The organism is Corallincola platygyrae (assembly GCF_039544265.1).
Classification (GTDB): Bacteria; Pseudomonadota; Gammaproteobacteria; order Enterobacterales; family Neiellaceae; genus Corallincola; species Corallincola platygyrae.
The window spans coordinates 1-115343 of sequence record NZ_BAABLI010000007.1; the positions used below are offsets into that span (position 1 = coordinate 1).

Annotated in this window: 105 protein-coding genes and 1 tRNA gene (1 of these 106 running past the window's edge); 36 read left to right on the forward strand and 70 right to left on the reverse strand. The window is 49.6% G+C overall.

Annotation, left to right across the window (positions count from 1 at the left end):
- Positions 1 to 135 precede the first annotated feature (135 nt).
- On the forward strand, positions 136 to 522 hold the full coding sequence (gene gloA2, locus ABEA14_RS04410) for an SMU1112c/YaeR family gloxylase I-like metalloprotein (RefSeq protein WP_345338655.1): 387 nt from the start codon (positions 136 to 138) through the stop codon (positions 520 to 522).
- On the opposite strand, the gene ABEA14_RS04415 is transcribed toward gloA2, so the two are convergent.
- The 17 genes from ABEA14_RS04415 to yceD form a co-directional block, all read right to left on the reverse strand.
- Positions 479 to 1612, reverse strand: a complete 1134-nt coding sequence (locus ABEA14_RS04415) for a hypothetical protein (protein WP_345338656.1) — start codon at positions 1610 to 1612, stop codon at positions 479 to 481. The genes gloA2 and ABEA14_RS04415 overlap by 44 nt on opposite strands.
- 19 nt (positions 1613 to 1631) lie before the next feature.
- Positions 1632 to 2924, reverse strand: a complete 1293-nt coding sequence (locus tag ABEA14_RS04420) for an NAD(P)/FAD-dependent oxidoreductase (protein WP_345338657.1) — start codon at positions 2922 to 2924, stop codon at positions 1632 to 1634.
- Positions 2925 to 2996: 72 nt separating this feature from the next.
- On the reverse strand, positions 2997 to 3542 hold the full coding sequence (gene ycfP, locus ABEA14_RS04425; RefSeq protein ID WP_345338658.1) for an alpha/beta hydrolase YcfP: 546 nt from the start codon (positions 3540 to 3542) through the stop codon (positions 2997 to 2999).
- Between the two features lie 79 nt (positions 3543 to 3621).
- The gene (gene nagZ, locus ABEA14_RS04430; RefSeq protein ID WP_345338879.1) at positions 3622 to 4635 is read right to left on the reverse strand and encodes a beta-N-acetylhexosaminidase; all 1014 of its coding nucleotides are present in this window, start codon (positions 4633 to 4635) and stop codon (positions 3622 to 3624) included.
- 21 nt (positions 4636 to 4656) lie between these two features.
- Positions 4657 to 5538, reverse strand: coding sequence for a DUF6279 family lipoprotein (locus tag ABEA14_RS04435; protein WP_345338659.1), 882 nt, complete (start codon positions 5536 to 5538; stop codon positions 4657 to 4659).
- Positions 5516 to 6463 carry a DNA polymerase III subunit delta' gene (gene holB / locus ABEA14_RS04440; protein WP_345338660.1) on the reverse strand — a complete coding sequence of 316 codons (948 nt, stop codon included), beginning with the start codon at positions 6461 to 6463 and terminating at the stop codon, positions 5516 to 5518. Before holB ends, ABEA14_RS04435 begins: the two co-directional genes overlap by 23 nt.
- On the reverse strand, positions 6451 to 7101 hold the full coding sequence (gene tmk, locus ABEA14_RS04445) for a dTMP kinase (protein ID WP_345338661.1): 651 nt from the start codon (positions 7099 to 7101) through the stop codon (positions 6451 to 6453). The genes holB and tmk overlap by 13 nt, the downstream gene beginning before the upstream one ends.
- 2 nt (positions 7102 to 7103) lie before the next feature.
- Positions 7104 to 8114: an endolytic transglycosylase MltG gene (gene mltG / locus ABEA14_RS04450; protein ID WP_345338662.1), complete on the reverse strand. Its 1011-nt coding sequence runs from the start codon at positions 8112 to 8114 to the stop codon at positions 7104 to 7106.
- Positions 8111 to 8926 carry an aminodeoxychorismate lyase gene (gene pabC, locus ABEA14_RS04455; RefSeq protein ID WP_345338663.1) on the reverse strand — a complete coding sequence of 272 codons (816 nt, stop codon included), beginning with the start codon at positions 8924 to 8926 and terminating at the stop codon, positions 8111 to 8113. Before pabC ends, mltG begins: the two co-directional genes overlap by 4 nt.
- Before the next feature lie 81 nt (positions 8927 to 9007).
- Positions 9008 to 10246, reverse strand: coding sequence for a beta-ketoacyl-ACP synthase II (fabF, locus tag ABEA14_RS04460; protein ID WP_345338664.1), 1239 nt, complete (start codon positions 10244 to 10246; stop codon positions 9008 to 9010).
- A 73-nt stretch (positions 10247 to 10319) separates the two neighbouring features.
- The gene (acpP, locus tag ABEA14_RS04465) at positions 10320 to 10556 is read right to left on the reverse strand and encodes an acyl carrier protein (protein WP_345338665.1); all 237 of its coding nucleotides are present in this window, start codon (positions 10554 to 10556) and stop codon (positions 10320 to 10322) included.
- Between the two features lie 164 nt (positions 10557 to 10720).
- Positions 10721 to 11467: a 3-oxoacyl-ACP reductase FabG gene (gene fabG, locus ABEA14_RS04470; protein WP_345338666.1), complete on the reverse strand. Its 747-nt coding sequence runs from the start codon at positions 11465 to 11467 to the stop codon at positions 10721 to 10723.
- An 18-nt stretch (positions 11468 to 11485) separates the two neighbouring features.
- A complete protein-coding gene (gene fabD, locus ABEA14_RS04475) occupies positions 11486 to 12412 on the reverse strand; it encodes an ACP S-malonyltransferase (RefSeq protein ID WP_345338667.1) in 927 nt (308 codons plus the stop codon).
- A gap of 17 nt (positions 12413 to 12429) precedes the next feature.
- Positions 12430 to 13383, reverse strand: coding sequence for a beta-ketoacyl-ACP synthase III (locus ABEA14_RS04480; RefSeq protein ID WP_345338668.1), 954 nt, complete (start codon positions 13381 to 13383; stop codon positions 12430 to 12432).
- Position 13384: 1 nt separating this feature from the next.
- Positions 13385 to 14416, reverse strand: coding sequence for a phosphate acyltransferase PlsX (plsX, locus tag ABEA14_RS04485; RefSeq protein WP_345338669.1), 1032 nt, complete (start codon positions 14414 to 14416; stop codon positions 13385 to 13387).
- 15 nt (positions 14417 to 14431) lie between these two features.
- On the reverse strand, positions 14432 to 14599 hold the full coding sequence (gene rpmF, locus ABEA14_RS04490) for a 50S ribosomal protein L32 (RefSeq protein WP_345338670.1): 168 nt from the start codon (positions 14597 to 14599) through the stop codon (positions 14432 to 14434).
- A 17-nt stretch (positions 14600 to 14616) separates the two neighbouring features.
- Positions 14617 to 15135, reverse strand: coding sequence for a 23S rRNA accumulation protein YceD (gene yceD, locus ABEA14_RS04495; protein ID WP_345338671.1), 519 nt, complete (start codon positions 15133 to 15135; stop codon positions 14617 to 14619).
- A gap of 380 nt (positions 15136 to 15515) precedes the next feature.
- Between yceD and ABEA14_RS04500 the strand changes: the two genes are divergently transcribed.
- The gene (locus tag ABEA14_RS04500; RefSeq protein ID WP_345338673.1) at positions 15516 to 16112 is read left to right on the forward strand and encodes a Maf family protein; all 597 of its coding nucleotides are present in this window, start codon (positions 15516 to 15518) and stop codon (positions 16110 to 16112) included.
- Positions 16113 to 16233: 121 nt separating this feature from the next.
- On the opposite strand, the gene ABEA14_RS04505 is transcribed toward ABEA14_RS04500, so the two are convergent.
- From ABEA14_RS04505 to nifL, 9 genes are all read right to left on the reverse strand, one after another.
- Positions 16234 to 16704, reverse strand: coding sequence for an Mpo1 family 2-hydroxy fatty acid dioxygenase (locus ABEA14_RS04505; protein WP_345338675.1), 471 nt, complete (start codon positions 16702 to 16704; stop codon positions 16234 to 16236).
- Between the two features lie 252 nt (positions 16705 to 16956).
- Positions 16957 to 18069: a molybdenum ABC transporter ATP-binding protein gene (gene modC, locus ABEA14_RS04510; protein ID WP_345338676.1), complete on the reverse strand. Its 1113-nt coding sequence runs from the start codon at positions 18067 to 18069 to the stop codon at positions 16957 to 16959.
- Complete coding sequence (gene modB, locus ABEA14_RS04515; protein ID WP_345338677.1) at positions 18060 to 18746, reverse strand: molybdate ABC transporter permease subunit; 687 nt, start codon at positions 18744 to 18746, stop codon at positions 18060 to 18062. The genes modC and modB overlap by 10 nt, the downstream gene beginning before the upstream one ends.
- The gene (gene modA, locus ABEA14_RS04520; RefSeq protein WP_345338678.1) at positions 18739 to 19605 is read right to left on the reverse strand and encodes a molybdate ABC transporter substrate-binding protein; all 867 of its coding nucleotides are present in this window, start codon (positions 19603 to 19605) and stop codon (positions 18739 to 18741) included. Before modA ends, modB begins: the two co-directional genes overlap by 8 nt.
- 114 nt (positions 19606 to 19719) lie before the next feature.
- Complete coding sequence (locus ABEA14_RS04525) at positions 19720 to 20376, reverse strand: nitrogen fixation protein NifQ (protein ID WP_345338679.1); 657 nt, start codon at positions 20374 to 20376, stop codon at positions 19720 to 19722.
- Positions 20373 to 20669: a 4Fe-4S binding protein gene (locus ABEA14_RS04530; protein WP_345338680.1), complete on the reverse strand. Its 297-nt coding sequence runs from the start codon at positions 20667 to 20669 to the stop codon at positions 20373 to 20375. Before ABEA14_RS04530 ends, ABEA14_RS04525 begins: the two co-directional genes overlap by 4 nt.
- Complete coding sequence (nifB, locus tag ABEA14_RS04535; RefSeq protein WP_345338681.1) at positions 20669 to 22018, reverse strand: nitrogenase cofactor biosynthesis protein NifB; 1350 nt, start codon at positions 22016 to 22018, stop codon at positions 20669 to 20671. The genes ABEA14_RS04530 and nifB overlap by 1 nt, the downstream gene beginning before the upstream one ends.
- A 226-nt stretch (positions 22019 to 22244) precedes the next feature.
- The gene (gene nifA / locus ABEA14_RS04540) at positions 22245 to 23798 is read right to left on the reverse strand and encodes a nif-specific transcriptional activator NifA (RefSeq protein ID WP_345338682.1); all 1554 of its coding nucleotides are present in this window, start codon (positions 23796 to 23798) and stop codon (positions 22245 to 22247) included.
- A 2-nt stretch (positions 23799 to 23800) separates the two neighbouring features.
- Entirely contained in the window at positions 23801 to 25372 is a 1572-nt protein-coding gene (gene nifL, locus ABEA14_RS04545) for a nitrogen fixation negative regulator NifL (RefSeq protein WP_345338683.1), read from the reverse strand.
- Between the two features lie 364 nt (positions 25373 to 25736).
- On the opposite strand from nifL, the gene rsxA reads away from it, so the two are divergent.
- From rsxA to ABEA14_RS04595, 10 genes are all read left to right on the forward strand, one after another.
- Positions 25737 to 26321 (forward strand): electron transport complex subunit RsxA, encoded by a 585-nt coding sequence (rsxA, locus tag ABEA14_RS04550; protein ID WP_345338684.1) that lies wholly within the window; start codon positions 25737 to 25739, stop codon positions 26319 to 26321.
- A gap of 105 nt (positions 26322 to 26426) precedes the next feature.
- Positions 26427 to 26963, forward strand: coding sequence for an RnfABCDGE type electron transport complex subunit B (locus ABEA14_RS04555; RefSeq protein ID WP_345338685.1), 537 nt, complete (start codon positions 26427 to 26429; stop codon positions 26961 to 26963).
- Positions 26964 to 26973: 10 nt separating this feature from the next.
- Complete coding sequence (gene rsxC / locus ABEA14_RS04560) at positions 26974 to 28497, forward strand: electron transport complex subunit RsxC (protein WP_345338686.1); 1524 nt, start codon at positions 26974 to 26976, stop codon at positions 28495 to 28497.
- Positions 28497 to 29510, forward strand: coding sequence for an RnfABCDGE type electron transport complex subunit D (locus tag ABEA14_RS04565; RefSeq protein ID WP_345338687.1), 1014 nt, complete (start codon positions 28497 to 28499; stop codon positions 29508 to 29510). The genes rsxC and ABEA14_RS04565 overlap by 1 nt, the downstream gene beginning before the upstream one ends.
- 9 nt (positions 29511 to 29519) lie before the next feature.
- The gene (gene rsxG, locus ABEA14_RS04570) at positions 29520 to 30260 is read left to right on the forward strand and encodes an electron transport complex subunit RsxG (protein ID WP_345338688.1); all 741 of its coding nucleotides are present in this window, start codon (positions 29520 to 29522) and stop codon (positions 30258 to 30260) included.
- Positions 30257 to 30940, forward strand: coding sequence for an electron transport complex subunit E (locus ABEA14_RS04575; RefSeq protein ID WP_345338689.1), 684 nt, complete (start codon positions 30257 to 30259; stop codon positions 30938 to 30940). The genes rsxG and ABEA14_RS04575 overlap by 4 nt, the downstream gene beginning before the upstream one ends.
- A gap of 12 nt (positions 30941 to 30952) precedes the next feature.
- A complete protein-coding gene (locus tag ABEA14_RS04580; RefSeq protein WP_345338690.1) occupies positions 30953 to 31216 on the forward strand; it encodes an RnfH family protein in 264 nt (87 codons plus the stop codon).
- A 232-nt stretch (positions 31217 to 31448) separates the two neighbouring features.
- Positions 31449 to 31985, forward strand: a complete 537-nt coding sequence (locus ABEA14_RS04585) for a flavodoxin (protein WP_345338691.1) — start codon at positions 31449 to 31451, stop codon at positions 31983 to 31985.
- An 81-nt stretch (positions 31986 to 32066) separates the two neighbouring features.
- On the forward strand, positions 32067 to 32354 hold the full coding sequence (gene cowN / locus ABEA14_RS04590; RefSeq protein ID WP_345338692.1) for a N(2)-fixation sustaining protein CowN: 288 nt from the start codon (positions 32067 to 32069) through the stop codon (positions 32352 to 32354).
- Positions 32355 to 32445: 91 nt separating this feature from the next.
- Positions 32446 to 33426: an endonuclease/exonuclease/phosphatase family protein gene (locus ABEA14_RS04595; protein WP_345338693.1), complete on the forward strand. Its 981-nt coding sequence runs from the start codon at positions 32446 to 32448 to the stop codon at positions 33424 to 33426.
- Between the two features lie 8 nt (positions 33427 to 33434).
- Here the strand turns inward: ABEA14_RS04595 and ABEA14_RS04600 are convergent, their stop codons facing one another.
- The 11 genes from ABEA14_RS04600 to nifU all read right to left on the reverse strand — a co-directional run bounded on the left by ABEA14_RS04600 (position 33435) and on the right by nifU (position 42451).
- On the reverse strand, positions 33435 to 33689 hold the full coding sequence (locus ABEA14_RS04600) for a hypothetical protein (protein ID WP_345338694.1): 255 nt from the start codon (positions 33687 to 33689) through the stop codon (positions 33435 to 33437).
- A 91-nt stretch (positions 33690 to 33780) separates the two neighbouring features.
- Complete coding sequence (locus tag ABEA14_RS04605) at positions 33781 to 34467, reverse strand: hypothetical protein (RefSeq protein WP_345338695.1); 687 nt, start codon at positions 34465 to 34467, stop codon at positions 33781 to 33783.
- 179 nt (positions 34468 to 34646) lie between these two features.
- On the reverse strand, positions 34647 to 35849 hold the full coding sequence (locus ABEA14_RS04610; protein WP_345338696.1) for a serine hydrolase domain-containing protein: 1203 nt from the start codon (positions 35847 to 35849) through the stop codon (positions 34647 to 34649).
- Positions 35850 to 35937: 88 nt separating this feature from the next.
- Positions 35938 to 36159: a hypothetical protein gene (locus ABEA14_RS04615; protein WP_345338697.1), complete on the reverse strand. Its 222-nt coding sequence runs from the start codon at positions 36157 to 36159 to the stop codon at positions 35938 to 35940.
- Between the two features lie 224 nt (positions 36160 to 36383).
- A complete protein-coding gene (locus tag ABEA14_RS04620; RefSeq protein WP_345338698.1) occupies positions 36384 to 37001 on the reverse strand; it encodes a methyltransferase family protein in 618 nt (205 codons plus the stop codon).
- Positions 37002 to 37184: 183 nt separating this feature from the next.
- The gene (gene nifM / locus ABEA14_RS04625) at positions 37185 to 38093 is read right to left on the reverse strand and encodes a nitrogen fixation protein NifM (RefSeq protein WP_345338699.1); all 909 of its coding nucleotides are present in this window, start codon (positions 38091 to 38093) and stop codon (positions 37185 to 37187) included.
- Positions 38090 to 38608: a nitrogen fixation protein NifZ gene (locus tag ABEA14_RS04630; RefSeq protein ID WP_345338700.1), complete on the reverse strand. Its 519-nt coding sequence runs from the start codon at positions 38606 to 38608 to the stop codon at positions 38090 to 38092. The genes nifM and ABEA14_RS04630 overlap by 4 nt, the downstream gene beginning before the upstream one ends.
- Complete coding sequence (locus ABEA14_RS04635) at positions 38589 to 39026, reverse strand: nitrogenase-stabilizing/protective protein NifW (RefSeq protein ID WP_345338701.1); 438 nt, start codon at positions 39024 to 39026, stop codon at positions 38589 to 38591. Before ABEA14_RS04635 ends, ABEA14_RS04630 begins: the two co-directional genes overlap by 20 nt.
- A gap of 2 nt (positions 39027 to 39028) precedes the next feature.
- The gene (nifV, locus tag ABEA14_RS04640) at positions 39029 to 40267 is read right to left on the reverse strand and encodes a homocitrate synthase (protein ID WP_345338702.1); all 1239 of its coding nucleotides are present in this window, start codon (positions 40265 to 40267) and stop codon (positions 39029 to 39031) included.
- Between the two features lie 40 nt (positions 40268 to 40307).
- On the reverse strand, positions 40308 to 41576 hold the full coding sequence (gene nifS / locus ABEA14_RS04645; RefSeq protein WP_345338703.1) for a cysteine desulfurase NifS: 1269 nt from the start codon (positions 41574 to 41576) through the stop codon (positions 40308 to 40310).
- Positions 41573 to 42451 carry a Fe-S cluster assembly protein NifU gene (gene nifU, locus ABEA14_RS04650; protein WP_345338704.1) on the reverse strand — a complete coding sequence of 293 codons (879 nt, stop codon included), beginning with the start codon at positions 42449 to 42451 and terminating at the stop codon, positions 41573 to 41575. The genes nifS and nifU overlap by 4 nt, the downstream gene beginning before the upstream one ends.
- Before the next feature lie 1243 nt (positions 42452 to 43694).
- Between nifU and ABEA14_RS04655 the strand changes: the two genes are divergently transcribed.
- Entirely contained in the window at positions 43695 to 52808 is a 9114-nt protein-coding gene (locus ABEA14_RS04655) for a VCBS domain-containing protein (RefSeq protein ID WP_345338705.1), read from the forward strand.
- A 68-nt stretch (positions 52809 to 52876) separates the two neighbouring features.
- On the opposite strand, the gene ABEA14_RS04660 is transcribed toward ABEA14_RS04655, so the two are convergent.
- The 3 genes from ABEA14_RS04660 to ABEA14_RS04670 are packed head-to-tail and all read right to left on the reverse strand — an operon-like array spanning position 52877 to position 57817.
- A complete protein-coding gene (locus ABEA14_RS04660) occupies positions 52877 to 54172 on the reverse strand; it encodes an HlyD family type I secretion periplasmic adaptor subunit (protein WP_345338706.1) in 1296 nt (431 codons plus the stop codon).
- Positions 54165 to 56213 (reverse strand): ATP-binding cassette domain-containing protein, encoded by a 2049-nt coding sequence (locus ABEA14_RS04665; protein WP_345338707.1) that lies wholly within the window; start codon positions 56211 to 56213, stop codon positions 54165 to 54167. Before ABEA14_RS04665 ends, ABEA14_RS04660 begins: the two co-directional genes overlap by 8 nt.
- A complete protein-coding gene (locus tag ABEA14_RS04670) occupies positions 56210 to 57817 on the reverse strand; it encodes an ABC transporter transmembrane domain-containing protein (RefSeq protein ID WP_345338708.1) in 1608 nt (535 codons plus the stop codon). Before ABEA14_RS04670 ends, ABEA14_RS04665 begins: the two co-directional genes overlap by 4 nt.
- A gap of 606 nt (positions 57818 to 58423) precedes the next feature.
- Here ABEA14_RS04670 and ABEA14_RS04675 point away from each other — a divergent pair.
- Genes ABEA14_RS04675 through ABEA14_RS04685 form a run of 3 tightly spaced genes read left to right on the forward strand, consistent with a single transcriptional unit; the run spans position 58424 to position 61353 of the window.
- Positions 58424 to 59008 carry a peroxiredoxin family protein gene (locus ABEA14_RS04675; protein ID WP_345338709.1) on the forward strand — a complete coding sequence of 195 codons (585 nt, stop codon included), beginning with the start codon at positions 58424 to 58426 and terminating at the stop codon, positions 59006 to 59008.
- Positions 59002 to 59658: a gluconate 2-dehydrogenase subunit 3 family protein gene (locus tag ABEA14_RS04680; protein WP_345338710.1), complete on the forward strand. Its 657-nt coding sequence runs from the start codon at positions 59002 to 59004 to the stop codon at positions 59656 to 59658. The genes ABEA14_RS04675 and ABEA14_RS04680 overlap by 7 nt, the downstream gene beginning before the upstream one ends.
- Before the next feature lie 9 nt (positions 59659 to 59667).
- Entirely contained in the window at positions 59668 to 61353 is a 1686-nt protein-coding gene (locus ABEA14_RS04685) for a GMC family oxidoreductase (protein WP_345338711.1), read from the forward strand.
- A gap of 124 nt (positions 61354 to 61477) precedes the next feature.
- Here ABEA14_RS04685 and ABEA14_RS04690 read toward each other — a convergent pair whose 3' ends face one another.
- The 7 genes from ABEA14_RS04690 to nifE all read right to left on the reverse strand — a co-directional run bounded on the left by ABEA14_RS04690 (position 61478) and on the right by nifE (position 69307).
- On the reverse strand, positions 61478 to 61918 hold the full coding sequence (locus ABEA14_RS04690; protein ID WP_345338712.1) for a hypothetical protein: 441 nt from the start codon (positions 61916 to 61918) through the stop codon (positions 61478 to 61480).
- Between the two features lie 149 nt (positions 61919 to 62067).
- The gene (locus tag ABEA14_RS04695) at positions 62068 to 64800 is read right to left on the reverse strand and encodes a cation-transporting P-type ATPase (protein WP_345338713.1); all 2733 of its coding nucleotides are present in this window, start codon (positions 64798 to 64800) and stop codon (positions 62068 to 62070) included.
- A gap of 198 nt (positions 64801 to 64998) precedes the next feature.
- Positions 64999 to 65532 carry a SoxR reducing system RseC family protein gene (locus tag ABEA14_RS04700; protein WP_345338714.1) on the reverse strand — a complete coding sequence of 178 codons (534 nt, stop codon included), beginning with the start codon at positions 65530 to 65532 and terminating at the stop codon, positions 64999 to 65001.
- Positions 65533 to 65573: 41 nt separating this feature from the next.
- Complete coding sequence (gene fdxB / locus ABEA14_RS04705; protein ID WP_345338716.1) at positions 65574 to 65879, reverse strand: ferredoxin III, nif-specific; 306 nt, start codon at positions 65877 to 65879, stop codon at positions 65574 to 65576.
- 109 nt (positions 65880 to 65988) lie between these two features.
- Positions 65989 to 66471 carry a NifB/NifX family molybdenum-iron cluster-binding protein gene (locus ABEA14_RS04710; protein WP_345338718.1) on the reverse strand — a complete coding sequence of 161 codons (483 nt, stop codon included), beginning with the start codon at positions 66469 to 66471 and terminating at the stop codon, positions 65989 to 65991.
- A gap of 12 nt (positions 66472 to 66483) precedes the next feature.
- Positions 66484 to 67869, reverse strand: a complete 1386-nt coding sequence (gene nifN / locus ABEA14_RS04715; protein WP_345338719.1) for a nitrogenase iron-molybdenum cofactor biosynthesis protein NifN — start codon at positions 67867 to 67869, stop codon at positions 66484 to 66486.
- Positions 67862 to 69307: a nitrogenase iron-molybdenum cofactor biosynthesis protein NifE gene (nifE, locus tag ABEA14_RS04720; RefSeq protein WP_345338720.1), complete on the reverse strand. Its 1446-nt coding sequence runs from the start codon at positions 69305 to 69307 to the stop codon at positions 67862 to 67864. The genes nifN and nifE overlap by 8 nt, the downstream gene beginning before the upstream one ends.
- 348 nt (positions 69308 to 69655) lie before the next feature.
- Here nifE and ABEA14_RS04725 point away from each other — a divergent pair, with 348 nt between their 5' ends.
- The 4 genes from ABEA14_RS04725 to ABEA14_RS04740 are packed head-to-tail and all read left to right on the forward strand — an operon-like array spanning position 69656 to position 72281.
- Complete coding sequence (locus ABEA14_RS04725) at positions 69656 to 70258, forward strand: DUF6795 domain-containing protein (RefSeq protein ID WP_345338721.1); 603 nt, start codon at positions 69656 to 69658, stop codon at positions 70256 to 70258.
- 54 nt (positions 70259 to 70312) lie between these two features.
- Positions 70313 to 71470: a lipase family protein gene (locus tag ABEA14_RS04730; protein ID WP_345338722.1), complete on the forward strand. Its 1158-nt coding sequence runs from the start codon at positions 70313 to 70315 to the stop codon at positions 71468 to 71470.
- 24 nt (positions 71471 to 71494) lie between these two features.
- Entirely contained in the window at positions 71495 to 71830 is a 336-nt protein-coding gene (locus ABEA14_RS04735; RefSeq protein WP_345338723.1) for a hypothetical protein, read from the forward strand.
- Positions 71817 to 72281 (forward strand): hypothetical protein, encoded by a 465-nt coding sequence (locus ABEA14_RS04740; protein WP_345338725.1) that lies wholly within the window; start codon positions 71817 to 71819, stop codon positions 72279 to 72281. Before ABEA14_RS04735 ends, ABEA14_RS04740 begins: the two co-directional genes overlap by 14 nt.
- Positions 72282 to 72366: 85 nt before the next feature.
- Here ABEA14_RS04740 and ABEA14_RS04745 read toward each other — a convergent pair whose 3' ends face one another.
- The 6 genes from ABEA14_RS04745 to nifH form a co-directional block, all read right to left on the reverse strand.
- Complete coding sequence (locus tag ABEA14_RS04745; RefSeq protein ID WP_345338726.1) at positions 72367 to 72702, reverse strand: DUF6129 family protein; 336 nt, start codon at positions 72700 to 72702, stop codon at positions 72367 to 72369.
- Positions 72696 to 73382: a dinitrogenase iron-molybdenum cofactor N-terminal domain-containing protein gene (locus tag ABEA14_RS04750; protein ID WP_345338728.1), complete on the reverse strand. Its 687-nt coding sequence runs from the start codon at positions 73380 to 73382 to the stop codon at positions 72696 to 72698. Before ABEA14_RS04750 ends, ABEA14_RS04745 begins: the two co-directional genes overlap by 7 nt.
- A 132-nt stretch (positions 73383 to 73514) precedes the next feature.
- A complete protein-coding gene (gene nifT / locus ABEA14_RS04755) occupies positions 73515 to 73727 on the reverse strand; it encodes a putative nitrogen fixation protein NifT (protein WP_345338729.1) in 213 nt (70 codons plus the stop codon).
- Positions 73728 to 73800: 73 nt separating this feature from the next.
- A complete protein-coding gene (gene nifK / locus ABEA14_RS04760; RefSeq protein WP_345338730.1) occupies positions 73801 to 75372 on the reverse strand; it encodes a nitrogenase molybdenum-iron protein subunit beta in 1572 nt (523 codons plus the stop codon).
- Positions 75373 to 75450: 78 nt separating this feature from the next.
- Positions 75451 to 76917: a nitrogenase molybdenum-iron protein alpha chain gene (nifD, locus tag ABEA14_RS04765; RefSeq protein ID WP_345338731.1), complete on the reverse strand. Its 1467-nt coding sequence runs from the start codon at positions 76915 to 76917 to the stop codon at positions 75451 to 75453.
- Positions 76918 to 76994: 77 nt separating this feature from the next.
- Entirely contained in the window at positions 76995 to 77876 is an 882-nt protein-coding gene (gene nifH / locus ABEA14_RS04770) for a nitrogenase iron protein (protein WP_345338732.1), read from the reverse strand.
- Positions 77877 to 78350: 474 nt separating this feature from the next.
- Between nifH and ABEA14_RS04775 the strand changes: the two genes are divergently transcribed.
- Positions 78351 to 79541: a type III PLP-dependent enzyme gene (locus ABEA14_RS04775; protein WP_345338733.1), complete on the forward strand. Its 1191-nt coding sequence runs from the start codon at positions 78351 to 78353 to the stop codon at positions 79539 to 79541.
- Between the two features lie 69 nt (positions 79542 to 79610).
- On the opposite strand, the gene hinT is transcribed toward ABEA14_RS04775, so the two are convergent.
- Complete coding sequence (hinT, locus tag ABEA14_RS04780; RefSeq protein WP_345338734.1) at positions 79611 to 79961, reverse strand: purine nucleoside phosphoramidase; 351 nt, start codon at positions 79959 to 79961, stop codon at positions 79611 to 79613.
- A gap of 192 nt (positions 79962 to 80153) precedes the next feature.
- Between hinT and ABEA14_RS04785 the strand changes: the two genes are divergently transcribed.
- Both ABEA14_RS04785 and ABEA14_RS04790 read left to right on the forward strand, forming a co-directional pair.
- A complete protein-coding gene (locus ABEA14_RS04785; RefSeq protein ID WP_345338735.1) occupies positions 80154 to 81965 on the forward strand; it encodes a M61 family metallopeptidase in 1812 nt (603 codons plus the stop codon).
- A 29-nt stretch (positions 81966 to 81994) separates the two neighbouring features.
- Positions 81995 to 84031, forward strand: a complete 2037-nt coding sequence (locus tag ABEA14_RS04790; protein WP_345338736.1) for a HAMP domain-containing methyl-accepting chemotaxis protein — start codon at positions 81995 to 81997, stop codon at positions 84029 to 84031.
- 46 nt (positions 84032 to 84077) lie between these two features.
- Here ABEA14_RS04790 and ABEA14_RS04795 read toward each other — a convergent pair whose 3' ends face one another.
- From ABEA14_RS04795 to ABEA14_RS04825, 7 genes are all read right to left on the reverse strand, one after another.
- Positions 84078 to 84890, reverse strand: coding sequence for a M23 family metallopeptidase (locus tag ABEA14_RS04795; protein ID WP_377776160.1), 813 nt, complete (start codon positions 84888 to 84890; stop codon positions 84078 to 84080).
- Positions 84853 to 85728, reverse strand: a complete 876-nt coding sequence (locus tag ABEA14_RS04800; protein ID WP_345338738.1) for a 6-carboxytetrahydropterin synthase — start codon at positions 85726 to 85728, stop codon at positions 84853 to 84855. Before ABEA14_RS04800 ends, ABEA14_RS04795 begins: the two co-directional genes overlap by 38 nt.
- Positions 85729 to 85851: 123 nt before the next feature.
- Positions 85852 to 87012 carry an ABC transporter ATP-binding protein gene (locus ABEA14_RS04805; RefSeq protein ID WP_345338739.1) on the reverse strand — a complete coding sequence of 387 codons (1161 nt, stop codon included), beginning with the start codon at positions 87010 to 87012 and terminating at the stop codon, positions 85852 to 85854.
- 52 nt (positions 87013 to 87064) lie between these two features.
- On the reverse strand, positions 87065 to 87955 hold the full coding sequence (gene malG, locus ABEA14_RS04810; protein ID WP_345338740.1) for a maltose ABC transporter permease MalG: 891 nt from the start codon (positions 87953 to 87955) through the stop codon (positions 87065 to 87067).
- Between the two features lie 16 nt (positions 87956 to 87971).
- Positions 87972 to 89624, reverse strand: coding sequence for a maltose ABC transporter permease MalF (gene malF / locus ABEA14_RS04815; protein WP_345338741.1), 1653 nt, complete (start codon positions 89622 to 89624; stop codon positions 87972 to 87974).
- 68 nt (positions 89625 to 89692) lie between these two features.
- Entirely contained in the window at positions 89693 to 90883 is a 1191-nt protein-coding gene (gene malE / locus ABEA14_RS04820; protein WP_345338742.1) for a maltose/maltodextrin ABC transporter substrate-binding protein MalE, read from the reverse strand.
- A gap of 389 nt (positions 90884 to 91272) precedes the next feature.
- The gene (locus ABEA14_RS04825; protein WP_345338743.1) at positions 91273 to 92304 is read right to left on the reverse strand and encodes a nucleoid-associated protein; all 1032 of its coding nucleotides are present in this window, start codon (positions 92302 to 92304) and stop codon (positions 91273 to 91275) included.
- 76 nt (positions 92305 to 92380) lie between these two features.
- On the opposite strand from ABEA14_RS04825, the gene ABEA14_RS04830 reads away from it, so the two are divergent.
- The 3 genes from ABEA14_RS04830 (at position 92381) to ABEA14_RS04840 (ending at position 94680) form a co-directional block, all read left to right on the forward strand.
- A complete protein-coding gene (locus tag ABEA14_RS04830) occupies positions 92381 to 92593 on the forward strand; it encodes a YejL family protein (RefSeq protein WP_345338744.1) in 213 nt (70 codons plus the stop codon).
- 30 nt (positions 92594 to 92623) lie between these two features.
- A complete protein-coding gene (locus tag ABEA14_RS04835) occupies positions 92624 to 94480 on the forward strand; it encodes a DUF3413 domain-containing protein (RefSeq protein ID WP_345338745.1) in 1857 nt (618 codons plus the stop codon).
- Positions 94481 to 94603: 123 nt separating this feature from the next.
- A tRNA-Pro gene (locus tag ABEA14_RS04840) sits at positions 94604 to 94680 on the forward strand.
- Positions 94681 to 94788: 108 nt separating this feature from the next.
- Here ABEA14_RS04840 and ABEA14_RS04845 read toward each other — a convergent pair.
- The 5 genes from ABEA14_RS04845 to ABEA14_RS04865 all read right to left on the reverse strand — a co-directional run bounded on the left by ABEA14_RS04845 (position 94789) and on the right by ABEA14_RS04865 (position 99036).
- On the reverse strand, positions 94789 to 95325 hold the full coding sequence (locus ABEA14_RS04845; protein WP_345338746.1) for a hypothetical protein: 537 nt from the start codon (positions 95323 to 95325) through the stop codon (positions 94789 to 94791).
- 152 nt (positions 95326 to 95477) lie between these two features.
- A complete protein-coding gene (locus tag ABEA14_RS04850; RefSeq protein ID WP_345338747.1) occupies positions 95478 to 96851 on the reverse strand; it encodes a YfcC family protein in 1374 nt (457 codons plus the stop codon).
- Between the two features lie 168 nt (positions 96852 to 97019).
- Positions 97020 to 97208 (reverse strand): hypothetical protein, encoded by a 189-nt coding sequence (locus tag ABEA14_RS04855; protein ID WP_345338748.1) that lies wholly within the window; start codon positions 97206 to 97208, stop codon positions 97020 to 97022.
- Between the two features lie 90 nt (positions 97209 to 97298).
- Positions 97299 to 98681, reverse strand: coding sequence for an SLC13 family permease (locus ABEA14_RS04860; protein ID WP_345338749.1), 1383 nt, complete (start codon positions 98679 to 98681; stop codon positions 97299 to 97301).
- Between the two features lie 148 nt (positions 98682 to 98829).
- On the reverse strand, positions 98830 to 99036 hold the full coding sequence (locus ABEA14_RS04865) for a hypothetical protein (protein WP_345338750.1): 207 nt from the start codon (positions 99034 to 99036) through the stop codon (positions 98830 to 98832).
- 320 nt (positions 99037 to 99356) lie between these two features.
- Between ABEA14_RS04865 and ABEA14_RS04870 the strand changes: the two genes are divergently transcribed.
- From ABEA14_RS04870 to ABEA14_RS04890, 5 genes are all read left to right on the forward strand, one after another.
- The gene (locus ABEA14_RS04870; RefSeq protein ID WP_345338751.1) at positions 99357 to 99725 is read left to right on the forward strand and encodes an NUDIX domain-containing protein; all 369 of its coding nucleotides are present in this window, start codon (positions 99357 to 99359) and stop codon (positions 99723 to 99725) included.
- A gap of 98 nt (positions 99726 to 99823) precedes the next feature.
- The gene (locus ABEA14_RS04875; RefSeq protein ID WP_345338752.1) at positions 99824 to 101260 is read left to right on the forward strand and encodes a DASH family cryptochrome; all 1437 of its coding nucleotides are present in this window, start codon (positions 99824 to 99826) and stop codon (positions 101258 to 101260) included.
- Positions 101257 to 102768, forward strand: coding sequence for an FAD-binding domain-containing protein (locus ABEA14_RS04880; protein ID WP_345338753.1), 1512 nt, complete (start codon positions 101257 to 101259; stop codon positions 102766 to 102768). The genes ABEA14_RS04875 and ABEA14_RS04880 overlap by 4 nt, the downstream gene beginning before the upstream one ends.
- A gap of 26 nt (positions 102769 to 102794) precedes the next feature.
- On the forward strand, positions 102795 to 102965 hold the full coding sequence (locus ABEA14_RS04885) for a DUF2256 domain-containing protein (protein WP_345338754.1): 171 nt from the start codon (positions 102795 to 102797) through the stop codon (positions 102963 to 102965).
- Positions 102962 to 104554: a cryptochrome/photolyase family protein gene (locus ABEA14_RS04890; RefSeq protein ID WP_345338755.1), complete on the forward strand. Its 1593-nt coding sequence runs from the start codon at positions 102962 to 102964 to the stop codon at positions 104552 to 104554. The genes ABEA14_RS04885 and ABEA14_RS04890 overlap by 4 nt, the downstream gene beginning before the upstream one ends.
- Before the next feature lie 21 nt (positions 104555 to 104575).
- On the opposite strand, the gene ABEA14_RS04895 is transcribed toward ABEA14_RS04890, so the two are convergent.
- From ABEA14_RS04895 to ABEA14_RS04910, 4 genes are read right to left on the reverse strand one after another with little or no spacing between them, the layout of a single operon-like run.
- A complete protein-coding gene (locus tag ABEA14_RS04895) occupies positions 104576 to 105700 on the reverse strand; it encodes a PQQ-dependent sugar dehydrogenase (protein ID WP_345338756.1) in 1125 nt (374 codons plus the stop codon).
- Positions 105701 to 105758: 58 nt separating this feature from the next.
- Positions 105759 to 107048, reverse strand: coding sequence for a lipocalin-like domain-containing protein (locus ABEA14_RS04900; RefSeq protein ID WP_345338757.1), 1290 nt, complete (start codon positions 107046 to 107048; stop codon positions 105759 to 105761).
- Positions 107045 to 109918, reverse strand: coding sequence for an ABC transporter permease (locus ABEA14_RS04905; protein WP_345338758.1), 2874 nt, complete (start codon positions 109916 to 109918; stop codon positions 107045 to 107047). Before ABEA14_RS04905 ends, ABEA14_RS04900 begins: the two co-directional genes overlap by 4 nt.
- Positions 109915 to 110625 carry an ABC transporter ATP-binding protein gene (locus ABEA14_RS04910; RefSeq protein ID WP_345338759.1) on the reverse strand — a complete coding sequence of 237 codons (711 nt, stop codon included), beginning with the start codon at positions 110623 to 110625 and terminating at the stop codon, positions 109915 to 109917. Before ABEA14_RS04910 ends, ABEA14_RS04905 begins: the two co-directional genes overlap by 4 nt.
- Positions 110626 to 110879: 254 nt before the next feature.
- Here ABEA14_RS04910 and ABEA14_RS04915 point away from each other — a divergent pair, with 254 nt between their 5' ends.
- From ABEA14_RS04915 to ABEA14_RS04935, 5 genes are all read left to right on the forward strand, one after another.
- Positions 110880 to 113090, forward strand: a complete 2211-nt coding sequence (locus ABEA14_RS04915) for a protein-disulfide reductase DsbD family protein (RefSeq protein WP_345338760.1) — start codon at positions 110880 to 110882, stop codon at positions 113088 to 113090.
- A gap of 4 nt (positions 113091 to 113094) precedes the next feature.
- The gene (locus tag ABEA14_RS04920) at positions 113095 to 113727 is read left to right on the forward strand and encodes a thioredoxin family protein (protein ID WP_345338761.1); all 633 of its coding nucleotides are present in this window, start codon (positions 113095 to 113097) and stop codon (positions 113725 to 113727) included.
- A gap of 335 nt (positions 113728 to 114062) precedes the next feature.
- Positions 114063 to 114485 (forward strand): hypothetical protein, encoded by a 423-nt coding sequence (locus ABEA14_RS04925; protein WP_345338762.1) that lies wholly within the window; start codon positions 114063 to 114065, stop codon positions 114483 to 114485.
- A 105-nt stretch (positions 114486 to 114590) separates the two neighbouring features.
- Positions 114591 to 115160: a riboflavin biosynthesis intermediates N-glycosidase gene (gene ybiA, locus ABEA14_RS04930; RefSeq protein WP_345338763.1), complete on the forward strand. Its 570-nt coding sequence runs from the start codon at positions 114591 to 114593 to the stop codon at positions 115158 to 115160.
- A 90-nt stretch (positions 115161 to 115250) separates the two neighbouring features.
- On the forward strand, positions 115251 to 115343 hold the 5' end (the start) of the coding sequence (locus ABEA14_RS04935) for a hypothetical protein (RefSeq protein ID WP_345338764.1). Its footprint extends 339 nt past the window's final position; only the first 93 of its 432 coding nucleotides appear in the window; its start codon is at positions 115251 to 115253; its stop codon lies beyond the right edge, outside the window.

The following is a 115343-nucleotide window of genomic DNA, read 5'->3' on the forward strand; positions in this document are numbered from 1 at the left end:
GTGTTTGTAGCATGGGCTCTCTACGGGCAGAGCCCCGAATTGCCGATCACCACCTCCATAGGAGGTGGTTTAGAGGTGACAATCAAAACGGCACCGATAGGTGCCGTTTTCGTTTAAACACGTCTGGAAGAAAATATGCCGCTACTAGGTATTCACCACACCGCTATCATCTGCAGCGATTACCAACGCTCAAAGCACTTTTACTGCGATATATTGGGAATGCGTGTCGTTGCCGAAAACTACCGCGCAGAAAGGGATTCATACAAGTTGGATCTGGCGCTGCCAGATGGTTCACAAATAGAATTGTTCTCTTTTCCTGGTGCCCCTGAGCGCCCCTCTTATCCAGAAGCGCAAGGACTGAGGCACCTGGCCTTTAAAGTGGCATGCATCGAAACGACAGTAGCGGAACTGAAGAAAAATCAGATTGAAGTTGAGCCGATCCGCGTCGACGCCTACACAGGAAAGCGCTTCACCTTCTTTAGCGACCCGGATCAGCTTCCTTTGGAGCTTTACGAAGTTTAACGAAAGCGGCTACAGAAGCTGCAGTGAAAAGCCCTGCCCCCAACAATAGCCAGAGCCAAATTGGTTGCTTAGATTTCAATGGTGGTTGCAGGCTTGCCAGCGCAAGGTACTTTTCCGCCCACAGGCTTTTCTCAGCCAGGATGATTCTCGCTTCGTGGCTATCCAAACGAGAGCTGAACTGCTGGGTAATTTCGGAAGAGCAGAAGTTCGGCACGACCGCTGCTCGGTATGCCTTAACCGCAGAACGGTATCGTTCTAATGCATCTGGCGCATCTGTCGTCACAGGCACATACCATAAGGAATAGTCGAGAGGATAATGGTTCAACAGATTCTGGCGATGTGTAAGCAACGGGGTATCGTCAGCAAGAGCCTGACAAGTGGCCAGTACCATTTTACTTTGATGTATGCTTTTCCATTCCGCTAATGCAGCCGCCAGCTGTTTACGATGTTCTGATTGTTGCTGGCTGAATTTAGCGTGCTCCGCCTTCATTGACTGAACACACGCCTTTGAGCTTACCGGGGGCTTAAATCCTCCGGCGCTAAGCTTGTCTGACAAAGTATCAATACGAAGCGTGACTCCTTCCGCTGACAACAACGCTAACACTTCCGCATTGGCGCTCATCCAGTTCTGTTCAGCCTGCATATTATCTCGGGCTTGAACCAGTGCTTGTTGATAGCGACGCTTACAGCCTGAAAGTGCGCCGGATTGCTCAAGCTTTTTATTGGCCTTGCCGCCTAAACGTGCTTTCGCTCGGCCTACATTGTCGACCGACCCATCCCAAAGACGAAAGTTCTGCTGATAAAGGGCTCGTGCCTGCTGGCAGATGCTTCGGCCCTCTCCCCTCTGACAATTCTCCAGATGGTACTCGCGGGCGGCGAGATTAACCGCAACACCGGCTTCAAGACATAGCTGATAGGCTGGACGACTCCAAGCGGCAATTGGCCGGCAATACTGCTTCAAGCGCTCATCGATTTCAGCATCAGAAACCGGGGCGCCCAGTCCGGGTAACACGCGCGGGGGCTCGGCAGGTTGTGCCCAAGCCAGCGAAGGCAAAAAAAGTGCGCAAAATGCTACAACTCTTAACTTCATTCCCGCACGTACCTCTTAACTAGTGCAGTTTCAGTGTCGGACGCAATGCCCGATTGATCTGCCCCACCAGTAACAACAACATGGTTTTGAACCAGCCATGAAGTGCAAACTGATGCATGCGATAAAGTGAAATATAAACAAATCGGGCAACACGACCCTCTACACGCATAGAACCGCGTGTCAGGTTACCCATCAAGCTACCCACTGTGGAGTACTTGCTTAGCGAAACCAAGGAGCCATGGTCTTTGTATTCGTAGTTTTTAAGCGGCTTGCCAGCCAACTGAGCCAGAAGGTTGCTATAAACATGTGACGCCATCTGGTGGGCGGCCTGAGCTCGCGGTGGTACCGGCTGTCCATTTTCCTGCATACAGCTGGCACAATCACCCAACGCGTAGATATTATCGTCTTTTGTCGTCTGCAGAGTCGGCTGCACCACCAATTGGTTGATGCGATTAGTCTCCAAGCCCCCTATCTCAGCCAGGAAATCAGGGGCCTTAATTCCGGCAGCCCATACCATCAGCTGTGCCGGCACGGTCTCACCGTCTTTAGTCACTAACCCCTCGGAGGTTGCTTCAGTCACCATGGTCGCTGTTTTAACGGTCACACCCAGATCTTGAAGCTCTTTGTGAGCAGCAGCACTGATACGTTCAGGAAGTGCAGGAAGAATACGAGGGCCAGCTTCAACCAAGGTCACATTCAATTTATCGCGCCCTGCGTCTTTCACACCATAATGCGCCGCTTCTTCCGCTGCCTTGTGCAGTTCAGCAGACAATTCAACACCAGTTGCACCACCGCCAACAATCGCGATATCCAGCGTCTCTTTCTTACCACCGCCAAGTTTCAGGAAGGCATTGAGCAGTTCACCGTGGAAACGGCGGGCTTGCTCTGGGGAATCCAGGAAGATGCAGTTATCACGAACACCTTTGGTATTGAAGTCATTTGACACGCTACCCAGAGAAACAACCAGATAGTCGTAGTCGATAGCCCGTTCTGGCTGGAGTTCTTCGCCTTTGTCGTCGAGCATAGGCGCCAGGATGATCTTCTTGTCATCCCTTTCGATACGACTCAGCGCACCCAGCTGAAAGTTAAAATGGTGATTTCTAGCATGTGCTCGATAGCTCAGAGCGTCGACACCATCATCTAATGAGCCTGCAGCCACTTCGTGTAACAACGGCTTCCAGATATGAGTACGTTTACGGTCAACCAGTGTGATTTCTGCCTTTCCACGCTTCCCAAGACGGCGTCCAAGTTTTGTCGCTAGTTCCAATCCACCAGCGCCGCCACCCACGACGACAATCTTACTCTTACTCATTTGAGACGCTCCTAAAAACAAAAGCGGGCCAAAAGGGCCCGCAAAATTATGCTAGCTGCGTCATAGTTTAAATTATTCGGTGCCTTCCTTAAACGCTTTAATTTTCTGCAGATGCGGAGACAATTTCTTAAATTTGTGGGTTTGCTCTTCGTCCCAAACCACATCGTAGTATGGGGACAGGGCCTCATGGCTCTTTTCATTATCCAGAACTTCGTCCTTTCTTGACAAGATCACCAGGGTGCGCCCCTTGTTCTTGTTACGGAATTCACTGACGCATTTGCCCGCAATATCCAGATACTCTTCAGGACGGTCAATTTTGCCTTCCATATTGTCTGCTGGATTTAAGTTAGGATTAACAATCACGGATTTGATACCAGCTAGGAACCCAATACGTTCTGACCAATAACCGCCTAGACCGACGCCACAGATAATAGGATTAGGATCTGAGGTCTCGCGAATATCCCTCATCACTTCTTTAAGTAAATGACTCATATCATGCTTGGGGTGCATGGTGCTGTAGGTGACAGCACGGACATCATCGTCAATGAACTGCAACTGCATGACCTTTTCGTGGTTACCAGGGCTGGTAGAGTCAAAGCCGTGTAAGTAAATAATCATTCTTTTTCCCTGTGCTTCGCCGCAATTTTCTCAATATAGTAGATAGAGTTACCGCCACAGATTCTCTACATCAAGAAGTTTAGTCAGAAAATTCCTGTTCAATGATCGCGGTCACCTGTTGCCATCGAGGAGAAGAGACTAAACGGGACCATGCGGGTGCTTCTGACTTTCTCATCGAGTTTAGCCTTGGTGAAAATTCAGGAGACAATTTTTCAACCGCTTCAAGCACTTCTATTGCTGCCGCACGCTGATTACACACCAGTAGCATGTCACAACCAGCCGCCAATGCCGCCTCGGTGCGAGCCTGATAATCCCCCAGCACAGACGCCCCCTCCATTGTCAGGTCATCGGAAAATATCACCCCGTCAAACCCTAACTCATTGCGCAGAACTGTCTGCAACCAATAAGGAGAAAAGCCCGCAGGCAATGCATCCAGATCCGGGTAAATAACATGGGCAGGCATAATAGCGTCGAGTTTGTTTTCAGTGATCAACCGTGAGAATACGGTCATATCGTAGTCTCGAATCATTGCACTCGGGCGCTCATCAACAGGCACTGCAACGTGACTGTCTGCAGCAACAGAGCCATGACCGGGGAAATGTTTACCCGTGGATTTCATGCCGGCCTGGTGCATACCGTCAATGAATGATGAAGCCAGGCTGGCAACTTGTGCAGGTTGCGCATGAAATGCTCGGTCACCAATCACTTCACTGATACCATTAAGATCCAGCACTGGTGCGAAACTAATATCAATATCAATGGCAAGCAGTTCAGAAGCCATCAACCAGCCGAAGTGCTCTGCCCACTGACAGGAAGTTGCCATCTGGCCCTGGCTGTTTTCAAAAATTCGGGCCATTGCTGGAAGATGGGTAAAGTCGTTTCTAAAGCGCTGTACCCTGCCACCTTCGTGATCAACAGCGATGATAAGTTCAGGCCTAACAGCACGAACATCCTGTACCAACGACTGAACTTGTTCCCGACTGCTGTAATTACGACTAAAAAGAATGGCGCCGCCGACAGCAGGATGAAGGATTAACTCACGCTCTTCTGCAGTCAGTGTTTCCCCTTCGAAATCTATCATTACCGGCCCCATGGGCATCGGCTCTCTCATTGCTTATTCCTCTCTATGCAGCGCGCTGAGATCATCAATCAGTTCTTTGAGTTTCTCATCCAGGTGTTGATGTTGTTTCTCTGTCATCATGGCAGAAATATCTGACATCACCTGGGCGTACACTGCTCTGTTCTTCTCAATTTGTGCTAAATACTCACCTTCGCGGATCTCGTCCAATCTCAGCAATATACGCTCCGCTTCCTTCTCAAACCGGGCCGCATCTTTTCTGTGGGACAATGTCAGTTCCAACTCATCAATCCATCTGTAACGATAGGCGATCCAAAGATCAAAACTACTGGTTCTGGATTGGCTCCAGGTTTCGATCCTGGCTTTTTGTTCATCTGTTAACTCGCCAATCCAGTCTGACAACCCCTCTTCCATATTTTCACGCCACTCTTGCTGACGCTCTTCAAGGGTTTTATCGTCATTCTCCTGTTTCACTTCGTCGAGCTCTTCACGCAAAATCGCAACCAGCTCTTTGGCTTGTTCATCACTGAGGCTTTGCCCAAGCTCTACCAACGCAGGAAACATAACTTCTATCAAGTGTTGCCAGTGAGACCTCGCTTTATCGATGATCTCGAGTACCTGCGCAGGCTCAATGGGTTGTTGCAACTGCTGACGCAACGATTCCAGATCTTTGGTGTATAGCGGCAGTTGCTGTTTGCGGTGCCAACTCAGTACTTGTGCAAGGGAGCGATCGACAAACGCATCCTGCTCACTATCAAGGGAGATGTAGTCGTCTAGCGTCCAAGGGATCAGCCAATCGAGATAGTTGTATACCATCTTGGTACTGCATCCTGACAAAGCAACAAGGGTGGCAATGACTATGCCCCATTGACGCCATCGAGTGACGAGTCTTGGCTTAAGCTTGCTTGATAGTTCCACTGGTTAACTGCTCCCCAAACTGAAAGGACTTTTCTATCTGTAACATCTGGTTGATACCGGATTGTGACAAAAGTTTCCTACAAGTTACGAGTTGATCGTACCAAGCGTTCAATCCTGTGACATTTGACCCTTTCGCTGATAACGCGTGCAGAGCTACGAGATGTAGAAGCCAATCGATACGAGAGACTGGCTCCTTACTTACAAGCTGCTTCATCTGGCCTAAAGCCTGCTCTTCTCCCCGCCACCATTTTTTATATTGATCACGCAACTGCTCAAATACTGAAAACTCGTCTGATGCCAAGAACGACTTAACTGCAAACGGGGCACCATGGAACATGGCAATCACAGATTTATCTGCGGGAATACGCTGCGAACTGAGCCAATCGGTGATATCTGCTTCGGTTGCAGCAACGGGGATGTGCTGACAGCGACTTAAAATAGTGGGCAAAAGCTGACTTGGTGCTTCAGAGGTCAGCATGAAATAGGTGCCAGGCATCGGCTCTTCTAACGTCTTTAACAACGCATTGGCCGCATTAACGTTCATCTTCTCGGCGAGTTCGATGAGAACCACTCTGTTGCCCGACTGATGGGCGGCTTGTGAAAGCTTATCTATCACCACTCTCACCAAATCCACAGTAATCGTGCCCTTGTCATTAGCCGAAACCGTCAGTCGGTCTGGGTGATGGCCAGCCATCCTCAAGGTACAGCTCTTACAATGACCGCAGGGTTCTATGAGGCCCTGCGAGTTCACTGGCGACTGACACAACAAAGTGTCAGCGAATTGCTCAACCAGCAGTTTTTTGCCGACACCTTTTACACCAGAAAACAACGAGGCATGGGGCACTCGGGAGCTAGCCAGCGCCTTCAGGAAGTTAACACGATGTGTTTTCAGCCAGGAACAGCTATTGATAGCTACTTCAGCCAAGGCGCAACCTCTTTGGCAAGCAGCTCTTCCAACTGGGATGTCACCTCTGCCAAGCTTCTGTTTGCATCGACTGTCTTGATTGTGCTGTCAGACTGCGCCAGTTCGAGGTAACGATCCCTGGTACGTTCAAAAAATCCAATCGCTTCCAGTTCGATCCGATCTAATTCACCGCGCCCTCGTGCCCGTGCTAAACCGGTCTCCGGATCGATATCCATGTAGATCGTCAGATCGGGGGTAAAGTCGTCTAGGACTGCGGTTTTTATTGCTTGAATTTGGTTGTCTGGAATACCTCTTCCACCGCCCTGATATGCGCGTGAAGAGAGGTCGTGTCGATCGCCTACCACCCATTGACCAGATTCAAGCGCTGGCTCTATTACTGTTTTTACCAGCTGAGCGCGACTCGCATACATCATCAAGAGTTCAGTTTCTGGCGCCACCGGTTCAGTAATTTCCGGCGACTTTACCAACTCGCGAATTTTTTCAGCCAGCGGCGTTCCTCCTGGCTCTCTGGTCGTCACAGGTGACTCGACGCCGTGCTTAGACAAATAATTGATGACGGTAGAAATAGCCGTGCTCTTCCCCGCGCCTTCCAGGCCCTCAATGACAATAAACTTACCGCGTTGTGCTTTTTGACTCATTCCTACTTACCCAGAATATATTTTCTGACTGCTTGGTTATGTTCTCTCAATGTCTTTGAGAAGTAATGGCGACCACCACCGCTGGCTACAAAATAGTAATACTCAGAGCTTTCAGGTTTTACGGCGGCCATCAACGATTCGATGCCTGGCATAGCGATAGGCGTTGGCGGCAAACCATGAATAACATAAGTGTTGTAGTCCGTTTTTTGGCGTAGGTGAACCCGCTTGATATCGCCTTGGTATGCGTCTCCTAACCCGTAAATCACTGTTGGGTCAGTTTGCAAACGCATCCCCTTTTTGAGGCGGTTATCAAAAACAGAGGAGATAAGGCCACGCTCATCATCAACGCCCGTCTCTTTTTCGATAATCGACGCCATAATCAGCACTTCGTAGGGCGTTTTAAGCTCGATATCCGGAGAACGTTGCTCCCATGCAAAGGTTAAATGCCCCTGCATTGCCCGGTAGGCGCGTTGAAGAAGTTCGAGGTCTGTGCTGCCATGGGTATAGAAATAGGTGTCGGGGAACAACCAGCCCTCGACAGAGCGATCAGATATTCCCAAAGCTTTCATTACAGCCTCGTCACTGAGGTCATCCAGCGTCCTTTTGAGCCCTGGCGCTTCGAGAAGTCGGTTACGCCAATCTCGATAACGCTCTCCCTCAACAAAGGTAAGCTGATATTGAAACTCTGACCCAGTCGATACCAGTGCCAATGCATCTTTCACTGAGGTACCCGGTTGGAGCTGGTAGGTTCCGGCTTTAATATGGACAAGATCGGGGTAAAGACGACCAATCAACCTGCTATGCCAACTATCCTTTATCCAGCCACTCTGCGACCAGTTCGCCAGCATGCCGCGATAATGGCTGCCTTGTGTAACTTCGTACATCGTTGGCGCTTCTAAAAACAGAGGTTGCTTTAAGAAGTTGTCTACTCGCGCGAGTAAAATAGCAACGGCAACCACGCCAGCCATCGACAGTGTGACGAAAACAAGCGCAGCTCTCTTCCAAACACTCATGACAACGCTTCCCCGATAACACCCTGCAATCTGCGGCTAACTACAAAATCTGACATTCGTTTTCCATTAAATAGCCTTACTGGCACCACTTGCATCAAACTGTTTGTCACCCATATCTCGTCAGACTTCTCCAGTACGTTGACCGGCTCTGCGACAACTTGGCAACTGATATCCATTTGTTCCAAATGTTCCATAACTCGGGCCCGCATAATCCCTGTGACGCCTGACTGGGTCAAATCAGGGGTGAAACACTGTGAGCCCACACGCCAAAACAGGTTTGCGACGTTAGTTTCAACCATGTTTCCTGCTGCATTACTGAACACGGCATCATCTGAGCCCAGCGTCTTCAGCTCCTGTTTAGCAACCACCTGCTCCAACCGACTGGTTGTTTTAAGCCCTGCCAGAAAAGGATTCACTGCCAGTGGCGTTTTAGCAATTGCTAAGGAAATGCCCTCTTGCTGCCAGCGCTCATAGTGCGTAGGGAGTTCAAAGCAACTAATCACGGCAATGGTGTCTCTACATCCACTGGGATCGTACCCCCGTCCGCCTTCACCTCGCGAAACAAGTACCTTAATACCACCAAAATTCTGACTGGTGGCGACTTCAACCATAGCCGCAGCGAGTGCCTCCAGGTCGATCCCTTCAATACCAAGCTTGGCTGCCGCTGTCTGCAGTCTTGTCAGGTGGTCTTGCAGGTATACAACCTTTCCTGCAACAACCAACGCGGTCGTGAAGATGCCGTCACCGTATTGGAAGCTGCGATCAGCACAACTTATTTGGGGAGATTCGCTTGAAGCGTGGAAGATTTGCAAGGTAACTCTGGATTTTCAATAACAAAAAAGCCTGACCCCATAAGGTATCAGGCTTTTGCGATGTGAAACAGCGTCTAACGCTTAGATTTTCTTGAGCAGGATAGAGCCGTTGGTGCCACCGAATCCGAATGAGTTACTCAATGCGTATTCCGCATCGGTTTCATTCATTTCATTGGCGCAGTAATCGAGATCACAACCTTCTTCCGGATTTTCCAGGTTGATGGTTGGTGGGATCTTACCTTCCTGCAGCACTTTGGCAGTAAAGATAGTTTCAATAGCGCCTGCCGCACCCAGCAGATGGCCAGTCATAGACTTGGTAGAACTAACCTTCAACTGATAAGCGTGATCACCAAACACAGACTTAACTGCGGCGCTTTCCGCTACGTCACCGGCTGGCGTAGACGTACCATGCGCGTTGATATAACCAACTTTGTTGTAGTCGATACCCGCATCATTCAGGGCATTGACCATCGCAGCCGCAGCACCACTGCCATCAGCAGGCGGTGAAGTCATATGGTAAGCGTCACCGCTCATACCAAAGCCAACCACTTCTGCATAAATCTTAGCACCGCGTGCAACGGCACTTTCGTACTCTTCGAGCACCATCATGCCGGCACCATCACCCAGAACAAAGCCATCACGGTCTTTATCCCAAGGGCGACTGGCTTTTTGCGGTTCGTCATTGCGAGTAGACAACGCTCTTGCTGCAGCGAAACCACCGAGACCCAGTGGCGTACAAGCAGCTTCAGCACCACCTGCCAGCATCGCATCTGCGTCACCGTAGGCGATCATACGCGCGGCATGGCCAATGTTGTGAACACCCGATGTACAGGCTGTAACGATAGAGATGTTTGGTCCTTTCAATCCATACTTAATGGAAAGATGACCCGCTACCATGTTGATGATGGTAGAAGGAACAAAGAAAGGAGATATTTTACGAGGGCCATTTGCCAGCAAGGCCTCATGGTTACTCTCAATCAACCCCAAACCACCAATGCCGGAACCAATGGCTGCACCAACACGAGGAGCATTTTCCTCGGTGATCTCCAGTCCAGCATCTTCCATTGCCTGGATACCCGCCGCGATACCGTATTGGATGAACAAGTCCATCTTACGAGCATCTTTTTTCGGCATATAGTCTTCAACGTTGAAGTTCTTTACCTGACCAGCAAAGCGAGTTGAAAAAGCCTCAACATCAAAACCTTCTACTGGCGCAATACCACTGGTACCTGCAAGCAATGCCTGCCAGGACTCATCAACGCTGTTGCCCACTGGTGAGAGCATACCCATACCAGTGATCACTACACGACGTTTAGACACGTTTCGCCTCCGTAAGGAGTTAACCCTAAAAACAATAAAGGCGGCTTACGCCGCCTTCAGAAAAACTTTTTGATTAGTCCTGGTGAGACAGGATGTAATCGATAGCTGATTGAACAGTAGTGATCTTTTCAGCTTCTTCATCAGGAATCTCAGTGTCGAATTCCTCTTCGAGCGCCATCACCAGCTCAACTGTGTCCAGAGAGTCTGCACCCAGATCATCTACGAAAGAAGCTTCGTTTTTAACTTCGTCTTCTTTAACGCCCAGCTGCTCAATGATGATTTTTTTGACGCGTTCTTCGATAGTGCTCATTTTCTATATTTTCCTTTATGAACAAAATAACGCTTTCGCGAATTTGCGCTTAGTGTAAGCGATAAGCCAAAAGATTCAAGCGATTGGCTCATCTCGTTCAAGTGGTCAAACCACGAGTTTAGCGTTATTAATAAAAATTGTGGAACTATTTGTTAGTTCTTTGTTTAAACCATGTACATGCCGCCATTCACGTGCAGCGTTTCGCCCGTGATATAGCCAGCCATGTCAGATGCCAAGAATAGAACCGCAGATGCGATCTCTTCCGGGCTGCCAAGACGTTCCATTGGTACCTGAGACAAAATAGCGCCGCGCTGACCTTCGTCAAGTGCTTGCGTCATATCTGTTTCAATAAATCCGGGTGCGATCGCATTCACAGTAATGCCACGGCTTGCCACTTCACGTGCCAGCGATTTAGTGAAACCAATCAAACCCGCTTTAGCGGCAGAGTAGTTAACCTGGCCAGCATTACCCATAGTACCCACAACGGAGCCAATGTTAATAATACGACCGCCACGTTTTTTCATCATGGCGCGGATAACGGCTTTGCTCAACCGGAACAATGAAGTCAGGTTGGTATCGATAACCGCTTCCCACTCTTCATCTTTCATACGCATGAAGAGATTGTCTTTGGTGATACCTGCGTTGTTGATCAGCAGATCCACACCGCCCTTCTCATCTTTAATTGCAGCAAAAAGCGCTTCAACAGAGGCCGCTTCTGTCACGTTAAGGACTTTGCCGCAGCCGTTATCGCCGAGGTATTCAGAAATTGCACCGGCACCGCCTTCACTGGTAGCAGTACCAATAACATAGGCTCCCTGCTCTACCAGCTTTAACGCGATAGACTTGCCGATTCCTCGGCTAGCGCCAGTAACTAATGCAACTTTACCTTCAAGGCTTAAGTTAAGTGACATCTTGTTCTGTTCCTTTGATTATTTAGTCAGGGCGTTTTCCAGACTCGCCAGATCATTAACAGCAACACAAGACGCGCTACGGTCAATTCGCTTGATCAGGCCAGACAAAACTTTACCCGGACCCATCTCTACAATTTCGGTGGCGCCTTCAGCGACAATGGCCTGAACAGATTCAGTCCAACGCACAGGCATATAAAGTTGACGAACCAACGCATCCTGAATAGCTTCAGCAGTGTCGGCTTTTGCCACATCAACATTATTGATAACAGGCGTATTAGGTGCCGAAACATCGATTGAGTTCAACACATCGGCCAGTTTCTCTGCCGCAGGCTTCATCAAAGCACAGTGGCTGGGTACGCTCACGGGCAATGGCAGTGCGCGCTTAGCGCCCGCTTCTTTACAAAGCTCGTTAGCGCGATTAACCGCAGCGGTAGCGCCCGCAATTACGACCTGACCCGGAGAGTTAAAGTTAACGGCAGATACCACTTCACCTTCGGCCGCCTTCTCACAAGCTGCCAGGATGTCTTCATCGCTCAAACCGATAATCGCAGACATTGCGCCTTCACCAGCAGGTACCGCCTGCTGCATGAATTGACCACGCTGCTCTACCAGTTTAACTGCGGCTTTAAAAGGCAGCACGCCAGCACATACCAGTGCAGAGTATTCACCCAGGCTGTGACCCGCCATTAAAGCAGGGGCTTCACCACCTTTTTCCAACCACAGGCGATACAACGCGACTGAGCTGGTTAACAGTGCAGGTTGAGTCTTATCTGTTTGATTCAGTTGGTCGGCTGGACCTTCAGAAACCAATGCCCAGAGATCATATCCCAGTACTTCTGACGCTTCAGCAAACGTGTTACGAACTGTGTCGTTGTTTGCTAAATCTGCCAACATGCCAACGGTCTGAGAACCTTGGCCTGGAAAGACAAACGCAACTTTACTCATTATCAGCTTACCTAAACTTAATATCGAACCAGTGCAGAGCCCCAGGCGAAACCACCGCCAAAGGCTTCCAGCAATAACAACTGACCGCGCTTGATTCTGCCATCGCGGATCGCCTCATCCAATGCCACAGGCACGGATGCTGCGGACGTATTGCCAGTATTGTGAAGATTGACCACGACCTGCTCCATCGGCATGCGAAGTTTCTTCGCCGTTGCCTGGATGATGCGAAGGTTAGCTTGATGTGGCACCAACCAGTCCAGTTCGGACTTATCTATATTGTTGGCTTGCAGGGTCTGTTCAACCACTTCACTCAACTTAGTGACAGCAACTTTGAACACTTCGTTACCCTTCATAAACAACCAGTCGTGGTCTTGCTGTCCAGGGCGCATATTGCGAATTTTAAGCAAATCGCCATAACGTCCATCAGCATTGATATGGGTAGACAGAATGCCAGGCTCTTCGCTGGCACTCAGAACAGCGGCCCCTGCACCATCACCGAATAGAATAATAGTGCCACGGTCCTCTGGGTCTGCCAGGCGGCTGAGGACGTCAGCGCCGACAACCAAAATGTTTTTTGCCTGACCAGAGCGAATAAACTGGTCAGCAACACTCAACACGTAACTAAATCCAGCACATGCTGCGGCCACATCAAAGGCCGGCATTGGTGGTGCATCAAGCAGGCGCTGTATCTCACAGGCTGCCGAAGGGAACGCGTGTTCAGCGCTTGTCGTCGCACAGATGATCATATCGAGCTGGTCTGGTGTCATTCCAGCAGCATCGAGTGCGTTGCGAGCGGCTTCAGCGCCCATGGTGGCAACGGTTTCATCAGGGCCAGCGATGCGACGTTCAATAATACCTGTGCGTTCTACGATCCACTGATGTGTGGTATCGACCATCTGTTCAAGATCGGCGTTGCTACGCACAAGTTCAGGCAAATGACTGCCTGTTCCAGAAATTTTGCTGTACGTCATATTAGCTATGTTTATCCAGCAGAGCGGCTTCGAGTTGATCTTTGATACGCTTAGGCACCTGACGTTCCATCTCAATGACGGCCTCGTCAATGGCGTGCCTGAACGCCTTAAGATCGGCGTTTCCGTGGCTCTTGACCACGATGCCGCGCAATCCTAACAGACTTGCGCCGTTGTACTGGTCGGGGTTCATTCCTTTCATCATTCGAGAAAGCGTAGGTAAAACAAAAGGTAGTATTAAACGCATCCAACCTTTTGGTTTAAATCGCTGCTTAAACTCTTTGATTATGAACTCGCTGACGCCTTCGCATGTCTTCAGGCAAACATTGCCAACGAAGCCGTCACAGACCACAACATCGACATTTCCAGTAAATATGTCTCGGCCTTCTATATAGCCGACAAAATGGATGTCGTCACATTCCTGCAGTAACTGCGCCGTCTGTTTGATTTGGTCATTGCCTTTGGTTTCCTCTTCTCCAATATTGAGAAGCGCAACCCGAGGACGTTCAATGCCTTCAACCTGTTGCACCAGCACGTGCCCCATCTGAGCAAACTGGAACAAGGTTTCGCTATCACAATTAATGTTGGCACCGAGGTCGAGCATATGGACTTTTTTGCCCACCTGCGTTGGCAAAGCAGCAACCAGAGCTGGCCGCTCAATACCGGGAAGCGTCTTCAATACGAACTTGGCCATCGACATCAGCGCACCGGTATTGCCCGCACTGACACAAGCGTCGGCGGCTCCATCAGAGACAGCATTTAGCGCTAGACGCATGGAAGATTCACGACGATGGCGGAGAGCGTATGAAGGCTTATCACGCATGTCCACGACATCAGGAGCATGAACGATCTGAATCCGATCTTCGAGATCACCCAGAGAAATCTGATTAAGCGCGTAGGAAAGTTTTTGTTCTTGACCGAACAGCTGGATATGTAGGTTTGGATGGGATTGCAGAGCCTGCACGGCGGCAGGCACTGTTATTGAGGGGCCATGGTCGCCCCCCATGGCATCTAACGCCAGGGTTAGATGAGACAAAGCAGACCTTCGACGTTAGCCGACGACTTTTTTGCCTTTGTAGTAACCGTCAGCAGTTACGTGGTGGCGACGATGAGTCTCACCAGTAGTCTGGTCAGTTGACAGGGTAGTAGTACCCAAGCCATCGTGAGAGCGACGCATGCCGCGCTTTGAACGAGTTTTACGGTTCTGTTGTACGGCCATTTTGCCCTACTCCTCAGTTATTCACGTTTTAACGAATTCAGTACAGCGAAGGGGTTTGGACGCTCATCAGCAGGCTCTATCTCACCGTACACCATCTGGTTTGAACCTTCAGGACAATCTTCCAAGTCATGCATCGGCACGATTGGAAGAGCCAGCATCAGCTCATCTTCTACCAAGGTATGCAGCTCAACTTCGCCATTTTCATCAAGTTCAACTGGCTCATAAGCATCAGGCAGTTCATCCACGTCTACCCTGCCGGTAATCGGACAGTATGTAGACTGAACTTCAAACTCCTGTTCAAAGGTTGTGTTACATCGCTGACAAGTCAACGTGAGGCGCGTGCTGATGGATAACTCCATAACAGCCAGGCCCTGAGCATCAATCCCACATTCCAACGCCACTGAAACAGGCGATGACAGGGGTGCCACCTCATTGAGACGGTTAAAACGCTCGTTGTCGATCTCACCCAGAAACGAGGAGCGCTTTTGCGCATTTCGTATCGGATCAAGATGGACAGGTAACTTCACCTTTCGCATAGGGCGCGAATAATAATGACCAAATACCGCGGAGTCAAAGGAAAAAGAGCTTTTCGACGTAATAATAATCCGTCATAGAATACCAATCCGAATAAAGATATGGTCAACCAGGAAGCCTGGGCAAGTTCAAGTCAAGGCGCAGTCATGCAGCAATGGTTGATCCCTTGCAAATGGTTGCAACGCAGAAGTGGACTTGCCCAGCTTTCCCCGCAGGGCGAGTTTTAAATCACTTTATGCTGCGTAAGCTGATTTCGACGTAGCACAACTATGCCTTCAATCACCTGCCTTGCCTAAAGTGATTTAAATTCCCGCTGGTAGATCAGATTCTTATTCGGATTGGTATAATGTTCTTTATTCCCTGACACTTATATATGAATTCTATGAGAACCCTTGTCTTAGGCTCTACCTCCCCATTTCGCAAAGCTATTCTCGAGAAGTTGGGCGTGCCTTTCAGCTGTGCAGCACCCGATATAGATGAGACCGAAAAAGCCGGCGAAACCGCGCCACAACTGGTTGAGCGGCTGGCAGAAGAAAAAGCAGCAGCCGTTGCGGCTGGTTTTGAAGATGCCTTAGTGATTGGCTCAGATCAGGTAGCCGTTATTGATGAAGAGATACTGGGTAAGCCGGGCAATCATGAAAAAGCCGTCGAACAGCTAACCAAAGCCAGTGGCAAAACAGTCACCTTTTATACCGGGTTAGCCGTCTATGACGCTGCATCAGGCGTCTGTCGTTCGATTGTAGAGCCATTTAAGGTGGTCTTTCGCGAACTCACTGCCGATGAAATTGAACACTACCTAAGAGTGGAAGAGCCCTATAACTGTGCGGGCAGCTTCAAGAGTGAAGCATTAGGCATTACATTGTTTGATGAGTTGTCGGGCAAAGATCCCAACACCCTGGTCGGCTTACCACTGATCTCGCTGACAGCGATGCTGAAAGAGTTCAACTACGATGTTCTGGCTATCGCCGCATCTCAGTAGCTCCTCTCTATCTTTTCAAATAAAAGAGCCGGTTTACGAGAAACCGGCTCTTTTATTTTCAGGTCGAACGATATGCCGCGGATACATGGATGTATAGGAGCGGCGAAGTTCTAATCACTCGCTACACAGGCAGATGAAAACGGCGATATAGGAAGTGCATGACCCATAACGGCCCTATCAGCAGAAACTGCACATCTTTAAAAAAAGAGGGTTTCTTCCCCTCAATCTCGTGACCAATAAACTGAAAGATCCAGGCAACAACAAAAATTATCAGTGCCGTGTAAGCGATGGGAAAACTAAACGCAGCCTCATACGCGACCACGACGCCAAACATCAATACCGTAATCAATGCCATGCCCAACGCCAGCGGGCCCGATAAGCGCCAATAGAAGAACATTACCGGCACCATGGCCAACGTAGCCCAATTCAGCCAGGGCATAGCCAAACGGTCCCAGGGGGTTGGGATCGCCCACAGCAGGGCCACGACAGTAAAATAAATGGTGGGAACCGCCATCCAGTGGATCAGCTTGTTTGTAGGGTTGGTATGACTGACGCCGTACTCGTTCAGCCACTGACGCAGGGATTTGTTCATAGCTTCATCCTCTATTTTTGTTGTTATTGTTTTGGCTCAGCATATCAGCAACGCTTGAGATTGCCACTAAACGGGCTCTAGGGTGTCACCAAACGAATGCTAGAAGCTCTGTAAAGGCCTCAATTTTTAATCGGGTAGCAGCTAAAAGAGCTGTTGTTAACAGGACAGATTTTACTGGACGTTCTCCCAGTTAGAACGTCTGTGAAAGATAGGTAGAAAATGAGTTTATGGGTGAAGGGTGTTAAAAGGTTATCAATCGATTTCAATCAGATTCACAGCTTTAATATGTGCATAGACAGACTGGCCTCTTTGCAGTTTTAGCGTTCTAACGGCGCGGCGTGACACTTTTGCCAGTAGGTTGGCGCCCTCCTCTGAGTTTTGACCACTGATGGCACCAACCGCCATCTGCACCAGCATTTCACCTGGCTGGATGGGGGTTATCTCTTTGATCACTGCCGGAAGGCAGTTTTGGATACTGGCAGATTGCAGTGGCGCAGTCGCCACAATCACTTCACTGGCGGGAACACGCAACTTCAAAGATTCACCACACCAACTTTTATCAATAGGCGCGTGCAACCAGTAATCGCAATCATCGGCGCCTTTAACCCTCAAGCGCATTAACTGATCGTTCTCTTCATAGTTACTCCCCCACGCATCCAACACCGCCCCCTGATAAGGGCTCTCAAGGTGCTGACTGACTTCTGCTGATGCCAATAGATCCTGGGGCGAACCCGCCGCGACCACCTCCCCTCTATCGATGATGACCACTCGTTCACAGGCCGCACATATCTCTTCGGTAGAGTGACTGACATAGAGCATTGGGATCTGCCATGCCTCCGAATAGCGCTTTAAAACAGGTAAAATAGCTCGCCTTGCCACCAGGTCCAGCGCTGACATTGGCTCGTCCAGTAGCATGAGTTTGGGTGTCTGCAATAACCCTCTGGCCAACGCAACGCGCTGCTGTTGCCCCCCAGAAAGCTCCCTGGGGTACTTATCCATCCAAGTGAGTATCCCAAGTTGCCCCATCAGCTCAAATGCCTGCTCCGCTGACATTTGGCCTCGTTTAATAACGTAACTAAGGTTTTTCTTCACCGTAAGATGGGGAAACAATCGACTGTCCTGAAACACATAGGCAATCTCGCGTTTCTCCGCCTGCATGGCGGTTTGGCCCTGTAACAGTGTCTGGCCATCCAGGTGCATCACACCTTTCGCATTTGGCTCCAAGCCTGCGATCAGCCTGAGCAACGTTGTTTTACCGGCACCCGAGCGTCCAACAATGCCTGTAATACCGGAAAGCTGGCTATTAAGGTGGTAAGCCGATCGCCAACCATTTCTTACCAAACAGGCATTAATACTTATCTGCATGGCAGCAACCTCTGCTGGCGTCGTTTCATTGAACCGTATACCAGCACCAATACAGCGACACTGAAACCCAACAGCAGCAAAGAAAGACGATGGGCAGAAGCAAAATCCAGCTGCTCGACATGGTCAAACAGAGCAATAGACAATACTCGGGTTTCACCCGCGATATTGCCGCCAATCATCAGCACCACACCGAATTCGCCGACAGTATGGGCAAAACCCAATACCGTAGCGATAACAAAGCTGGGTAAACAAAGCGGTACAACGATTCTAAAAAAACGCTCCATCGGCCCCATGCCCATAGTCGCACCGGCTTCTAAATACTGTTTACCCAAACTGGAAAATGCGGCCTGCAGTGGCTGAACTACAAAGGGAAGTGAATACAGAATTGAGGCAAATACCAATCCAGAAAAACTGAACGCCAAGGGGGAGCCAAAGATATCAAGCCAGCCAGCGCCTAATGCATGGTTCGGCGAAAACGCCCACAACAGATAAAACCCCAATACCGTAGGCGGCAGCACCAAGGGCAGTGCGACAATCGATTCAACCGTGCGAGCAAAGAAGCTATGGCGGGTTGCCAGCCACCACGCCAAAGGCGGACCTATCAGCAGTAATACCAAGGTGGTGACGCTTGCCAACCGCAGCGTCAACCAAACAGCCTGCCAGTCCGCCTCAGCCATTCGCACCCCTTGCCGCCAGCTCACTTGCGGCCAGTTCGTTTGCAGATAGCTCCTTTGCGGCTAAGCCCTTTACGGGAAACTCTTTTAAGGAGAGATCCATTGCAGGAAGGTAACCCATTTCGGTTAGCACTGGCCCTGATTGCTCAGCCAGGAATTGAACAAACTGCCGCACTTTGTCTAGGTTCTCACTGCGCTTGAGTATGACCCCTTTTTGCACAATGGGGCTGTACCACTCAAAGGGCAGTTTAATTGCATTGATAGGCTGATCTACCACCTGGGAGTACGCCACAAACCCCGCTTTCACATTACCTGTCGAGATAAACTGATACGCCTGGGACACACTGTTGCCAACGGCAGGCGCGGGGTCATTGGGCAAGGCAAAGCGCTGCACCACTTGCGACGCTGCCGCGCCATAGGGGGCTGTTTTGGGATTAGCCATAGAGAACTGGTCCTGCCAACGCTTGACTACATCGAGTGACACATCTCTGCACCCCGGACACCAAAACGCCAATACGCCGCGGGCATATACAAAGGGCTCACCAAGACTAAGACCCCGTTCATGTAGCTGTTGTGGTCTGTCTGCATCCGCCGCCAGATAAAGGTCAAATGGCGCGCCATGCACTATCTGTTGAAACAACACACCGGTTGAGGCCGCACTGATGTTGATGGCTACCCCCGTTTCTTGTCGATACTGCTCAGACAAACGCTTCAGTGGTTGATAAAAATTGGCGGCAACGGCGACATTAATAGCGCGCGGCTCCTTAGCGAACGCAGTTCCTGAAGCAGAAAACAGTGCAAGCACAGTTAAGAAAATTGCACAGCGCCGACACACAATGATTCCCAAAATTCGCTTTGTCATATACACCTCACTATCACCCGCACTATCACCTCTATTGTCACCACCGCTATGCAGCGCATGGCTAGACTAGCCATCAGCTAGCCACGCCCTGGCTAAGCAGGCATTAGCACCGGATTAGTCTTCAGGCCCAAAACATTCCGCAAAGGTGGCACACTCCTGACAACTGGGGGCCCGACAAACATAATCGCCACCCGATTCACATAGCTGTCGATAGAAGAACTTCTTCCAACGCATATCCTGAGTGTTTGCTGTCGCCAACGAGGGATAGTTGTGAAGCAGCAGCGCACGCAACTGATCGCGATGCTGTAAACCCAGCGCTCGCCATAAATGGTTCGAACTAAGGCAAGCAGTTGAGATGATCACCGCCATAACTTCCGCGCCGTAAGCTTTTTCATCAGCGTGCTTCATCATCAGGTCAACCAACTGATTACGCTCGTCCAGTCGGCTTAAATAAAGGCTGGCAAGTAGATCGGCTTTCGCTTTAATCGACGGCCATTCATCGCCTTGCCAGCGGCTGTCCAGCGACCTAAGACGCCCCTCTGCGAGCATTTTGATTACGTCACGATAGGCTGCATGCTCCATACCTAAACCGTACGGCAAGGCAGTTTTGCCTGTGAGTTGTGATTTCAAGATCTGGTTGATAAAGGCTCGATTCTGCTCGCTCCAACCGCAATCGGCTGGACGAGAGCGCCGCAGTCGTTGACGCAGCCAACCAGGGCGATTAACAGTCCTATCAGTCAGCTCAAATGTACTCGCTAAACTCATGCTCATAACGATTCCCTCCGCGATACTCGGGACACGCATGACATGGCGATCACTTTACGTTCATCGGGCAACCCGGTAAGGCTGCCAGGTGGATTCAAAGCCAAGCCATCCTGATTCACAATCGCCGTTTCAACCGGGCAGATGCTGGCACATTGGGGGTCAGCGAAACTGCCCACACACTCAGTGCATCGGTGCGCTGATATCGTATATTGGCCACTGACATTGGTAATAGCGTTCTTGGGACAAACCAATTTGCAGGCGTTACAGCCAATACATGCAGAAGTAATGCTAAAAGCCATTAGATCACCTCCCCTATCTTGTCGTCAGCGTAATCAGCGCTGTTGGCCAAGGATGCAACCCATTTGGCTTGAACCCCTTGCAACGCGTCTTTGATAGTCATTCCGGTAAAGTCTGTCGAGGGGGCAACACCTTCTGCTTCCAATGCCTGCCAAGGACCGATGCCGAGACGTGAACACAGCAACATATCCACCCCTTTTAGCGCTGCGATAGCATCTGCTACTGGCGACGACTCATCATCGGTGCAGGTATCCTCGCCACTGCAATACTGGCTGACTTCGCGATCAGGCATGTCAGAAATGCCTTGCTCCGTGAGCTGATAAAGATGGAATCGTGTGGCATGGCCAAAATGCTGGTCAATAAACTGACCATGTCGACTGGCCACAGCCACTACCAAACGACGCTCAGGATCTCGCTCACTCTCAAGTCCACTGCTACGCCCATGACCAAGGTCAGCAGCAGGCTCCGCGTCTTGATCTATGTCCGAGCAATCCTGGCCCAGTCGGCCTACCGCATCGGCTCGGCATTGCTGGCAATGACTCATCTGAGCCATCGATACACCGGCCTCTTCTCTGGCTTTGGCTAACTCTTCTTCGGTTGGGCTGCGTTGGCCCATCAAGCCGAAGTATGTGCCATGTTCAGCTTCAGCGATCAAAGGCATTACATTGTGCAGCGCCGCTCCAAGGCGTTTTACTTCCGATGCCACAGCCGCCACATGATGGTCATTAATGCCAGGGATAAGTACGGTATTGATCTTTACCAACATGCCCTGCTCTGCTGCGGCTTTTAAACCGGCCAGTTGACGGTCAATCAGGGTTTGGGCACCCTGTCGGCCGCGTAAACGGCGATGATCAAAATAGATCCAGGGATAGATCTGCGCACCGATATCGGCATCAATACAGTTGATAGTAATGGTGAGGTGTTCAACCCCAACCTCGCGCAATGCTTTGGCATGGTCAACGAGATTGAGGCCGTTAGTGGACACACAAAGATGAATATCATCTTCCAGTTTTGCTACCGCCTTAAGCGTTGCCAATGTGGATGCTGGATTCGCTAACGGATCCCCCGGCCCGGCAATACCCACGACCTTAGTTTCTGGTATGCGCGCTTTTACCTTGCGATAGCGTTCAGCCGCTTGCGCTGGCGCAAGTAGCTTGGAAACAACACCCGGACGAGACTCGTTGCTGCAGTCAAACTTTCGATTACAGTAGTTGCATTGAATATTACAGGCGGGCGCGACCGGCAGGTGAATACGCGCATATTGATGAGCCTGTTTCGAATAGCAGGGGTGAGTTGCCATTTTGGGGTTTAACTCAACTACCGAATCGTTCGTGGAACATGATCCACCCATCTCACACCTCCCGGTTTCACTGGCCAGTGCGTGAGAAGAAAAACACGGTGCACTGGCGGATACCTATTGAATTCAAAACTTTACCTATCTGGTTCTAATACTTAACTGCAATCTCCTAGCCAGATTTATCTCATTTAAATTCAATGGGTTACAAAGAGAAGGTTGTGTAGATACCTGACAATGAACATCATTGTCAGGTATCCGACACAGGTCACATTTATTTAGGTTACAACTGCCTCATACGAATATTCATGGTTTGAATCCGATACGCGATCTGACGGGGTGTCATATCAAGCAACCTGGCGGCTTTTGCCTGTACCCACCCTGCCTGCTCCAACGCGGCCACCACTCGCTCACGCTCATCCATATCAGGATCCTGCAACGCTGTTTTCGCAGTGGTCGTGGGCGATCTGAGCACTTCAGTGCCACCCAGATCTCCCAACATAATCAGATCTTTATCGATAATACCGTCTTCACTCATGATCGAGGCACGCTCCAACATGTTCTCAAGCTCACGCACGTTGCCGGGCCAGTCGTAGTTCATCATGTTCCGGATCGCACCATCAGTAATGGAGAGAGGACGGGCCTGCTGTTTGCTGAGTTTCTCCAGAAGAAACGTGACCAGCTCGGGCAGATCCTCAATCCGTTCTCGCATCGGAGGTGGATAAATAGGCATGACGTTGAGACGGTAATAGAGGTCTTCACGGAACCGCTCTGCTCTCACCTCCTCTTCAAGGTTACGGTTGGTTGCAGCGACAATCCGTACATCGACATTCAATGTCTGCGAACCGCCAACCCGCTCAAATTCCCCTTCCTGCAACACCCGGAGTAACTTGGCCTGGAACGCCGCTGAGATCTCTCCCACCTCATCCAGGAACAGGGTTCCGCCGTCCGCCTGCTCAAAACGGCCTTTGCGCTGTTTAATCGCACCGGTAAAGGCGCCTTTTTCATGGCCAAACAGTTCAGATTCAAGCAGGTTATCCGGCAATGCCGCGCAGTTGAGTTTTACAAACGGCCCGTTTGCCCTTGGACTGTTGTAGTGGATGGCGTTGGCGATCAGCTCTTTACCTGTACCTGACTCCCCTCGAACCAACACAGTGCTATCCCACTTGGACACTAGCCGTACCTGCTCAAAGATCTTCCGCATCACACGGGTATGGCCGACCATATTGTCGAAGCTATAGTTGCCGCGAACTTTCCGGCGTAACCGGTCACGCTCAGCCACTAGGGTGTCTTTCTGTTCCTCTACATTTCGCGCAAGCAGAACACTCTTAGCAATGAGGGTTGCCACCATTTCAATCAGGCGGGTGAAATGCTCCAACAGTTCAGTATTAGGAAACTCAGGTTGTGCTGCTAAAACACCGATAACCGCACCGTCTCTGCTCTTTAGCGGAACCGCCACAAAAGGTTTGTCGAGCGCGTAAAGTGCCAGCTTGTCTGCAAACCTCAGATCTTCGGATACCAAGGGCAAAACAATTGGCTGGCCTTGAGAAAGCACGCTGCCGATCACCCCTTCACCTGCTCGATACTTGATCTGCGAGGTTTGATGATTGGAAAGCGGTTCCGTTGAATGCACGCTGTCGATCACCAGCATCTCTTTGTTGTCATCCAACAGACATAGCATGCCGTTGCTTAGAGCAGCGTCGGTGTGAAGCAGTTGCAGCACGCGGGCAATGGTTTGGGTGTAGTCGAGGCTGTTACCAAGCACGCTACTGACTTTATACAGCGCAGAGAGATGCTTCTCTGCGATTCGTTCCGGTCGAGTGACTAACGTATCCATGATTAACTCCTTTCACCGTTCCGACGAGGTAAACTGATCAAGGCGCGGCAGCCACCAAGTGGGCTGCGCTCAAATCGCAAACTGGCACAATGCTCATTCATCACCTGCTGCACTATGCTCAAGCCGATACCGCGAGCGCCATTTGAAGCAACAGGTTTGGTACTGAAGAAAGGTTGGAACACCTTAATCTTCTGTTTCTCTGGGATCCCCGGCCCACTATCATCAATCGCCACCACCACATGGTCTTCATCCAGAAAGGTTTGAATGGCCAATTCACGATGCTCCGTTTTGCCAAACTCAATGGCATCGATGGCATTGTCGATTAACTGTTTAACCGCCACCCGCAAACGGCTTGGCTGACCGTTTACCGACGGCAGTGTCGCAGTAAGCTGCAACTGCATGGGAATGGAGGCTTTCAACAATCGATGGGTTGTCAGTGATGACACATCGTGGATCAACTGATTGACATTGACTGGCTGGAGCGCTTCCTGCGGCCGTTCAGGTAGTGCCTGCTGCATCTGTTCTACCGCGTCAGCTCCCGACTTTAACGCCAGCTCCATCGCTTCCAAACCAGGACATTTACCTGAACGGTTCGCCAACACATTGACCGCTGCATCAATCATATTGATCGGCCCCTGCATCTGATGGATGGCTGCATGAAGCGTTTCCTGCATCACATGTATCATCTCGGACTCAGCGGTCATTCGCTGGAGTTCAGCGACACGCTGCTGCTCCTGGTGGCGCTTCTCTTTGGTGTGTTCGCTGATCGTCAACACCAGGTAGTTACTGGCTGAAGGCGTGAAGTAGCCATCAACATGACTATCAGTAGCGGCAAAACTTGAGATCTTGCAGTAGAACCAACGCTCTCCACGAGTCTGGTGTAACTCAAGACTCAGGCCATGGCCTTCCGCCAACTGACGACTGCATAGCTGCTCAACGGCACTGTCTCCGAGGTCTTGCTGTAGCTTCTTGATAAATTGCTTGGCGGGCTCGTTGGCCATCTCAGCCGACAACGCCTTGTACGCCAGATTATCCAGTACTACGTTGTGGTTGCTGTCCAACAGCGCGATAGCAACCGGCGTAGCATTTAGCACCGCTTCCACCAGCGCTTTTTGATTGATCAACTTGGTGTTGAGTTCGTGGGTGTCAGTCACGTCCCGGTGGATCCCCAGGTAATGGGTTATCTCCCCTTCGTCATTGGCCAACGGAGACACGGTGACATCAGCCAGATAGCGTTGACCATTCTTGCGACGATTAATCAGGCGCCCCTGCCAACACTTACCCAGTTTGAGCTGTTTCCAAAGTCCTTCATACACTTCAACCGGCGTGGTGCGAAAACTTAAAATGGAATGATTACGTCCCTGCAGCTCCTCGCCGTGATAGCCCGTGGTCTGACAAAACCAGGGATTCACATAAAGAATATTGGCCTTGAGGTCGGTTATCGATATCGCCAGCGGTGCCTGTTCCACTGCCTGGATAAACTGTTGTATCCCCACCAGCCCCTCAACCCCAAGCCCTGCAGCAATCTGTGATGGTGCTGTAAATGCCAGGGTTTGCTCTGCCAGTTTACTCATGAAGGCCTCCGCTTCAGACGCGTTGCGCATATGCACGCAAACAATTGGTGCAATGGAGGTCTTTGTATCCCCATTGCTCGACACAGAAGCAAAGTGCAATCAGCGTTCCTAACAAGCAGGCCCACCCTGTGGGGGCTGGCAGTAACCCCTCTTTGTTTGATTTACGACAAATTAACAAAAACTATTCGAATGCTTTGTTGGCTTTAGTACCAATTCGACTAATCGCGTTTTGTGTGACGCCCCGCCAGATCGCACTAATTAGGGGCTTCTATGCGCAAATCTGCATCATTTTCTAAAACACCCCGCCCAATGGCACATGCCATGCAGTGACTCTAGGGACACTTTTTCGATTCAGGAGCGAGCGATGGGTGATTATCTGCTGCTTTTAGTGGGCACCGCGTTAGTGAATAACGTGGTCTTAGCCAAATTCTTAGGTCTGTGTCCTTTCATGGGCGTGTCCAACAAAATCGACAGTGCGCTGGGCATGGGGTTAGCCACAACCTTTGTACTTTGTCTTGCTGCTGTCGCCGCCTGGATTATCGAACGCACCGTGCTTGTTCCTTTGGAGCTTGGCGTAATGCGCATCCTCGCATTTATTCTGGTCATCGCTGCGGTGGTTCAGTTCACCGAGTTGTATATACAGAAGGCGAGCCCTTCGCTGTACCAGTCACTCGGGATTTTCCTACCGCTTATCACAACCAATTGCGCTGTGTTAGGGGTTGCACTTCTGGTGGTGCAGCAGGAGATGTCATTTGCCCAAACCCTGGTGTATGGCTTTGGCTCAGCACTTGGTTTCACCTTGGTTATCGTGCTGTTTGCCGGGCTAAGGCAGCGGCTGAAGCTGGCCAGCATTCCGGCCACGTTTGAAGGTGCGCCTATCGCATTTATTACCGCGGGTCTGCTGTCGATGGCCTTTATGGGGTTTGCCGGGCTCGTTCCCAATGGCTGATGACTGCGCATAAAAACGCCGGTCGATAGGCGACAGATATGAACCTATTCCCCACTTATCTATTTACCCACGCGATTTGCAAGCGTGACACAGGGAGCACTCGCCATGAGTTTACTTAACTTTCTGTTAGCCCTGCTCTGCTTTATCGGTCTTGGTGCTGCATTGGGCGGCATGCTGGGCTGGGCATCCCGAGCATTTAAAGTCGAAAGCGATCCTCGTGTCGATGAACTGGAAGCGATGTTACCCGGCGGTCAGTGCGGACAGTGCGGTGAGCCAGGCTGTCGTCAGGCTGCCGAGGCGATGGTCGCAGGTCAGTTGCCTCCCACCTGCTGCCCTCCCGGCGGTAACAGCCTGGCTTCAGGTATTGCATCTCTGCTTGGTGTAGAGCTGGGTGAAACCGGTGATGACACCCAGTGGGTTGCTTATATCGAAGAGTCCCAGTGTTCTGGCTGCACCCGCTGTTTTAAAGCGTGTCCATTCGACGCCATCGTCGGGGCGACGAAGCAGATGCATACAGTTATCAGTGACGTTTGCACCGGTTGTCGACTCTGTGAAAAAGCCTGTCCGCAAAACTGCCTGGAAATGCGCCCGGTGGCTGATGCGCCTCATACCTGGCAATGGCCAAAGCCCAACGTAGCCTAAGGAGCGCCCTATGAATTCTTTGACGAAGTCATTATCAAAACTTTTTTCCGGGCAGCCTTTTAACGGCGGTATTCACCCGACAGGCTACAAAGAGCTATCTCAGGAAACACCGATATCCACACTGGTGAGTCCGAAACGTGTTTATTTAACGCTTCAGCAACGTAACGGCTCGGTACTGACACCCATAGTGAAAGTGGGCCAACACGTTTATAAAGGCCAGCTGGTTGCAAAAGGCCCAAGTGATATGAGTGTGCCACTTCACTCGCCGGTAAATGGTGAAGTGATTGAGATCGCCCCCTATATCACACCACACCCCTCGGGAATCAAGGGCGCAACCTTAGTTATCGAAAACAACGGCAATCCGCGTTGGGGAGTAAAACATGAGCCCAGCAACCCGTTTGAACTGAGTCCAGAAACAATCGTTCGACGCGTGCTTGCAGCGGGCATTGTTGGTCTCGGTGGCGCAGGCTTTCCAACCGGGATCAAGCTGCGATTAGCCAACCAGAAAGGGGTTCACACGCTGCTTATTAATGGTGGCGAATGCGAACCCTACCTGACCTGTGACGATCGACTGATGCGGGAGAATGCGGCAGAGATTGTCAGTGGTGTGCGATTGATGTGCCGGGCGATTGGGGCGGCGCAAGCGATCATCGCCGTAGAAGACAACAAGCCGGAAGCGTTGCAGGCGATCGAAAGAGCCTCTTCTGAATCAGAAGAGATTAAGGTTCAAACCGTACCCAGTCTGTATCCCATGGGCTCAGAGCGTCATCTGATCAAGGCCGTGACAGGTCAATCGGTACCACCCGGGCAATTAAGTACCACGCTGGGCATTCTGGTGCATAACGTTGCTACCGCGCGTGCTGTGTTTCATGCGGTTCGTTACCAACGTCCGCTGATTGAACGTGTCATCACAGTCTCGGGTGGCGCGGTCGAAAAGCCCGCTAATCTGGTGGTGCCGTTGGGCACGCAGATAAGCCAGATCATAGCCGCGTGTGGCGGTCTGAAAATGGAAGCGGCTCGCATCGTCGCTGGCGGCCCCATGATGGGCCAGACAATTCCCTCCCCGTTTGTATCTGTCGATAAAAGCATGGGCGGCATACTGGCGCTTTCGCAAGATGAAGTGCGAACCGAACAAACCCATGATTGCGTGAGATGTGGGCGCTGCGTTAACGCCTGCCCTATGGGGTTAATGCCATTCCAGATGGCGTCACACAGCAAAGCCTCAGACTTCGACGGGGCTAAGTCGTTTGGTCTTGAACACTGCCTGTTGTGCGGAGCCTGCAGTTACGTTTGCCCTTCAAGCATACCTTTGGTCCAGTACTTCCAGCATGCCCGCGGCGCACTCAATGCCCAGCGAGCCATGACAAGAAAGTCCGGACAGGCACGCCAGCTCACCGAAGCGCGTCAACTGCGTTTAGCCAAAGAGGCCGAAGCCAAAAAAGCAGCAAAAGCGGCAGCCAAGGCCGCCAAGTCGTCACGCCGTAAACGTCCCGCTGCACGTCGCAGTAAAGCATCCACCGAGGGAGAAGCATAATGGTCCAGTTTTCACCGGTATCGGCACCTCATAGCCATTCGGGCAATAGCACGACCCACCTTATGTTTTGGGTAGTCGCCGCACTTATCCCTGCGACACTTTACGGATTTGCCCTGTTCGGCCTTAGCGCCGTCAAAGTCTGGTTGTTCTGTACTGTGACAGCGGTGTTTGTTGAAGCACTTTGTCTGCTGGCACAAAAACGCTTCTGGCGGGGCGCTCTGGATGGTTCGGCACTTCTGACCGGTTGGCTGCTTGCTATGAGCTTGCCACCTTCCGTTCCGTGGTGGGTCGCAGTGCTTGGCTCAACCTTTGCCATTGCGGTAGGTAAACAAGCTTACGGCGGATTAGGACAAAACCTGTTTAACCCCGCCATGCTGGCTCGGGTGATGTTGCTTATCTGCTTCCCGGTAGAGCTGACACTCTGGCTTGACCCGAGCCTGCCAGCGATGGGCGCAGATGGCTTACAGTTTTCAGCCGCCTGGCTTGGCCAAAACTACGATGGCGTGAGTGCAGCTACCCCCCTTGCCTTTCACAGCGGTCATGAATGGCAGTCTGATTGGCACATGAATGGCCTGTTTTTCGGACAACATGCCGGTAGCCTGGGTGAAACAAGCGCTCTACTGGTGGCGCTCGGTGGCCTGTTTATGCTTTGGCGCCGTGTGATCACTTGGCCTATTCCTTTTGCCCTCCTAGCTGGCGTTGCCGTACCCGCAGCGATTAGTCACCAGATCAATCCTGAGCAGTTCTTATCGGCGAGCACCCATTTAGCATCAGGAGGCGTGATGTTGGCTGCATTCTTTATTGCGACTGACATGGTGACGTCACCGGCCAGCGTCAAGGGACAGCTGGTATTTGGCATCGGCTGCGGCTTGCTGATTTGGCTGATCCGCTGTTTTGGCTCCTATCCAGAGGGTGTGGCGTTTGCCGTATTGATCATGAATGCGACCACGCCACTGATCGATCACTACCTGCGTCCAACCATCTTTGGTAGCCGCACGCAACTGAATGCTTAGGAGCTGCTCATGCCTGCAAAAGATATGTCTACGCTCATCGCCAATCTGTTCCCCTGCGTAGAAAAACTGAGGGACAAACTAGGCTATCAGGTGTTCCTGCTTGCCACATCGACGGGAATCGCCACACTTTTTCTGTTGCTGACCAACTTAGTGACTTCCCCGGCGATCGCTATGCGTGCCCAGGAAGACCAATTGGCGGGCTTAGCCCAGGTAATGCCACCCACACTCTATAAAAACGATATTTTAAGTACCAGGCAGCAACTCAGTGTACAGGGCCAGCAGTACCAGATCTTTACTGCAGAAGCCGAACCAGGCGTGATCACCGGGTATGTGTTGGAAACCGAAGCGCCGGGTTATGCCGGGCCTATACGACTGATTATCGGTGTTGCCATTGATGGCTCACTGATAGGTGTTCGCGTGCTCAGTCATTCCGAAACGCCCGGCCTGGGTGACAAGATCGAAGTTGCCAAAAGTGATTGGATCCGTTCGTTCGACGGCCATTCACTCGACAATACGTCGGCGCCAGATTGGGCAGTGAAAAAAGATGGTGGCAGTTTTGACCAGTTCAGTGGCGCTACCATTACCCCCCGCGCCATTGTCACCAGTGTACACAAGTCATTGCAGGACCTTAGCGAAGCCATTCAGGCACTGGCGAAACCTGAGCCTCAAGAAACGCTCACAACAGCGCCCATAACGCCCACTCAGCCTGCCGAACGCACGGTTCCGACTCTTCAGGAGGCATCATCATGAGCAACTACAAACAGATCTTTCGCGATGGCCTTTGGGGCAACAATGTGGTCATGGCCCAGAGTCTTGCGCTCTGTCCCCTGCTGGCGGTAACCACATCTGCAACCAATGGCCTTGGCCTTGGCTTGGCATCGATGGCTGTGATGATCTCCGCCAATCTGCTTTCTAGCTTTTTCACACCATTTATCAGTCGTGCCGTACGTATTCCGGTCAATATTCTGATGATCGCAACGCTAGTTACGATTACCGACCTAGCCCTCAATGCCTGGCTTCATCCGCTACATAAAGTGTTGGGCCTGTTCATTCCATTGATCGTTACCAACTGTGCCATCCTAGGCCGGGTTGAATCGTTTGCCAGCAAAAACAGCCTGCTCCCCGCCGCCGCAGATGGCCTGGCGATGGGGCTTGGCTTTACCTGGGTGTTGGTGTTTATGGGCGGCATCCGCGAATTAATTGGCTCAGGTACCCTTTTCGCCAACGCCAGCCTGTTGCTGGGTGAAAACTTCGCGTTCCTGGAAATGCAGATCATTCCGGATTACCGCGGTGTGCTGTTACTTATTCTACCGCCTGGAGGATTCCTGGTACTGGGCGCAATGCTCGCGGTTAAACGACTGTTAGAGCGTGTGGCTGAGCGCAAGCAAGCTGGCGCAGCCAACTGTATCGCCGTGGCCGAAGGCAAGTAAGGAGGATTGACCATGCAAATCAGTGTTGCTTACGCATTACCAGAGCAGCAGTTCTGGATCGACCTGGAACTGCCCGAATACGCCACAGTGATCAGCGCCATTAACCGCTCAGGTATTCAGGACCTGTTTCCTGATATCCAGCTGGACCAGCAAAAAGTGGGCATCTTCGGCAAAGTTGTCACCCTTGAAACGCGTCTTGTAGAGGGCGACCGCGTAGAGATTTATCGCCCTACGACTTGGGTGCCTGATGACGAAGATGAGGATGACGACGATTAATTGTTAGTTAAAGATCTCTAACCCATACAATGTCGCGGTTTTCGATTGTCGGATCTGCGACATTGTTCCATCTGTACATAGATAACCAATCTCACACAAAACAAATCTCGCTCGTTACCCATTGTTTTAACAGTATTTTTTATATGTTTATCACTGGCAACCTAATTGCAATTACTTCTACTAACGGCATCAAACGCCCTTTCATTTACGGCGGCTATTTAGGAGTAACACCATGGCTAACATAGGAATTTTCTTTGGAACCGACACTGGCACAACACGCAAAGTTGCCAAAATGATCCACAAGGCGCTTGGCGAAGATAAAGCGGACAAGCCCCTCAATATCAACCGAGTCGAAGCGGATACACTGCTTGCATACGATTTTCTGATCCTGGGCACCCCAACACTGGGTGAAGGACAGTTGCCGGGCCTCTCCTGTGACTGTCAGGCAGAGAGCTGGGAAGAGTTTATGCCCACCCTTGAAGAGATGGACCTGTCTGGCAAAAAGGTCGCGCTCTATGGCTTGGGTGATCAAATCAACTATCCCAATGAGTTTGTTGACGGCCTGGGCGAACTTTACGACGCCATTGCCGACGCAGGCGCAGAGATCGTTGGTAGCTGGCCGGCAGACGGTTACACCTTCGAGGAATCTGGCGCACTGGATGAAGACGGCCGTTTTGTTGGGCTGGTGATAGACAATGATAACCAGAGCGACCTTACCTCAGATCGTGTCGCGACCTGGTTAGCACAGCTTGAAAGTGAGTTGGTTTAGTTAAACCTTGAGTGAGGGCTGTCAGGGTAGCCCTCACTCCTTTTCTTTACTAAAAACCCTATGAAAACCTGCGGAGCCCCTGTGAGCGAGCAAACAGCACCCGACCGCTATATCTCATTCTGTGGTATCGAATGTGATGCCATGGCCGATGAGTTGATTGCCAAACTTGAACACAATATTTCCCGTCAAACCGGCGCACAGCAATGGCGTGATTACTTCACCCAAAAGCGAGTCGAACAACAAAAAATGGGCCGGGATAATTTGCATTTTATCGGCAATCAAACTAACCCACTCTATGAGTATTTTGAAGACTGTGGTGACGAACTGGCCACTGCCCTGCTTTATCAAATCGAACAGGAATGCTGTTAAGCACCTTAAGGAAATCAATTATTCATATGGATATGGAATATGGCATCTATAGTTGGAGTATTTCTCAAGACTCTGACACAAGGACGCCGTCATGCGAATTGCCACATTTAACGTCGAGAACCTGGATAGCAGCGCCGACGAAAACAACCCCACTCTGAACAAGCGCGTGCCCATTCTGCGCGCAGCGTTTGAACGAATGGATGCCGAAGTTGTTTGCCTGCAAGAAGTGCACGGCCAGGAAACTGATAATCACACCAGCAATGACCCCGACCGAATACTCTCCGCACTCGACGCCGTCGTAGAAGGTACTCGCTATCAAACTTACCACCGAGCAGTAACAAAAACCCAGGGCACACCCTATGACAAACGTAATCTGGTGATATTGTCAGAGTATGAAATTGAAGCGGCGTATCAGTATCGCAACGACCATATCGCCAAGCTTGCCTACCGCAAAGTCACTTCTAATCCGCCTGACGCTGATGCAAAAGACCTAAGCTGGGAACGCCCTATCCTTCACGCCAAACTGCACCTCCCCGATGGCAGCAAGCTCCATGTCATCAATCTGCACCTGAAATCTCGTCTCGCCTCAAATGTCGAAGGCCAAAAAAACGGCTTTAGCTGGCATAGCGCTGCGGGATGGGCAGAGGGCTACTTTCTATCGTCGATTAAACGTGTGGGTCAGGCATTGGAGACGCGGGTATTGTTAGATCAGATCTTCGATGCGCAGCCCGATGCCCAAATCGTAGTGTGCGGCGATTTTAACGCCGAGCCTGGCGAGGTACCGGTTGAAGCTATCGCCGGTCGGGTTGAAAACACCAACAACCCTAACCTGCGCCACCGCATGTTGGTGTCATGCAGCAATCATATCGCCGAATCGAACCGCTTCAGTCACCTGCATCATGGTCAGCCCAATCTGCTCGACCATATGTTGATCTCGCAGTCCTTGTTGCCCAGCTTTCTTGGCGCAGAGATCCATAACGAAAACCTGCATGATGAAAGCCTGCCATTTACTTTTGATAGCAAATATCCGGAATCAGACCATGCAGCCTTTGTTGGAGAGTTTGATTTGTAACGCGTTAGCTAACCCTGAGGGTCATAGAAAAAGATGGCATCACCATCAGCATCTACGATGCAGTTAAACACCTGCTTGGAGTATCGTTCAAGGTGAACGTCTTCTTCACTGTATGCCGCGTCCATATAGGCATTCCAGTCAGACTTAAACTGCTCGTGGCAAGCGTCAAACTGAGATTCCACCGCCTCAATACAGACCGTGTCCTCTTCGCCACACTCCTCGAGTAAGCCAAACTTCACCACATGACTTGCTGCGTCATTCAAAAGGGAGTCACATCCAGAGAGCAGCAAAGTAGACAAAAAGAGGGCGCCAACTAAAACATGAGTTTTCATATATCTTATTAACCAAGAATAACTAAAAAGGTAAGTCTGTATTAATTTTGAAGGATGTTGAGTCCGCGAGATTAAATATATAAAAACTCTCCTCACCTTCCTGTTTAGACACCATAATCATATCGTCATCTATCAAGTCATAGGAATCAAACCCACTAACTAGATCAGAGCCATCATAATTCGATGCATATAAATCCTTTGAATCATTTTTATCCAGAAATCCATCTCCATTTGAATCCTGTTGCACAATTGAATATAGATTCAATGCTTGTTTGTGACCAAACTCAGAGTCGGTGTCTTTCGCTAGCGAAAAATCTTGTATAAACGCGTGCTTGTCCAATAGAAATCGTGTGCTGCCATCGTCTCTGGCAAACATTAAATTAACTGGACTTGCATCGTAATAATCACCACCGCCAGCGAACAGATGCACCTCAACAGCTTCTATCTCTGATGAAGTTTGTACAACGTTTGACTTCAATTTAAAAACATACACATCTTTTATAGAAGTCAAAAAATCAAGTTTATAGATTGGTTCAACAACAGCGGTTTCACTTTCGAGAGAATCAACTACTTTAACCTTAGGTGGCTCATAACGCTCTCTAGAAAAATCTTTATAAAATTGATAGGAAAGAAACGAAATAAAGATTATTGCCCCAATAAAAATCAGTACTTGATTAAACTTGGTAATGAGGGTGTAGATCCTGCTCATACAACAGTTATTTCCTTATTCATTTATTACATCAGATTTTCGCATGCTGGCATCGATAAAGCTGTGACAAATCAGATAGTTTTATAAGTATTTGGTTGATGGGAGTTCTGACAAGCCTTGATGAACTATCAGGCGGGTAAAATCGGCTCTATCAGCCAGTAAAAAAAAAAGCAAAGCAACTACTTCAACATGGCGGGCAACAGGTGATCGTTAATCACGTCCGCCGTGTAGTCTTTGCTGCTGTAATTGGCACCAGTCATCACAACCACTGCGTTTTGTTCAGGAAACAACATGACTCGCTGCCCTCCCCAGCCATAGGCCCAGTAAGCCGGGATATCTTTATCACTCCCGGAAAACTGATGGGTCCACCAACCATAGCTGTATCCTCGTTGCCCCGAAGTCGCATCACCCGGCGGGCGTTGGTGAAACATATGGTTGTTCCATTGACTATCTGGTCCGGCAAACGGGGTGGCACTTACCGCGACCCAGGCTGGAGATAGAAGTTTTTGGCCATGCCATTGGCCGTCATTTAAAAACAGCATTCCAAACTTCAACATCTCGCGTGGCGTTAGCTTCTGGTCCCCTGCCGCATAAACTACATCGGTCTCAGCTATCCATAGCCATTCAACATCTTTGATGCCAAGAGGTTTAAACAAGTATGTATTGGCAAATTGTTCGATATCCATATCAGTGGCATGTTTGATGATCTCCCCCAGCAGGATGATGTTGCCACCACTGTAATTGAACCGCTCCCCTGGTGAACTCTCCATGGGCTTTGCCAATATGCACTCAATGGGATCCGGACACTTAAACCAAAGGTTTATTACATCATTCTGATCGCTTTGATAGGAGCTACCCCACTCATCCCAGGCTAACCCCGATGTCATGGTCAACAAGTGCTCTATGGTTATGTTGGCTTTTGCCTCTGTTTTGAGGTGCTGATGCTTAGGTAAGTAATCGAAAATTGATTGCTGCGTGCTTTTGATAAGCCCCATTTCAATAGCGATGCCAATGGTTGCCGCCGTTATACTTTTGCCGACTGAATGCACGTTGTGTTTTGTCTGAGAGTCCCAGTCGGTCCATGCACCATGAAAGCCAGCTCTGCCCCATTGAAAATCATGTCCGGGAAAGTACTCCTCAACCACTAGCTTGCCATCAACAAGTACCAGCATTGAGTGGATCTCGCCAAAGTCACCTTCCGCTATCGCATCCACCAGAACGCCAATGCTTTTTTCATCGATATTGATCTGAGGAAGCGTTCCAACTTCGATGCCATCATCAAGTTTTTGAGGTGGTTGGTACTGGTACTGAACTGGAGAGTCGGAGTTACAGCCTGCCGTTAACGAAGCCAAAACCAAAGTAACGCAAGCAGCAAATTTCATTAAAAAGCTCCGTTGAGCGAAGGATGGCGCTATCGTTTGAGTGCACTAGTAACCAAGCGGCTTTAACATCAGAACCTTAAATTTACTTCTAGAGATTTTTGATAGCTTTTACGAACAGCGCCAGACAGATAACAAAGGCAAACACCTGCAGAAAAGCGACGCCTCCGTACATCAGCAAATGTGACCAGTCGATAGCACCGTCACATTCAAATTCGCACTGTGGGTTGTGTTGCAACGCGATGTACATGATCGCAACGGCAGCGATACCGCCCAAAATGGCCGCTATGGTTGCGAGTTTTCTAGTTATCATCTTTTGCTCTTTAAAAATCTCTATATGTCTTGGATGCCAATCGCGATCAGCATAGTGCCGATGAGCAAAATCCTACGCAAAACAACACCCAGCCGATGACTGCGAGGCTGAGTTTGCGCGTGCTTTGGCAGAGGTCGTACTTTCAGCTAACAGTGGAACAGTGACTTCCATCTCAGGTTTCCCATCAATTACGTTGATTGAGCACGTGTTCTTGGCGAAAGTCGCTAAACCCAGCGGCGTACGCGTGACTTGTATTGCAGATAATCTTGCTTAAACCGCGCTTGCAGATGCGTCTCTTCCTCTAGGGTTTGACTGCGCAAAGCATATAGTCCAACCACAAGGCACACAGCGGTAAAGATGGAAGGTAACGCAAAAAAGAAACCGATTTGAGCTAACCCCACGCCCACAAACATTGGGTTGCGTGAGTATCGATACAAACCATCCGTTGTTAAGTTTTCAGGTTCCTGCGGCGCAATGCCTGAACGCCACTGTCGCCCCATTTTCATATGCACAGTCACCGCTAAGCCAAACCCAAAGGTAAGCAAAAGGGTTCCGGCCACCACATAGGGCGTAACGAATAAAAAAGAGCAAACACCGAGATAGCCATCTAACGAAGGGAAAACCGCACGAACAACACAAACCATCCATATCGCTGCCCGAAAGAAACGGAACAGCATATGGTTCCACCAAGAGGCACTAAGGTAAGGTCCCGGAAAAACCACCTCTTTTATACCGGAGCGTTTCTTAACGATAATTCTGATCGTGTAGAAGCCCGCAACAAAGGTAAAAAACGCCGCCAGATAAAAGCGCGTAAATTCAATGGCAAAAGATGATTCAGTCATTACTCAGGGATACAAACTGCCTGCTCTACTACCTCTAAAGGTAGATGCTTTTTAGTGAACTCACTCTAGCAGGCAAGATAACCAAAAGTTCAGAGGTGTGTCACGAGTTAAGCTCAGGCATAACAAAAGGGAGCCATTCTTACTCCCTTTATACGAACCAACCAATTGAATTAAATGATTTAGTTAACCGTCTAACGGTCGTTGTGTCGCCATCAGATTGGCCAGCCAGGTTTTCTTTTTCGCTTTCTTGGCGCGGTTTAGGTGTGCGTGGCGGATCTGCTCGCATGCATTCGCAAAACTGACCTTATGCTCAGGCATCACTTCATGGCAGAGGATCAGGTGAAAGCCCACTTCGCTCTCGATAGGCTCAGATACTTCACCTGCTTCCATGTTAAACAGCGCCTGGTCGATTTCTGGATATAGTTGCCCTTTCGGTGTCAGCCCCAACAAACCACCATGCATCGCCGTCGGACATTCTGAGTGGCGTTTTGCCAGTTGTTCAAAGGTTTCCGTCGTTGCCTGATGCTTGAGTTCGGTAATACGCGCCATCGCCTGTTCACGGGTATTTTCCGGAAAATCATCATTGATGGTTAGCAGAATATGGCTGACTTTTCGGCGCTCCGGCTGGGCAAATTTATCTGGGTGGCTTTCGTAATAGATAAACGCTTGTTCACGGCTGATAATCGGTACATCGCTGCAGATGTAGTCAAGAACGGTTTCAGCCTGTAGCTCCTCATACAACGCAAGACGAAGACCATCCAAGTCGAGCTGATTGGTTTGCAGCACCTTGTTGAACGATTCCTGATCGGGAAATCGTTTTGCCAATTCGGCCACGGCATCTTCTACCTGCTGAGGCTCTGTCACCACGCCAGCAGCTTCATTGGTACTGATAACCGCCCTCTGTAACTGAAACGTGCGGATGGCCGATTGTTCCAGCTCAGCCAGATCCACGTCAGAGAGCTCTGCTTCGGTGACACCAAATCTGGCCAAACAGGTTTTCATTCGAATATAGGCGAGCGGCGCATTGTCTCTCGCCATATCAAAACCTGGATGTTCGTTTTGCAGCGCTTCTGCTGCGCTTTGTTCCGTCACTGTACCGCTCCTTCCTTTTGCTTAAACCTGATCGCACGCTCTGGCAGTAGCAGTTCTCGGTCTTGCCATTGCACCCGGTATTCCGGGCCGACAGGCGATGATTCACTAGATTCCGTTTCACTCATATCTGAACGGTAAACGCCGAGAATGCTCAATGAGTCTCCGGCTTTGGCGAACACTACGCCGTCGCTTGAAAGCGAAATACTCAGCTCAACATCATCGCCATATTCAAAGGCATTGGGTTGCCAGGCCAATTCGCCGTCAATTAACTCACGTTCACGGCAACCAACCACTTTGTCGATATCGATAAAGTGAACTTGATAGATGATCTGATCCTGCAGAAAAACGCCGACATGGCGCACATAGCCCAATTCGCCGCGGCGCACCAATAACTTGCCTTTGTCCTGATGCGCGGTGCCGCTCTTCCCTGCTGCTTTCACATGGTAGGAGCCATCATCACGAATATTGCGAATCAGGCGTACCTTGTCTCCGGTTTCAAACTTTGCGCCGAACATGATCCGCCTCCTTCGCCATGCTAGCTGGCGCCCTCTCTGAAGCAATACAGGATGAGATATGCGCTGTCTCTACAAGGGGGGTATCAGCGGCAGGCACATCGTCATCACATGCGGTGCAACTTCCGCATTTTGACTCCGCCAAAGGCACGCTCTCACCATTAAGCAGCTGATTGAGGGCTGCTTCCAGCGCCTGACGATATCCGCGCCAGCCTTTGCGTTCATCCATCCCTTCAACCTGCTGGCCAAAATTACGCATCAACGCAATGCGGCGATGGCGGATCTGATCAGGTTTAAATGGGATCTCAAAAAAGCGCAGAAAGTCCTCCGCCGTGGCCAGCTCAGCCATCGCCAAATCCAGATCGCTGGCGGGCAAGCTGCATGGACTAGCTGAGCCACTCTCTAAAGCCAATTCACTCATTTTTATTCTCCTTCGGCGATATTCGCCAGCCCAGCATGGTTTCGGGGATGGTGGCACTGGGGTAGAACTTTCAGCCGCTCGGAACGAGACTCTTGTTCCTGCTTTTTCAGGTTTTCTTTGAGGTGATGTTTTACCAATTCAACCACCTGCTCAGGGGACGGGCTGTGTTTGTTCGCTTCTACCCATAGCGCCAAAATGGTACGAAAGTGCTCGCACTGGCTATCATCCAAATAAATCCCCTGCGCCAGGCAGAGGTTCTTAATCGCCTGTTTGCCAGAGTGTTTACCCAATACCAGCGCGTGTTGTCTGCCCAGTAATGCCGGGTCAAAGCCCTGATAGTTTTCGGGGTGTTTCAGCAAACCATCGACATGGATCCCCGATTCATGGGTAAACACATTCTGACCAACAATACATTTTTGCTGGCAGATACTGCGGCCAGCAGCGGCGGCAACCTGATCGCAGATCTCCGGCAAGGTACTTACAGAGATACCCACTTTGCCGCGATAACGGCCCTGGCGGATCACCTCCATCGCCATCACCACCTCTTCTAGGGGCGCATTACCTGCACGCTCACCCAAACCATTCACCGTGGTATTTACCGAATGGGCGCCAGCAGTAATTGCGGCCAGGGTATTGGCGGTGGCCAAACCCAGATCGTTATGGGCATGCATCTCAACTTGCAGCCCGGTGTAATCTACCAGCCCACTGATAGTCTCTTCGGTGGTGAAAGGGTCAAGAATGCCCAAGGTATCGGCAAAACGGACACGGCTGGCACCGGCCAGTTCAGCCTGTTCAGCAACTTGATAGAGAAACGCAGGATCGGCGCGAGAGGCATCTTCCATCCCAACACACACCTTTAACCCTTCATCCAGAGCGACTCTGACATGATGTTGAATGCGGGACAGCACCTCAGCGCGACCGATGCCCAATTTGTGTTGCATCTGTTGGGGAGATACCGGGATTGAGAGATCCACCCAGTCCAAACCTAAACCACGACAGGCATAGATGTCGTCAGCGACCATTCGGCACCAGGCCATGGTTTGAGTGGTGGTAAGAGAGGCCGTGATAGCCCCCATCACCTCTCGCTCACGGGCGCCCATGGCGGGAATACCAATTTCCAGCTCTGGCACACCCACCGCTTCCAGTTTCGCCGCGATCGCCAGTTTCTCTTCCGGCGTAAAGGCTACCCCTGCGGTTTGCTCACCATCGCGCAACGTTGTGTCATTAATGATCACAGCCATAGGCTACTCCTATGGGCGACGAACCGTCGCCACACTCAGATCAGGCAAATACCGGGGCAAATTCCGCTTCATGGGGTTTGCCTTCCGTTTCGTTCCAGTATGGCGACATGGTACGAAGCTGCTTAACGATATCTGGCAGTACCGCCAGCACCTGATCGATCATTTCATCGGTGGTAAAACGCGACAGCGAGAAGCGAATGGCACCGTGCGCGGCGGTATAGGGAATATCCATTGCCCGCATCACATGGGATGGCTCCAAAGAGCCCGAAGTACAAGCCGAGCCTGACGACGCCGCAATGCCGTGTTGATTCAGCATCAGCAATACAGACTCCCCTTCGATATATTCGATGGCGATGTTGCAGGTATTTGGTACACGATTACTGGCATCCCCAGTCACAAAAGCATTGGGAATACGCGCCAACAAACCATGCTCCAGACGATCACGTAACATGGCGATACGGGCTGTGTCCTCCTGCACTGAACGCATGGCCAGCTCAGATGCTGCCCCCAGTGCAACAATGCCACTGACGTTTTCAGTACCAGCGCGACGACCGCGCTCCTGATGACCACCACGCATTAATGGACGGTACTTGGTGCCACGGCGAATATAGAGTGCACCCACCCCCTTGGGGGCATGAAACTTGTGGCCCGAGAGCGACAGCAAATCAATACCACTGTTCGCCACCTGAATGGGGATCTTGCCTGCAACCTGCACCGCATCGGTATGAAACAGCACACCATGCTGTTTAGCTAAATCGGCCATTCCTCGGATCGGAAACAAGGTGCCAGTTTCATTGTTGGCCCACATCATTGAGACAACAGCAACCTGGTCGCTCAGTGCAGCCTTATACGACTCCATATCGATGCGACCTTTCTTATCCACCGGGATCCAGTGGATGGTGTAACCCTTACGCTGCAAATGTTCACAAAGCTGCAGGGTCGCCGGGTGTTCTACTTTGGAAGTGATGATCTCCTTGCGATCCGGCAAAGCTTCTATCGCAGACATAATGGCGGTGGTCGACGCTTCCGTCGCACAGGAGGTAAACACCACTTCGCTGGCAAATTCGGCACCAATTAAGCCCTGCACCTGCTGGCGCGCAGTTTCAATTGCCTGCCCTACGGGGCGACCAAACTGATGTATTGAAGATGGGTTGCCATAAAACGACGTAAGAAATGGCAACATGGCATCGACTACACGCGGATCAACCTGCGTAGTCGCGTTGTTATCCAGATACGCACCTTCAATCGGATCAGGTAATCTGGCACCTGATAACGGGCTGGTATAAGAAGTTTTGTTAAAAAGACTCATGACACACCTCCTGCCTCAGGGATGCGAGCGCCGCCCACAGGGTAAACCGTGATTGACTCACCCAATGCTTCGCTCAGACGCTGTTCAATCATTGCCAATGTCGCACCTGACAAACCACAACCTGAACACGCACCCGTTAGAGTCAAAAACACCATGTCATCATCGATATCTGATAGCTGTACATCGCCACCATCGGCCTGCAATTGTGGCCTGAGTTGGTCGAGCACCTCTTCCACACGCTTTACTTTCTGCACGATAGAAGTGGGCGCTTTAGGCGCCACTTCTGTGCTTGCGCCAGCCGCCTGGTAGTCTTCAATACACTCTTCCAGCACCCACTCGATCTTCTCGTGGCATGCGGTACAAGCACCCCCCGCTTTGGTGTAATGGATCACTTCTTCCAACGTGGTCAGGCTGTTTTGTGCCACCACTTTTTTGATCATGGCATCATCGATAGCGAAGCACTTACAGATAAGCTCACCCTCTTCGTGGTCATCAACAAAGGTTTCGCCACGATAGTTGGCAATCGCTGCGTGCAGCGCTTCCATACCCATCACCGAGCAGTGCATCTTTTCAGGCGGTAAACCATCCAGGTAATCAGCAATATCCTGATTGGAGATAGATGCCGCCTGTTCCAGCGATTTACCAATGATGATCTCAGTGAGTGCGGATGAGGAGGCAATGGCGCTGCCACAGCCGAAGGTTTGGAATCCGGCGTCTTCAATAACTTCGCTGTCAGGATTGACCTTCAAGGTGAGCCGGAGTGCATCACCGCAACTGATTGAACCCACATCGCCAATGGCATTGGCTTCTTCAACGACTTTTGCGTTGCGCGGCGTGAAAAAATGCTCTTTCACTTTCTCTGAATAGTTCCACATAAGCTTCGCCCTATGTTGTTAGCCTGGATAGCTGTGTGCATGGATAGGGCGACAACCAGGATTGCAGGGAAGCATTGCGATGCAAATTTGTCACACACAGCCCTATCTCTGTGGGGAACCGTGAAACACGGGTAGGCGCTGTGCCCAGAAGACGTTAAATGCTTCGCTGCAACCACTGGTTATCACACAGCTAGGCTGTTGCAATCCGAGTGCCTTGTCCGAAGCATTTATCTATCTTTATGGTTTTGTTACGTTTTTATAAATGTGGGAGATGCTACACAAAGAATGTCAGAGATTTTGTCGCAAAGTTTTTGTGAGCTTTGTCATGTTTGTGACAAGGGGGTTAGTAAGGCGAATTTCGAATTGGTTGTAACGTGATCTGGTAGGCTTCGACCATAGGGCGGGACCAAACTTGATAGACGAGTTTGAGCCAGTAGCAGACATTCACCGGAGCTCGTTTTTGGATATGAATGAGCCAACAAGCAAAAGGCAGTATCCACTGATATGTACTCGCTCAGATTTCAGACCACGCCTGGAAGCTGAGTCTTAGCATAACAAGATCCTCCCCCTGCCATATGATATCGATGCTGAACGAGACCGACTTCCACTGTTGGATACACTTGAATGCTCTCTTACAGCAAAAAGTTGTATAGATTAGCTTTCCACCATTGAAAAAACCAATTAATTTAATCAGTTAGTTGTTAATTCAATGCACCTATTCCTATACTTATCCGAAGTTATTGTGTGTGCAATTGGACAGGTATCCTCCATGGCTACTGAAGACAAGAAACACTATAAACCAGGCTCCCCAGTGAAAGGCTCCTCAGAACCTAAACGAAAAGCTCAAGCCAATCAAAAGGTTCGATTGTTTTCTCAGGTAAAGGTTAGTGTTCCGATACCGCGTGAGCTTTTAATGATCCTGCCATCATTGTCCTTAAGCGACTCCAGTGAGCAAGCCTTAGTGAACAGTCAAGCTATCAACGTAGCTGAGGCCAGCACACCGAGCGCTGATAATCATCAGCCCACAGCCCAAAAACCTCTAGCAGAGGTAAAAACGAACCAACCAGACATAGAAGTTACAACTGAACCGGTCACTCAAGTCGGTGTCCATGATGAAAAGCATGTTCCGGTCCATCACTCTTCACATCACTTATCTACCAAGCTTCACCCAGTCGTCCATTATTTCGTTGGTCAATCGCTGGTTCCCAAAGTGCTGGAGACTTCCTCGAAACCGGTGCCAGCTGTGGATAGGCAAACGGTTCCAACGCACTCGCAACAACCCGTCACTTACATAGATGAAACTATCAAAGGGAAATACGGCTCTTTGCATGTAGATGTCAACGGTAAGTACACCTTTACGCTCGATCCCAAGTCACCTGCTTATGTTCTTTTACAAAAACAAGAACCTGGAACTGACACCTTTACTCTACATCTCTCAAATGGTTCCACAGCAATTGTCCAAATCCCAGTTCAAGGTAAACAAGATGCACCTTCTATAAAGGGAGATTTGCACGGGCTTGTAACGGAGGACCATAACGTTGATTCCGAGGGATTAATTACTACTTCGGGTAAAATTGACGTAATTGACCCAGACCATGGTGAAGGCTCAGTAAAAGTGGAAAAGATCCACGGTCAATTCGGAACCCTAAAGATAAACTCAGACGGTCAGTGGCAATACCAAGTCGATAATACCCAGAGCAACATTCAAGCTCTTACTCAGAAAGCCGAACTACACGAATCATTCACCATCCATACCAAAGACGGGACACCACAAGTACTTAACATGACCATTGGTGGTGAAAATGATAATGCTGTTATTGCAGGAGTTGATGCCGGCACGGTCACTGAGGAATCTCAGCTACAGACATCAGGCACTCTGACTGTTACCGATGTTGATGCAGGCGAAGCGCACTTCTCCAATACAGATATAGTTGGCACACTCGGCACCCTGCACCTAAAAGACAATGGTACGTGGACTTACGATCTGGATAACACCAACCCGACAGTTCAAGCGCTAGGCAAAGGCGCTACCGCCATCGATACTATTACCATTACATCAGCCGATGGTACGACGCACCAAGTTACCATTACCGTGAACGGTACTAACGATAAAGCCGTGATTGCAGGTACAGACACCGGTGCTGTGACGGAAGAGTCTCAACTTCAAACCTCGGGCAAGCTGAGCATTACTGATGTGGATACCGGTGAAGCGCACTTCTCCATTACTGATATTGTTGGCACTCTAGGCACTCTGCATCTCAAAGGCAATGGTGCCTGGACTTACGATCTGGACAACACCAACCAGACTGTTCAAGCGTTAGGCAAATCTGCTACCGCCACAGACACCTTCACCGTAACTTCGGCGGACGGTACAACCCACCACGTTACCATTACAGTGAACGGCACCAACGATGCAGCTACCGTGAGTAGCGCAACCGTGACTGTCGATGAAACCGACACCGCAGTCACCACCTCTGGCACCCTAACCAGTACCGATGTCGATAACCCAGACAACGCCTTTACACCAGATTCGATCACTGGCACCAACGGTGATTTGACCATCGACGCCAACGGACACTGGACGTTCACCGCTAACAGCGCCTTCAATCAAATCAACGTTGGTGACAAGGTCGAAGAGACCTTTACCGTCACTTCAGTCGATGGCACGCCTTCAACCATTAAAGTCACGGTTAACGGCACCAACGATGCCGCAACAGTAAGCTCAGCAACGGTAGCTGTCGATGAGACCGACTCAGCGATCACCACCTCAGGCACCCTAACCAGCACCGATGTCGATAACCCAGACAACGTCTTTACACCAGATTCGATCACTGGCACCAACGGTGATTTGACCATCGATGCTAACGGGCACTGGACGTTCACCGCCAATAGTGCGTTTAATCAACTCAATGTTGGTGACAAGGTCGAAGAGACCTTTACCGTCAATTCAGTCGATGGCACGCCTTCAACCATTAAAGTCACCATTAACGGCACCAATGATGCGGCGACGGTAAGCTCAGCAACCGTGGCGGTGGATGAGACTGATAGCGCAGTCACCACTTCAGGCACCCTAACCAGTACCGATGTTGATAACCCAGATAACGCCTTCACTGCCTCAACACTGCACGGTACCAACGGTGATTTGACCATCGATGCTAACGGGCACTGGACGTTCACCGCCAACAGCGCCTTCAATCAACTCAACGTTGGTGACAAGGTCGAAGAGACCTTTACCGTCACTTCAGTCGATGGCACACCTTCAACCATCAAGGTCACCATCAACGGCACCAACGATGCCGCAACGGTTAGCTCAGCAACCGTAGCAGTGAATGAGACCGATACCGCAGTTACCACCTCAGGCACCCTAACCAGCACCGATGTCGATAACCCAGATAACGCCTTTACTGCCTCAACTCAACATGGCACCAACGGTGATTTGACCATCGATGCTAACGGGCAGTGGACGTTCACAGCTAACAGCGCCTTTAATCAACTCAATGTTGGTGTCAAGGTCGAAGAGACCTTTACCGTCACTTCAGTTGACGGTACGCCTTCGACAGTTAAAGTCACTATCAACGGTACTAATGACCGCCCTACTATTTCTGGAGTCTCAACTGGAAACATCATCGAGCAAGGTTCCAGTACTCCGGGAACAGCCGATGCAACTGGAACACTGACAGCTTCAGATTTGGATACTGCCGATACTGTTAAATGGGCAGTAACCCAGCCTCAAGGACAAATGGGGACACTCTCCATTGACCAGCAAGGTCACTGGCATTATCGATTAGACAATACAATTGGGAGCGCGACAGACAAGTTAGCGGCTGGTGAGCATCAATCAGAATCCTTTTGGGTTACAGCCACCGATAGTGCTGGAGCAACCGTTCCTCATAAAATTGTTATCGATGTACAAGGTAGCAACGACAATCCAGTAGTTAGTGGTTGGACGCAGCTCCCTGCCGGAAAAGAAGATCAACCAGTAACAATAAAAGCATCGGATCTTTTGGCGCATACGAGCGATGTAGATACTACCGATATTTTGCATGTGAGTAATTTGCAGGCCACACACGGTAGCCTCACAGACAACAAGGACGGTACTTACACTTTCACACCAGATAAAGATTTCAATGGTGAGATTAAACTAACGTACGACGTAGTTGATGGACATGGTGGTAGCGTCAGTACTCAAGCAAAATTCGATCTTACGGCGGCTCCTGATAATGCCATTATCACCGATGCTCAAACCAATGCCGATCTGCGTGGAGTTACAGAAGATCGTGGCTACATAGATACTCATTACCAAATACACTACGAAGGCAAATTAAACATCCAAGACCCTGACGCAGGTGAAGCCCAGTTTGATCCAAACATTGGGCCACAAACCTATCAGGGTATCGGCTATGACACGAAGCTTGGTGGACATGTAGTGCTCATGCGTGACGGCCACTACACCTACACGATCGACAATCGCAATATACAAAACTTGGCGCAAGGTGAGGTGAAACACGATTCTGCGGTAATACGATCGGTAGATGGCACCACACATACCATTGAGCTGACGGTTCATGGCACTAACGATGCACCTACCATTAATGCTCAATCTCATTCGGTTATGGAAGGCGGTAGCGTTCTGCAAGGGCAAATGGTCGGTCAGGATATAGATACTGGCGCGTCATTAACTTATAGCGCGCCCCAGGTTGATGGTTTGGTGGTAAATCCAGACGGCAGTTACAGCTTCAACCCTAGTCACTCTGCATATCAATCGTTAGCATCAGGTGTCGCTAAAACCCTTACTATTCCAATCACTGTCACAGATGAACACAACGTAAGCAGCACTCAAAACCTCTCAATCACCGTCACAGGGGTCAACAACTCAGCGGTTATTGGTGGTGTGGATACTGGGGGTGTCACAGAAGGCAACGCCGGACAAAACATGTCTCCAGATTACGCCCAACCAGGTATGGCTAAATTAGGACAAGCGGCATTATCAGCTACTGGTAAGTTGGATATTTCTGATCAAGATAGTGGTGAGTCACAATTTGACCCTAAAGGTGGCGCTTGGAACAACTCGTACCATGGTCAGTACGGACACTTACTATTAAACACTGATGGTACCTGGCATTACCATGTTACGGTTGGTAGCGTTGACTGGGTGGGCAACAGAAAAACAACTGTTGGAACGACCATAGACCAACTAGGTGAAAATCAAACTCTTACAGATACCATTACCGTTTATTCTAAAGACGGTACGTCACACGACATTGTTATTACGATTCATGGAAGCAACGACAAACCTTATTGCGCTTCTGAAGTACAACTAAATTCGGGTAGAGAAGACTCCGCCCAAACCATCACGACAACCGAGTTACTGGCTAATACTGTCGACGTTGACGCTAACGATACTGGCAAACTCGTTATTGCTAATTTGCATGCTGATCATGGTTCAATTCGAGACAACCACGACGGTACTTATACTTTCACTCCAGATAAAGACTATAACGGTCAAGTACACTTCACCTACGATGTAAAAGATGCGCATTCAGGTGTGACGCATACGGGGGCTAGGATGACGTTAGCGCCAGTAGGTGACGCTGCAATAATTGCCGGCACCGATACAGGTTCAATAACCGAAGATAAACACGTTTTGCCAGATTCAATGCATCGCATTCAAGTGGTGGGTAGCCTTTCAGTATCGGACCCTGATGCTGGTGAAGACCACTTCAGAGCGTCGGGAGCGTTTGGACATGAAAGGGCTATCAGTGACCCCTTCCAAGGAGAAATGCACATCGACCGTTATGGCAATTGGGATTACGTTCTAGCAAATGGCAATCCAGCAGTACAAGCCCTAAAGCAAGGTGAAACGAAAGATGTCATCTATGAGGTTCATTCTGCTGATGGGACGTCACACCTTATTACAATTACTGTTACAGGCACCAATGATGCTCCCACAGTATCATCATCAGTCACCTTAGCGGCAGGAAGAGAAGACTCAGGTGTGACCTTGCAAGCCTCTGACTTACTTGCTAATGCCAGTGACATTGACCATGACGCACAACTGAGCATACACAATCTCTCTGCCGACCACGGAAAAGTTACAGACAACCATGATGGTACTTTCCGTTTTACACCAGATAAGGATTACACTGGTCCAGTCCAGTTTAGCTACCAAATACAAGATGAGCATGGTGCGTCTGTACAGCAAACCGCTTCGATGAACCTAGCTCCGCAAGATGATGCAGCGGTTATTGGCGGAAAAGATACGGGAGATGTCACCGAAGACCATAATTTGGCTTCAAGCGTTTCAGGGTTAGCCGGACAGCTGGATACGTATGGCACACTGACGGTAACGGATCCAGATGCGGGTCAGTCTGAGTTTGATGCCAAGCTTTTAGCTAACGCATACCATACCCAGCTTGGCGGACGTTTGTACATCAATGACAGAGGCGATTGGGGTTACTCAGTTGACAACAGTAAACCTGCTATCCAACAGCTCGGGCAAAACGAAACCCTCACTGACACCATCACCGTTCACTCCAAAGATGGCACCACCCACGATATCGTCATCACCATTCATGGAACCAATGATGCACCAACGATATCGAGTGAGGTACAACTCAACTCGGGTAAAGAGGACATCGCTCAAACTATTACAGCAGCAGATTTGTTGGCCAATGCTATCGATGTTGATCATAACGACCAAGGCCAACTGAGTATCGCCAATCTCATGGCCGACTATGGTTCGATAAAAGATAACCACGACGGTACTTATACTTTCACTCCAGATAAAGACTATAACGGTCAAGTACACTTCACCTACGATGTGAAAGACGCTCATTCAGGTGTGACGCATACTGGAGCGAACATGATACTGACTCCAACTGGAGATGCGGCTCGTTTCTCTGGTACGGATACGGGGGCTCTTACCGAAGATCACCACGTTCAAGGTGATGCTCAACACACCGTATTTACAACAGGTGTTTTGGATGTCATTGACCCAGATTCTGGGGAAGATCAATTTAGAGCAACCCGAAACGCTCATGCATTGCATGATCCGTATGGCGGAACACTCACGATAGGTAAAGCGGGCGATTGGTCTTACAGTGTGCCGAATGGCAATGTGCAGCATTTAGGTAAGGGGGAGACTCACCAAGTAAGTTATGAAGTGCAAAGTGCCGGAGGCGATAAACATACTATTACCCTCACCATCCACGGCACTAATGACGCCCCAACGGTATCTGCTGATGTACAGCTCAATCCAGGTAAAGAAGACGCGACCCAAGTCATCACCCAAGCAGAACTCCTTGCTAATGCTACTGACATCGACAGCAATGATCGCGGTCAGCTTTCTATCTCTCAACTTACCGTGGATCACGGCTCGGTTTTAGATAATGGTGACGGCACATACACGCTACTTCCAGAAACTGATTACAGCGGCCCACTGCACTTTCACTACCAAGTGAACGATGCCCATGGAGGAAGTACTCCAGCGTCTGCTGCCATGACTGTGGATTCAGTTAATGATCGGCCTGACGTGCAGTCAATTGATGAACGATTGAAAGAAGATTCAAGCAATCACCACGCTGTTGATCTACTCACAGGCGCAACGGACAAAGAAGGCGACGCTTTATCTGTTTCGCAAATCAGCTACTCAGTCGACGGTGCCGCTAAGACCAATCATTTACCAGACGGTTTTACTTTAGGGACAGATGGCCATTCCATCGTCGTTGATGCTACCCACTCTGCATTTCAACATTTATCGGTAGGTCAAACACAGCAAGTTGTGGTGAGTTACCTTGTCGATGATGGGCATGGTGGGCAAACTCCGCAAACGGCAACCTTCACTATTGAAGGAACGGACGATAAAGCCGTACTCACATCCAATGTCATTCAGATGACTGAATCTGAGGCGTTAAAGAGTAAAACATCGGTTTATCAAGGTAATTTGCAACTGACCGACCCCGACACAGGGGACCACACCCAGTTCGCGTTTAGTGGGCGTTATATGGGGCAAGGTTATGCGCCCGGAAGCTTGTATATTTGGCCAGATGGTTCTTACAAGTTTACGATGGAATATGCAACGAACCGTCATGCCGATGATCTGGTCGATAGTTTACATCAGGGGGAGTCTTTAGAGTTCCCATATCAAATCAGGACAAGTGATGGCCAAAGGCTCAATATCATCGTTAAAGTGACGGGAGAAGATGACAATGCGCGAATCACCGTTGGTCAGTACTCATCACTTGCCAATCACGCCTATGAAGATAACTTAGCGCCGGGCAGCACGCCAAATCAAGTTTGGAGTGGCGGTAATCTACATGTTATCGATCCTGACCATGGTCAAGCAGGTTTTGTCGCGCAAAGCTTTGACACACAGGAAGGCGGTCACTTCTCAATCAATGTTCGAGGAGTATGGCAGTACACCATAGACAACTCCAAACTTCAGCATTTGGGTGAAGGACAAAGCTACCAGAAAACATTTACGGTCGAATCCATTGATGGAACGGCTCAGCAAGTAATTACAGTAACAGTTCACGGCACTAACGATGATCCAGTGGTGACAGCATCAATCACTTTGCCACAAGGCACCGAAGATACCCCCGTTGTGTTACAGGCATCCGACTTATTAGCGAATGCGACTGATATTGATGACAACAGTCACCTGTCGGTTCACAACCTGACTGCCGACCATGGGATGGTCGTCGATAACCATGATGGAACATTTAGTTTTACACCCGAACAAAACTACAATGGAAGAGTCGTTTTTCACTATGACGTCACCGATGAACATGGTGGACATGTTCAAACCAACGCTTCCATGACCCTAGCGCCAGTTGATGACAAAGCCGTATTTTCAGGGCAAGACACAGGAAACGTCACTGAAGACCAACAGGTTCAAGGTAACAGCCAACAAACGATTTTTACCACCGGAGTTCTCGATGTTACCGACCCCGATTCGGGTCAAGATCATTTCCACGCCACTCTCAACGCTCATGCCCTCCATGATAATTTCGGGGGTAGTCTTTCAATTAGGCAAGCTGGAGATTGGACCTATAGTGTTCCCAATGCCAATGTTCAACACCTATCCCAAGGTGAAACCGCTCAAGTTGAATATGAAGTACAAAGTGCCAGCGGTGAAAAACATTCCATCGTCATTACTATTCATGGCACCAACGACACTCCGACAATCACTAGCCAGACTTCTACTCCATCCGTAGATGAAGACTCAGGCCTAACCGCAAGCGGTTCAGTGTTGATATCGGATGTCGACCATAGCGATCACCTTTCCGTCGCCATTGATGCTCAACATCAGCCGAAATTTGGTCAGGTCGTCTTTGATGACAAAACAGGAACATGGCAGTACCAGGTCAATGACAACAATCCGACCGTCGACGCTCTCAATGACGGTGACACTTTAACCGACAAGTTCCGCATTACAGTTGATGATGGACACGGAGGCACGGCATCTAAAGAAGTACAAGTTGTCATTAATGGACATACTGACAGACCAATTACCCCAACATTAGTTGTCTCCCCGCAAATAACTGGGGGTGCAGGTCACCAAGACCTTCATGCCTCATTGGGCACACCACCGCAGCAAACAAGTGGTTCGCAACATAGTGGTTGGGGAATAATGGGAGCAGCTGGCCATGTCGTCACTAGCCTACATGGTCAGTTTGGTACGTTACACGTAGACCCAAACACTGGCCATCTAGATTACGATTATGGGGCATCTTCGGGTGTAATCAAAACACATACCGGTGGCAGTTATGGAGCCGGTACCGATGAAACTGACACTTTCATTCTAACTGTAGGCGGCGCGCAAAATTCACAAGTGGCGGTTCACTTGCACCTTCACTCACAATCCGTTCATGGTCACAGTGGGCACCATATTGATTTAACAACGCTTACTGGTATTGATGTTTCACCATTAGCGCCCCCACCGCCTCCGCCACCAGTTATGTCGCAGGCTGACGAGCCTATGGACGAAGAGTCACTTGAAGCTGACGTTATGTTGACTTCAGATGACGTTACTAATGACGAAGAACAGGGCACTAAGCAAGATAATTTTGCAAACACCGAAGACACTCAACATGGTGCGGCCGCATATCTCTCTGCATTGGGGATTGAGCCTGTAAAGGCTGCTTCCGATATGCCTGGGCAGGTAGCATTACCTGACGATATTGATCTGGTTCTTGCAGATGACACGGATTCGATAGACACATCATTTGTTGGTGCTGATGAGTTGGAATCAGCCTTGCAACATGACGATGATAAAGGCGATAAACATACCGACCTCATCAATCCAGATGAACATCATGATCAAGACGACCCGAGCAGTTTCATTGACCCTTACTAAACCAAACCATAAGAGAACGGGCAGCGAATATGCTGCCCGTTCTCTTAATTCAATAATCCATTTGGTCGTTAACGCTCTCCGAAAGCAACACTGACATTAGTATAAATAGGCTTCCAAAGGTATTGGAAAACAGATTTTTCTCCTGTGGTTATATCCGCTTCTCCAGTCATACCTGGGAGAATGGAAAATCGCTCCGGATCATCATGAAAAAATGGTTTATCAACCGATACCACCACTTCATAAAAGATCTCACCACGTTCATCTTGGCTAGTCGTTGGTGAAATGTTCTCTACCTTTCCTTGTAATGCTCCAAAGCGGCTGTAATCGAACGCATCTACCTTAATTCTTGCGGACTGTCCTTCACGCACAAAACCAATATCTCTTGGAGACAATCTGGCTTTGAAGTTTGCTTTTCCAGTGAGCGGCACAATTTCTACTACTGTTCCTCCTGGTTGAATGACCCCGCCAACTTGAGTACTCGGCACGCTTTGAACTAGGCCTTTTAACGGAGAGACAACCACAGTATTAGAGACTTTAGCTTCGCTAGAACGCACTCGCGCGTTTAGTGCCGACAAATCGGATACGGCTTTGGAACGTTCGTCACTCACCTTAACCCGAGCCTCTGCCAGAAGCTGCTCTATCTTCTGCTCATTCGTTGCAGCTTGCTTCTCTAGAACTGCCCGCTTACCAGAAGCTTCTGCTATTTGCTGTTCAATACTCGCCAGCTTTTGCCGCATCTCTAACACTCTGACCTTTGAAATGCTCCCTGACTCTAACCCTTTTTCCAAAATGGTTAACTCTTGCCTTGTTGCAGACACCTGCTTCTCGTAGGAAGGCAAGGCTCTGTTCACGGAGCGCAACTGCTCGGCAATTTGTTCACTGTCTTTCTCAAGAACCACACGTTGTTGATAAAACAATGCCTTCTGCGCACTCAGCTGCGCTTGCTGTTCACTGACCAACTCAGGGTATTCAACAGCATATAGTGAAAAGTCTGGTTCTCGTTGGTCAAGCAATGCGTTCATTCTTTCAATGGCAAGTGCAAGAGTCACTTGTTGAGATTTCAACTCATCGAGAGTTGTAGTTTGAAAAGTGGCATCAAACTCGACCAAGGCTTGGCCTTCTTCCACTAATTCTCCTTCTTCAACAAGTACTCGTTTTAACTTCCCACCGATCTCACTCTGTAAGACTTGTCTTTCCCCTTCTGGAATTACAGCACCCTTTGCTTTGGCTATTTCATCTACCTTAGTCACCAAAGACCAAACTACAAAAACAACGACACAAAGCGCAACAGCCCATGTAGCAACGGCCAAGGATTTAGCGGTTGCCTTTGATTCAACTAGCTCACCATATTGTTGCTTAGCCATTCGATACCTCTTCATCAACCACATTTTGACTAACGTTATTTACAGCAGCTGAATCAGACTTTAAAGGCCCTGCATAAGCTACAGCGCCGTCATTCAACACGACGACCTTATCAGCCAGTTTGATCAGTTCTGGATCATGTGAAGAAAAAACAATCGTCGCTTTGCCGCGTTTACCATTGATGAACTCCATAAACACTTGCTTAGCTTGTGGGTGGTAATCCGGAACAGGATTGTCCATCAACATGAGCTTATAGTCATAGACAATGGCCTTTGCGTCGATCAACACCTGAGCAACGGTTCCAGAAAGCATATCGAATAGGCTATCCGGGATAAGTGAACTAATGACTGTATCTAGGCCATCAGGTAAGGATTCAAACCACGAATGACCACCAACTATGTTCAGAGCCTGAATCAGTTGTTGATCAGTTATTTGGTTCCCATCTGACAGCCACTCCCGAACCGACAATGAAAGCAAATCGGGATAAGCTGCTCGTATGAAGCACCAATGCCGGAACAACAAGGGATCATATTGCGATAAATTCACGCCCTCGAGTTCAACTGAACCATTCTGAGCCATTTGCAAACCGGCCAGCACTTCTAATAGGGTCGACTTACCACTGCTCGATGGTCCCGCTATCGCCACAATTTCCCCTCGCCCTACACTAAAGCTCACTGCAGAGAGTGCCGGTTTAGACTGTTTGGGATAACGAAATGTCACTTGATCAACGTTCAAGCTTGGTGCGCCTTCTGGCAAGGGATGATGCTGGTAACTAAAATCGCGTTCAGAGGGCTGAGTTAATAAGCGATTAATCTGTAGCTTAGACTGACTAAAACTGGAGAACCTTGACGCGCTGTTGGCGAGCATTTGAGCGGGACCTGTCACGCGAGAGATCAGCATCATTGACGCAATCAACCCTCCAGGGGTAAGTACCTGTTCAAAAATTAAGTCGATCCCAAAGCCCATTACCGCAATGGTAGAGCAAAGGGTTATGGCATAATAAATAGAGGTAAATTTATGTTGGCGTACCGCCTGTTCGAAACCTATTTTCGCCGCCAGGAAGTTAGCTTTCTCAAATCTCTTTAGCCAATAGCCAGCAAAGCCTGAACTGCGCAGGAAGATGAGCTTCGCAGATAATTCATTGATTAGGTTTTGTCGGTTGGTGCCTGCAATCGTCGACTGCATAGCGCCTTTCTGCGTAACACTGATCGATCGTTTAGCAATGAGGGCATACAACAACAACGCAACAATAGGGACTAGTACTAACCAACCACCGAGGGCGCCAATTGCCACAATAAAAATCATAACAAATGGCAGATCAAATAGTGCTCCTCCTAGCGGTCCCGCAAGAACGCTTGCTACTCGCTCAGACAACAAGACTTGATTCTGTTGGTTAGCGGTTGTCGATTGTTGATTCTGAGCATAGGAGTTTTTCAACAGCTTCTTTACTAAAGCTTGGGATACTTCTCGACTCACTCGATTCGACAAACTCACCAACACTCGGCTACGTAGGGTCCTCAGTAACCCCATCATTACCAGTAACAGGCCTGCTCCGACCGCAATTCCCATCAGCTCATGTGCGGCATCACCACCGATGACATGGTCATAAATAGTCATTGTGATAAAAGGAACACTCAGCGCAAAGACATTTGTAAACAAGCTAATCAATAGTAATTTGGGGATTATAGACTTAAAGGCTTTAAGCCTTTCTCCCACCGAATCGATTGGGTGTTTCTCTAGTGGCAATCCTAGTATGACAACATTGAAGTCGACGTTCTTAGCGCTGTTCAGAGCAGAATAATCAGTTAATACATCTATGGTGTCATCACTATAAAAAATAAGAACGTGCTTTCCACCTTGCTCTCGTGACACATTAGACGTGACTTCATAAGGCAAGTGAATTCGGTCAAACAATGACAACAATTCATCGACGTTATGTATGCCGTTTTCTTCAATCCACTGCTTAGCAAATAGTTGGATGTTAGTACTGACTTCCAAACTCTTTAACAGAGCAGAGCTGGCTTGTTCATAGCTGTTGATCACGCCGCTTCTCCTTGCTTACTCTGTTCAATCACTACAGACTTGTCGGCTAAATTAATGAGCTCAGAATAATGGCTAACAAGGATAATAATGCGACCCTGCGCTTTTTCTTCTTGAAGCACCTTGACGAGTGAAGCCAACCCGTCAAGGTCTAAAGAGGCATCAGGCTTATCGAGAACTACAATATTGGCGGGAGTTGCCAGTTGAGTTGCCAAATTTAGAAGTTTTATATTACCCATGCTTAACGGACTTGAAGGGGTGTGTCCTACTTTTGTTTCAAGGCCTTCGCTTAACTGCGCTAGCTTGCTACTTAAGCCTAACTTTTCCGCATATTGTTGCGCTCTATCGGTTTTTTCCGGATCAAATCCACATAGGTTGTCAAGCAAGGTACCACTTACCAGCTGACCTTTTACACCCGCGTACGAGGTTAAGGCAGAGAGAACTGATAGGCTACGAGGGTTACCATTGATTTCCACCTGACCACTTTGGATTTCATCTATACCCGCCAGTATCCCGGCGAAAAAACTATCAACGTGCCTATCTTGGCTGGATAAATGAAGTATCTCTCCACGATTGACACTCAATGAGGTAATGTAGAGTCTGCCATACCTGTGGGCTTTAAGCTTAGTGATAACGAGAGTGTCAACTGTCTCGCCAGTGTCAGGTAGTTCGTGTTCAGTGGGGAGTATCTGTATTTGCTGAATAGAGTGGTTGGCTGTGTGTATGGTATTTAGTTTCACACGCATACCGATTAATGCGCTCAAGGGAGCGACAGCTCGTCCCGACAATATGGAGCATGCAGCTAGACCACCGGTCGTTAAGTCCCCATTCAAAACCCACAAAGCCCCTGTCACAACAATTACGACCGATGTCATCAGCGATGCAAGCTGAATGAACTCAAGTGCAAAGGCATTTTGCTGCTCTTCACTCGATTTGGATAGAAACCTGGCATCGTTTGAGCGCTTGAATTGACTGTATAATCGAGACTCAACGGCTTGTCGCTTAATGCCTTGCAGCGTTTGTCCCAACAAAAGCATAAAACTTTTTCGCTCTTGATCTTTCTGTGATGCGTGCTTTCCAAGGCGTCTAGATTTTAGTGAAACCAACCAAACAATAATGGTCGCCGTTGCCCACACCGCTATTGGGACAGCGACTAAACTGCCACCTATGTAGAACACCAAGGACAAAAACAATAACGCAAATGGCAAATCTATAAATCCAGCGACAATTCCACCCGAGTACCATTCACGTACTTTGGAGATTGAAGATAAGCCGTTATCAACTCCAGCCGCTCCGACTATTCTCAGCGCATCTGGCTTAGATGAAGTCACTCTTGTCACTAACTCATCAAACGTAGCCTTTTCGGTATTACTGGCTGCAGCAGAGAGTAACCAACTGCGGACGAAACGAATCAAGGCCTCTAGTAGTACCGCGATACATGCACCTGCGATTAACAACGTTGCAGTACCGTAGCTCTGATTCGGTAAAATCCGATCGTAAATCTGTAGAACCGTAAGAGGTACTGCGAGAGATAAGAGATTGATTAGGATAGAGGGAACGAATACCTTCCCAATGACGTCTTTGTCGACAGTGCGTGTTAGCCGCATACCTAGCCCCCATATGGCCTCGTAAGATAAGGCTGGTACAAGGTAAGCGATATTTCAAGTTAAGAGATTGAATTTACGAGTAAATTTTGTTCAAACTTTCTAATTGATCATTTAAATACCTTCGCACACTCGAAGACACCGCGGAAGTAGTGTGTATAGATCCAAGCTTTACGAGTGGATACACAATCATGAGACACTACACATATCAAACTTAAAGTGGATATCACTGTTAGTCCTTCTAAAGAAAAAGCTACTAGTTTCTTCATGGGGGTTATGCATCTGTCACGTAATGGGGCATGAATGAGTTAGGTTATAATGACCGCAAATGGCACATTACAGCTGCACGATTCCGCAGCTCCTCAATCTCACCTATGTCAGACCGAGTATGAGCCTCCACAACTAACTCGAGTTTGAATATGCAAATGGCAACAGTCAACCGACTACCAAACCTGATCTAAATCAACTCCGCTCTCGCTTTCAGTGATCCACCACAATCTCCCTGAATAGAATTTCTAACTGGCTCGGTCTGGCTTAGAAGTGGATTGTTCTAAGCTTGTGTTCTGTGCTGTGTTCGTCACTCCAAGAGCACAACAAGAAGGAGTTGTTTTGAGACTGTTTTCCCTCTATGCCCTGTGTTTGCTGGCGTTGCTCTACTTTTGCTGCCCCATGGCTAAAACCCGCGCCGAAGGCGGTGATGCTTCAAAGCCAGATGAAGTAACGCAACCCCAAGCGGGTTTTAGCGGTGAAGAGGGCGAATTCGCAGCAGACTTTAGCCTACAACGGCTGGACGGCTCGACATTTCAGCTCAGTGATTATCGGGGTAAAAAAGCGGTTTATCTGGTGTTCTGGAATACCTGGTGCGGCCACTGTATTAAAAAAGTACCAGCACTTAAGGCGCGTTATGGTGCGCTAAAAGACCAGATCGAGTTTCTGGCGATCAACACCAGCTGGAGTGATTCCCCTGCCCTTATCAACGACTTTATCGCCGAGTATCAGACCAATTACCCGATGGCGTTGGATGATGGCGCCAGGATCACCAAGCAGTACAAAGTGTGGGGCTCTCCCACTGAGTTTATTATCGATATTAATGGCGTAATCCAATTGCGCGATGGCATTCCTGAAGACTGGCAGCCTCACATTGCTCAGTGGAACCATTACCAAACGGAGTGTCGTCAGGAGGAGCTGTGTTGAAGACTGAAGCGTTAAAGGCAGGAGCACAGCCTGAACAAAAACCAGAAAAAAACTCCAAAGCGGTTTTTCAGCTGGGTGTTAGTCGCCGCGAGTTTTTGCGAAGCACCACCGCAGTTGGCTTGCTTGCTGGTTTGCTCGCCACTAAACCTGCTTTGGCAGCGGTAGATGGAAAAGCCCCCGATCCGTTCGCCAAGCGCGATGCGGAACCGGCATTCAAACCTGATGAAAAAGCGGTGCTGAGTGCAGTACAGATGCAACTGTTCCCAGATGATGGTGACGGACCCAGTGCAAAAGATCTGCATGCCCTCGATTATCTGATCTGGGCAGTCGATGATCCCCCCAATCTTGAAGAGGGTGATAAGGCGTTTATCCGGCGCGGCATAGGCTGGCTTCAGGACCTCTCAAACAGCAAACATGGCAAAGGGTTTGTCGGCTTATCGACAACACAACAATCAGAGCTGATGAAACAGATCAGCCAAAGTCAGGCGGGTGAAAACTGGTTGTCGCTGTTGCTCTATTACCTGATGGAAGCATTGACGCTGGACCCGGTTTACGGTGGCAACCCCGATGGCATCGGTTGGCAATGGTTGAAGCATCAACCCGGCTACCCTCGCCCCACTAAAGACACTACTTATCATCAGTACGTATAAAGGCCAATAATGAAAAAACCAGATCATGAGTTTGATATCTGCATTGTTGGCAGTGGCGCTGGCGCCGGCCCAGTCGCCCATACCCTGGCCGAAGCTGGATACTCAGTCGGTATGCTGGAGAAAGGCGGTTGGTACAAAGAGAGCGACTTTTTTAAAGATGAACAATTGGGTCGAAACCGCGCCTTCCGTTCCAAGTTAAAAGATGAGCGCCATGTGCTGGAAGAGCCTGACGATGATGGTAGCTGGTACAGCGATACCACGTCGCAATTTTGGGGGGGCAATATTGTTGGTGGTGCCAGCAACTTTATGAGCGGCTATTTTCATCGGCTAAAACCGATCGATTTCCGCCTGAAGTCGGAGTTTGGCCAGATTAAAGGGGCTAACACGACTGACTGGCCAATCAGCTATGAAGATCTTGAGCCCTACTACACCAAAGTAGAGCAGCTGGTAGGTGTTTCAGGAAAGGTGGTTCAGCATCCATTTTTGGAGCCGCGCTCAACGCCTGACTACCCATTCCCACCGACCGCAGAACACCCCATTGCGAACAGATTTGATACCACCTGTAAACAACTGGGCTTTCATCCATTGCCCATGGCTCGGGGGATTTTATCTGCCCCCTTTAATGGCCGAAACAGCTGCGAATACTCAGGCTACTGCGGCAGTTACGGCTGTCACTCGGGCGCTAAAGCCAGCTCAAGAGCGGCGCTATTAGATCAGGTCGTCGCCAAAGGCCACTGTCAGATCATCCCCAACGCCAAGGTGTATCGCCTGAACAGCAATGAAAGCGGACAAGTTACATCAGCAGATTACTTTGACCGTGACGGCGCGTCGGTTCGGGTCCAAGCAAAAATATTTGTCGTGGCTTGTTATGCCATTGAAAGTGCGCGCTTGCTGTTGAGTTCGCCGGGCGCAAAACACCCGAAAGGCTTAGGTAATAACTATGGCCAGGTGGGTAAAAACCTGCACTGCTGCGCGGGTGGCACTGGTCATGGCGTATTTGATTATGACAAGTTCTCGGAGGTTGAAGCCGCCCAGTTTCATGTACGTGGTCCGTTCTTTAATCGAGCACTGCAGGACTGGTATGTGATTAACGATCCCAAAGTGTTCAACTCGCCAGTGAAAGGCGGCACCCTGGATTTTGTTTTTGATCCGCCGTCTCCCACTGCTGAAGCCAACAGCCTGAAATGGCAGGATGGCCAATTGATATGGGGAACCAAGCTAAAGCAGCGGCTTAAGTCCCACTTCACCCGACAGAAAGATTTTAAGTTTGAAGTATTCTGCGACTGGCTGACCAACGACGAATGTTATGTATCACTGGATCCCCACGAGAAAGACAAATGGGGTAGCCCGGTTGCCAAGGTGCGTGCAGGCTATCATCCCCATGACCTAAAAGTGGCGCAGTATCTGGTTGATAAGGGCGTCGAAGTGATGAAAGCCATGGGTGCCCAGCGCGCCTGGGGTAATGCATTTACCTCCCCTACCTCTAACCTGGTGGCTGGCGGCTGCCGGTTTGGCAATGATCCAAAAACTTCAGTACTGGATGCTGATTGCCGGGTGCATGGTGCCGATAACTTGTTTGTCAGTGACGGAAGTTTTATGCCGAACGGTGGCAGTGTGACACCGACATTTACCATTTACGCCAACGCGTTCCGTGTAGCAGATAAGATTAAGGCGCAGTTAGGAAGCAAGCGTTAGTAGTAGTCTCTAGAGGTAGTATGTAAACGAGGGGAGTTAATGAAACAGTATTCGTTTTAAAGGCGACAGGTGGCAAATAACACCACCTGTTCGCACTTCAGCGGTCTAGCTTTTATCGTTAACATTAACGATTGAAAAAGCGACCACGAGGCAAGGTTTCACCTGCTTTCAACTGCTGTTGCCACTGTCTGAACGCGGCATCGCCTTTAGTTTTCTTACTTGCTTTAGTACTGGCCTTATTAGCCGCTTTTGCAGCTACTTTAGCCTTTGGCTTTGCTGCCGCTTTCGGCGTACTTTCTGCACTAGGCTCTGCAGGAGTTGCTTCTGCAGGTACTGGCTTGGCAGCGCCTTTGTTGGCCGCTCGCTGTTTAAAATCAGCGACCCAGTTTTCCAGTGTCCATTCTGACAAGGTCGCCACACCGGTTTGCGCATCGTCGAATGATTCTGCAGCGCTACCTGTCCAGGCGTAACCCTTACCGACTTTTACCAGATCAAATTCAGCTTCACCAAGCCCAGTTTCAGAGGCAACTGCCTCAAGAATCGCTTTTCGCGTGATACGTGGCATAACCCTTGTGTTTCCTTTTATCCGTAATCGCTAAAATTCATAGGGTTGCGGATTATATAGGCAGCTAATTCCCCCTTTCAAGCAAGGGTAATCGAGAGAGTAAACCGATACTGCCGTTCACTCCCGGTCATACCCTCTAATAAGCCTGTTTAACTATGGCGAACCTCAAGCGGCCTTTGCCTTTTTTCCTGACGCAACCGAAGGAACTTCTCAGCACCAATAATCACGTAAATGGCAAAACCAACCAAAACAATATGGAACCAATCGCTCAGGCTGATTGGTGCGGTCTCAAACAGTCGGTTCATCAGCGGGTTGTGCGTAAACAGATATTGGGCGAATGCCATCGCACCTATGCCTACCCATATCCACATATTGCTGAACAAACCCAAGTGGAACATGTTGTAACGCAACGAACGGCAGTTCAGCAGATAGAACGACTGCCCCACTGCAAACACATTCACGGCAATGGTACGTGCCTGTTCGATGCTTGCGCCCTGATAAAGTGCCCACTCAAACAGTCCGAAACTGCCAATGAGAAGCAACACCCCAACCAATGCAATACGCACCAAAATCTCACTACTGAGAATGGACGTTCCGGGTGTTCGCGGTTCTCGCGCCATAATTCCCGGTTCATGGGGCTCGAACGCCAGTGTCAGCCCAAGCAAAACCGCCGTCGTCATATTGATCCACAGTGCCTGGACAGGCAATACAGGTAAGGGTTCTGCAAGCAATACGGCAACCATGATCACCAGCCCCTGGCCAGCGTTGGTTGGCAGGATCCAAGTGATAAACTTAAGTAGGTTGTCGAACACGCCGCGTCCTTCCTCAACAGCGGCTTTAATGCTGGCAAAGTTGTCATCGGTCAGCACCATGTCAGAAGCCTCTTTTGAGACTTCGGTTCCGGTCTGGCCCATGGCAACACCAATGTCTGCGCGCCTAAGTGCCGGCGCGTCATTCACACCATCGCCCGTCATCGCCGTTACTTGCCCGCTGGCTTGCAGCGCTTCAACTAATCTCAGTTTTTGCTCTGGCGAAACTCTGGCAAACACAGCAGTATCGAGGCTAGCCTGGATCAACTGCTCATCAGACAGGTGAGTCAATTGTTGGCCGGTGAGTGTATTTGGGATCTGCCCTTGCTCAAGACGCTCATCCAGTCCTATCTGTCCAGCGATAGCCCCCGCCGTGATAGCATGATCACCGGTGATCATCTTGATACGCATGCCCGCTTTTTGACAAGCTCGCACAGCTTGGACCGCTTCGTCCCTGGGTGGATCGATCATGCCCTGCAAGCCAATAAACTCGAGTCCTTCTTTAACGTCAGCGTGGTCGATGCCTTCAGTTGTCTGAGCCATTGTTTTGCGAGCAAATGCCAATACGCGTAACCCTTGACTCGCCAAGGTCTCAACTTGCTTGTTGATCAGGTCTGCATCCAATGCTTGCTGCTGTTCTGAGTCAGACAGCATGGTGCTGCAGCTAGCCAGCACCCGCTCAACCGAGCCTTTCATATAAACAATGGCCTCGTTTCCGCGATGCAGCGTCGCCATGTATTGGTATTCAGACTCGAAAGGAATGGTGTCGATGCGTGGCAAACTATCGGCCTCTGATTGACGTTGTAGGCTCGCTTTACCTGCGAAAACCAGCAGTGCACCTTCGGTAGGGTCGCCCTCTACTTTCCATCCATGTTCGACTTGTTTAAGCACTGAGTCGTTACACAGTAAGCCTGCACGGGCCAGTTCAGTGAGTTGCGGCTCCTCCTGCAGTTGAATAGGTTTATCACCCAAGCTTACTTCGCCGTCTGGTGAATACCCTGTACCCGTAACTTGCATCTGTTTGCCGGCGGTCCAAACCTGACACACCGTCATTTCATTGCGAGTGAGGGTACCGGTTTTGTCTGAGCAGATGACAGTCGTGCTACCCAAGGTCTCTACTGCGGGTAACCGGCGAATAATCGCGTTGCGCTTGGCCATTCGAGCAACACCGATAGCCAGAGTGATGGTTACCACCGCTGGCAAGCCTTCTGGGATCATTGCCACGGCCAGCGCTACTGCAGCCATAAACATGTCAACCATTGAGCCGCCATGCCAGATACCCACAGCAAAGGTGATCGCAGCAAGGACTAAGATGGCATACAGCAGGATTTGACTGAATCTGGCGATATTACGCGTCAGTGGTGTATCAAGAATTTCAGCACTGGCAATGAGTTCGGAGATTTTACCAATCTCGGTGTTATCCCCTGTCTCGACAACCACACCCACCGCCGTACCATAGGTGACCAATGTTGATGAATAGGCCATATTGACGCGATCTCCGAGAGTCGCCTCTTGTTCCACCACATCAATTCGCTTCTCAACGGGTACGGATTCTCCGGTCAACGCTGATTCGTCTACCTGAAGGTTCCTAACCTGCACAAGCCGGAGGTCAGCGGGCACCTTATCACCCGACGCAAGCAACACGATGTCACCAGGAACCAACTCGGTTGCATCAATCCGCTGTTTCTCACCATTGCGAAACACCAGTGTCTCACTCGTCAATGATTTGGAGAGCGCATCCAATGCACTTAGCGCCTTACTTTCTTGGAGGAATCCGATGACGGCATTAATGACAACGACACCAAAAATAACACTGGAGTCGACGATGCCGCCGAGTATCAATTTAACGATGGCTGCTGCCAGCAGGATATAAACGAGGGGCTGATGAAACTGGAGAAGAAACCGCACCAACGGCCCCTGCCCCTTGCGTTGGGTAATACGGTTCAGGCCAAATTTTTCTTTACGTAATGATACTTCTTCGGAGGCTAGCCCTTGTTCAATAGAGCTGTTCAGCAGGTCTTTTACTTGTTGCTGAGGCAGGTTATGCCAACACTTGTTGAGTGAGTCTTCCATGCTAGTTCCCTTAGGCTGCCATGAGCCAGTTTGAAAACTGTGAAGGAGTTGCAACGCGTTAATTTTTATTACGAAATTTTCTTCTTTCCAGTTCACCACTGTTCGATAGAAATAGAAAAAAAGTTACCGAACATGAAAAATCTGTTCACTGAATGAGAGCTTGGATTTGAATCTTGGTTCCGCAAAACAGGGAAGATTCTATTCAGACTGAATCTTGCGCTTCACTATCACATTAGGTGTCTGCACATTGGCCAACCATCTGCGAGATAGATAACCACCGATAGCACCGCCAGCCAGCGCCATCACAATGGTTGAAGTAGAGTTTAAGGATGAGGTTGCGGTTGAGATTGAGGATGAGAGTGGTTGCAGTGCGAGACCATATTCGCCCAATAGCGCACCCGAAACCGCACCGAATAACGGTGGTATAAACAGGGTGGCTATCACCTTGAGCAAGGCACTTTCGTTGCATTGCAGCGATATCTCATCACCTGGTTTAACGTCGCCTGCTTTTACATCGAATTGTGGCTGATGTGAGCCCGTTGATAATGCAAGTTGTGACAGAGGGATCTGCCACTGGTGACGTTTGTCTGTTTCTGACGCCAACGCGCCCGCGGCGCAACTTTGTTTCTGTTCACAATGGGCACAGCCGCCCTGCCGATAGCCTTCAACTTTGAGGCTATCTGGCAGCACATCAATCACTTTAACCCGTTGTTCATTCAAGGGGGTGGTCATAGGCGGCTTACTCTATAGCAAGTTACTCTGTTGCAACTGAATCAGGCCAACGCACTTGCCGGAGTATGGGTATGACAGTCTTTCGGACAAACTGCAGCGCATGCACTGCAACCGATGCAGTCGTCGGCATTGCTGACTGTCATCACCATCATGACGTCATCTTCGTAATCATCATACATATCGTCGTCTTCATCGACTTCGCGCTCGACCAGGTCAAACACGTCACGAGGACAGACCTTGTAGCAACGACCACAGCCAATGCACTTGGCACCATCTACATCAGATACAAACGATGGCTCCCACGGCGTGCCACCTCGGGTTAACCCCATATATTTATTGTCACTCATCTTTCTGTACTCTCATTTATCAAAAATCATTAACGGATATCGAGTGTTCATATATCGGTTGTGAGTTGTTGCTGTATTCGTGCCGTCCGCCTCACGAACGACCAGCGTGCTACCACTCCTCGTCCAACATATTGACCAGTCGTGCCAACTCATCCGCTTTGTCGCTGCGCTTTTTCGCCAGTGTTTTTGCCAGCCAGGAGTCAGGAACTTCGTTCAGCTCCGTTCTTGCGGCATCAAGTAGCCCATGAATATCACTGCCCTCTTCGACTTTGACCGGCTGTACACCCATGTTTAGCAATTGCCTGATCGCCGGCGGACCACAGGCGATGAAATGCACCGCGGCGCAGCCTTCCAACGCTTTGAACTTTGGCTGTAACTTGCCGTCGTCATGCCCACCGGCTGTGGGTTTAAACTCCACCACTTCAACCAGGTGATGCAGGTCTTCATCCAGCGCATAGATAAGGAAACTGCGAGCGGAGCCAAAATGTTGATCCACATGCTCGCGGTCGCCGGTGGCAAAAGCGATCTTTACCTGTCCCGCCTTATCACTCTCATCATCGATCACATGCAATACTCGTTCAGTTTGGCTCATGGCACGGCTCCTTTATTCGCGCGCTTCAGGTCTTACCGGCGTCACATCTTCAGGCCCAAAGCGATAACGACTGACGTGACTGGGCACTTCATCAACATGGTTTTCCAACAGCAGGTTGGCCACCGCATACAGTCTGCTGCGTGCACCTTCGTAACCTATCTGTGGCGCATCAGAACTTCCCAGTCGGTCATGGCAGGGGTATCCCGCTCTCAATACTGGCAGCTTGTGTTTGTACATGTTGGCGGTGTGGGTGTTGCCGATAACCAAATCGACAGCGTTCTCAACTGGCTCTAGATCGGATAGATCACCAATAACGACTTCGTCCGCAGCCAATTCCAACAACACTGAAGTATCTAAGGTGGTAACCACTCGCGGAATACTACAGCCCTGCTCTTCTAACAGCGCGCAGTAACCAGCTGCTAAATCTGGCTCCATAGCCAACGCCACAGCAGTACTGCTTAGATGAAAGTGGCTATCGAGCATCGCATCCTGCAGTCTTTTTCTGGCTCGCGTGATCCAACTGGGCACGGCACAACCGCTCAGTGACGCCAACGTCATCACCAGGCTGTCTGTCGCACGAATGCCCATGGCACTGGAGAACTCGAAACTAGGAACGCCATAGGTCTGTTCCAGCCATTTTGCGGTGCCAAATAATGATTCGCCAAACACCAGCGTGGCTGCGCTTGCGGCCATCTCTTCGATTTCCATCACCGACGTGCCACCGGTACTGGTCGGAGAAAAATCGTCATCGGCCAGATGCCCATCTAACGACAAGGAGAGGTCTGGCAACATAATGGTGTTGAGCTCAAAGGCGTCCAGGTACTTATGCAGAAGCTCGACATCTGCTGGTGTCATGGCGACAGAACAAAGCACGTTGACCTGACGTTTGCGTTTAATGCCACCGGAAGGCGGTTGAACCAACTGCTTAACCATGGCATCAACGGCTGTCGCAAATCCTGATTGCATTGAGCCGGTAAAATCCGGTGTTGGCATGGTCACAATACGCGTTTGCGCAAACTCAGGATGGGCGATGCGAAATTCACGAACCACACGGGCAATGTCGCTGCCTTGCATTTCGGTCAAACCCGTAGTGATAACACTGATTAACTCCGCCCTGTGTTTGTTGCACAGCAGTGCCAGCGCTTCAGATAAGTTGTTATCCGCGCCCATCACAGCGGCGATCTGATCAACGGCGGTGTTCTGGACCGGCATGGGTTCGCGAAAGTGCTGGATCAGATACACCTTGGCAAAGGCGCTGCACCCCTGCGAGCCGTGCATCAGCGGAATACTGTTTCGCACCCCCATGGTGGCCAACGATGCACCGGTTGGCTGACTGGTTTTCAGGGGGCGCTCGGCCAGTGCTCGGCGAGTTCTGCGGACAGTGCTGGTATCAGTCATGCTCATACTCCTGTTCCGATGGTTTTTCGCATCGCGCACTACCTTCATGTGCGCCAACAAATGGCCCTTTTTGCCAGGGCGCATCACTACGGACGTATCGCCAAATTGGGCTCTCTATCGTGCGACACAGCTCTTTGGCGAATGTCAGCATGCCCTCGTAACCGGCGTAAGCATGCTCACGCTCCTGGTTGATATCGAGAAATGGCAGTCGGGCTTTGAGTGCGGTATACATGTTTCGACCACCAGCGATCATCAGATCAGCATTGGCTTCTCTGGCTACATTCAGCAGGTTGGTTGCGCCGCCTTCATCAAGCATCACGGCATCTTCTCCCATGATCTCGACAATGCGCGCTTTGTCCTCTTCGGTAGATTTCTTGGTCCCAGTAGCGACCACTTCAATCCCCAGTTCCTGTAACGCGGAGACAATTGACCACGACTTAACACCACCGGTGTAAAGCAGAGCTTTCTTCCCTGACAGGCGGGCTTTGTAGGGAGCCAACAACTCTCGAATCCGGCTCTCCTGGCGGTTAATCAACTTTTCAGTGCGGTCGAAAAGGTCTTCGTCATCAATTAACCTGGCAAATTCACGCAGCGCGTTGGATGTATCTTCCACGCCATAGAAGCTGCCCTCAAACCAAGGCACTCCCCACTTTTGTTCTAACGACCTGGCGACATTGACCTGAGCGCGAGAGCACACCACCATCGCGGCATCGGCGCGATGCATGGTTTGAATTTCATGGAAACGGGTATCACCCGCCATACAGCAGAGAATGCGATAACCAAGCTTTTCGAATAACGGGGATACATGCCAGAACTCGCCGGCGATGTTGTATTCACCGATAAATACGATGTCATGAACTGGCTTATCGTTGTGCACCTGCATTGGCTTTTGCGGTGGCTCGGCAGTGCCGACCACATGCTGCACCATCACTTCACCTGCGATGCGGTTACCAAAGTTTTTGCTGCCGTAAAAACCTGCGGCATCGACAGGCACAACAGGTCGACCCCAACGCTCCTGCGCCAGTCTGCAGATGGCGTCTACGTCATTCCCCTCAAGCGCGGGTACACAAGTGACATAAACAAATACCGCCGGTGGATCGTGTTTCTCGATCACCTCTCGGATGGCATGCAGCAGACGCTTTTCCGCGCGCCCCATGATCACATCCTGCTCATTCAGATCTGTGGCAAAACCAAGACGGAACAGATTACGACCGCTGGCACGGGTACCCCTGTTGTTCCAGCTGTTACCTGCACAGGCGATCGGCCCGTGAACAATATGGGCAACATCCGCGATGGGTAGTAACGAGATCTGGGCGCCGTCGAAGGTACAACCACCAGCAGTTGCGCCGGGAGTCGGCCGACTACAACCACTTTTGCCCGCATCGTTATGACTGCATGCGGGTTCATCTTGTAGCGCTGCTATCTCACTGCGTTTCATAGCACCTCCGCCGAATTGATATATGGTTTGTCAGGTGCTGCGGGTGTAGGACAAACACCTGTAGCAAAACACCTTTGTGGTAGGACGGTGCAATTTCAGTTCCACAGGTATCTACCTGTTATTAAAGGAATTTGATTTGTAGGGTTTACGACAATTGGATTGTTTGTGTGGTTTTTTGGTAAGTCATAAGATCGGCTATTGGTCACTACCTTTTAGCTTTTCTTGTTTTAGCTATACCGTTATTTCTTAAGTAAAATTATTACGTTACGGTGATTTAGTGTGAATTGACAACCGATTCACGGCGAGGTAGCTTTCGAAAACTGCTACAAATATCAGGATGATTTGCCCTTGCTATGGAAACGCAAAAGCTCTGCTCAAAACTTTACCATCCGCGCTGTTGTCGTGCTGCTTTTTGGCTTGGCCTTGTACTTTGGTCTGCAATCAGAAAAGGTGAATGACATGCTAAACCTTTTCAAACGATATGATGTAGAGCTCTTTAGTGAGGTTAGAGGTCAGGCGAAAGCAAATGGTAAGCCTTTGGCTGGCGTAGAAGTAACCAGAAGTGTTTCATACGAAGATTACAAAGACGGAAAAGAGCAACTCTCAAAAACAACCACAGACTCGAACGGCAACTTTTCATTTCCTCCACTTGTCATTAAATCTTCAGCCCCTGGCAATGTTTTTGGACAAAACATGAGCATCCTTCAGTCGGTAACGATTAAGCACGAAGATCGAGTGTATTTCTTATGGGCGGCAAGTAAACGATGGAAACCGTCACCCGCATTTTCGAGTTTGCTATCAAAATTGCAATGTGACCTAAGCGATCAAGAACTTACTTTTGTTGTAGACACCAGTGTTGAGGATTGGGGCGATTTCCAAACGGTCGAATCTTTATGCCGATGGGAAGACAACAAGCTAGTAAGAGTGTTTGAAGACAAAGACTATTTATGATTAACAATCCGTTTATTCAATAACAAGACAACCAAATATTTCAAGGACGAAATCATGCCAGTTCTATCCCCGAGGCTAGCATCGAGCCTAGCTGTTGCAGCTTACGATATTCGAGGCCCCATTTCTGAAACTCAGCGCCTTCCATCACTAAAAAGAGCTAGTAGGGATTTTTCTTTCAACTTAAATTCTGGGGTTATAGAAGGCACGTCCGGAGGATACTTCTGGCGCCAGAAAACTGGCTTTGCGCTTATCGGAAAAGGCGTGAGCCCGACTTACAAAAATGACCATGTAATAGCAATCCGCGGGACCGCAACGGCAGCCGATGGGATCACTGATATTAGCTGTAGACCAACGAATGGAGACAATGGAAGCATGGTACATGTTGGCTTCCAGCGCACATTGGAATCAATACGAGAAGATATAGCTAGCTACCTACGAAAAACAGATGGAGGCAGAGGTAATGGAACCATCCATTGTATCGGCCACAGCCTGGGTGGTGCCATTGCTTCTCTTGTTGCTGACTGGCTCAAAGCTTCTCCGGAATTCAAAACCAAAGTCAATGTTTATACTTTTGGCGCACCTCGAGTTGGCTTAAAAGACTTCGCGATAAAAACGAGTAGTCGAATTGATGGTATTTATCGCAGTGTTCATGGTGCAGACCCTGTGCCCAAAATTCCCGTTTGGCCTTACTACCATGCTCACATTAATGGTAAGGAGTACATACTGGACCGCACTCAAGGTGTCGATACATCTGCACATGACAAAGGCCGATATATGGACAATGCCAACCATAGCAGTTGGGATAATATGAGTACTCAGCAAGCCAGCAATGTTCAGCAGAGAGTTGTATTGAACTATCAAAATAGACTCCAAACCACTTACTCTACTCACTGGGCAGATAGGATTGCGGCAGCCATTATGACCATTATGATTGACGGCGGCTTTTCTGGATTCGTAACGGCATTACAAGCCGGTGGCGCGGCAATTGGCACGGTTTACGATGCCATTGCTATGACAATGGCCAAGATTGGACAAGCATCGAGCAAACTTGCCGAGCAAATTAAAGGACTATTAGGCCATATGTTGGTTTTCGCTGGCAAAGGTGCAAACATCACCATTGAGCTGACCGAAAAATTCATTCGATGGGTGTTTAAAGTGACGCTGGGCAGGCTGCACAAAGCAGCCAAGCAGGCATTGAACAATCAGCTGTAACTCTATTAACACAAGGATGTGATGATGAAAGAATGCCCTATCGATGGCGTCAGGTTCGGCGCCAGTAGTAAAAAAGCGATCAGCGAAATGCGCGACATGAGTAAACGCGCGAACTGGTTAAGCACCGCTCTCGCGGGTTCAATCCTAAGTGATATCTTTGTAAAAAACGGCCCTATTGGAGCAAGCTATAAGATACACACTACGGATTTTGAGCTACTGGGAACGGCTATGGCTGCCTCTACGCCCATTTTAAGACGCAAAGCAAGTGATTTGGCGGGCTCAATGATTTTGCTTCACTCTGGCAGTCTAAATAATCAAGAAAAGAAATTCTGGAGGTGCATGTACAATGCGATCAAATAACGCAGTAGTGAATCTGGGGATTCTCGGTGTGGCTATGATGGCCGGAGTTTCTTGCGCTAACGCTACTTCAGAAAACCAACTTTACGTTGAATACGAGCAAAAGGTTGCTTCCTGTATCGCGTCCGAAAAACAGAGACCCAGCCTGAGTTATAGTGATGTCAAAGCCCTACCTTCAGACGTTTTTTCTGTTGCTGTTTTCTACGTAAAGGAAAAACGCATCGTAGATTGCTCCTCAGGTAAGGAACTAGACGCACTAGCGGAAGAAATTGCACTTTCCGGTACCTTGTCGAAAGAGCAGCTAAAGTATCGCTATCTTTCTATTGGCTTGGTGGATAGGAAGAAGGCTTTTGATGCATTACCGGAACATCAAAGAATCGCTTTCCTAAACGCTGTAAAAGGCAAAAACCTGGAAACAGACATCGTGGCTATCTTCGACCAATTTAGTGAATAGCATAACTGACTGTATCGCGTGATATATCTACTATCACGCTTTGCAATTTTTCCCAGCAGTAACTACTTTGGCCCCAATAGCAACGCTAGTCTTCCTCTCGTGTTGCCAAAATCAAACCAATGCTTTGCTCGGGATTGTTAGTTAGACAAGCACAGCCCAGCTGCGCGGCCATCAGATGCAGATCCACATTTTCCAGGGCTAGATAGGGCTCTCGCTCGCCCATATCGTCTTCTGAGCATAAGATAAAACGCACATCAGGAAAGCGTTGCCGTAGTTCAGCGACATACGCTTCAGAAAGGTCAGCCTTCGCCAGCTCTCTGGCTAAATCATCGATTATTTCTTGATTCAGAGTGGCGTCTATCTCTTTCGACTGTACCGGCCTGTCGTTGTCACCACCGGTAGCTTGAGGCGTGTTTAACATGACATGCACTCCTCTACTTTTTCTTCCTCTAGCGATAGCAGTCTTTTAATCCAAGGTGGTGGCGACCCTGCCAACACATTCTGTAGCTTGGATAAAAGCTCACTGGCGGCCACAGGCCCTGCTTGTTTGATGGGATGGATACTTGCTCGGGTGATTTTCGCCGCTGCCGGCCCACCGACTGAAAGGGTCGCCAGTATCTGGCAATCAGAGATCAGGTCCAGCATGTATTGGGTTCTTTTATCACCGCTGACATCGCAGGTCACCGGACGAACATCCATCAACTGATAGCCTTCAGCATTCACCTCGTAGACCAACACACGTAAACAGCTGCCAAAATGGCCATCCAGTTGCTCTTGATTGTTTGAAGTGACGGCCATTATCAGCTTTGGCCCTGGTAGTGGCTCTGATGCGACACATTCTGGCGCGGACATCTCATCAACCTGCTCACTGTTGAAGATGGCAAAGACTTGAGCAAGTTGGACCCGGTCAGGCCCGTCAGTGAACTCTGCAAACAGCTCTCTCAGCTGTTTGGGATTGAGCTGACGTAACTTCTTATCCGTGATTGGTTCACCCAGCTTTTCTACCAACACTGGTAGCCATTGCTTCATGGATAGTTGAGGGAGAGATTTCGCGGCCAAGGCTACCCGTAATGCCGCAGTTTCGGAAATAGGTGATGACATAGTTCTGCCCTCTTTTTCAATAATGAACCCGCTCTCTGGTGGCGCTGTTTGTGGGTTTAACTGCCGTGCTCATAGCAAACAAGATGGCAAACAAAAACAACGACAAAATACCAACCCAAATCGAACCAAGTGTTATGGGCGGCGCGCTCTCAACGTGACTGGAAATTTAGGCTCTGCAGCCATTGGCTCTATGTAGTACTCGGTACCATCAGCAAGGCGGATCTCTCCTCCCCAGCGTGCTGGTTCCTCAAATTCGATACTGGTGATCATCTCTTCCAAGTCTTTCTTGGCGATATAACAGGAAAGCTCACCACTGGCTTCCCGACGGATCATGACATTTGGCATGGGTATGATTCCTACTGCTTACAAAGTTGAAGTAAGGAGCCCTAATCTCACCATTAGGGCTCCTTTAATCGGCTTAGCGAACCAGGTCGAAACCGTAGTCAGTCTTGCCGAAATCGCTGGTATCTGTATCCAATTTCTCCAATACCGCGTTCACCAGCGTGGTCAGCATATACATGCCGCCTTCGTAACCCAAAGTGGTATTACGATGCAGGTGGTGACGGTCGAAGATTGGGAAGCCCAGACGAATCAGCGGCACTTCAAACTCTTCACCCTTCGCCTTGGTATCACGCTGGATAAACTTGGCGTATGAGTTACCGATCATGAAGTCAGGCTTATTGGTGAAGACCAGTGAACGGAAATGCCACAGGTCTTTACCAACAAACACTTCTGCGTTTTCGGTGTAAGGTGATTCAGCCAGCAAGGCTTCCATCTTCTTACGCCAGCGCTTGTTAGCGTTGTGACAAAGTACGTGCTTGATCTCACAACCCAGTTCTTGCAGGAACTTAGCAAGTCCCATCAAGTAATCCGGGTCACCAAAGATTGAGAAGCTCTTGCCATGCAACCAGGTATGCGAGTCGGTCATCATGTCCACCAAACGACCACGTTCGGTTTCCAGAGACGCCGGGATCGGCTTACCAGTTAACTCAGATACCTTCATCAAGAATGCATCCGTGTTATCCAGCCCCATAGGGATGCTTAGCGCCGGTACTTCCTGCTTCCAGGTGCCTTCAACAAACTTCTTGGTTTTAACCAAGTGGTCAGGCTGAAGCAGAATAGTGGTGATCGCGTTAGGTGCGTCTTTCACTTCTTCAATCGGTGTACCACCCGCGTACATGCGATATTCGCCGTCTGCAGGAGTATCGAGAACTTCCGTTGGATCAGACAATAAGCTGTAATCTACGCCCATCTCTTTCATCATGCGATGGATCACACGATAGTTACCCAGATAGGTCTCGAAACCCGGCACCAGGTTGATCTTGCCGTTGCTGCCTACGCTCTTGTCTTCCATTTCATTCAGTGTGAAATAGCGCGCCATGCCTTCAAACATGCCGTCCCAGCCAGTGGTGTGGCTGCCGACAAAACTAGGCGTGTGAGCATAAGGTGTAGGCACAGATTCGTCGATATACCCTTCCTTCTTGGCATTACCGATGAAGGCATTAAGGTCATCACCGATCACTTCCGCCATACAGGTGGTAGAAACAGCAATCACTTCTGGCTTGTATAGCGCCATTGCGTTTTGCAGGCCATCAAACATGTTTTTCTGGCCACCAAATACCGCCGCATCTTCCGTCATGGAGTCGGATACACATGCCACCGGCTCTTTGAAATGACGGTTAAAGTAAGTACGGAAGTACGCTACACAACCCTGTGAACCATGCACATAAGGCAGGGTTTTCTCAAAGCCTAGCGCACAAAGCACAGAGCCAAGCGGCTGACAGGCTTTCGCCGGGTCAATGGTGAGGGTTTTACGAGCAAAGTTAAGCTCCTTGTACTCCTCAGTTGTGGTCCACTCAAACACCTCTTGTACTTTCTCGGCGTCATGGCCCTCTTCAAACAACTCGCGCTTGCGAGCCATCATCTCTTGATACTCAGGCTGCCCAAACAGGGGATAACCTGGTTTGATATCTTCTACTGTCTGACTCATCGTCGTCCTCCTCCCGCGCCACTCATACGTGAACTTACGGGTTGAGTGATACACATAAGCGGTGATCCGCTCGTCCGTTTAACCGTTTGCAACCAGCTTCTCTTCTGCATCACCTTTCCAGGGAGCAGTCAGCTTGTTCCAGCACGGGTTGTTCAGGGTCATGTCCATGTCGCGGGCAAAAATGGCGAAGCCATCGAAGCCGTGATACGGGCCAGAGTAGTCCCAGCTATGCATCTGGCGGAAAGGAATACCCATCTTCTGGAAGATGTACTTCTCTTTCACACCGGCACCGATCAGGTCTGGTTTGATCTTTTCTGCAAATTTCTCAAGTTCGAAACCCGTCACATCGTCGTAGATCAAGGTGGCGTCTTTCACTTCAGGTACGGTCTTGGTGTAGTCATCGTTATGAGCAAACTCATAACCCGTACCCACAATCTCCATACCCAGGTCTTCATAAGCACCAATCACGTGACGAGGACGCAAACCACCGACGTACAACATCACCTTTTTGCCTTCCAGGCGCGGCTTGTACTTGTCGATAATGGGTTGCCACTGAGCGCGATACTTAGCAATCACCTCTTCCGCTTTCGCCTGAACCTTCTCGTCAAAGAACGCAGCGATCTTGCGTAGAGACTCTTCACATTTGCTTGGACCGAACAGGTTGTACTCCATCCACGGGACACCGTACTTCTCTTCCATGTGGCGGCAGATGTAGTTCATAGAGCGGTAGCAGTGAACCAGGTTGAGCTTCACTTTAGGTGTGTTCTCAATCTCAGGCAGGGTACCGTCACCAGACCACTGAGCAACAACGCGCAGACCGATCTCTTCAAGCAAGATACGAGAAGACCAAGCATCACCACCGATGTTGTAGTCACCAATGATGGCAACATCGTAATCTGTGGTTTCAAACTCTTTCTCGCCTGATTTGTCGAGCACGTAGTCACGCAGCGTATCGTTGGCAATGTGGTGACCCAGTGACTGACTCACACCACGGAAACCTTCACAACGCACAGGCACAATGGTTTTGCCAATCTCTTTGCCCTTCTCTTTGGCAACCGCTTCAATATCGTCACCAATCAGACCTACCGGACATTCAGACTGGATAGAGATACCTTTCGCCAACGGGAACAGCATTTCGATCTCATCGATCAATGTGCGCAGCTTTTTGTCACCACCAAATACGATGTCACGCTCTTGGAAATCAGAGGTGAAGTTCATGGTCCCGAAGCTGTTCACACCGGTCAGGCCCGTATAGTAGTTACGGCGACCGGCACGCGAGTACTGGCCACAGCCCACTGGACCGTGAGAGATATGGACCATATCTTTAATTGGACCCCATACCACCCCTTTAGAGCCTGCGTAAGCACAGCCCCGTGCGGTCATGACACCGGGCAATGACTTACGGTTAGACGTAATGCATTTGTTTGAAGCGTTTTCGGTATCGTTAGCAGTTAAATGCTTTAAACGATCCTTCTTCGCTTTTTCTGGGTAGACCTCAAGCACCTCTTCAATCAGCGCCTGAGTATCTGCTTTAGTCGTAGACATAACAGTCTCCTTTTTAACAGCGGGTTGAATCCAACTGGCTTTGGCTATTGCTTAGGCCAGCGCTGGTTTCAACTAACTCAGGCAACCGCTTCTTCTGAGGCAGTTTGACCGATGATGGACTCGTCTTCTTCTTCCATAATGCCGAACTCCATCAACAGCTCTTCTAGCTCGTCCATAGTGGCCGGCTCTGGAATAACAAAGAGTTCGTTTTCGATGATTTTGCGCGCCAGGGTGCGATATTCATCAGCCTGTTTACAGCTAGGGTCATACTCGATAACGGTCATACGGCGAATTTCTGCACGCTGTACGATGTTGTCACGAGGTACGAAATGAATCATCTGGGTACCGATCTTGGCGGCAAGTGCTTCGATCAGCTCATCTTCACGGTCAGTTTTACGAGAGTTACAGATCAGACCGGCAAGGCGAACACCACCAGAAGAGGCATACTTACAAATACCTTTAGAGATGTTGTTTGCGGCGTACATCGCCATCATCTCACCCGATACAACGATGTAGATCTCCTGTGCTTTGTTTTCACGAATTGGCATCGCGAAACCACCACACACTACGTCACCGAGAACGTCGTAGAATACGAAGTCGAGATCTTCTTCATAAGCACCTTCCTCTTCGAGGAAGTTAATCGCAGTAATAACACCACGACCTGCACAGCCAACACCTGGCTCTGGACCACCAGATTCAACACAGCGAACACCGCCGTAACCTACTTTCAGTACATCATCCAATTCCAGATCTTCAACTGAACCCGCTTCCGCCGCCATCTCCATGATGGTGTTCTGCGCTTTTGAGTGCAGAATAAGACGCGTTGAGTCAGCTTTAGGGTCACAGCCGATGATCATCACCTTCTGTTCTGCTTCAGCCAGTGCAGCAACCAAGTTCTGTGTGGTTGTCGATTTACCGATACCACCCTTACCGTAAATGGCACATTGACGTATAGCCATGGTTGTTTCCTCCAAGGTATCTCAAACTAAAAAGGTTCCCGTGGAGGTATGTGCGAAAACTAAGCCAAGCACCCACAAAAAGAATAAAACATTGTTTTATATGGCTTTTATTTTTAATGAGTGAGACAAAGTGTTTTGTAAAACCCGACAGAGGTCATGGTTTTGTAGGTTTGTAGACACAGATTTTGTCGTTATTTGTGGTGTTTTAAAGATCTTCGGTCGATTGCAACAAGGTCTGCAATAAGACAAAAACCGCCTTAGTAGAAAAGTTAATCAGGCGCGAATAAAAAAGCTTGTACTTGGTCATTTTTTGACTAATATGCGCGCACTTCTTGATGATAGCCAATCCAAGTACATCGCAACCTGCGACCAGGCAATGAGTAACTATCCAAGAGTGAAGTTGGCTGCTTTAGAGAGCATTCGATGCCGCTCGATCAGTTTTTACTAACTGTTTTTTGCTTGGAGATACCGCGGATGATCCGCTCAATTGAAAACACATCTGCTGTTCAGCTGGACACTCGTGCGTCAGAAACCGACATGATCCACCGTTTGGTGGCACAGCATGACTCCCCGCTGATGATTCTGGACTGCGACGTAGTTCGCCGTCAGTATCGTGCGTTGCAGGCGGCACTGCCCAATGTTGTTTTGCACTTTGCACTGAAGCCAATGCCCCACCCCGCAGTCGTCAGCACTTTACTGCAGGAAGGTGCCTATTTTGATTTGGCCACCAATGGTGAAGTTGACCTGGTGAAAAGTGTGGGTGTACCCGCGGATCGCACTATCCAAACGCATCCAATTAAGCGTGATAGCGATATCCGGCATGCGCTGGATTACGGCTGCAATACCTTTGTGGTCGACAATCTGAACGAGTTGGAAAAGTTCATCGCTCACAAAGATCAGGCTGAACTCCTGGTGCGTCTGAGTTTTCGTAATGCGGATGCTTATGCGGATCTGTCGAAAAAGTTTGGATGCTCTTCAGAGCAAGCGTTCGAGATTATCAGCCGTGCTTTTGAGCTGGGTATCCGTATTCGTGGACTGTCATTTCATGTTGGGTCACAAACCATGGACCCACAGAAATACGTTTCCGCCATTGCCAGCTGTGCCAAATTGATTCAGCAAGTGGCCGATGCGGGTTTACCCGCGCTAAGTACGCTGGATATTGGCGGTGGTTTTCCGGTCGACTACGACGGTAGCCTGCAGCCAATCGATGAGTTTTGTGCACCAATAAGAGAAGTGATGACCACACTGCCTGACACGCTGAAGGTTATTGCAGAGCCTGGGCGCTTCATTGTTGCACCTGCGGCGATAAACGTATGTTCAGTAATGGGCCAGGCGCAGCGCGATGGTAAAACCTGGTACTACATGGATGACGGCATTTATGGCTCGTTCAGCGGTAACGTGTTCGATCACGGCAATTACCCCATGGATGCCATCAAATGGCATGGAGAACGCTATCCGTCAGTATTAGCCGGACCAACCTGCGATAGCATTGATGTGATCGCAGAGGAGATCATGCTGCCAAAGCTGAACAATGGCGATATGGTTGTCAGCCGCATGATGGGTGCTTACAGCACTGTCACGGCCACTGACTTCAACTTCTTCAAGCGCGCAGAAGTTGTCGCTATCAACCAGGTAATCGAGCAGCTTGCCGTGGCTGGGCTCTAAAACTCACACACTGCAGCTTCAAAAAAAGCGCCTGAACGGGCGCTTTTTTATCTATTTTAGTGCCACCAATCAACTTGCCAGCATTGGGCCAAGGCGCTTGCCTCCCAACAGATGCATATGGATGTGGTACACCTCCTGTCCACCATACTGGTTGCAGTTCATGATCAGGCGGTAGCCGTCTTCAGCAATGCCAAGTTCTTTTGCCAATTTCGCTGCTACGGTAAACAAACGGCCCAGTACTTTCTCGTCATCTTCAGTGACGTCGTTAACGGTTGGGATCAGCTTATTAGGAATAATAAGTACATGCTCAGGCGCTTTCGGGGAGATATCACGAAATGCCGTTACCAGTTCGTCCTGGTAAAGCATATCTGAAGGGATCTCTTTGCGGATAATCTTACTGAATATGGTTTCTTCTGCCATGACACTGGGACCTTTTAATGCAGTGATTGTTTTTGGCTATTTTAAGCCGAATGTCGCATAGCTTTTAACCGATAACGCACAATTTAACGCGCTGGTTCACGATTGAAAACAAAGATACTTTTCAGCACTCATTAGCATGCGACAATTTAACAAACTACCTTTGATTTGCTGTTTATCTATTTTATAGGCGTCATGATCGAATATTCCATATGTCCCGCAGATCCACATGCCCACATTTTTGAGGTGAGCCTGACCTTCCAACCACAGGGTGAAGAGTCACTGCGCCTCTGGCTGCCAGGCTGGATCCCAGGCAGTTACATGATCCGAGAATTTGCCCGTCATATTGTCGAGATCAATGCGGAACAGAATGGCCTGCCCCTGCCGATCATTAAGCTGGATAAACATAGCTGGCAACTTTCGCCACTCAGTGACGAACCGGTACAGGTTCGCTACAAGGTTTACGCATTTGATAGCTCCGTACGTGCGGCCTATCTTGACCAACTGCGTGGTTTCTTCAATGGCACCAGTGTTTTCCTTACCGTGGAAGGTTATGAACAGGAGCCTGTCAGCCTGGAGATTGAGCCACCGCTGGATCCTCAGTGGTCCCACTGGCGTGTTGCCACAACACTGACTGAAAATGGTGCGACCCGTTATGGTTTTGGTCGTTACAGCGCTGAGAATTATGATGAACTGATAGATCATCCTGTCGAGCTGGGTGACTTTTCCTTAGCTAGCTTTAACGTGGAAGGTGTACAGCACGATATCGTCATAGCGGGTCACCACAACGCAGACTTAGAGCGTTTGTGTCGAGACCTGCGTGTGATTTGTCACTACCAAATCAATTTCTTTGGTAAACCCGCGCCAATGGAACGTTACATGTTCCTGGTAAATGCGGTTGGTAATGGTTACGGCGGACTTGAGCATCGCGCCTCAACGGCCCTGCTCTGCAGCCGTTACGACCTGCCGCAAGTAGGTGAAGAGTCTGTATCCAAATCATATCGTACATTCCTGGCGCTATGCAGCCACGAGTATTTCCACACTTGGAACGTAAAACGGCTGAAGCCAGATGCATTTGTGCCTTACCAACTCGACAAAGAGAGCTACACCGAGCAGCTTTGGTGGTATGAAGGGGTCACCTCCTATTACGACGAGTTAATATTGGTTCGCTCCGGTTTGATCAGCCACGATGACTACCTGACGATGCTGGCTGAAACCATCACTCGCGTGCAAAAAGGGTTGGGTAGAAAGCGTCAAACCGTAGCGGAATCGAGTTTTGATGCCTGGACAAGGTTCTATCTGCAGGATGCCAACGCACCCAATGCGATTGTCAGTTATTACACCAAGGGTTCATTAATTGCACTCGCCCTTGATCTATCTCTGCGCCGGGACACCGACAATCAATACAATCTCGACCTTGTTGTACAGACCTTATGGCAAGAGTTTGGCCGCACCGGATTGCCCACACGAGACCACACGGTTATCGACCTCATCGAACGACTGACTGGACTCGATTACGAACCCTTCTTTGAGCGTTACCTATACAGCACTGATGAGATCCCGCTCGAAGAATTACTCAATGATGTCGGGGTGTTACTTAAGCTTCGACATACAACGTCGATACAAGATAAAGGCGGAAAACCTGCGTCTCCGACCAATCAGCAAAAATGGCAGTTTGGAGCCATGATTGCGCAATCGGCCGATGGTGGCGTAAAGATTCAGTCAGTACACAATGGCAGTGCCGCAGAAGATGCAGGCCTTGCTCCAGGCGACGAGTTGGTTGCCTTTGATAATGTAAAAGTCAGTTTTAGTAACTTTAATGACAGATTTGTTCGCCACACCAGCCAATGTCAACGTGGCGATCAGATCACCATGCATGTTTTCAGGGACGACCAAATGTTAGTTATGGCGCTGCCATTGCGAGAAACAATGCCAGATACCGCCATACTAACAATCAATGACCATCAGGCCGCATTGGCTTGGCTGGATGGTCAGCGTTATAACTAATTTGGGCGACAACAAGTAAGGCACGCTTAATGAGTAAAAACAAAAGCCAGAAAGGTAATCTACTTAACGTATTGAATAACGTTTCGGTAGTTCTGCGAGTAAGTATTGGATTTGCCGTATTAGTAGGTCTAATGCTGATTATCAGTGGCGTTTCGCTGCTTGGTATGACTGGACTCAACTCGCAATTGGTTAAGGTTACCAACGATGCGGTTCCTCTCGTTGAGGAGGCAAATAAGGCAAGTATTACCCTGCTCACCGCAAACAAGCACTTCAAGGATTTTATTACCTCGAAAGATGTTGCTGCGATGGACCAGGCTGAACAAGCGTTTGCTGATAGCGAGAGCCAACTCAAAGCACAGCTTGAATCATTAAGCACGGTTGCTGGAGAGCAGCAGGAGATTCAATCTCTGCTGTCTCAACTTTCATTTTTGGATGAGCGTTTCTTTGGCGAAGCAAGAGCGGCAATGGCAAGTTACCGCCAGATCCAAGCCAACAAGGCGCAGGTCAACTCTGAAGTGGCAGATTTCTACATCATGCTGCCTCAGTTAAAGAAGTTTATTGGCGATGCAGTACATAAACTGCAGGATGACTATATCCGCAATGCCATGGAGGAGTACTTCCTGGCGCTAAACTCGATGGAAGGCCCAACCATTAAGGCGCTTAGCTCAGATCAACTTGAAGAAGTTGACCGCATCATCGCGCAAAATGGCAGAAATCATAAAAACTACAAAACCAAGCTGGACGACCTGGAATACGAGATCCCAAGCTTACAAAATGATGTTGGATTTATTTTGGAGCGATTGGACAAAGCGCTTATCTCTTCTGACGGTGTGCTGGCGAACCACCGTAATTTGGTATTCCTGACCGATGATGTTTTCAACAACGCTGCAGAGGCTGCAGGCGCAATTGAAGAAGCGAACGGCATTCTGGAGCAGGTCACACAACAGGCAACCAGTTTTGTAAACAAAGCATCAAACGACGCAAGTGCAGCACTGAAAAACGGCTTGGCGTGGGTAACGATTCTCGGACTGCTCTCGGTTGCACTTGCTGCAATCATCGCCTGGAGCACCGCGGTCGGTATTCGTAAACCGCTCAAGAACATTCTTGATGTGCTGTCCGCGATTGTTGATGGCGACATGACACGCAAAGTCGATGTCAAAGGCGAAAATGAATTCGGCCAACTTGGAGACTGGGTTAACAAACTGAACGACCAGATGCGCGACATCTTGGTCAAGCTGACTGAGACCTCACACCAGCTTTCCCATGTTGCCGAGTCCAACCAACAAACCAGTACCCGCTCGCGTGATGAGTTGGATCGTCAACGTCATGAAACAGCCAGCGTAGCAACTGCGATGACTGAGATGTCTGCGTCAGTAAAAGAGGTCGCCTATTCTGCCAACGTCACCCTGGAAAAAGTGTTGGAAGTTGAATCGGCATCAAATACCGGCCGTGAAGTGATGAGCCAGAACATCACCACAACCCATCAATTGTCTGAAAAGCTACAGCAATCAAGCACAGTCATTGGCGAAGTAGATGGTTACAGTAGTGATATCGGCGGCATTCTTGTTGTTATTCGTGGCATTGCAGAACAAACCAACCTGTTGGCGTTAAACGCAGCAATTGAAGCGGCACGCGCCGGTGAACAGGGTCGCGGCTTTGCCGTGGTGGCCGATGAAGTTCGTAACCTGGCTCAGAAAACTGGCGAATCGATTACCGAGATCCAGGCCATGATTGAAAGCCTGCAATCCAGTGCCAAGCGTGCCGTAGATGTGGTTTCTGAGTGTTTCCACGAAATGGAAGCCAGCGTGATGCAGGCATCTGATGCCAACAGCGCGATGGAAGAGATACAGGGTATCATCACGCAGATCAGTGATATGAGTAGCCAGATCGCCGCAGCTGCAGAAGAGCAGCAATGCACTGCGGAAGAGATCACCCGGAACATTAACCATATCTCGGATATCTCCGATGAGAACTACCAAGGTATCGAAGACATTACCCAGCGTAGCTCTGAGCTTGAGCGTTTAGCGCATGACCAAGATAAGTTGGTAGACCGCTTCAAGCTTTAAACACTATGCCGAATCCATTAAAAAAGCCGCTTAATGCGGCTTTTTTTTATTCTCTCGGAGGCAGTAACAAGCCTGGATCGAGTCTTACCTTAAACCAGTTAATACGCCAATCCAGATGCGCGCCAGTGACTCGTCCGGTCGCGCCAATCTTGGCAATGGGGTCGCCCTGCTTCACCACATCTCCCTCTTTCACCAGTGAATCACTGAGGTGAATGAAAGTTGAGCTGATGCCAAATCCATGGTCAATTAAAAGCGTGCCACCACTGTAGTACATATCAGGGTGCCATAGCGTTACCGTGCCATCGGCAGGCGCATAAACCAATGTCCCTGTTGGTGCTGCAATGTCTATCCCATAATGTGGGCGTTTAGGCTCACCATTGAAGAAACGCTGGCTACCGTATACGCCTGAAATAGGGCCTTCAGCGGGCCAGATAAAATCCTGCAAAAACGCGCGAAGATCCGTATCTAACTTGCGAGCCTCAGCGACTTGTCGATTATCTTCACGTATACGAGCAAGAACTTCTTCCGGCGGAGATACGTATTTCTGCGCTACGCCTTCAATTCGCTGGATCTTGTATTCACGCTGCTCTACTTCAACTCTCTTAGTGTGTTTAGCGCCACCTTTATCAGTCCACTCGAGAAGTGCAGGCCCAGTTTCATCGCGGCTGAAGCCAATCACAAACACACCATCTTCGCCGACCTTTACCGGCTCGCCGTTAAGAGTTAACTCACTGCCGACGGGAACCTGGCCAGTGACCATGCCACCCTGGATAAACTTACCATCGAGTTCGATTGCGCTTAACGACGCGGACCAGCCAATACTAATCGACAGTGCGCTCAGTAATAGCGCCTTTTTCAACACCTTCATACGCTCTCACTTTTATAGATTTTTCTGGAAATTCTTCACTTAACTGACGGCAAATATAATCAGAAAGACACTCAACGGTACTTTCACAATCGACTATTTCCGTCTGAGCTTTGGGAACGGCAATGAAAAAGTCTCCCTGGCTTGCCGAATAGGCAAAACAGAGACTGTCTTCTATTCCCTTATTGCTGGCAAAAGGCGTATCCGAAGATGAAACAAGGTCATCTTCAGAGCCTAAATAGATGTCATGCCAACGTTTGGCCCAGGCTGCTTCCAATTCAGGCTTTGGAACCCCATCAACCCAAATACCGATGCGAGACCGGTGGCCGTGGGCAATACGCTGACAGTTACCGTCATGCAGTTTTAAACCGTGGGTGTAATGATAAAACGGCTTCTCTTCAGTCTCATGGCGTAGATTAACCGTTAACCCCTTCACGTTTTCCGGCAGGAGTTTCAGCAGCATCTCCTCCAGATAGCGAGCCAGCGAATCATCATCTATCGACGCCAATGGCAACAAGGCGTAGGCACTCAAAGGGCTTTGCACATAGATAGCACCAGTGCCAGACTCGCAACTCAACGTAACGACCTCTTCGCTTTGTTGCTCTACGTTGGCAGCGGGAGACAGCATCGGCACAATCAACTTATGGTCGATATGGAGATCAAGCGACGCTTTAATCGTCTTTTTAACGTGAGAAAAATCAAACACCATGCCTTCGTCATTCAGCTCACCTTGAAGCTCGACATCAACAATCCAGCTTTCACCAAGCAAGCCGCGTGAAGGACATAGATAAGTACTATCTATTACGGTTAAACCATCGACAAATAAACGCATTGAACAAACTGGCTCATGTAAACAAATCAAAAGCGAGGGCCAGTATAACCTCTGGATGAGAACTATTGTTATCAAAATAAAAAAGCCGGCAATATGCCGGCTTTTTCTAACAACTGCGGAGAGTTACTCGCCCAGCGGCAAGCCACCCTTCTCACGGTTGTAACGTGCGGTACGTGGGAAAGCTTTACCATTCTCATCGAACAGGTAAACAGCTTCTTTAGGGAAGCCAACTTCCATCACTTCACCAGACTGAGCTTCAACATCAGAGTGCGCCTTAACTGTGAAGTCACGGCCGTCAATTGTCATGTAAACAAAAGACTCGGCACCCAGGTGCTCAGCTACCAGTACACTACCACTGATGTGGCCGTGCGAATCGTCATGGTCACGAGGCAGAACGTGCTCTGGACGAACACCCAGCTCAACTTTATCGCCCACTTTCGCAGCGCTGGCATCAATACAACCAGTCACAACGTCGCCAGTGCTCAGCTTAACCTTACACTCAGTTTCGCCGATTTCTACCAACTCACCCAAGATGAAGTTCATCTTAGGAGAACCAATGAAGCCAGCAACGAACTTGTTTGCAGGCGTATGGTACAGATCCAGTGGGCTACCAAACTGTTCAAGGTTGGTAGGCGCATCTTCATCCAGAGGGCTAAGAACAACGATCTTATCCGCCAGAGTCATTGCTTCAACCTGATCGTGTGTTACGTAGATGATGGTTGATTGCAGCTCTTTGTGCAGCTTGGCAATCTCAATACGCATCTTCACACGCAGCGCAGCATCCAGGTTAGACAGAGGTTCGTCAAACAGGAATACCGCTGGCTGCTGAACGATACAACGACCGATAGCAACACGCTGACGCTGACCACCAGAAAGAGCCTTAGGCTTACGATCCAGCATGTGAGTCAAACCAAGGATTTCAGACGCTTTGTCTACACGAACCTTGATCTCGTCTTTTGGCACTTTTTTCAGCTTAAGGCCAAACGCCATGTTTTCGAACAGATCCATGTGCGGGTAAAGTGCATACGACTGGAACACCATACCTACATTACGGTCTACCGGTGGAATCTCATTCATGCGGCGACCAGCAATAGTCAGCTCACCGTCAGTGATGTCTTCCAAGCCCGCGATCATACGCAGCAGTGTAGACTTACCACAGCCCGATGGACCAACGAACACGATAAACTCGCCATCTTCGATGTGCAGGTTGATATCCCGCAACGTGTCCTGATGGACAGATGGATCGTAATTCTTACGTATATTCTTAAGGACGACTTCAGCCATTCTTGTCTCCAGAAAGCTATTCTTTAGCTTTAAACCCTAAATTCTTAACCAATTAACCCTTAACACCACCAGCTGTCAGGCCACCAACTAACCAACGTTGAGCCAACAGGAATACCAAGGTGATGGGGAAACCAGACAATACGGCCGCAGCGGCAAAGTCACCCCAGAGATAGTTCTGAGGGTACAGGTACTGCTGAGCACCTACCGCGAGCGTCAGTTTTTCAACATCTTGCAGCAGCAAAGATGCTACTGGTACCTCTGTAATTGCACCGATGAATGACAGGATAAATACCACCGCCAAAATTGGAACACTCAGAGGCAACAAGACTAAACGGAATGCCTGCCATGGAGTTGCGCCATCAATTGCAGCCGCTTCCTCCAAAGATGGGTCAATCGTTTCGAAATATCCCTTAATGGTCCACACGTGCAGTGCGATACCAGACAGATAGATGAAGATCAGACCCGCGTGGGTGTTTAGACCCAACCAAGGGAAGTACTGACCAATCTTGTCAAACATTGCATAGATAGCTACCAATGCCAGAACCGCTGGGAACATCTGGAAAATCAGCATGCCTTCCAGAATCAGCTTCTTGCCTGCGAACTTCATACGGGCAAATGCGTATGCACTGGTGGTTGCCAGCAATACAATCAGAGCAGAGGTAACGATAGCTACTTTAATAGAGTTCCACAGCCAGGTAAGAACTGGGAATGGAGGCGGTGTAATTTTACCGTCCGCCTCAACAACAGGAATACCTAAAGCAAGCTTCCAGTGCTCCAAAGAAGGGTTAGTCGGGATAATCTCCCCCACCGCGTAGTTACCTTCACGGAAAGAGATCGCGATAACCATCAACAGTGGAAAAATAATCAGAGCCAGGAAGCACCACATACCAATATGTGTCGCCAGGACGCGGTACTTCAGGCTTTTAGGTTGAACCATTGGCATAACTAATTAACCCCTCTTATACCTTGTTGTCCAGCTTGGACAGTTTCAGGTTCAGGATGGCCATCGCACCAACCAAGATAAAGATAACCGTCGCAATCGCTGCTGCAAGACCGTAGTCCTGACCAGCACCTTCAAACGCAATACGGTAGGTGTAACTAACCAAGAGGTCAGTGGTACCTGCAGGCGTTGTCGCTCCAATGATATCCGGGCCACCATTTGTTAACAGGGCAATCAGTACGAAGTTATTGAAGTTAAACGCGAACGATGCAATCAACAGTGGTGTAAGCGGCTTGATCAACAACGGCAAAGTGATGTTGAAGAAGTTACTGACTGGACCCGCACCATCCATCGCCGATGCTTCGTACAAGTCCTCTGGAATAGACTTAAGCAAGCCCATGCTGAGGATCATCATGTACGGATAACCGAGCCATGTATTCACAATCAGAATCATGGTTCGCGCTAAGGCGGGTTGTGTATACCAGTCGGGCTTAATGCCAAATAAGGCTTCAAGCACCATATTGATTTCACCGAAGTTCTGGTTGAACAAACCTTTGAACACCAGAATCGAAATAAATGCCGGCACCGCGTATGGCAAGATGAGAATCACTCGGTAGATGGCTTTACCACCCAAGAACTCCCACTGTACCAGGTTACCCAGTACCATACCGATCGCTAAGGTGAAGAACACACTGCCCGCGGCAAACATTACCGTCCAGACAAAGATCTCCATAAATGGACCTTGAATGCCTTTATCGGTAAATACGCGCCAGTAGTTGTCCCAACCAATCGATACAGTAAAGCCAGGTGGCAATGCATCACCAACAAACTCGCCGTTCGCATCAATATACTGGTAGAAACCATCATAGTAATTTGGACGAAGAAGCTGGTTGGTTTGGTTGTTTCTTAATGTATTGGGATCACTGATGATGGTCCCGTTTTCTAATACCACACCATCGGAAAGTCGTGAGAACAGAGGTCTGAGGGCAGCGAATTTACGCAGGCCGCTCATGCTCAGGTCTACACCACTAGGTAGTGTTGCTGATAGTGTTTGCAAGTGTGTTCTGAGAGAAATGACTTCGCGCAGGGCTGCTTTTTCACCTTCTGGAACAGCATCTGCTGCACGAAGTTGAATTCCGCCATCTGCGTACGGGAAGTCCTCAGGCTTAGCCTTGCGGCTCTTAATTTCACCTGCATCCCACAATTTCAGCGATTGGCTTACAAAGATCTTTTCAGGTTCAAGCTCTGACTTCAGTACCAACTTGAAACGATCTTGGTCAGCTTTAATAAGTGAGAAATCGTAGTTGCCCCCTTTGGCAAGGTAGGTCTGACGTAGGTGATAACCCTGAACTCGCTCCAACGAAAGTAAGTTACTTCCGCTGTAGTTGGTAAAGGAGATCCCTATCGTGTATGCCAGAGGGAAAATGATAAATATGACCATCCCGGCGACACCGGGGAAAATATATCTATGGGCGTATGTCTTGCTATTGGTAAAAACGTACACACCGAGAGAGACGATGAGCAGAGTCAGTATGGCGAAAGCATACTCACCCGTTGCATACATAACGATAACTGCATAGCCACTGACTAAGATAACCAAAGCCAAGATGACAATTTTTAACCAGTTAGAACCGTTAGAGACAGTTGTAGAAGCAGCGTTAGACGCACCCATTTGCACAACCTTTCCTGATGGGTAGAACAAAGGAAGGGCAAATGCCCTTCCTTATCCTTGGTGAGTTTTTACTTGACGATACGCTTAGCTGCGCCGTCAAGGGCCTTGTCAACAGTCTGACGGCCAGAAGTAACGTTAGACAGAGCAGTAGCCATTGCAGACCAGAATTTGCCCATTGCAGCAACGTTAGGCATAGGCTCACCAGCCTGTGCGTTAGCGAAGGTAGCTGCGATGTTCGGATCTTTAGCTAGTTGCTTCATGTACTCTTTGAATGCTACCGCACCCAGAGGTACATCGTCGTTAACCATCTTCAAACCATCGACTGTCAGCAGGTAGTTCTCGAGGAACTCAACTGCCAAGTCTTTGTTTGGACTAGCTGCGTTTACAGCACCTGCCAGTACACCTACGAAAGGCTTAGCAGCAGAACCGTTTACGCTTGGGATATAAGTAACACCGTAGTTGATGCCACTCTTCTTGATGTTGCTCCATGCCCAAGGACCATTGATCATCATAGCGATCTCGCCCTTGTTGAACGCAGCGTCCATAACACCGTAGTCTGCGCCTTTAGGCATGATGCCCTGATCGATGAAGTCTTTGATCATCTTAACGCCAGCTTTGGCGCCAGGAACGTTAACACCAGTATCCTTGATGTCGTAAGAACCATTTTCGTACTTGAATACATAACCGCCGTTAGCAGCGATCAGAGGCCAAGTGAAATAGGTGTTGTTGTAGTCCCACAGAATAGCTTTAACTTTACCGCCAGAGCTTTCCTGCAGTTTCTTGTCGAGTGCTGGGATCTCTTCGAAAGTCTTTGGTGGCTCAGCAACCAAGTCTTTGTTGTAGATCAGGCCAACAGCTTCAACCGCTACTGGGTAGCCGTAAACTTTACCGTTGATGGTTACTGCGTCCCAAGTGAAATCTTCAATTGCAGACTTCACGTTGTCGCTTGGCTTCAGCTCAGACAGAAGACCAGCAGACGCCCAATCACCGAAACGGTCGTGAGCCCAGAAGAAGATGTCTGGACCACTACCTGTAGAAGCTGCCTGCTGGAATTTACCAGGGGCATCATCAGGGTGAGCAACAGTAACTTTTACACCAGTGTCGGCTTCAAATTTCTTACCAACTTCAGCCAGTCCGTTATAGCCTTTATCACCGTTAATCCAGATAGTCAGCTGACCTTCTTCGATTGCGGCGCTTGCAGTTGCGGACATCCCTAATGTCGCAGCAGCAACTGCAGTGGCTAGGATTGTTTTTTTCATTAGCCTTTCCTTTGTGTTTTTTTGTTAGCGAGCAAAGCTCATTTTGGATAATGGGTTCCCCCAATCGCAAGCCATTCTAGAACATGCCATTACGTACCGCACATGACATGCCTCAAACTTTTGAAACTATACTACACACCGTTTTTTGTCTTTTTTGACAAAATCAGGTGTTTGTCTAGTTATTCACCTGCAATGGGCTAAAAGTTGTAAAACAACACCAATCCAATCAAAAAACCCACAACCTCTTTTGGTTAAAACCCGTAATAACACTGGGTTTCAACCAGAAGAGTCGGGGTTGATGTTTATATCATGGAATTTTTTTACAAGAAACCTTTCAGTTAGCAGCCACTTGAGAAAGTTAGTCGCATTCATGCGTGTCCGCAAGCGAATCACTCATCGCCCGAGCTTTTTACATGACGCTTTAACTGATCCAAGAGATTAGGAGGGACTCTGGTTATTGTTAACGTTTCATTTTGAGGATCAAACAGCACGCTGTCGCCCAACAAGCCTCTTTCGAAGCCGATAGAAACGCCCCTTCCCTGCCCACTGAATTTCGTTACTTTACCAACCACCGAGGCTACTGGTGGTAGCTCTTCCGGAAGTTCATCAGCAACTTGGTTTAGTAAACCATGATTATCGCCACTGACTGCGCCGACCACCTCTGACAGTTGAGCGATATTGAGCCGCTCACCAGCCTGTTGCTGTTCTTTGTAATATTGGCTGGTTTCCTTACGAACCTGTTGCTTCTCTTCTTTATTCAACTGCGCCGTATCACAGTAGGTTTCGACCGCTTCGACTAAACGTTCATTCTGCTGTTTAGCCTCTCGGTACTCTTCAGCATTCAAAAACTCTAAGAAAAAGTCTGACACCTTGCGCCCTACTCTGCCTCTGATAAAAGAAAGCGGCATATCTTCCTGCTCACGCAGCGCATCGAGATCGAGACGGGCAGCCAGCTGCAATTTGGAAAGGTCAAGGTAGGTACTCTGGTGAAGCGTCAGGTTCTGGTCGAAAGCCAGTGCTGCCGTTTGTGAGCTATAGGTAAGCAGTAAAAACTCTCTGCCCAAGCTACGATAGTGGCAGATAATAAACAGGCCTTCTTCTACATGTTCATTCTCGGCCATCGCCAAGATCAACTTATTGGCCGTTAGCAAAGAAAAATCGGCAAACGGCGACGTTTGCTCTAAATACTCATCTAACGCCTCTGTAAATCTTTTCTCTTCACCACCGCCCTGATTGCTTTCGATGAAGGAGGCATAACCTTTGGCTGGCTTGGCGTTATAAGTTGTATGAGATCGCTCTATCAACTCATTCAGCGAATGATCATCCGCAGGCAATGCATTGTGATTCTTTATCTGAAGTTGGTTCGCTTCAGTATCCAGGCTGATAGCGAGCACGCTCGCATTAATAATTTCTAATGACATGAAAGGAGGCCATATTCGTTTCAATAACTTATGTATGATATGCTTTTTAGCAATCAGCTGTGTAGGTTAAACGCCCATGCCCCAGGTTTCCAAGTATTCAAACTCTCAAATTGAAAAAGCGCTTAATGACGTCCTCGACGTCCTGCAGTCCCAAGATGCAACGATTGATTTCAGTCTTATGATTTTGGGCAATGCAACTTCACATATTTTGCAGCAGATCCCAGAAGAAAAGCGCGCAGCAGTATTAGATAGTTTTACCAAAGCTCTCAAGCAATCTGCACAACAGTAATCGAGTCACTCACTGAGGCGCGTCACAGGAATGACCTTTTCTGAGTTAGAATACAAAGACAAAGTCGCACGCCTGGTTAGCTGGGGTCATTGGTTTACCTTCGCTAACGCTATTCTGGCATTGGTCATATCTCTTGGCTATCTCGCCATCGTAGATCTTCCAGACACAATAACAGGACAGTTGTTCCTGTTGGTGTATTGGGCTGGCCACTTTTCATTTCTGACCTTTCTGATATTCCTGGCGCTGCTGTTTCCGCTCGCATTTGTGCTGATAAGGCCCTGGATAATGCAAGCGGTCTCCGCGCTGTTAGCCTCGGTCGGTGTTGGCCTGTTAATCATTGATATCTTGTTCTTCGATGCTTATCGGCTGCACTTAAACCTGTTTGCATTTGAGCTGGCAATCTCGCCCGAAGGTGGGTTGCTGGACTTTCAGTTCTGGCAACTCGCGCTGGTACTTAGTTTTATCTTTATTGTTGAGTTCCTGCTTGGCCTATGGCTTTGGCGAAGCCCAACACGCAACACGACACGTAAGCTAGCCAGAACGACAGCCACCGCGTTAACCGCTTGTTTTTTCCTAAGCCACTTTTTCCATATTTGGGCTGACGCACTGTTTTATGCCCCGATCACCAGCCAAAAACACTACTTTCCTCTTTCCTACCCCGCGACGGCTAAGACCTTCTTAAGAGACCACGGCTGGGTAGACGTAGACAAGTATGCAAATGAGTTCCGCGAGCAGCGATTCTCCAGTAAGACACTGAATTACGGTGTACAGAATCTCCCTTCATCGCAAGCAGCATATACAAACAGTGTACTTGTGGTAGTTATCGAGTCCTGGCGCTCAGATATGCTGACTGAAGAGGTGATGCCCAACTTATATGCACTGTCACGCTCAGGGCTGCGATTTACCAACCACTTCAGTGGAGGTAATGGTCCGTCAGAAGGCGTGTTCTCATTACTCTATGGCCTTCCTGCAACCTATCAGGATCATGTCACTAAGGCTTCTATCCCACCTTTGGTAAGCAGTGCATTGGAGCGAGAAGGCTACATCAGAAGCGCATTTACCAGCAGCAGAAAGCTTAACGACCGAATTGAAATGGTCGCTTTCAAAGGCTTCGAACAATTTCAAACTGGCGATAGTGGTATTGGTAATGCGGCGAACGATCGACGCATCGCCAAACAATGGACACAGTGGTACCAAAACAAAGAAAGCGACGCGCCTTTCTTCACTTACCTTTCATTATCTGCACCGAGTAACTTTGCTACGCCAGCTGGCTATAAGTCACCGTTCCAGCCCGACTTTGAAGGTGTCCACCTGTTCAGTGATACCGACCTGCTGGACGAAGTACAACTGCGTAACCGCTACAAGAACTCCCTGCACTTCGTCGATTCACTGATACCAGCGATACTGGAGCCTTTGCGTAAAGATGGCTCTCTGGCGAACACCACGGTGATTTTCACCTCAGACCATGGCATGGAGTTAAACGATAAAGGCGGTAATAACTGGGGTTATAACAGCAATTTCTCCAGTTACCAGACGCAAGTGCCGCTGGTTTTACTCTCTTCTGATGTCGGTGGTGCCGACATCGAAATGTTAACCTCGCACTACGACATAAGCGCACAACTACTGCATCAGCTTTATGGTAAGTCTGTCGATGTCAGCGAACTAACCAGCGGCCATCCCCTGCTTGGTGATAGCCGACACAACTGGCTGTTTATGGGGGATGCAAAGCACTTCGCTATCCTGGAGAAAGATCGGCTGACCGAACTGAGAATGAGCGGCCAATACAAGATCTATGATCGCGGGAACAAGCGAAATCGAAGCGCTAAGCTGAGGGTCAAGCCGATGCGTGAAGTGCTCGAAGAGCTAAGACGTTTTTACAGCGACTAAAGGTAGTTGCCGATTCCGTGCATTAATTGTGCAATCAAGCTGTTGGCGGCAAATATCATATTGCATTCCGGTTACGGATCGTTATCATAAGCGCCGCACCTCAAAGCAAGACCAAACAGTTGACGGCGTGTAGCGCAGCCTGGTAGCGCACTGTCATGGGGTGTCAGGGGTCGGAGGTTCAAATCCTCTCACGCCGACCAATAGAAAAGCCCGTAGCTCTATGAGTTACGGGCTTTTTGCCTTTCTATGCTAGATAAAACGCTAACTACGAGTACTTGGTCTGAAACGCGGAGCACACCCAATAGGCGCTATTCAGTAATCTTCGCTGCAACTTTCTGAGCGGATTTATCTTTAGCTGGAAACGCATTTTTAAGCAGTGCAACGACATCTTTTCCAGGATCATTGATGACCACCAGCACCCCGGTATCCAAGGCCTTATCAGCACTTATCGTACCCAGCTGAAGCGCCCTAATCACATTGTAAGACGTCGAAATAGTGGGTGACTCTTTTTCTGGAGGAAGAACCTGAAGCTGTACCAGGTATCCGCTTTTAGTTGTACCTTTTGATGTGCGATATCGGGTCCAAAGCTGATGTTCGGACAGGTTGATGTAAAAACTGATTTTGTTTGGACTTTCCGCTGAACTCAGGACGATTCCAAGCCTGTTCATATCCATATTTATCAGCCTGAGCCCTGCCTGCTTGGCATTGAACTTAGATGCCTTCGCAGCACCTTTACGAACAGTATCGACATCCGATGAATCGTATAGCGAACCCAAGTGGTAGTGATCGAATGGTGAGCCAAAGCCACCATGCATATTGCAGGCAAGCGCGCTTGGTACAGCCAACGCTGCACAGAGACATATGGAAAGACCGAGCCTTGAAACCAAAACAAACACCCAATTCAAATGATCACCAGATAGCTGGCATGGTGACCTGAACCTCTAACAGTAAATTCTAACAGTGCGATCTGTTCGTTGCCAATCAGCAGTCCCCTGCACTAGTAACCAATCAGTACGGCAATCACCAAAGCAACAGCACTTGCCGCAAGTAACTTGATAATCAGTGGCCAGATAAAACGGAACCAACGGTCATAAGGGATACCACACATACCCAATATGCCCATCAACACAGCGTTCGTCGGCACAATCATGTTCATCAAGCCATCACCCATCTGGTATGCCAAAACGGCCACCTGACGAGATACACCCACCAGGTCCGCTATCGGTGCCATGATCGGCATAGTGACATACGCCTGGCCGGAACCTGACGGAATAAAGAAGTTCAGCACGCTCTGAATAAACAGCATACCAACGGCAGATAGCTCCCCTCCCACCATGGTCAGCGGTGTTGCTAATCCATTGACCACAGTGTGCAGTACCTGAGCGTCACTCAATATCAGTTCGATGCTGCGGGCAAAGCCGATTAACAACGCCGTGCCAGTCAACTCACTGGCGCCGATAGTGAACGTCTTAGCGGCATTATCGAAGCCTTTACCTGCCACTAAGGAGCAGACCATGGCCAAAGCGAAAAACAGCGCACCTAACTCAACAAAATACCAATGGTACTTGGCGATTCCGACCACCATCACCACAAGTGTTGCCAGCGTTAAACCTAATACGGCTTTTTTACGCATATCCAGCGCTGGAAACTCAGTGGCCTTGGGTGGCTGAGCTTCAGGAATGTCGTGCACCAGACTGTTAACGTGATCAGCGCGAACAGCGCTCGCATATTTCCAAAGATGGTGAAAACCGATGGCTAGGAACGGGAATAAAAGCAGCAAGCGATACTCCCACCCGGAAGTTGGCGGGATCTCTGCAACGCCCTGGGCTACCAGCACGGTGAATGGGTTTAGCATCGCGGTGCCATAGCCAATACCGTAGCCAATCACCATGGATGCTACCGCTGATACCGTATCCATCCGCAGTGCTACACACAGAGAGATAAGGATAAGTACCAGCGGAATATACTCTTCTGCCATGCCAATACTGGTAGACCCTAGCGCGAACGCCAGCATACTCATCAGTAGTAACAGTGCTGGTTTATGTGCAAACCGGTTCAGGACCTTCCCCAGCAGAGCATCAATAGCGCCGGTTGAGCGGATCACCGCCAGCGAACCACCCACTAAAAACAGGAAGAAGATGATGCCCTGCGCTTCGCCCAATGCTCTTGGGATCACAGTGAACAATGTGGTCACAGGTAAGCTTACCTGCTGCTCAGCTACCTTATATGTCCCCGGTACCACCACGGTGTTGCCATTGGCGTTTTCAGCCATTTCAAACGAACCCGATGGCAACATCCAGGTAAGCAGATAAGCGACTACCATCATCAAAAACAGCAGCACCAAGGTGTGGGGGACTTTTATACTTTTCATGGAATTACTTGTTATTTTTATGAAGACTGGGGCTTGAGCCGATTTCTTCTACTCTATTTAAACTCGGCGCCAATTGATACGCCCATCCTAAAAGTTTGAACGACGATAGATGTAAAAAAAGCCGCAAGAGTATCGCTGCGGCTTCCGGTCAAAAACGCTGGCTCGTTATCAGCTGATTGGCGGGTAGCCTGACAAGATTTGCTCTGCGGCTTGCTCAGGAGACAAGTGTTCGGCTTGATACTGATGCTCAAAAATGTGGGACGCCAGAGCATCCAGCTCTTCACCTGACATGCCGTAATCTTCGCTGGCAATGGATATCACTTCGTTATGCCACTGGTTGAAATCCTGATTGTTCATCGCTCTGCCCTGTGACGCTATGAGTGTAATGCGTGTTACGACATGAGCACTTCGAAAGATCAGGCTACAAATACGATGCGAGGCATAACTTCAGAGGTTCAACCAGGCATAGGTACCCAATAAAATGCTGCTCAGAATATTGAGTGCCAGACCATGCCGGATAAAGTCTTTCATCTCCAGCTTGCCACTACCAAACACAATGGCATTGGGCGGTGTCGCAACCGGCAGCATAAAAGCACAACTGCATGCCATCCCCACCATCACCACCAAAGACTGCTCTGGTAATCCAAGTTGGGCTGCAAGCGAGGCAAACAGTGGCACCAGCAAAGCCGCACTGGCTGTATTGCTGGCCATCTCAGTCAGAAACACCACAAAAGTCGCCAGTCCGATGAACATTACCAACAACGGCATTTCATTAAACAGACTGGCAAACCACTGTGCCAGAAAAGCACTGGTGCCTGTTGCTTGAAGCGCTGCGCTCAGCGTTAAACCACCACCAAAAAGTAACAGCACGCCCCAATCGGTTTGTGACTGAAACGATTTCCAGTCCATCAGTTTCAGCAAGCCCAACGACACCAGGGCAATCATCGCAATCAAGGTATCGACACTGGAGACCTGTAACCAGCCTGCGATCAGTTTTGACATCAACCAACCAGCCACGGTCACAGCAAACACACTGGCCGTCAGAATGCGCGATCTGGTCCATTCGAACCGGGTAACCTGTGTTGTAATCGCCTTGGGAAAGGTAGGCCGGATAATTAACCAAAGCAGTACCAGGCTGGTAGGCAACAATATCGCCAGCAACGGTGACGCAAACAGCATCCAATCCAGAAAACTCATCCCCAGCTGAGCCGCAGCAATGGCATTGGGTGGGCTACCTATGACAGTCGCCATGCCGCCCATACTGGCGCAGTAAGCCAGCGCCAGCAGGCAAAAACGCTGCCTTCTTCGCCCTGCGTCATCGCTTTCGCCTTCACTTCCGGTATCAAATTGCCCCAGCAATCCCAACATAACCGGCAGCATCATTGCCGTAGTCGCAGTGTTTGAAATCCACATCGACAACACAGCAACACAGATCAGCATCAGAAACACGGCATAAACCGCCTTCCCGCCCGACCATTTTAAAATTGCATCCGCCAACGCTTTATCCAGCCCCTGACAACGCAGTGCAGAAGCCAGGGCAAAACCACCCAGAAACAGAAAGATGATGGGGTGTGAGAATTGAGAAAGTGCGGTCTTGGTATCAAACACGCCCAAAACCACGCAGAGAATTGGAATGCTCAGCGCCGTCAGCGTAATGTGCATCGCTTCGCTGAACCACATCACTGCGATAAATACCAGCAGCGCAACGCCGACGTTCAAGTCGCCCTCAAGCGGGCGAAACCAAAGCATACCAATGAGAAACAGCAGGTTGGCCAGCATCACCCAACCACGAAAAGAGCGCGGTTGGCGCTCGGGAAGAAGATGAAACATAAAGCCACCCCAATACGTTTTATCTTATTGTTATATTAGGGTTTAATTTGTGTTTGAGGATCAAAATCGCCCCAAGCCTTGACGGTGATCAGGCTTGCAAGGCGCAATGGTGTCCCAACAGGCTTACGCCTGATGACTCAAGAGACGATTATGATGCTGGTAGTGCGGAACGCAGCTTTTTCATATCCGGCGATAATGCACCCTTTCTGGTTTCCAGGTGGTCTATCGCTTCTCTTAAACTTGGGAAATTCGACTGCACAGCTTCAAATGCGCGCTTTTTTACGGCCATATCGTGGTTACCTGACAAAATAGAAAGCCAAGTTTCCAGCAATGGTAATGGGACTGACTGCGACAAAATACTCTCCGAGCGCGCTTCAACAACCTACTACTGAAGCATTCTCTTATATTACGTTTTGTTTATCTACGGCTATCCTGCCCCATTCAGAATGATGTGGCAAGCGTCGAAAAATTTGTCACTCCAGCGTTTAAAACTGACTTATGAGCAGTAAATATGGGACCGGTGACATAATGCTTTCACACAAACTATGGCAAGCTGATAGCCCTTGCGGTTGAGAGTCTAACACGATGCGACATTTGCCAGTAATTTTGATATCAGCGATGTTATCCTCCCTAAGTGCTTGTAACCAAAAAGAACAATGCCCGTTAGATGTGGAAATGACACTGCAGGGCAACGCCGGGTGTTTGATTTTAAACGGCGATAATCTGATCACTGTCACCCAACGTTTTACCACCAAACTCTCGCTTCCGGGTGGCACCGGCCAACGGGGTGAATCTGCTCAGTGCACCGCATGGAGGGAAACAAAAGAAGAAATTGGTGCGGATGTTGAAGTGAAACAGCACCTGAAAACTTTCAGCAACGGATTTCATCTGTTTGCCTGCGACCTCAAATCTAAACCAGACGACAATGGTAGTGACTGGTTGGAAGTGGCTTCTGTGCAATGGAAACCTATCACCGAGATTACCGAGGACAATTGGCGCTTCCCCGCTCACCTGACCGAACTAAAGGCCCTGTTCGTTAACTGAGGCATTTACGTCTAAGGCGCTAAACCAAAACCGTCTGACGCTACGTATACCTTTGCCAGAACAAACAATTTTGTTGTTTGCGGCAAAGGTAAAACGCAGTGCTCACATCTGACTTACAAAAATATCGGCTGGGCCTGTTCTGGTTCACCAATGATCTGCGGCTCAAAGATCATCCTTTGTTGGTTCGTGCTGCTCAGCAGTGCCAACACCTGCTGTTTATTTTCATCAGGGACACACAGCAGACACGGGGCAATCGATTTGTCTCCAGCCGAATGAGTGCAAACCGTAGTCTCTTTCAACTGCAGACGCTGCAATCACTCAACCTCGATCTGAAAAAGCTGGGGCAGGCGCTGTTTTACGCTGAAGGCGCACCTACTGCCATCGTCGAACAGGTGATCAATCAGCTTCAACCCGATGCGATCTATCGTAGTCGGCAGGTAGCCAGTGAGGAGAAGCGCCCCTGGCAACAACTGCAAAGCCAATTTCCAAACAGCAAATTCATCACTGCCACTGTGCAAAACATCTATCAATCTGACCAGTTGCCTGTGAGTGCTGATGCACTACCGGACACTTTTTCCAAGTTTCGCAAGCTTGTCGAAAAGACAGCGCCAAATTATGGCGAGGTTCAGATACAAGCGGCCCCAACGTCCTTGCCTCCGCCACCCAAACCAACCGCACTGAGCGACCACTTAGCGCTGGTTGCGGTGGATGAATGGCATATCAACCCTCCTGCTCAGCCGGGGCAATCTAACAAATCAGCAGTTGAACCCTTGCCCGCCAAGGCTGGCGAAGAAGCGGCTCTGAACTATATGCAAGGCTACTTTAAAACCTCTGCAGCCAGTCACTACAAAGAAACCCGCAACGCCCTTGATGGTGAGTTCACCAGCACTGGTTTTTCACCCTGGTTAGCTAACGGCACGCTTTCACCGAATCAGGTTCTTGCTGCGCTCGGACGCTACCAGCGTTTGCACGGCCGAAACGAAAGTACCTACTGGATCTATTTTGAGTTGCTGTGGCGAGAATATTTTCAGCTCTACGCGCTAAAACATGGCGACAAGCTGTTTCAGCTTCGGGGAATCACCAATAAACCGGTTACGGGCTGTCTGTATGGCGAACGGCTTGCTCGCTGGATCAACGGCACCACCCCCTATCCCCTGGTAAACGCCTGCATGAATCAACTTAGGGAAACCGGCCTGCTTTCAAACCGTGGCAGACAGATAGTCGCCAGTTGTCTCATTCACGAACTGCAACTGGATTGGCGCGCAGGCGCGTACTACTTCGAACAACAGCTGGTGGACTATGACGTTGCATCGAATTGGGGTAACTGGCAGTACATCGCAGGTGTTGGCGCAGATCCCCGTCAAGGTCGCCACTTCAATCTCGAAAAACAGCAGCAAATGTTTGACCCGGAGGGTGAATACATTGCCAAATGGCGCGGTGATGTGGGCGACCGAGGTGCCTTCATCGATTCCGTTGATGCTGCGGACTGGCCAACCAATCAACCCGTCGATACCTCTGGCGGGACCTTACAATGAACCCAACAATCCATACCAGTTCGGCCGCAGAGCAAGAGATCCAGATAGTCTGGTTCAAGCGCGACCTGAGATTGAACGATCACGCACCACTGTTCTTTGCTCAGCAGGCGGCACGACAAACCGGGTTGCCTACTTTATTGCTCTATTTGGTCGAGCCAAACCAAATCGACGACCCCCATTACGACCTACGCCACTGGCGTTTTGTTGCCGAGTCTATTCAGGATATCAATCAGACATTGGCGAGCATGAACGCGGAGCTTGTTGTGGGCCACAGCGATGCAGAGAACTTCTTTGAACAGCTCAACAGCCACCTTAAAATCCGGACTATCTTCAGCCACCAGGAAGTCGGACTAGCTACCAGCTTTGAACGTGATAAACGTGTGGAAGAGTGGTGCAAACAGCACAATGTAGAATGGCAACAGTTCGCTTATGGCGCCGTTATTCGCGGCGCAAAATCACGACAGGGCTGGACGAAACACTGGCAACAGGTGATGCGTGCCGAGCAGTTCCAGACTGATTTCTCTCAATTTCCACTGCTGGGCAAAAGCGCCCTCTCCGACGACCTTGCAGCCGAGCTTCCCAAAGCTTGGTTGGTGAAAGACCCGCTGTTTCAAACAGGGGGCGAGACCGCCGCGCATCAAATCCTGGCGTCGTTTTTTGAAGGTCGAGGCAAGCGTTACGCCTTTGACATCAGCTCACCATCAAAAAGCGCCGATAGTTGCTCGCGGCTATCGCCCTATCTGGCCTGGGGTAATCTGAGCCTGAGACAGGTGTATCAAACGCTGCTGGCACACTGGAAAACAACTGGCTGGTACAAAGCGCTTCGAGCCCTTTCATCCCGCCTGCATTGGCACTGCCATTTCATTCAAAAGTTTGAATCGGAATGCGAAATGGAGTTCCGCCCCGTAAATCGAGGATATATTTCGTTCCCATTTACGGAAACATCAGATGACCAGCGTCGTTTTGATGCCTGGCGCAACGGCAAAACCGGTTACCCGCTGATAGATGCCTGCATGCGTTGTCTGCACCATACCGGCTATATCAACTTTCGTATGCGCGCCATGCTGATCAGCTTCCTGTGTCATCACCTGATGCTGGATTGGCGTGCAGGCGCACTTCACTTAGCAAGACTATTTCTGGATTTTGAGCCCGGTATTCATTATCCACAGTGCCAGATGCAGGCTGGCATTACCGGCACCAATACTATTCGGGTATACAACCCAACCAAACAGGCACAGGAACAAGATGCTAACGGCGACTTTATCCGTCGGTGGTTGCCGGAATTAGCAGAACTCCCCAATGGATTGTTGCACCAGCCCTGGCTGATGACAGCGATGGAGCAACAGATGTTCGGAGTGATTTTGGGCCAGGACTACCCTCACCCCATCGTTGATATCACGACCGATAGCAAAGAGCGTCGAGCGTTATTCTGGCAATGGCGTAAACGCCCGGAGGTGAAACAGGAATCACAACGTATTTTGCGCACGCACGTTGTGAACGATCGCTAAGCTGAAAAAGTTAAGGATGGTAACTCATGCATAAGAAAACTCAGCTCCCATCTAAGCTCTGTCCAATCTGCGAGCGACCATTTGAGTGGCGTAAAAAATGGGAAAAAGTATGGCATGACGTCAAATACTGCTCTGAGCGATGTCGTCGTCAATCAAAACAAAAACCGGCTGATACCAATCCGAGAATAAGTACATGATAGATAAAGCGCTGCAGGCAGCTCTGGAAGACACAAAGCCGCCCACTGAGCGGATCCGACTGATATTGGGTGACCAGCTCAACGCATCTCACAGCTGGTATCGCACTGTTGATCCCGGCACGCTCTACCTAATTGCCGAACTTAAACAGGAAACCGGTTACGTCAAACATCATATCCAAAAGATATGTGCCTTCTTCGCTGCCATGGCGGGTTTTGCGAACGCCCTGAAAACGGCCGGTCACAAGGTGCTTCACCTTACCTTGGACGACACCCAAGCCTATGAAAACCTGCCTGCGCTGATAAACGACTTGCTGACGTTTACTGGCGCCCGCGATTTTGAGTTTCAGCGGCCAGATGAGTACAGATTAAAACAGCAACTGGAAACCATGCTGTTACCAGACGGAGTGAGCCGTACCATATGGGACAGTGAACATTTTCTAGTACCTTTCGATGAACTTAGTCACTATTTCAAAGCAGATACCGCACACCGCATGGAAACCTTCTATCGAAAAATGCGCCGCCGGTATGACTTGCTGATGAACGGAGATGAACCCGAAGGTGGGCAATGGAACTACGATGCCAACAATAGAGAAAAGCTGAATAAGCAGGAGATCGAAGCGCTGCCTGAGTCGCTCTGTTTTGCTAATGACGTTAGTGATATCAAGGCACGTCTGGACAGGCACGAAATCGACTATTTTGGCAGCTATCACAGCGCCCTGTTGTGGCCAGTGACGCGCAAGCAGGGGCTACAGCTGCTCAACTATTTTTGCCAGCAGTTGCTACCTAAGTTCGGCCGATTCCAGGATGCGATGACCTGTCAGACCGAAACAAAATGGAGCCTTTATCACTGCCGACTTTCATTTGCCATGAATGCCAAACTGCTGCACCCCAAACAGGTGATTGATGCCGCGATCACGGCGTACAGAGAGGCAGATGGCGCCATCACCATTGCGCAAGTAGAGGGTTTCGTTCGTCAGATACTCGGCTGGCGCGAATATGTGCGTGGTATCTACTGGCTAAACATGCCGCTATATGCAGAGAAAAACGCTCTAAATGGCCACAGATTGCTGCCAACCTACTTTTGGGATGGCGACACTAAAATGCGTTGCATGCGCGAATCTTTAGGCCAAAGCCTGGAGTATGCGTACGGCCACCATATCCAGCGCCTGATGGTGATTGGCAACTTTGCCCTCATTACCGGCATGGATCCGGACTTAGTCGACGCCTGGTACCTGGGTGTTTATATCGATGCCATAGAATGGGTGGAGATGCCGAACACTCGGGGTATGAGTCAGTTTGCTGACGGGGGCCTGCTTGCCAGCAAACCTTACTCCGCCAGCGGTAATTACATCAATAAGATGAGTGACTACTGCGCCAATTGCCATTATCAGGTGAAGCAGAAAACAGGAGAGAAAGCCTGCCCGTTTAACGCGCTTTATTGGCACTTTATGAACGAACACCGTGAGCGTATTGCCCGCAACCCACGCATCGGTATGGTGTATCGCAGCTGGGACAAGATGAGTGATGAAAACCGCGCAGCAGTTCTAAGCCAGGCCGCCTCCTATCTGGCTGACCTGGACTCTCTTTAAAGCTGAATAGAAGTGAATTGGTTACTTCACCACATGATAAATACTGCCGGTATGGCTCACCAGATAGAGTTCCCCGGCCTGGTCTTCACCAAAAGATGACGGTGAGGTTGAACGCGCAACTTCAATCGGAGCTAACGGAGTCTTGGCAGTATCTGCAGCCCACACTCGGCCCGACACGTAATCGGCAAAGAAGTACCAACCATTGAGCGCTGGCGAGCCCTGCCCACGATATACATAACCACCGGTGATTGATTGCCCCCAATCATGGCTGTACTCAATGACTGGCATCTGCAGATCTGCAGGCGCATCACTCACGTCACGAAACTCGTGGGTCGCTTCGTACCAGGGCCAGCCATAGTTGATCCCTGGCTCAATCAGGTTCACCTCTTCCCAGGCGTTTTGACCCACATCCGCAGCCCACAACTTGTTGGTTTTGCGATCAAAGCTGAAACGCCAGGGATTGCGCAGACCATGCGCCCAGATCTCATCACGTACTTGAGGGTTTGTTATAAACGGATTGCCGGGTGCCGGATTACCGTTGCCATCAATCCTCAATATTTTGCCCAGCAGTTGGGTCATATCCTGGGCACGGTTCAGCGGGTCACCCGCACTACCGCCATCTCCTAATCCAACATAAAGATAACCGTCCGGGCCAAATGCCAGCATGCCGCCATTGTGGTTTCGGTAGTCCTGCGGCACCTCAAGAATCACCTGCTCACTCTGGTAATCAGTAAGGTTCGGATTACCTTGCTGTACCCTATATTTGGCGATCACTGAACGGCGAGGTTTGACTGCGGAGTAGTAGACATAAAATGTTTGATTGGTCTTAAATTCAGGGTCGAATGCCAGCCCAAGCAAACCTTCTTCATTGCTTAGGGTGAAGCGATTTTTGGTGGCTTTGTTGATATCAAAAAACACCTGCGCCTGTGTTACCGCGTCGCTGTTCTGGAACACTTTAATCTTGCCAGTCTGCTCAACCACAAACAGCCGATTACTATCATCACCCGCATGGGTCAGATACAGCGGCACCTCGAAACGTAGTTCACTGAATACCGGTTTTAACTCTACTTTTTCGACCGCCAAGGCATTGCTAAACAGTCCTAGCCAAACACCAGCTAAAACGGCAACAAAACGAAAACAACCCATCACTTTCCCCCTGAATTTATTCTATTTGTAGTTTTGTTAAACAGTCAGGTGTACGAACTCAATAGCCAGTGAGTTCAAGATAACCACGACACTGTGCAGGTTCGGCACACAACACGGCCCCTTCCCAGTATGGAAACAGGGTGTTCATCTGCTGGTCGGCATGTAACGCATGAACCTGCCAACTAAGCGATTCTGTGGGAAGCCCAACTTGCCAACCTACAGGTACCGGCCGCACACGTTCTCTGCCATCGCCATCAGGCGCACTCACTTTGGCGTACTCAATCGGCTCAAACTCTAGCGTGTTGCGGTCCAGCGTTGTCACCTCACCCTCTGGGGTGATTAAGCTGCCATAAATATAGTGGTTACCGTCTTTTTGGCGTAACCGGAACGCCATCAAGCCGCGGCCATCATCCAGGTGTAAACTCATCCAGTCCCAGCCGGTTTGCTCGTCCGACAGGTACTGACTGCTCCACTCTCTGTCCAGCCATGCCAGCCCAGAAACCGATATCTCGCCGCCACCCTCTTGTTCTGGCAATTGCACTGTTCCAGAGATGCTCAGGTGCGGCATGCTGTAGTAATAGGAACCGACTTCATTCGTGGGATGTTTGCGACTAAACCCGTTGTCACCATGCAGTGCAATCGCACCATTGCCTGACAGTTCAAGATCCAGCGCAAATTCGCCGGTATCGAGCGCAAGTTGTATCGGCAGTATGTCGCCAGTGATTGGTGTAGTTGCGTTGAGGTTAACATCGGCTTTTTTTGACTTACCGAACAGCCAATCTTCTATCCGTACCACAAAAGGTTCGGGTTGAACCTCAACCAAGCCAACACCACCACGTGCGAATATTTCCGCTTCGTAGTGACCAGTGGGTGTTGAAAGCGCCGCATGGGCCATATAGATCTGCGGGGTAGCCCAACCTGCATCCTCTTTCTCCGTTTCAGCGGGCGGCTGCATTCGATTTCTAAACAGGGTGAACTGAATACCGTATTCTCTGTTGGTGCGAAGGCCCTCTTGAGTCGCCAGATCATTGTCTAAGTCCGCGGTTAGATTCGCGGTCAGATACCACCACTCAATGCGGTAATCGGGGTGTTCACCATGGTCTTCAGGAAATGAAAGCGGCACGCCAGGGCGTGCCTGCCGATAACCTTCGATCTGGTCGCCCTTTAAAATCTGGTTATAGCCAGTGTCATCGGCAGCTTCATCTGATTTGAGTTTACGCCCACTTTCATCACCCGCTGGTGAGCAACCGATCAAGGCTAATGAAAGCGTTAAGATCAGCGAAATTAAAATCTTCGGACTAAAGGCCAGCATTGTCCTTCGCAGAATATGCTTGTTGTGATTCATCATTCTGCCTCCGAAATCTGTCTGGCAATCGACCAGCGATGCAAGCGACGTAATGCCAGAACCGCGGTCAGCGATGTCACTATGCCCGCCAAGGCTGCCAATTGAACAAACCGCAGCCACGGCAGATCAACCGGGTAGCTCCAGCCAAAGCCATACACATTAAGCAGGTTGATAAGCACCCAGGCCAAACCGATACCAAACGGCAACGCCAACAGCGTGCAGAGGATACCGACGCTGGCCCACTGGCCAATAGAAACCAGATAGAGGCGTCGTTTACTTACGCCCATACTGCCGATCACACCCAGCGCTTTGCGACGCCGTTCATTCAGCAGATAGAGGGCACAAGCCAGCCCCAGCGCAGATACCAGCAGGGTTAGCAGGTTCAATGCCTCGGTGGCAACAAAGGTCTGGTCAAACACAGCCACCGCCACGGTTCGCATCGATTGCTGGTCGATCATCTGACGGTCGGTAAACCCATACGTATCTCGGATGCGTGGCATTAGTGTCGATATGTGTGATGATTCAGAGAGCAAAATACCAATGCCGGATATCCCTATCTGCGGCCAGTATTGGGAGAACACGCGCTCATCTACCATCAGTTGTGGGTTGGGATTGCCGTAATCGTAATAGACACCAGACACGGTAAATTTAATGCCTGAATCTCTTCCCCCCAATGCGCTATCTGCTTGCGTTTCGCCTTGATGGGCAGTGACGCCTTTTGAGCTCAGCCAAACCTGATCTCCGAGGTTCAGGCCATGCAATAGATGCAGGCGCTGGCTAATCAATATCCCCTCGCCAGCTTCAAACCGCTGCCAGTCGATCTGTTGCGCACCTTGGTAGAGCGTAATGGCGCGTTGCGCTAAATCATCACGGGACAGAGAAAGTAGCGCTGCGCTAAGTTCTTTCACATCAGGTCTCGTAACTTCAGCGCCTGCATTATCAGAATTGGCGTAATCAGTAGCGAAATCTGAGGCGGTTTGAATGCGCACATCGATCTGGCGCTGAGTCAGTAATCCTTCCACTTCAGGTTGCGCCTCAAGCCAACGGATCAACGACGCGGTCTCGGACTGCGGCCTGAGATAGATATCCGCCACTAAACGTTGATCCAGCCAATCCAATACGGTTTGCCGAAAGCTGTTGACCATGGTGTTCACGCCCACATTGGCGGTCAGCGCCAACACTAGTGCGATCATTGCGACATGCGTGCGGGACATCTGCCATTTCAACTCGGTCACAGACCAATGCATCACAGGCCATTTTGCAATAGAGAAACGCCCCTTGGCAGCGCTCTTATATCTGGGCTTACCTGCGGGCTTACTTGCGGGCATACTTTCGGGATTACTTGTGAGCTTAGAAGAGGCAGCGCCCTGTCTGGCAAGACTGGCCAACCCTTTTGAAAACAGCACGGGCACAATAAAACCGGCCCCCAACAGCAATAAGGCGATCACTAAGAAGCCCGTGTACAAGCCCGGTGCCAGCCAAGCGATAAACGCGGCAAACAGCACCATTAATACACCTAGCTGCGCCACTTTAATCTGCCATGCTGTGCCCCTGGTCATCTCCTCCATCGCTGAACCGCTTAGCGTTTGTTCACCCTGCTTAGTTTTGATGAACTGCCACCAGGGCCCCGCGGCGGCAAGCGCAATACCGGCCGTAGAGACCATCAAAGCTCTCACCACCACGTCCAACGACCAGCCAGACCAAATTGACTGATAACTCAAACGCACCGCATACAGGTTGTCCAGCGTGCGCCCCAACAGCGGCAGCAATATATCCGACAACCAAACACTGACCGGCGCGGCTATCAAGGTGGTCAACAGTGCCAGAACAACCCACTCGACCAGAAGCAGTCGGGCGATAAGCGGCTGCGCTATACCCAATGTTCTTAGTTGATTGAATAAGGGCGCACGGTCCTGCAGTGAAAAGTGAATGGCATTGAACGCGATAAAAATACCCACTACCCAGGCCAATAATCCCATGGCGGTCAGATTGAGGTGCAGACTGCGTGTCATTTGCGACAACGTGAGTTCAGATCGGCTCCGCTCTAGCTTTAGTGTCGGTGGCAGTGCTGCAGCCAGCTTTTCAAAATGGCTTTCCCGCTCACTTTCGCTCATGCCTTCGTTTTCCATCAGCGCGATGTAGTTGAGCTTGCCGGTCATTCCCAGCAGTTGCTGCCCTAAACCAATGTCGGTCCAAAGCCGATGCCCCAAGCCTCGTTCAGGGATCTGCCGCACCTCGATACCCGCGCTTCTGCCCACTTCTATACCCGCTTCTGTACCCGCACCGCGATCGACAATAAGGGCGCCACTAGATCCAGCCGGATAAAGGCGGTCGCCATCTTCCAGCCCAAGCTGGGCCATACGTTGAGCGCTTCCCCAAAACTGATAAGGTGGCAGCATCAGGTCGGTTATATCGGGCACAGACTGATTGTTATCATCCTGACCGCCCTTCTGACCGCTATCCTCAAATGAGCCCTCATCTGAGCTCCCATCTGTACCCTCATCTTCCTCCAAACTCTCGGCAGCACTAAACGCCAACGGGTCTGTCGCGACAATGGAGATAAAGCGCCCCTGCGTATCCTTGAAGGTACCGGACACCACAGGTATCAGATTGCTGAACCCAGCGTTACGCAGGGAGATATAGTTGGCCTGGTCGACCGGTTTACGGTCATTAGCCGAGCTAATAATGCCGTAAGCTTGCTGGCCAATCAGCTGCTCACCGCGCTGATAATCGCGTTTAGCTGTTTCATTCAACAACCATACGCCATTGACCATGACCACACCGGTGATCAGGCCTATCAGCAATAAAAACAACTGTATGGGATGGCGGCGATAGTGTTGCCATACCGCTTTTGCAACGGGGCCCGCCCTCATACCTGAACCTCAGGCTGGCTCGCCTCCAGTCGGTGGTTATGCAGCTGGCGGTTATGAAGTAATTGGGTCTTATCCAGGTAGGACGCCATCTCCCGGCTATGAGTCACCATCACCAGCGCACTGTTGGCGCTGCGACACAATTCCGTCAGTAGCGCCATCACCTGATGGCTTAGCTCATCATCCAGGTTACCGGTTGGTTCATCAGCCAAAATCAACGGTGGCTGATGACTGAGTGCCCTGGCGATCGCCACCCGTTGCTGCTGACCACCAGAGAGTTGATCGGGCCAGCGATGGAGTAACTCAGCCAACCCGAGGCGTTCGATTAGATGCTCTGTATGGTCGCTCTGTTCCGACAGTCCCAAAACCCGGCGTGGGAACAACAGATTATCCTGCACGCTCAATGTAGGCAGTAAGTTGAACTGTTGAAACACAAACCCCAGCTGGCGACGTCGATAATCACAAAGCGCCTCGTCGCTGGCGTTGCCAAGGGAGAGTCCTTCAAATCGTATCTCACCAGAAAACTGCTGGTCCAATCCGCCAATCAGGTGCAGCAAGGTGCTTTTGCCGGAGCCACTGGCACCCATTAACGCCAGCATCTCTCCTCGCTCAATAGTCAGGTTGACGCCCTTAAGGACTTCGGTGTCAGAGGGGTTGCCTGAAGCAGCATGCCCGCCATAACTCTTGCCAACATTTTCCACACTAAGCACTGCGATCTCTCCCTTACTACTTTTATTGCCTCTGTCTGCAACAGAGTGAACAGTTTGTCGGTCTAGTGCGTACCTATCGCCTACGCAAAGAAGTCTCCTGCGTAAAACAGGCTCTCTATTTACACAGCAAGTCTCGGCAGGTTTCGCAGCAGTCTTGACAGCCCTGTTGTCAGAACATGACACTGGCAAACTGAGTACCGACAATCTGCAAGCATTAATATCATTACAGCGTTACCGATAAGAGTACGAAAGTTATGACCAGATGGTTGATCTTATTAGCAGTTTTTATCAACACCATTTTTATCAGCACAGTATTCTCGCCGCTCGCTAATGCCAGCGTAGATGATGCTGCCTTTGAGCGCAGCGCCGCGTCTGAGCCGCAGCAGCACCCACACATTGAAGTGCAACTGGTCAGCGAACTGAGCCACTGGCAACCAAACGAAACTAACTGGGTTGCCGTCGTTCTGAGGCACGAACACCACTGGCATACCTATTGGGCCAACCCAGGTGAATCCGGACTGCCTACCCGTATCAAATGGACACTGCCCGAAGGTGTTAGCGCTGGCGACATCCAATGGCCAGTTCCGAAACGTATCGAAGCGGCTGGCATCATTAATATCGGTTTTGAAGACGACACCCTGCTGATGGTGCGGCTTACCGGCAGTCCTGCGGATAACAGCGGCGCGGTCCGGATACAGGCCGATGTCAGCTGGCTGGTATGTAAAGAAGCCTGTATTCCGGGTGATGCCAGCTTGAAGATGTCGGTCCCCTTGATTGTTTCCGGAGAGAATGACGGCAATATCCCTCTGAAGACGGAATTTGCCCAGGCATTCACCGATACCCGAAGCCTGGTGCCGCAACAGCATAGTTTTATCGCGACATCGGCCGTCACTGAAACAGAAATTCAGCTACAGCTTGCTGCAACCGATTTGGAACAAAGCCAATTGGACCTGCAGCAGGTACTCAAAAGCGACCTGTTTGCAGAGCAGGAGTCACTGGTTCAGGCGTCCGCTACGCCCTCTTGGCAGGTTTCCGGCAAGACGCATTCTGAAGAAACGCTGATCGCTACGCTGCCACTGAATGACTACTTTCTGGAACTGCCCGACACCACCCATTGGGTGATGATCACGCCACAAAACCAAAAGATTAGATTTAGTGCCGAGTCTGGCGCGATTGTTAGCCCCACAATAGACCCTGGCGCCTTAAGCGGATCTGGTGAACAACTCACCGCGCCACCCACACAAGCCAGTACAACACCATTACTGCTGTTGATGGCGATGGCCTTGGTGGGCGGTTTGTTACTTAATCTGATGCCCTGCGTATTTCCCGTGCTGGCGATCAAAGCAGTTAGTTTGGTTAAGCTGCGCGGCAAAGAGAAGCAGGAAGCGCGTAAACACGGCTGGCTCTATCTGGCAGGAATTCAAGCGTCACTCTTACTACTGAGCGGCTTACTGCTGGCACTGAAGCTTTCAGGCCAGCAACTTGGCTGGGGCTTCCAACTTCAGGACCCTTGGTTCCTGGCGGTATTGGCCACCCTGATGTTTGCTATGGGTTTGGCGCTGTTTGGCGTGTTTGAGCTGGGCGCACGTTTTATGTCTTTAGGTCAGGAGCAGGTAAACCAAGGTGGCTATAAAGCCTCTTTCCTGTCTGGGGTGCTTGCCGTGGTGGTGGCCAGCCCATGTATGACACCACTGATGGCCCCCGCGGTAGGCGCGGCACTGACCCTGCCCGCTATCGAGATGGTCGCCATTATGCTGTCACTTGGTTTTGGCTTGGCATTGCCGTTCTGGGCGATCAGCATGGTACCGAAATTGGCCGCCCTGCTTCCTAAGCCCGGCGCATGGCTTGAGACCTTCAAGCAGGCGATGGCATTCCCGCTGCTGCTCACCTCCGTCTGGCTGCTGTGGCTACTGAGCAATCATCAGATCCTGGCAGTAATCGCGACGCTACTTGTTTGGGTGATAGCAGCCTTTGTCATCTGGCTGCAGCGCCGTCAGTTGCGCCGTACTCTTGTGGTCACCACGGTAATATTGGTCGCCTCGCTGATCAGCTATTTTGTGGTGATGCCATCACAGCGCTCTGAACTGGCCCTGCCTGAGCAGGTGTATAGTCAGGAACTGCTGCAACAAAAACTGAGTGATGCCCAACCTGTACTTGTTAATATGACCGCAGACTGGTGCCTCACCTGCAAGGTAAATGAGCGTGTGACTTTTGCCGACAGCGACGTAAAACAAGCCTTTAATGAGCTGGGCGTTTCCTATCTGGTCGGAGATTGGACCCATCAGGATGCAGCAATTACTCAGTACCTGGACAAGTTCCAACATGCAGGGGTGCCCCTGTATGTGATTTATGACACCCAAGGCAACAGTCAGGTGTTACCGCAACTACTGACACCCGCCTTACTGATCGATTCGTTACAAAAAGCGGTAGAAGTGAAGTCAATTTCAGCCACAGCATCGGAGTAAACCCATGTTTAAGCGATACAAGAGCACTTTTTCAAAAACAATGTTAAAAACAGCCACGCTTGTACTGGCGATGATCAGCACCCCATTTGCACTGGCCGCGGTTAAACCGGGCCAGGCTGCACCGGATTTCGAGTTACAAAGCGCCAGCGGCGAGACTGTGAAGCTCTCAGACTATAAAGGCAAATACGTGGTACTGGAGTGGACCAATCACCAATGCCCGTTTGTCGTAAAGCACTATGATTCTGGCAATATGCAGGGCCTGCAAAAGCAGTACACTAAAGATGATGTGGTTTGGCTGTCGGTGATCTCTTCCGCCCCCGGCAAACAGGGCAATGTGTCAGGCAGCGAAGCGATGGAACTGACCAAGAGCCGTGATGCCGCCCCCACCCACGTACTGCTTGATGGCAGCGGCGATGTCGGTAAAGCCTATGGCGCCAAAACCACACCGCATATGTACGTGATCACCCCTGAAGGTCAACTGGCCTATATGGGCGCTATCGATAGCATCAAGTCCACCGACCCGGCTGATATTCCAAAAGCCGATAACTACCTGCAGCTGGCGATGGCAGACTTAAGCCAAGGCAACACAGTAGGTAAACCACTGACCAAGCCTTATGGTTGCTCAGTCAAGTACTAAGCCTTTCTGAAACTGCCGCTCAGAAATGGGCGGCAGTCGTCCCCAGCCCCACTTCAAATGCACAGACCTAACCTAAGCCCTGAACAGATCTCAGTCGATTAACACAAGACTAATCAGATTCTCGGTTCGATACGGAAAGAGATTTCTTTGTCCTCCACGAATGAGAGCCAAATTCTTCTTTCATATTTCAAGACAAGCTGCATCAGCATAAAGCTGTGATTTAAGACGTTGATATATCGTTACTTAGCTCGCTATAGTGGGCAAATAATCAAAGGCAGGAGGCTGTTGTTTAGGCAGCTTTCAGCCTAATACGCGTTATGTCTAAAGGGATTTTTATGAGTTCGATTATCAGTGGATTCAAGTTTGGTATTGGGTTACTACTGGCTTCATTCGTTGCCGTAGGAGTGTATGTTGGCGGCGCGTTTGCGTTGGAGTTCATCTCTGAAAGTTGTACGGAAGAAACATACAGCCCGGATGTCACTGTCACCACTATCAACCACTGGAAATCAGAAGGTAGCGCCAGCCCCAAGCTAATGATTGTTGGCGAGGTTGCCAATAACTCAGACATTAAATGGAGTAGTCTGGAAATTGCCTACGTGCTCAAGGACGGTGAAAACAAGTTTCTAAAGCGCTGTTCAGAAATTCTCTACTATCCAAAGTTAGAGAATGGGCCGGTCAACTTTGAAGTCAAGTGCTTCGATCCGCCTTCAAATTTGGACGGTTTCACATATGAACTTGAGCTTTATGGGCGGTATTAAACATACAATGCAAATCACTAACTCGGCGCTACGCTCCTCAAGGACAAAGACCACTGGATGGCAAGCTGCTGTCCTTTACCCGTGGCTGGACGTTAAGCTTCATTTATGGACAAGATATTGAAAATCAGAGCAGTAGAAGAATTAAGAGACTTCATTAATCACGGACATAAGGTCAAGTACATCTTGTTCTGGGGGCATAGGAAGCCGAAATCGGGTGTCTCTAAGTCATGCTTTAGCCAGTGGTATGAGTCAAGCTTCGAGAAAAATGGCGTTACTTATAGAACTGCCGAGCACTTCATGATGGCGAGCAAAGCAGAACTTTTCGGAGATGAAGAAGCCCGCTTAAAAGTAGTTTCCGCGTCTAACCCCGGCGAAGCAAAAAGCTTAGGACGTGAAGTCAGGGGGTTTGATGAAGCACTGTGGAACAAACATCGTTTCAATATCGTTGTCGAAGCAAATTTACTCAAATTTTCCCAGAACCCAGAATTATCCCAGTTTTTATTAGGCACTGGCGAAAGAGTATTGGTTGAAGCAAGCCCCGTAGATAGGATTTGGGGAATCGGGCTTGCGGCGGACGATAATGCTGCTGAGAACCCGAACTTATGGCGAGGTCTAAACTTACTTGGATTTGCATTAATGGAAGTTAGATCTCGGCTCGCCGAAAATGACGCCTAACAAGTTGCGCAAATTCACACTGGCCGCTGAAAATCGACGCCTCCGCAGGCTAGGCTTCGCCAGTCCCTTCGCAAGGCGCTAGCTTTCCTTATGGATATAGATAGATCTGAAAAAACGCGAAGCACTTTAGGCTATATGTTTGTTGCTTGTTTCGGGGTTGGGCTTGGCCTGTATTTACTGACA

What these genes read in the sequence shown, in the direction of transcription:
- gloA2 (WP_345338655.1), top strand. Translation starts at nt 136, where the DNA reads ATGCCGCTACTAGGTATTCACCACACCGCTATCATCTGCAGCGATTAC.
- ABEA14_RS04415 (WP_345338656.1), bottom strand. Translation starts at nt 1,612, where the DNA reads ATGAAGTTAAGAGTTGTAGCATTTTGCGCACTTTTTTTGCCTTCGCTG.
- ABEA14_RS04420 (WP_345338657.1), bottom strand. Translation starts at nt 2,924, where the DNA reads ATGAGTAAGAGTAAGATTGTCGTCGTGGGTGGCGGCGCTGGTGGATTG.
- ycfP (WP_345338658.1), bottom strand. Translation starts at nt 3,542, where the DNA reads ATGATTATTTACTTACACGGCTTTGACTCTACCAGCCCTGGTAACCAC.
- nagZ (WP_345338879.1), bottom strand. Translation starts at nt 4,635, where the DNA reads ATGGGGCCGGTAATGATAGATTTCGAAGGGGAAACACTGACTGCAGAA.
- tmk (WP_345338661.1), bottom strand. Translation starts at nt 7,101, where the DNA reads ATGAGTCAAAAAGCACAACGCGGTAAGTTTATTGTCATTGAGGGCCTG.
- mltG (WP_345338662.1), bottom strand. Translation starts at nt 8,114, where the DNA reads ATGAGTGTTTGGAAGAGAGCTGCGCTTGTTTTCGTCACACTGTCGATG.
- acpP (WP_345338665.1), bottom strand. Translation starts at nt 10,556, where the DNA reads ATGAGCACTATCGAAGAACGCGTCAAAAAAATCATCATTGAGCAGCTG.
- fabG (WP_345338666.1), bottom strand. Translation starts at nt 11,467, where the DNA reads ATGTCACTTAACTTAAGCCTTGAAGGTAAAGTTGCATTAGTTACTGGC.
- fabD (WP_345338667.1), bottom strand. Translation starts at nt 12,412, where the DNA reads ATGAGTAAAGTTGCGTTTGTCTTTCCAGGCCAAGGTTCTCAGACCGTT.
- ABEA14_RS04480 (WP_345338668.1), bottom strand. Translation starts at nt 13,383, where the DNA reads ATGACGTACAGCAAAATTTCTGGAACAGGCAGTCATTTGCCTGAACTT.
- rpmF (WP_345338670.1), bottom strand. Translation starts at nt 14,599, where the DNA reads ATGGCCGTACAACAGAACCGTAAAACTCGTTCAAAGCGCGGCATGCGT.
- yceD (WP_345338671.1), bottom strand. Translation starts at nt 15,135, where the DNA reads ATGCGAAAGGTGAAGTTACCTGTCCATCTTGATCCGATACGAAATGCG.
- ABEA14_RS04500 (WP_345338673.1), top strand. Translation starts at nt 15,516, where the DNA reads ATGAGAACCCTTGTCTTAGGCTCTACCTCCCCATTTCGCAAAGCTATT.
- ABEA14_RS04505 (WP_345338675.1), bottom strand. Translation starts at nt 16,704, where the DNA reads ATGAACAAATCCCTGCGTCAGTGGCTGAACGAGTACGGCGTCAGTCAT.
- modC (WP_345338676.1), bottom strand. Translation starts at nt 18,069, where the DNA reads ATGCAGATAAGTATTAATGCCTGTTTGGTAAGAAATGGTTGGCGATCG.
- modB (WP_345338677.1), bottom strand. Translation starts at nt 18,746, where the DNA reads ATGGCTGAGGCGGACTGGCAGGCTGTTTGGTTGACGCTGCGGTTGGCA.
- modA (WP_345338678.1), bottom strand. Translation starts at nt 19,605, where the DNA reads ATGACAAAGCGAATTTTGGGAATCATTGTGTGTCGGCGCTGTGCAATT.
- ABEA14_RS04525 (WP_345338679.1), bottom strand. Translation starts at nt 20,376, where the DNA reads ATGAGCATGAGTTTAGCGAGTACATTTGAGCTGACTGATAGGACTGTT.
- ABEA14_RS04530 (WP_345338680.1), bottom strand. Translation starts at nt 20,669, where the DNA reads ATGGCTTTTAGCATTACTTCTGCATGTATTGGCTGTAACGCCTGCAAA.
- nifB (WP_345338681.1), bottom strand. Translation starts at nt 22,018, where the DNA reads ATGGGTGGATCATGTTCCACGAACGATTCGGTAGTTGAGTTAAACCCC.
- nifA (WP_345338682.1), bottom strand. Translation starts at nt 23,798, where the DNA reads ATGGATACGTTAGTCACTCGACCGGAACGAATCGCAGAGAAGCATCTC.
- nifL (WP_345338683.1), bottom strand. Translation starts at nt 25,372, where the DNA reads ATGAGTAAACTGGCAGAGCAAACCCTGGCATTTACAGCACCATCACAG.
- rsxA (WP_345338684.1), top strand. Translation starts at nt 25,737, where the DNA reads ATGGGTGATTATCTGCTGCTTTTAGTGGGCACCGCGTTAGTGAATAAC.
- ABEA14_RS04555 (WP_345338685.1), top strand. Translation starts at nt 26,427, where the DNA reads ATGAGTTTACTTAACTTTCTGTTAGCCCTGCTCTGCTTTATCGGTCTT.
- rsxC (WP_345338686.1), top strand. Translation starts at nt 26,974, where the DNA reads ATGAATTCTTTGACGAAGTCATTATCAAAACTTTTTTCCGGGCAGCCT.
- ABEA14_RS04565 (WP_345338687.1), top strand. Translation starts at nt 28,497, where the DNA reads ATGGTCCAGTTTTCACCGGTATCGGCACCTCATAGCCATTCGGGCAAT.
- rsxG (WP_345338688.1), top strand. Translation starts at nt 29,520, where the DNA reads ATGCCTGCAAAAGATATGTCTACGCTCATCGCCAATCTGTTCCCCTGC.
- ABEA14_RS04575 (WP_345338689.1), top strand. Translation starts at nt 30,257, where the DNA reads ATGAGCAACTACAAACAGATCTTTCGCGATGGCCTTTGGGGCAACAAT.
- ABEA14_RS04580 (WP_345338690.1), top strand. Translation starts at nt 30,953, where the DNA reads ATGCAAATCAGTGTTGCTTACGCATTACCAGAGCAGCAGTTCTGGATC.
- ABEA14_RS04585 (WP_345338691.1), top strand. Translation starts at nt 31,449, where the DNA reads ATGGCTAACATAGGAATTTTCTTTGGAACCGACACTGGCACAACACGC.
- ABEA14_RS04595 (WP_345338693.1), top strand. Translation starts at nt 32,446, where the DNA reads ATGCGAATTGCCACATTTAACGTCGAGAACCTGGATAGCAGCGCCGAC.
- ABEA14_RS04605 (WP_345338695.1), bottom strand. Translation starts at nt 34,467, where the DNA reads ATGAGCAGGATCTACACCCTCATTACCAAGTTTAATCAAGTACTGATT.
- ABEA14_RS04610 (WP_345338696.1), bottom strand. Translation starts at nt 35,849, where the DNA reads ATGAAATTTGCTGCTTGCGTTACTTTGGTTTTGGCTTCGTTAACGGCA.
- ABEA14_RS04615 (WP_345338697.1), bottom strand. Translation starts at nt 36,159, where the DNA reads ATGATAACTAGAAAACTCGCAACCATAGCGGCCATTTTGGGCGGTATC.
- ABEA14_RS04620 (WP_345338698.1), bottom strand. Translation starts at nt 37,001, where the DNA reads ATGACTGAATCATCTTTTGCCATTGAATTTACGCGCTTTTATCTGGCG.
- ABEA14_RS04630 (WP_345338700.1), bottom strand. Translation starts at nt 38,608, where the DNA reads ATGTTCGGCGCAAAGTTTGAAACCGGAGACAAGGTACGCCTGATTCGC.
- ABEA14_RS04635 (WP_345338701.1), bottom strand. Translation starts at nt 39,026, where the DNA reads ATGAGTGAATTGGCTTTAGAGAGTGGCTCAGCTAGTCCATGCAGCTTG.
- nifV (WP_345338702.1), bottom strand. Translation starts at nt 40,267, where the DNA reads ATGGCTGTGATCATTAATGACACAACGTTGCGCGATGGTGAGCAAACC.
- nifS (WP_345338703.1), bottom strand. Translation starts at nt 41,576, where the DNA reads ATGAGTCTTTTTAACAAAACTTCTTATACCAGCCCGTTATCAGGTGCC.
- nifU (WP_345338704.1), bottom strand. Translation starts at nt 42,451, where the DNA reads ATGTGGAACTATTCAGAGAAAGTGAAAGAGCATTTTTTCACGCCGCGC.
- ABEA14_RS04660 (WP_345338706.1), bottom strand. Translation starts at nt 54,172, where the DNA reads ATGGCTAAGCAACAATATGGTGAGCTAGTTGAATCAAAGGCAACCGCT.
- ABEA14_RS04670 (WP_345338708.1), bottom strand. Translation starts at nt 57,817, where the DNA reads ATGCGGCTAACACGCACTGTCGACAAAGACGTCATTGGGAAGGTATTC.
- ABEA14_RS04685 (WP_345338711.1), top strand. Translation starts at nt 59,668, where the DNA reads ATGAAAAAACCAGATCATGAGTTTGATATCTGCATTGTTGGCAGTGGC.
- ABEA14_RS04690 (WP_345338712.1), bottom strand. Translation starts at nt 61,918, where the DNA reads ATGCCACGTATCACGCGAAAAGCGATTCTTGAGGCAGTTGCCTCTGAA.
- ABEA14_RS04695 (WP_345338713.1), bottom strand. Translation starts at nt 64,800, where the DNA reads ATGGAAGACTCACTCAACAAGTGTTGGCATAACCTGCCTCAGCAACAA.
- ABEA14_RS04700 (WP_345338714.1), bottom strand. Translation starts at nt 65,532, where the DNA reads ATGACCACCCCCTTGAATGAACAACGGGTTAAAGTGATTGATGTGCTG.
- fdxB (WP_345338716.1), bottom strand. Translation starts at nt 65,879, where the DNA reads ATGAGTGACAATAAATATATGGGGTTAACCCGAGGTGGCACGCCGTGG.
- ABEA14_RS04710 (WP_345338718.1), bottom strand. Translation starts at nt 66,471, where the DNA reads ATGAGCCAAACTGAACGAGTATTGCATGTGATCGATGATGAGAGTGAT.
- nifN (WP_345338719.1), bottom strand. Translation starts at nt 67,869, where the DNA reads ATGACTGATACCAGCACTGTCCGCAGAACTCGCCGAGCACTGGCCGAG.
- nifE (WP_345338720.1), bottom strand. Translation starts at nt 69,307, where the DNA reads ATGAAACGCAGTGAGATAGCAGCGCTACAAGATGAACCCGCATGCAGT.
- ABEA14_RS04730 (WP_345338722.1), top strand. Translation starts at nt 70,313, where the DNA reads ATGCCAGTTCTATCCCCGAGGCTAGCATCGAGCCTAGCTGTTGCAGCT.
- ABEA14_RS04735 (WP_345338723.1), top strand. Translation starts at nt 71,495, where the DNA reads ATGAAAGAATGCCCTATCGATGGCGTCAGGTTCGGCGCCAGTAGTAAA.
- ABEA14_RS04740 (WP_345338725.1), top strand. Translation starts at nt 71,817, where the DNA reads ATGCGATCAAATAACGCAGTAGTGAATCTGGGGATTCTCGGTGTGGCT.
- ABEA14_RS04745 (WP_345338726.1), bottom strand. Translation starts at nt 72,702, where the DNA reads ATGTTAAACACGCCTCAAGCTACCGGTGGTGACAACGACAGGCCGGTA.
- ABEA14_RS04750 (WP_345338728.1), bottom strand. Translation starts at nt 73,382, where the DNA reads ATGTCATCACCTATTTCCGAAACTGCGGCATTACGGGTAGCCTTGGCC.
- nifT (WP_345338729.1), bottom strand. Translation starts at nt 73,727, where the DNA reads ATGCCAAATGTCATGATCCGTCGGGAAGCCAGTGGTGAGCTTTCCTGT.
- nifK (WP_345338730.1), bottom strand. Translation starts at nt 75,372, where the DNA reads ATGAGTCAGACAGTAGAAGATATCAAACCAGGTTATCCCCTGTTTGGG.
- nifD (WP_345338731.1), bottom strand. Translation starts at nt 76,917, where the DNA reads ATGTCTACGACTAAAGCAGATACTCAGGCGCTGATTGAAGAGGTGCTT.
- nifH (WP_345338732.1), bottom strand. Translation starts at nt 77,876, where the DNA reads ATGGCTATACGTCAATGTGCCATTTACGGTAAGGGTGGTATCGGTAAA.
- ABEA14_RS04775 (WP_345338733.1), top strand. Translation starts at nt 78,351, where the DNA reads ATGATCCGCTCAATTGAAAACACATCTGCTGTTCAGCTGGACACTCGT.
- hinT (WP_345338734.1), bottom strand. Translation starts at nt 79,961, where the DNA reads ATGGCAGAAGAAACCATATTCAGTAAGATTATCCGCAAAGAGATCCCT.
- ABEA14_RS04785 (WP_345338735.1), top strand. Translation starts at nt 80,154, where the DNA reads ATGATCGAATATTCCATATGTCCCGCAGATCCACATGCCCACATTTTT.
- ABEA14_RS04790 (WP_345338736.1), top strand. Translation starts at nt 81,995, where the DNA reads ATGAGTAAAAACAAAAGCCAGAAAGGTAATCTACTTAACGTATTGAAT.
- ABEA14_RS04800 (WP_345338738.1), bottom strand. Translation starts at nt 85,728, where the DNA reads ATGCGTTTATTTGTCGATGGTTTAACCGTAATAGATAGTACTTATCTA.
- ABEA14_RS04805 (WP_345338739.1), bottom strand. Translation starts at nt 87,012, where the DNA reads ATGGCTGAAGTCGTCCTTAAGAATATACGTAAGAATTACGATCCATCT.
- malG (WP_345338740.1), bottom strand. Translation starts at nt 87,955, where the DNA reads ATGCCAATGGTTCAACCTAAAAGCCTGAAGTACCGCGTCCTGGCGACA.
- malF (WP_345338741.1), bottom strand. Translation starts at nt 89,624, where the DNA reads ATGGGTGCGTCTAACGCTGCTTCTACAACTGTCTCTAACGGTTCTAAC.
- malE (WP_345338742.1), bottom strand. Translation starts at nt 90,883, where the DNA reads ATGAAAAAAACAATCCTAGCCACTGCAGTTGCTGCTGCGACATTAGGG.
- ABEA14_RS04825 (WP_345338743.1), bottom strand. Translation starts at nt 92,304, where the DNA reads ATGTCATTAGAAATTATTAATGCGAGCGTGCTCGCTATCAGCCTGGAT.
- ABEA14_RS04830 (WP_345338744.1), top strand. Translation starts at nt 92,381, where the DNA reads ATGCCCCAGGTTTCCAAGTATTCAAACTCTCAAATTGAAAAAGCGCTT.
- ABEA14_RS04835 (WP_345338745.1), top strand. Translation starts at nt 92,624, where the DNA reads ATGACCTTTTCTGAGTTAGAATACAAAGACAAAGTCGCACGCCTGGTT.
- ABEA14_RS04850 (WP_345338747.1), bottom strand. Translation starts at nt 96,851, where the DNA reads ATGAAAAGTATAAAAGTCCCCCACACCTTGGTGCTGCTGTTTTTGATG.
- ABEA14_RS04855 (WP_345338748.1), bottom strand. Translation starts at nt 97,208, where the DNA reads ATGAACAATCAGGATTTCAACCAGTGGCATAACGAAGTGATATCCATT.
- ABEA14_RS04860 (WP_345338749.1), bottom strand. Translation starts at nt 98,681, where the DNA reads ATGTTTCATCTTCTTCCCGAGCGCCAACCGCGCTCTTTTCGTGGTTGG.
- ABEA14_RS04870 (WP_345338751.1), top strand. Translation starts at nt 99,357, where the DNA reads ATGACACTGCAGGGCAACGCCGGGTGTTTGATTTTAAACGGCGATAAT.
- ABEA14_RS04880 (WP_345338753.1), top strand. Translation starts at nt 101,257, where the DNA reads ATGAACCCAACAATCCATACCAGTTCGGCCGCAGAGCAAGAGATCCAG.
- ABEA14_RS04885 (WP_345338754.1), top strand. Translation starts at nt 102,795, where the DNA reads ATGCATAAGAAAACTCAGCTCCCATCTAAGCTCTGTCCAATCTGCGAG.
- ABEA14_RS04890 (WP_345338755.1), top strand. Translation starts at nt 102,962, where the DNA reads ATGATAGATAAAGCGCTGCAGGCAGCTCTGGAAGACACAAAGCCGCCC.
- ABEA14_RS04895 (WP_345338756.1), bottom strand. Translation starts at nt 105,700, where the DNA reads ATGGGTTGTTTTCGTTTTGTTGCCGTTTTAGCTGGTGTTTGGCTAGGA.
- ABEA14_RS04900 (WP_345338757.1), bottom strand. Translation starts at nt 107,048, where the DNA reads ATGATGAATCACAACAAGCATATTCTGCGAAGGACAATGCTGGCCTTT.
- ABEA14_RS04905 (WP_345338758.1), bottom strand. Translation starts at nt 109,918, where the DNA reads ATGAGGGCGGGCCCCGTTGCAAAAGCGGTATGGCAACACTATCGCCGC.
- ABEA14_RS04915 (WP_345338760.1), top strand. Translation starts at nt 110,880, where the DNA reads ATGACCAGATGGTTGATCTTATTAGCAGTTTTTATCAACACCATTTTT.
- ABEA14_RS04920 (WP_345338761.1), top strand. Translation starts at nt 113,095, where the DNA reads ATGTTTAAGCGATACAAGAGCACTTTTTCAAAAACAATGTTAAAAACA.
- ABEA14_RS04925 (WP_345338762.1), top strand. Translation starts at nt 114,063, where the DNA reads ATGAGTTCGATTATCAGTGGATTCAAGTTTGGTATTGGGTTACTACTG.
- ybiA (WP_345338763.1), top strand. Translation starts at nt 114,591, where the DNA reads ATGGACAAGATATTGAAAATCAGAGCAGTAGAAGAATTAAGAGACTTC.